Here is a 93,181-nt window from a genome sequence, read left to right as displayed (position 1 = left end):
GGGGTGGAGTACCCGACGTACCCGGCTCCGGCGGCCTGACCCCGCCGGCGGGACCGCGGTTCGCCGTCCGGGCAGACGGGACGGCGAACCGCGGATCACGGGCCTGACCAGCAGAATCGGCAGGCCTCCGACACACGCGAAGGGCCGCCGCCCGTGCTCCGGGTGGCGACCCTTCATGATCGGCCGAAAGGCGAGGGAGTTCTGAGGGGGTTTCCGTCCCGCCCTACGTCTTACGCTCCAGCCAGGCATCCATGGCGGTGCGACCCCGCATCCCATTGTCGGGCATGAAGTGCGCGTACGTCTCCAGTGTGATCGTGACCGACGCGTGGCCCATCCAGTGGGACAACGACACCGGGTCCTCGCCCGCGGCGAGCTGCACGCTGGCGTACGTGTGGCGCCACCGGTGGTGCATCATCTCGCGCGACGACTCCCATCCCCACGATTCGTCCTCTCTGCGCGCCGCGATGAGGCCGGCGGCCGCCAGGGCCGGCTTCATCGTCCTCTCGTTGAAGCTGCCGGGGCGGATCCGGTGCTTCCACCGTGTCGTGACCAAGAGTCGGACGGCCGCCTTCTCCCGGCCGCCGTTCCCCGGCCCCTGCCACGGCAGGGTCACCTTGATCGCTGGAAACTCTTCCTCGTACTCGGTGAGGCGCTTGAGGAAGTCCGGGGAGAGGGGGACCTGGCGCTCCTTCCGGTTCTTCGGCAGCTTGAAGTAGGCGGTCTTCCCGTCCTTGCTCCACTGAAGTTGCCGACGAACGTTCAGAACCATCTGATCTTCGTCGATGTCGTCGGGACTGAAGGCGAAGGCCTCGCCCTGGCGCAGGCCGGCATGCAGGCCCAGCTTCGCCACCATCTTGTACCGGTCGATCATCGCGTCCTGGATGGCGTGGGCCTCGCTACTGGTCCAGGCCCGCGCCTTGGTATCCCCCGCGGCCTGCGGTCGGACTCCCCTGCTCGCGGCCCTGCACGGGTTCTTGACGATGCGCTTCCCTGCCGCCGACTTGAAGATGGTCGAGAGGTGCGTCCAGAGCACTTCCTTCGTGGTGTCGGCGAGCGGTCGAGCCGCCAGTTCCTTCTTCCAGGCTATGAGGTGGGAGTCGCCGATGAGGTACATCGGCGTCTGGCCCAGAGCCGTCTCCACGATGTGACGGCGGATCTTGCCTTCCATGGTCTCGGCGGTGGTCTGGTCGTAGTCGCAGCCTGGCCACCACTCGCTGGTGATGTAGTCGCCGAGGAGGATCTCGCCTTCGCGGTCGTCGACGAACTCTCTCTTCTTCGTCTCCGAGATCGCCTTGATCTTCCAGTCCTTGGCCTCGTCCAGCGTCTCGAAGCTGCGCTTCTTGACTCCGGGGATGCCGCAGACCCGGTACCGCTTCGTCTTGGAGCCCCACAGCTCCGTACGCTCGCGCTTGCCGGTGACCGGGTCCTTGCGCTTTTTCAGCCAGCGATCCTCGATCCACCCAGTGGACGCCACGGCCAGCCCTCCCCTCTCAGATCTTGAAGGCGGACCTCCAGCAGACGCTGTGTCACGTGGAGTGCCGCGGCTGCGGTGTGGGGGTCGCCGGCCCACTGAGCAACTCTGGCGAGGTCCGAGATGCCAACCAACTTGCGGGCGGCGCGGAGGTCAGCGCCGCGTTCCTGACGGATCCTCGCAATCGGATTGGAGCATTCAGCATCGTCGGCGTAGACGTGCTCCAACTCGTGGGCCAAGACGCATCGTTCCTGCACCTCGCTCAACCCGGAGGCGATGACAATCCGTTGACAGTCACGCGACCAGACCCCCCAGGTATCGCGCAACCATGTCCGTACGACAGTGATGCGAAGGTCATCGAGGATCGCGGCGGGCGCGTAGTCGAGACCGGTGGCAAGCAACTGAACTGCGGACATGCGCCCCCCAGGGAAGTGGACGAGTGGGAAGCGCGTCGGATGTTCATGTTTACCTGATCACCCACAGGTACGGGAAGGAAACGGTAGGAAATCTTTCATCTGACTTCACACCGGTGTGAATCCATGCACCAACCGCCAACCCGGGCGATTCGGAGACATGACGCCAGACGGAGTGACAGACCACCACATCCGTTCAGGGGTTGGACGAGTCAGCGGTGGAGTGCGTCGCGAATTCGCGCAGCGTCGTCCACCGGCACACCCTCGCCCGCAGAATGCGGTCGGTACGCAGCGAGGGTGTAGCCACGGCCATCCGTCTTCACCGCGGCCAGGATCTCCTGGACGAGCTCGTCGAAGTTGTCGCGGAGTCGCGACGGCGCTCCGAGACCGGCAGCCGTCCGACTGAACTCGTAGACGCCTGGGACAAGTTCGAGCAGGTGAGCGCGTGAGGGATCTCCAGCCTCCACCGCAGCCGCTCCCTGGAGGACGAAGCTCGGGTCTTCGCCTTCCAGGATTCGGTCAGTCCAACCCGGCTGCCAGCCAAGGGCAGCGACCGTGGGTTCCAGCGTGGGGCGCTTGGTCCGCCGCTTGGGCGCCGGCCCTTCCTCGAGAGTGCCAATGCTTCGCGAGGACACCTGCACGCCGCGAGCACGGACGCGATCCGCGAGCTGCTCGCGAGTGAGGCCTTGACGTTCTCGGTCCGCACGGATGGCGCGGCCGAGCGTGGCCCACACCTCGGGGTCATCCATCGGGATCTCCGCTCACATCACAGGCAACGCCAGGAAACGACAGGAAACAAATCTACCGCTCCGACACGCGGTGCCGACAGGCGTGTTTGCGCCTCCGACCTGCACCTTCATAAACTTTCCAGTTCTTTCCACTGCATCTCTTGCCTCAGGGAAGAATCTTTCTTAATCTTTCCACTGTGAAGGCGAACGGAGACACCATCCGGCGCAGTCGCGAGATGTCGGGCTACGGCCTGACGGAGTTCGCCGAGACCGTCGGAATCTCCGCCTCGTACCTGTCCCGGATCGAAACAGACAAGGCCAGCCCCAGCCCCGGCGTCGTGAAGAAGATCGCCGTCCAGCTCCGTAAGGCACACGGAGCCCGGGCTGCCATCGCTGAGATCACGCAGAGCGAAGAGGCAACTGATGACAAGCCCCCCGAGTAAGGACGACCCGACCCACTTGACCGTGGCCAAGCTCGCCAAGCGGTGGCACATGAGCAAGAACGCCGTCTACGTGGCGCGCCACCGCGGCAAAGCCCCCCGGGGATTCAAAAGCGGGAAGACCGTCTTGTTCCCGCTCGCGGAAGTCGAGGCATGGGAGGCGGAGCGAATGGCCGCTGACAGGCCTTCGCATCGCGGAACGACTGTCGAGCACCGGCCGCCCGAGCGCGCTGCCCGCCGTGGCCGCCCCTCCGCGGCGCGTGCTTGACGCAGCGGAGATCGCAGAGCCCCCGGGCACCGCCGATTCCGCGGCGATTGACGTACGCGGGGGCCGCCCCAGGCCGGGCCATGGCCAAGAGGCAGCCCCTCGCATCACAGACCACCACAGTTCATCTACTCATGAACGGAGAAGGCCTTGATCACTGAGGCTAACGGGGCAACCCCCTCCAGCGACACGAGAGAACCAGCCCTCATTGCTCTCGCACTCGCAGGCGACCGAGAGGCGTTCGGCCAGCTGTACGCGGAGCACCACCCCGCGGTGCTCGCGTTCGTGTACCGCCGGGTACGCAACCGGCAGGTCGCCGAGGACATCACCGGCGAGACCTTCCTCAACGCCTGGTCGAAGATCCACACCTTCACCTACCGCGGTGTCGGGTTCGTCGGATGGCTGATCACGATCGCGCGGAACAAGGTCATTGACCACTGCAAGAGCTCGCAGCGGCGGGAGTTCGGCGTCGCGGACATGCTCGGCTTCGACGAAGACCCCACGGTCAGCACCGAGGAAGTCGTGCTGCTCAGCCTGGACGAGGACGAAGTACGCGAGGCCCTCACGCGGCTGATCCCCGCACAACGCGATGTCATCACCTGGCGCTTCCTGAGGCAGCGCAGCGTCGCCGAAACCGCCCAGGCCATGAACCGGTCCGAGGGTGCGATCAAGACTCTCCAGAGCCGTGCGATGACCTCCCTGCGCGACCGGTTGGGGGTGGCGGCATGACGACCACACCCACCACCGCGCCCGAGTCCCGTACGACGGTCGAGACCGATCTCGCAGACGGCCTCACCCGCTTCGCCAGCACGTTCGTCTCCGAACTGCACGCGCAGGGCCGCCTGGTGGAAGCCGGCGGCGCCGGGGTCCTGGAGCGTCTACGGACGCAGATCGAGGCTCGCCACGGCCGATCCGAGGCGTACCTCGTGGCCGTCGACACGATCGTCGACGACTGCGGATACCCGAGCGACGTCGCCACCAGGATCGTCCAGGCCCTGCAGCGCCGGGGGCTCATCCCCGGCGAAAACGGCCCGGAGCCGCAGCACGAGCGCACCCCGGACCCGACACCGCTCTCGCCGGCATCGCGCGGATCCATCGTTGTTCGTCTTCCCGACCGGGAGACCGCCAGCCGCGCTGCCCAGCAGGCGCCCGCGGTACTGACACCGGTGCGAGTGGAGGGTGCCGTACCGCAGGTGCGCCCCTCCGCTGCCGGTACCGCGCGGCCCAGCGACTGGAACCCGGCGGCCGCAAAGGCAGTCACGGTGGCTGCGTCCCTGCAGATCGCGCACGCCGGGCGCCTGGAGGTTACGCACCTCGAGGCCGACGGCGAGCGAGTGTCTGTCGTCATCCAGGCCGCTTCCCTGAGGGATTGGGAGTACTGGCTGGCGGCGATCGGCGCGCGGGCCGACGTCCCGACGAAGACCGTCGACCGCGCACAGATTGCGGCCGGGACCTGTGACGGCGTCGCCGTTCACCTCACCGCTCACGACGTCCCGGAGCTCCTGGCCGAAGCGCGTGACGCGGCAGGTGACCCCTTCTACATGTGGGGGCGGATCTACGACCTGTCGTGCGGCTTCCTCGACCAGCACGACCGCGTGTGGGTCCACCTGGGGCTCCGCGACGACCAGGGCATGCCCCTGATGCTGCTGCGAGGCGGGGACAGTACCCAGTACCGGCTGGGCTCGATCGTCGTGGAGTGCGGCCCCCTGACGGCCATCGACATGCCCTCGCAGGCCGCCCCGGCCGCCGACGCCGCAGGGGGCAGCGCATGATGCCCGTTCGCGACCTCTACCTCGGCTGGCAGCCCGCTGCCCACAACGAGCCCTGCCCGGCCCTCGTCTGGGAGCCAGAGCTCCGCATCGACGAGGGCCACCGCGGTCGCCTCAACACCGGGGACCTGGTCCACGCCTGCCAGGCCGACGAGTGCGGGCACGCCAACGTCTACTCCCGCTTCACCGTCCGCCTGATCTGCAAGGGCTGCGGCGTTGTCCACACCATCAGCGGCGAGGACGTCGGGATCGCCTGCGACACCACCACCGTCATCGGCTACGGCCTGCCGCCCCAGGAGCTCGAAGGCCTCTGGCTGTGGCCCGGCGAGCAGGTCCTCCCCCACGTCGTCGACGAGCCCCGCGACTGGCTCATCACCCGCACCCCCAACCGGCCCCGGCGCTCGGCGGAAGTGGCTGGCCTCATCTGCCGCCATCGCACCGCCGGCGGCCACCTGCGCTGGCAGGCCAACGCCGTCGCCGACCCCACGGGCCCGTACGGCGACGACCAACTCCGATGGGCTCGCCGCCAGTCCGACCTCCGCTCCGTCGAGAAGGCCGCCGAGTGGATCGCCGCCCAGTACCAGCCTCAGCGCGTGGCGGTGACCGTATGACCGACACGGTGCAGGACTCCTACCTTGGCTGGCACGACCTCGTCCACGCCCCGCTGTGCAAGCGGCCGGTCTGGGAAGCGCAGACGCAGGCCGACGAGTCGGCCACTCGCGACGGCGCCAGCGCGACACCGCATGCGTGCGGCAACGAGGACTGCGACCACAGCAACCGCTTCGAGCTGACGGTGATCAGGCTCGTGTGCCGCTCCTGCGGTATGGCCCGCATTCTCGTCGGTGAGATCCGCTCGGAGAGCCACACCACCGTGGGGCGGATCGGCTACGGGTCCGCTCCACGCAAGGTGGGCAGCCTGCTCCTCCGGCCCGGACAGCCGTGGTTCCGCGTCGGCCGCATGCACGACGACCACCCGCACGACTTCCTCGTCACCCGGACCGGCGTGACGCACGTCGACCAGTCCGACGTCGTGGGCTGCATCTACCTCTGGAAGGGCAAGCTCGGCGCGGACACCTGGTCCGTCGCCGCTGTCCAGGACCCCAACGGCACCTTCGCGCCCGGGAAGCTGCGGTGGAAGCGGACCAAGGAGGGCCTGCGCACGGCCACGGCGGCGGCGAAGTTCATCGCGGCCGAGCTCGCCGCCTCGGACGGTGAGAGCTGATGCCGACCCGCGCACAGAGACCTCGACTCCCCGAGACCTCCGAGAAGCAGAAGCAGGCCGCGAAGGCATGGAACGGCGGCCTCACCGGCACGAGCTGTAAGCCCGTGCCGACGGCCGCCGTCCAGACCTGCCCCGTGGAGGCATGCGGCCTCCCGGCAACATCCCGCCGGCCCCCGGCCGCCGGGATGGTCCGAGTCCGCGGTGCCGCCGACGGAGCAGCCGCGCACTGGTACTGCCCCGGCCGCTGCGCCGCGATCGCCAACGCCCGCGCCGACCTTCGTACGGGAGGACATCGATGAGCTCCGAGTCCCGCACCCTCACCTTGGCCCAACTCCACGCCGAGGCCACCGGCAGATTCGGCGACGACCCCCTGCACTGGGCGTTCCAATGCCCCACCTGCAAAGACATCGCTACTGGCGATGACTTCAAGGCAGTTCTGGACGACAACCGGACTGCAGAGCAGCCGAAGCGGCGGGGGCGTCCGGTCATCTGGTCCGACGTCCTCGGCCGCGAGTGCATCGGCCGGTACCTCGGCGCCTTGAAGGGTGGCAGCTCGCCGCGCGGCTGCAACTGGGCTGCGTTCGGGCTGTTCTCCGGCCCTTGGTTCGTGACGATGCCGGACAGCGACCGGCACGCGCCGTCCTTTGCTCTCGCGCCGAAGCCGGCCGTCGCGCCGGCTTCGGCCGGGGCGGGTGCCGCGACGGCTGATGCTGAGTCGCAGCCGGAGCCGGCCCGGTCCGGAGGTGAGGGCTCGTGATCTGGCTCTACGTGCTCCTCGGGGCCGGTTGCGTCGGCGCGGTCGCGCTGATCCTGGCCCGCTCGATTGGCCGCCTCAGTGGCGATCAGCTACCCGACGACCCGTACGGGGACGACGGTCATGTCGAGGACGACGACCTCGAGTTCGAGGACGGCGGCCTGGACGAGGACCCCGTCGACCTCGACGACGCGGACGACGACCTGGACGCCGACACGGACGACGAGCCGCTCCGTGCGCCGTCCGGCCGCCACCCCGCTCGGGGTGCGTTCCTTCCTCCCGAGGAGCGGCGTGTTCCTCGGTATCGGGTCGCCGGTGGCGGACTGCTGCCGGGCCAGCGCGTCGCCAAGCACAGGAGGGGGTGACGTCGTGACCGCTCGCCCCACCTTCCGCATGGATGACATCGTGCCGCTGCTGCAGGCCGGCCTGAGTGACTCCGAGATCGGGCGCCGCCTCTTCCACAACCGCACTTCGATCGCTCTCGTACGGGAAGCCCTGCGCTTCCCGCCAGCCCGACTGGGGCCCGCGGTCGAGCCGCTGTCGGTCAAGTTCGTCCGGCACACGAAGTCGGTGGAGGGCGGCCACCTGCAGTGGGTCGGCCCGCGCACACAGGATCTGGTCCCCGTCCTCTCTCACGGCACCGCCAGGCGGCTCACAGCGCGCCAGGTCGCGTACCGGATGGAGCGGGGCCGTAAGCCGTCCGGGATCGTGAAGTCGGCCTGTGTGCACCCGTGGTGCGTTGCGCCGGCGCACCAGGCGGACGAGGTCGACCGGGACCGGGAGCGCTGCCAGGCTCCCCAGCTGGACGCCGCGAGCGCCCTCCTGGGAGGGCCGTGATGCCAGTACGGGAATGGGTGGAGGGCCTGCAACAGGGCTCCTGGGTAGTGGACGCCGCCTGCGCGGGCGAGTTCGCTCCCGACCCCGACGATTTCCACTCCGCCGTCCCCAAGACGGTGGAGGCCGCGGCCCGGTTCTGCGTCGCCTACTGCACGGTGCGCGTCGAGTGCCTCGAGTCCCAGATGAAGCACGAGGCGCGCGCCCGCTCCGGACGCCACGGGGTGTACGGCGGGCTCACCGCGGACGGCCGCAACGTGCTCGCGGCGAACCGCCGGAAGCAGGCGGCGCGGGAACGCGACGCAGCAGGGGTCGCCCCGTGAGGGCGCGCACTCGGCCTGACGGCCAGCCTCGCGGCCGCCGGATAGGCGCCGGCATCCGGTACAGCCTCCCCGCCGCCCGCATCAGTCCCCAGGTCCAACGGCCGGCCGAGGCCGTACAGACCCCGCTACGCGAGTAGCCCGCCCCCACTGAAGATCGGAGCCGTCGTGCCCCACGCCGCCGCCTGGAGGACTCTGCCGTGAGCTCCAGTGAGCGTGTGCAGGCCCCCCGTACTGCGTGGATGAACGCGATGCGGGCCGAAGCACTGCGGATGAATCGCCCCGAGGTCTCCAAGATCGTGCACATCGGCTGGGTCATCGCCTCGTACGCCGACTCGGACGGCACCAACGCATGCCCGAAGACGGAGACCATCGCCGCGATCGTCGGGAGCTCGGACGAGACCGTCAGCCGGGCCAAGAAGGTCCTCAAGGCGCTGGGCGTGCTCGTGGAGAAGCGGCGCCCCAACACCAATTCGGAGTACCGGCTGCAGCCCGTGCTGGGCGACAGCCGCCTGGACTGGGACGCGCACCTGCACCTCTACACCGACACCCCGCAGGCCCGCCACAAGAGGAAGAAGAAGGAGCGGGAGATCGCCGAGCACCTGGCGCGGCGGGAACAGGAGCTGGCCCGGAACCCGTCGCAGGACGGGTTCCGGAACCCGTTCCCGCAGGGGGTTCCGGACGGTCCGGAACCCGTTCCCGCAGGGGGTTCCGAAACCCCCTCGCAGGGGTCCGGAACCCGTCGCGGAACGGGGTCGGAACCCGTCGCGGAACGGGTTCCGGAACCCGTTCCCGCAGGGGGGGAACAAAGAGAACTACACAAAGGCCCCGACAAAGAAGGCGCTGGGCCCAGCCTTCGTCCGCCGGTATCACCGGGCCAGGGACCTGAAAGACGAATCAGCGAGAGGGGCAAGGAGACAGGACTGGCGCTCGCGCCCGACCCCACGCCTCGGGGCCGGACTCGAAAGCCAACAGCGGCAGCCACCATCCAGCCGCCCCTCCTGCTGGCCGTCCACGGACAGCCCTCCGCGATCGACGGCCTCCGCCAGCCCCACACAGAGGACGGCCTGCCCGCACCCCATCAGGCCGGCGGACAGCCCGAACGGGATGTACCGGCGGAACTGTCGATGGCCTGCCGCTACTGCGAAGCACCGGTGGGCGCACGCTGCCGCAACACCATCGGCCTGCGAGGCATCGCCCACCAGTCCCGTCTCGACGACTGGGCCCTGACCTTTGCCCGCTGCCCCGACTGCCGGGCGGCCACCGGCGCACTGTGCACCAGCCCGGATGGCAGCCCGCAGCACGGCATCCACGCCGCGCGCGCCGACCTCGGCGACGAGATGCGTGCGATCGCCGGCCAACTGCACCAATCCGAAACCGGAACCTGACCGCGGTGATGATCATGACCTCACGCGCCGAACACCGGCACCCCGAACTCGAGCAGCGCTGCGCCTGGTGCAAAGCCGCTAAGAGCGAGCCCTGCACGAACCAGCGCAACGAACCCCGTACGAAGTCGCACCCCACCCGGATCGACGCCTGGGTCGTCGCGCACACCGACTGCCCGACCTGCCAGGCCCCGCCCAGCACCGAATGCCACGACGACGGCCGTCCCCGCGCCGGCGCTCACCAGCCCCGCACCCAGGCAGCCCTCGACGCGTACGCGAAGAGCGTCGAGGACGCCTCCCGCGACGTGAACGGGCGGAACCGGTGAACGGGCCCGGCCGCTGCCCCGACTGCGCCCAGACCGTGCTGTGGACGCGTACTCAGCCCGGCGCGACCACCGCCGGCGGCAGGCAGATGCCCGTCAGCCGCCACCCGGACCCGGCCGGGAACACCGCCGTTCGCCGGGACGGCACCACCGCGTGGATTTCCCGCCGTGTCACCGACGCGCAGCCCCTCATGGGCTACGAGCGGCTCCACATGCCCCACCAGGCCACCTGCCCTGCCGCCCGGCAGAAGCATCTGCCCCTCGAACTTCCCGCAGGCGTCGCCCGGCTCGACGAGCGCCGCCGCAACCGACCCCGCCGGCCCTGACCAGACCGAAAGGCCCCACCCCGATGGCCGCGCAACTCCTCATGCCCTCCGCCGACGACGTCGCCCAGGTCGTCAGTGGCCTCCTCACCGCCGCCGACTTCCACGAAGACCACGACCCCGCCCAGTCCGCGAAGTGGCGCCGTCTCGCCGACCAGATCGGCGACGCCCTCGGCCGACTCCCCGCTCCCTCCCACGTGAAAGGCGCAACCGAATGATCAACCTGAAGAAGCTCGAAGCCAGGGCCCCCGGCCTCGTCGACGCCGCCAAGGCCGCCGAAGTCTCCCTGGTGAAGGGCGCGCTGGCCGGCCAGCGTATGGCCGTCTACCTGGTCGTCGACCGGTCCGGCTCGATGGCCAGCTACTACCGCGACGGCAGCGTGCAGCACCTCGCCGACCGCGTCCTGGCCCTCTCTACCCGGCTCGACGACGACGGCCAGGTCCCGCTCGTCATGTTCGACCACCGGCTCTACCCGACCACCATCGTTGCCCTCGACGACTACCAGGGCGCCGTCGCAGCCAAGCACCGCCAGCATGGCGGCGACCTGACGATGGGCTGCACCGAGTACGCGATCGCCATGCAGGCCGTCATCAACCACTACCAGGCCTCCGGTGCCGCCGACCCTGCGCTGGTCGTCTTCCAGACCGACGGCATCCCCGACGACGCCTACGACACCGAGCAGCTGCTCCGGACAGCGTCGAAGCTCCCGATGTTCTGGAGCTTCGTCGGCTTCGGCCGGCATCGCGTCGGCTTCCTCGACGGCCTGGACAAACTGCGCGGCCGTGCCGTCGACAACGCCGCCTACGTCCACCTCGGCTCCAACCCCCAGGCGCTGACCGACGCGGAGTTGTACGACGGCATCACCAACGAGCTCCCGGGCTGGCTCTCGGCTGCCCGCCAGCTCGGAATCGTCCGGTGACCGCGATGCTCGGGCTTATCACCACCCGCCACCACCGCGCCGTCGTCGCCGATCTCGAGGAACGTCTTACCAAGGCGTACACCTCGGCCGAGCTGGACCGCCGCCGCCACGACCGGCAGCGCAACAAGGACCGCAAGCACTACCGCGGCCGACTCGACAGCCTGATCAAGGGCGTCGTGCGAACCCGCAAGGAGCTCGCCGCGGCCAACGGCACGGTGCGCCGGCTCGCCGAGCAGCTCGTCGACGAGCCGCGCCCGGTACGCGTCGGAGGCCGTGCGTGAACGTCGTCGTCCGTGACCTCCACGGTGGTGGAGTCGCCGAAGCGCCCGAGGAACTGGCGGTGCTCGCTCCTCACGTGCGGATCGACATCACCGAGCACCTCCTCGGCGGCCGGGGACCGCAGGTCATCGCCCGCGAGCTCGACGTCGACCACAGCGAGGTCACCGATGTCCTCGCCAGTCTCGGCCGTACCGGCGCGCACTTGCGGCGCCGTCCGACGATCCAGCAGCGCTTCCGCTCCCGAACCCGCCACATCATCGGCGGCCACCTCCTGTGGCTCGACCGGGTCGAGAGCGGCATCCCCGTCCTGCAGCACGACGGCCGCATGTACTCCGCCCGCCGTATCGCCTGGGCCATGACCCACCCCGGCCTCCCCGACGGCCCGGTCCTCCCCGGCTGTACCGCGACCGCCTGCGTGGCCCCCGACCACGTCATCGACCACACCACCCGCCACAAACTCGCCGCCCTGCTCCACCAGCTGCTCGGAGACGTCCGCTCATGAACTGCCCCGTCCCGCCCGCCGATTCGCCCGAGATCACGCCCGCTATCGCCCTGCAGGTCCTCGCCCACTACGACCACCCGGCGCCCGGCGCGCTGCCGGCGGAGAGCTACCCCGCGCAGATCGTCGCCCGCATCGACCAGGCCAGCTACGACGAGAGCCGCAAGTACGCCGCCCAGTGGCCCGCGCACTACGCGGCCGTCCACATGGCCCGCAACAGCCCCACCGGCATCGACACCCTCCAGACGATCGCCGAGACCGCCAACGCCGCCACCCAGCCGTCTCCTCCGCCAGACCGGAGCCGCCCCGTGTACCCCGACTACGACGCTGCCCGCCTCGAGGGCCCCTACCTCGAAGTCCATGCCGAACGCGCCCGCCAGGTAGCCCAGCTGGGACCCGAGACCCACCAGTTGCCCGAGTGGGTCATGGCGCTCGTCGAGCACGTCGGCAACCTTGCCCAGGCCGTCCGCGACGCGACCCGCGACACCGAACACCCCACCACCGGCGACACCGGCGCCGTACGGGCAGAAGCCCTCCAACTCGCCGCCGCCGGCCTGGCGCTGATCGAACAACTCGACCGAACCGAAGCCGCCGCACTCACGTGACGAACCGCTGCGAGAAGTGCAAGAGGCCGATGCGACAGCCGAGCCCGGACGGGCTCGGCTCCACCTGCCGCCGCCGACGCAGAAGCACCCCGGCCTTCAAAGCGGCCTGGGCCGCGCGGCGCAGCCTCGGCAAACCGGCACCGCCGCTGCCCGGCCAGCAGACCATCCCGAAGGACGACACCCCGATGTACTCGAAGGCCACCCTCCTCTGCGTCAGCGCCGAGGCTGCCGCAGCCGTCGTCGCCGCAGCGGACCGGCCAGGCGATCAGAACCACACCGTCACCAAGACCGCCGACAAGGTCGTCATCGCCTACCTCGATCGGCGCTACCCCCTCGACATCGTCCTGTGGGCCTGCCTCCGCGGTCACGTCACCGACGTCGAGGCGGAGCCCTTCATCAACGACCTCACCGGCCACAACGAGAAGAAGACGGACCACCGATGACCCGAACCAAGATCGAGTGGACGGACGAGACGTGGAACGTCGCAACCGGCTGCGAGAAGGTCTCGCCCGGATGCGACGGCTGCTACGCCGAAACCCTCGCCGAACGCTTCCGCGGCACCGCGGGCCACTACTTCGAGAGCGGCTTCGACCTCACCCTGCGGCCTGACCGCCTGGCGCTCCCGCTGAGCTGGAAGAAGCCCCGCCGCGTCTTCGTGAACTCGATGAGCGATCTCTTCCACGCCGGCATCCCCGACGAGTACATTGCCCGGGCGTTCGCGGTCATGGCGCTGACGCCGCAGCACACGTACCAGATCCTCACCAAGCGCCACAGCCGCATGCGGTCGCTCCTCACCGGGCTCTGTGACTGCGGCCAGGGCTGCGTCCCCGCAACGCACTTCCGGTCGGCGATGGCGTGGGCCGTCTCGAAGGCCAACGTGGACCGCATCCCCGGTGTGCCGGACGACGCCGAGCAGCGCGTCTACCGGGAGACGCCGTGGCCGCTGCCCAACGTCGGGCTGGGCGTCTCGGTCGAGAACCAGAAGTGGGCAGACATCAGGATCCCGGCGCTCGCAGCGACCCCGGCGGCCTTCCGGTTCCTGTCCTGCGAACCTCTCCTCGGGCCGCTCGATCTCACCAGGTGGCTGCCGCCTATTTCGCCCGTCCCGCCGGCCGAGGCACCCGCGACGTGGGCTGAGTGGACCTGGCCCGACTGGGTGCCCACCGCCGTACGCGGGGGCATCGAAGGCTTCTGGGGCGAAGACCAAGGCCGCAGCCCGCGGCTGTGGATGGCCGCGATGCACGAGAACAACGCTCCCGCGTTCGGCGCCGAGATCGAGATGGGCGACGACCCTCACCGCCGCCGGGTGACCGGCCGGTTCGTGTACTGCTGGGGCAACATCGGCCGCCTGGCCCTCGCCAACGACCCGGCCCGCGAGTTCGCCTACACCTCGTTCGGCCGCCGCCGCGATCAGCGCCGCGGCCGAGCGATCGACTGGGTCATCGCCGGCGGCGAATCCGGCCACAAAGCCCGCGCGGTCCACCCCGACTGGGTACGCACCGTCAGAGACCAGACCACGGCCGCAGGCGCCGCGTTCTTCTTCAAACAATGGGGCGAATGGGCCCCGGCGCCCTTCATCGTTCGCGTCTGCGACCCGGACGTCGGCTGGAAGGGCACTGACGAGGAGCTGGCCACCGCGAAGGCCGACAGCGAGGCCCGCGGCGCCACGCACGCACACACCGGCGGCTGGTTCGAGGAGGACGACGAACGGCACTACTGGCTGCACGAGATCGGGCACAAACCCTGGTCACTCGAGCGGTGCGCGCTGCCTCCCGGCACCGCCGCCATCCGCCGTTGGGGCAAGAAGGCCGCCGGCCGTGAGCTCGACGGCCGCACCTGGGACGAGATGCCGGCGGTACAGCGATGACCGACCCGAAGCCCCTCGACACTGACCAGCTCGACGACATCGCAGCCCGCGCCGCACACCTGCACAAGTACGGGGCGTTGACCGATGCCCCCCTGCAGGAAGACCTCGACCGGCTGACCGGCGTCGAGGTACCCGCGCTGCTCGCCGAGATCGCCCTGCTCCACAACGACCCGCCGATGCGGTGCATCTGTTGCGACATGGCGGTCGGTTGGGTCGACGCGCCGACGGGCGGCTGGTGGGCGCACGAGACGCACCCGGAAGACGGGCACGACGCAGAGCCGAGGCCCGCGAGCCGTTGACCACCCGCCGTCCTCCCATGCCCCACCCCGCCCCGCAACCGAAAGGCCACACCGTGACCGACCGCACCCTGCCCCACGACCCGTACATCACCGCCGTCTGCGAAGCCCTGACCGCCGCCGGCATCGACCTCACCGATCACTGCTGGACCGACGACAGTGAAACCCGCGGCACCTACTGCTACCTGAACGCCGTCACCACCCTCGACCCCAGCGGCACTCACGACCTGGACCACGACGAAGTTCCCGCCGAGGCCGCCTGGCCGCACGGGCTGATCCTCGTCTGGGAGTGGCACACCGACGCCGAGCAAGGCGAGCCGGAGCGCGGCCCGCTGTGGCTGTTCGCCGAGCTGAAGAACGACGGCAGCAACGAGTACCCGACGGCGCTGCCCGTCCACGGGTACGCCAGCCCGGCCGCCGTCGTCGAGGCCGCGCGGAAGGTGATCGACCGCAGCATCGGCGCGGGCCACTTCTTCAACGGCGGCCAGGCGACCTGGACCGGCGGGATCATCGGCGACTCGTGGGAGCGGGCCGGGGAGCTGACTGCCGCGTGCGATGCCTGGGGCACAGCCGAGACCACTCCGTGACCGTCCGCAGTACGGCCGTCCCGCGCGCAGTCATCGCGCGGGCCGGCCGCCCACCCAGCCTCCCACGACAACACCCGGAGCCCCCGATGCCCGACACCGGCCCGTACTACCGCGACGAGCAGATCACCCTGATTCTCGGCGACGCCCGCGAGCAGCTGCGCACCCTGCCCGCCGGGTCCGTCGACTGCATCGTCACCAGCCCGCCGTACTACGGGCTCCGCGACTACGGCACCCCCGGCCAGTACGGGCTGGAAGCCACCCCCGCGGCCTACGTCGAGACGATGCGCGCCCTGTTCGCCGAGGCGCGCCGCATCCTCGCCGATGACGGGACGCTGTGGCTCAACCTCGGCGACAGCTACGCGGCCCAGCGCTCTGGTGACGGCACGACGAAACGCAGCGACAAGAAGGGCGCCGCGGCCGCGGGCCCAGTTTCCCGTCCAGCCAACGCGAAGAACCTCCTCGGCATCCCCTGGCGCGTGGCGTTCGCGCTGCAGGACGACGGCTGGATCCTCCGCAACGAGATCATCTGGCACAAGACCAACGCCATGCCGGAGAGCATCAAGGACCGGCTGTCCTCCCGCCACGAGCACCTGTTCCTCTTCGCCAAGGCCTCGAGGTACAGCTTCGACCTCGACCCGATCCGCGAGCCGCACACCATGCGACCGCAGCGCAGGCCTCGGGGTCACAAGGAACGGCAGCGCCTCGGCGTCCTTCCAGCACAGACGTACTCCACCTCGCAGCGCGACGAGCCGGGAGTCGATGGGCATCCGCTCGGGCGGAACCCCGGCGACGTCTGGTCGATCCCGACGAGGCCTTACCCGGCCGCGCACTTCGCGGTGTTCCCGATCGATCTGCCGCTGCGCTGCATCAAGGCCGGCTGCAAGCCCGGAGGGACCGTGCTCGACCCGTTCTCCGGCTCGGGGACCACGGGAGCTGCGGCCCGGCAGCTCGGCCGGAAGTACATCGGCATCGACCTCAACCCGGCCTACCACGACCTTGCCCGCGATCGGTTCGCGCAAGGCGTCCTCGACCTGCCCGCCTGACCACCCGCCTGTGGGGGCCGCGTCACCCGCGGCCCCCACCAACCAGGAGCCACACCATGACCCAGCCCGAACCGATTCGCGCCCCCTGGACCTCCGAGCAGGTCGCCGCCCTCAACGCATGCCAGCAGCGAGGCGGCATGCCCCCGTTCACCTGCGGCAGGGAGGTCCACCCCGCTCCTCTTGTCCTCCTCGCCCACCGCGATGGCTGGCACTGCTCTGACCCCGACTGTGACTACCGGCAGGACTGGGCACACGCCTTCATGGCTGACCCGAGCGTGTGGCCCGCTGTCCCGGTTGGCGTGTCCCCGCCCGCCGCGCTCACCGACCAGGCTGCCGTGCTCAACGCTGCCGCACAGCACCTGTACACCGCCCTGTTCCCCGCGGTCTATGACGACCTCGGGCAGAAGGCAGCGGAGGGCGTCAACCGTGCCGTGTCCGAGCTGCGCCGCCTGGCCGACATCGTGCCTGCTGCCGGGCTGCACGGTGAGGTTGGCGAGACACAACATCACCAGCCGCAGGCCGAAGCCCACCCGCCCGCTGTTACCTGGCAGATCGAAGCCCCACGCCGCGACACCTGGACCCGCTGGTCCGCCCCACGCGACACCCGAGACGAAGCCCGCGAGGACTACGACCGAGTCGTCGCATGGGGCGGCGGTTGGCAGCCCTTCCGACTCGTCCGCGCCGACACCACGTACACGGTCGAGGCCGAGCACCAGCCCGCTGTCGTGTCCCAGCCCGACGAGGAGCCGGCCTCGTGACCGACCTCGACCCGCGCCCGGCCCACGTTGAGAACGAGCTCGCCCGACGTCTCGCCCTCGACCACGGCCACCTCATCGACGACGGCGACTGGGAGCGCGCGCCCGCCGATCTCCGGAAGGACTACCAGGACTTGGCCCGCGCCACCCTCGCCGTTCTCGGCGGTCCGACCAAGGCGCAGCAGCAGGCCGCTGCCCTGGCCGTCGAAGTACGGGAGCTGAAGCGGCAGCGCGACCGATACCGGAAGGCGTGGCGAAGCGCCTGCACCATCCGCATTCGCAAGAGGCGGACCTCGCGGTCGACGCCACCCGACAGCGCCGCGCCCGCCCTGTGAGAGCGAGCACGGCCGCCCCTGCGCGTAACAGGGGCGGCCGGCCCGCCCGTCATCCATCAACTCCCCTGGAGAACCCATGCCCGGCCATCCGACCAGCTCCCAGAAGGCACGCCTTCTGGACTGCGGCCTCTGCTACGAGGAGAACGGCGAAGAAGTCCACCCCCACCCGGAGTGCACCGTCACCCCAGCAGCGCCAGTGACCACCCACGAGCCTGCCGACCGGGCCGCGATCTACGCGGAGGTCGCCGACCGCTTGGCCGCCGATGCCGAACGAGGAAACAAGGAGGGCCTCACCCGCATCTACCGCCGCTCCGCTGCCATCCAGGTCCGCAAGTGGGCCACTGAGATCAGCCCCGAGCAGCACGCCGTTCCAGCTGCCACGTGCAGTGCGCGAAGCGACACTCGCGACGAGGTAGAAGACGCCCTCCGGCTCTGCATTCGCGCCGCCCACCACCATGGCCGTGACCATGTCGACGAGCACGGCTACCACTGGTCCGAAACCGTCGCCGTCTACCCCCACCCCGACGGCACCCTGCACACGAGCCCAGGCACGACGGAGCTCCGCCGCTGGGCCGCCGCGACAGCATCCGGCGGCCGGCAACTCCCGTCCATCCAAGCGGCCGACGTCGAAGGCTGGTGCCCCGCCTGCGGCAACCCGACTCTCATGATCGAGGCCGGGCGCCTGACCTGCACCCTCATGGACTGCCCCAGGCCGGAGGCCGCCGCACAGCTGCTCCAGGGCGTGGCCGGCGCACTCGCGGAACCGGCCCTCACGTCCACCCCTGACGGCTGGGACCTGGCCGACGTCGAAGCACGCGAGGCAGCAGCCACCCCCGGACCCTGGACCTTGGAGCTGGAGCAGTGCAAATGCTCCGACGGCCGGTGCAGCCACGGCCCTTGGGCCGGAGCGATCTACGCCGACGGCGATCGCCGCGCCGAGTTCGACGACATCCCCACGGCGGACTGGCAGTTCACCGCCCACGCCCGCGAAGACGTCCCCCGGCTGATCGCACTGGTCCGCGCCTTCCACCTCGACTGGGCCCAAGCACTCTTCAAGATCCACACAGACGCTGACCTCAGGGAAACCGAAGGCCAGACCGAACTCGCCGCCTACGCGCGCGAACTCGCCGCACTCATCGCCGACCCAGCGCCTCCGGCTGAGGAAACCGACACCCGCGTCACCGCCCTCTACGAGAAGTGGGTCCAGGGCGGGGCGCCGCCCCTCGGCGTGAGCATTGCCCGCTGGTGGGACGCCCGGCTGATCGAGCTGTCCGACGCCATCCGACCGGCCGGCGATCGCTCCCGCCTGAAGGCACCGCCTGCATGAGCTTCGTGGACCGCGTCTTCCTGATCCTCGGCGCCGCAACAGCCTGGACCGCCCTCAGTGCGGGAGTCGTCCTCGCCGGCGTCGCCGGTCTCGTCCTGGCGGTGGTCCGGCTGATTCGCCGCCACCGTCCCTGACCAACCCCCGTCCCATCCGCAAGATCGAAGCACGGAGCCATACGCAATGACCATGACAGAACGTACGATCACCGTCACCCGCCGCGAGGTTGCCGTCAGTGCCGACGGTGCCTACGGCGCGAATCACGTCGAAGTCGGCAAAGCCTGGCGCACAGCCGACCGCGCCTACCGGACCACGCACGGCCTGCAGGACAACGACGCGATCCCCGACAACGCGATCGCGTTCTTCCCCCAGGACGAAGAGATCGTCATCAGCTTCGAGACCGAAGGCCCCGCCCGGCTGCCGGGTGACGACCTCGCCCGGGCCCTCGCTGAGTACGACCGCCGGGCCGGCCGCCAGCACATGCCGTACGCCGACCTGCCCCGCCCAGACCAGCAGAAGTACCTCGTCGCCGCCTCCGAGCTGATCAACACCCTCTACGCGGAGAAGCTGCCCGCTCGAAAGTGACCCCTCTACCCGGAGGGCGGGCCAGCCGATCACTGCATAGGTAGGCCCGCCCTCCGGCCCCCACCCGGACCGGAACCCCGCACCCGAGGACAGGAGCTCCCCATGGCCGGTGACACCCCCAACGCCCCCGCGCCGAAGCTCACACCCGGCCAGATCCGCGTCATCGCCGCCTACGCCCGAGGTCTCCGCACCTCCCAGATCACCAAAACCCTCGGCATGAGCGAGCGGTCCGTACGCGACCACGTCGCCCGGGCGGCCAAGCGCGCACAGATCGAAGGCCGGCCCCTCGGCGCTCTCATCCATTACGCCTACACGCACGGCCTCTTCGACGGCACGGAGTACGCCGACCTTGCCGTCCGCACCCGCGAGACACCGCCGCAGCTGCGTCTCCCGCGGGGCCTGTGCCTCGTTCTCGGCTGCATGGCCGAAGGTCTCTCGCTCGGCGCCACGGGGAAGGAACTCGGCATCAGCAGGACGACTGTCATGCAGTACCGGAAGCGGATCTACACCCGCTTCCACACACGCGAGCTGTCGCGCGCCGTAGCCATGGGCTGGCAGTGGGGCCTCCTTCCTACCCGCCCCCTGGCCTCCGCCCCACCGCGACAGCCCGTATCGGCCGGAGCGTCCCTGCGGTGAGCGCCGGCAGCCACTGGGGCCGCGCCTGGACCGGCCACAGCATCGAAGACGGATGCCCCTGCCCCCAGGCACCGTGCGGTCTCGTCGCCCAGGATCAGGCCGCCCGCGACTGCCCACACCACGCCTGGACAGCCGCGGCCTCCATCCGCCAATCCCACCCCGCCCACGCCTGCCCCGGAGAAACCCCCATGCCCACCGCCACGGAAGAACTCGACGCCGCTATCAACGTCCTCCGCAACACCAGCGGCGCCGAGAAGGGACGCCTCGACAGCGACAGCCAGGAACTCCTGGTCCTCGTCGCCGTCCTCCTCCGCATCCGCGAACCGGTCGCCGCCTGGCTCGAATCCGAGGCTGCTCGCCTGAACACCAGCGTTCACCCCGGCGGGCACGACACCCTCGCCGGCCACGCGCGGGCCGTGGCCTCCGCAGCCCTCGCCCGCAGCAACAGCCGACCCGGACCAGCCGAACCCGGCCCCATCATCGACAACACGCGCGCCGAGTTGGCCTCCAGGATGGGCGTGCAGCCGTGAGCGTGGGCATCACCATCCACTGCAATCAGGAGTGGCGCGACGGCAGGTGTGCCACGTCCCTCTTCACAGACGCCGTCGACCACGCTAAGGCGCGCGCAGCAGCGGAGCGGCAGGGCTGGCGCTCCCACCCGGACGGCAAGGACTATTGCCCCGGCCACTCCGGACGCCCCCTCGTCACGGGCACGAACGTCGTACCGATCAACCGAAGCGGGGTGCCCGCCCCGGCTCCCCGCAGCGTGCCACCCTCAGGCGGAGCCGCCGAGACGGTCCGTGCGGCGTCCGCCCACCTGCGGCACCTCGCCGACGCCACGACCGCCGAACTCCACGCGGAACCCTCCTGGCACATGCCGTTCACCTCGCGGGAATTCTGGTTCATGGAGGGCGTCTCCAACGCCGTGCACGGACCACCCGGCCAGCTAGCCGGCCTCCTCGCCCCCGAGAGCGCGCGCTTCGCCGCCAACCTCCTCGACCGCACCGTCATCCACGCAGGCGGCACCCTCGCCCCCATCCCGGCCGAGGCATTCCTGCTCGCCAACAACATCGTCAGGAGCCTCCGACGATGATCACCCCACGCCGCACGCGCCGACCCCGCATCGTCTGCCTCCTCCTGGCCCTCCACAGCATCTGGTCCGCCTGGTGCGCCTGCCAGCAGTACCGCTACGGCAACCTCCCGGTCACCGTCGTCTTCGTCGTCGGCTCCCTTATCCCCCTCGTCGCCCTGGTCCTGCAGAACGAACTCGACGACCTCCACCACGCCATCCGCCACTACCGAGCTCGGGACGCCCGTGCGGCGCAGAGCGTGTCTCCTCCAGCGCGGCCGTCCTGCAGATGAAGGGGCGAAGGGAAGTATGTCCACATAACGCGCGCCGTCGTCCGCTGGGGCTGCCGTCAGATGCGGGGGCAAGCGACAACGGCCCACCCGCTGGTTCCTGGGGCTCCACCGGCTGACAGAATCCCGAGGTCCGAGTAGTGTCTACATTGTGTCCACAATGGGAGGAGGGAGCATGCTGAAACTTCCGGAGCACTCTGGCGAACGGCTGAGTCGCTCCCCATTGATCCTCGTCGCGATCCAGATCACCTTTGAAGACCTTGGGGACATCGCCCGGTCGGACGCCCGCGCAATTCAGAACGTCATGGGCCGCACTAAGTGGCCTGGGCTCTTCTCCAATCCGATCTTCTCTGGTGTCCTCAGCGCCACAGGGATCAACCAGCAGCCCAGCCGGCAGGGGTGGCGCCTCACATCCTCGTCGGACGCTGTCAGCGCGGCGAGCATCGCCCCGGACAGTGCCACGATCGAAACCAGGGCCTACCCCGGCTGGGCAACCTACAGCGGTCACTTTTCATCGCTGGTCGATGCGCTCGCCGACACGCTAGGGCCTCAGCAGCACCTGCGCCTTGGCCTCCGGTACATCAATCAGGTGGCGCTTCCTGAGTGGGCGGCGGACTGGAGGGAGCTCATCCCTTCAACGTTTCTTGGTCCCCTTCTCGACCCAACGCTCGGCCCTGGTGTCACAGCCACAGAGCAGCGCATCGTGATCGACGTGGATGACGAGGCGCACTGTCTTCTGCGGCACGGGGTGTTCGCGGACGGTGAGGGCAAGAGTCAGTACCTGCTGGACTACGACGTCTACGGGGAGTCCCAGGACACCTTCGAACCCCAAAAGATCAAAGCGGAGGCGGAGCGCCTTCACGATGCTGTGAGCGGACTCTTTCGGGCCACCATCACCGATAAGCTGCACCAGCACCTGAGCTAGTCGGAGGGGAGTCGACATGCCAGTGCCACAGATTCACAGCACGGGTTCGAGGTGGGCGGAGCAGATCGACCCTCTCGCACGGACAGGTAGGACGACCATTCGTCTCTTTCCTGTCCCGGAGATCATTCCCGAGGGGCCGGCTGAGGAGGCCGAAACAGGCCCTACCTTCTTGGCAACGACCGTTTCCAACGGTCTAGATGCACTCGCTACCACTGGGGGGCGCGCAGAATCAGCCACAAGGGCCCCCCGGCCAGTGGGTGGCCCCGCGACAGACGCCGGACCGGTGCCTTTCGCCTACGCGTGTGTGGTCGACCTGACCCGGTGGCTCGAGGTCGGTAAACGAGACCTGCTCGACCGGCTCGGGATCCCGCGCGCGACGTTCTACTCCTGGGCCGAGCGCGGAAGTAATCCGCGACCGGGAACGACTCGACAACTTTTCAAGGTCCACTCGCTGGCCCTTCTGATCGTCGACACTTTCGGTGAGAAGGGTGCCCGGCAGTGGTTTTACGGGGGGCTTCCGACCGCCCACAGGCTGCTGTTTCTAGAAGCGGCAGCTGATCGGGGGGCGCTCGACAACCTGGCGGAATTGGTTAGGCGAGCCGTCGTACCTACACGCGCTCCAGAGATCGATCGCAGCCTCGCTGCCCGTCCAGGCGATGAAGGAACTGCCATGCCAGACGCCACCTTGGAAGGGTGGTGATTGCTACGCCATCGTCTGAACCTCCTCAGTACACCGACTTCGGAGCATCCCTGCCTTGGGGGGAGGGTTACTGGGACCACCTCAACGGCTTCCGCCAAGGCCACCTCATTCTCGATATCCCGGTCATTTTCCTGGCCGCGGCGAGTTCGTCGCTGTGGGCCGCCGAGACCGAAAGTCTTCGCGACAACGTGACAGACGCCCTCCGCGTGGTGCTGGAGAAGGGGGCTCCGCTGCGTCACGGCATGATCACCACACAGGGCTGCGACATCCTCAAACCTGACATGCCGTGGGTCGGGGTGGTACCTGTCTACGACGCCTCTCTGCATTTCGACCGCGGGAAACTGGGACTGATCAAGGCCAACAGGATGACCCACATCCTCCCGATCCTGCCGCCGTGGCGGCAGGCGGACGAGAAGTGGGTCGCCGACCTGCGTCTTGAGGTGCCCATTGAGAAGAGCACGCTCCTCGAACGACAGCCAATCGAGGCATACGAGGCCGAAGAACAGTACGCCAACGTTGCAGAGCGCCTCGGAGCGATCCGGCGTCGAGCCGCTGTCCCCCAACTGTGCCTGGAGCATGTCGTTCAACCCCTGTACGACTACGTACGCGCTCAGGACGAGGCCGTTCAGGCGCAGATGCTTGCTTCCGTTCACGAGACCCGGATCTGGCAGGACCTGCACGATGTCCCTACCCGCGCGCAACTCTTCATCATCTTGAGCGATGACCCGTCCTGCAATCATGATCATGATGCTTGGGATGAGGCGTTCGCTCACGTCTACGGCCGCGCTGCCGCCGCGGGCATCACGTTGTTGCCGACCAGGACGGCGTCATACGACTCGCTCTCGGCCCGAGACCTCCTGCGCAGCCTTCCGGTCACCGAAAATGGCACGTCATGATCGAGGGCGGGCGGACACTCCTTCACCCTCGGACCTCCAGCCCAACCGAGCGGCAACGTCGATAGCCTGGACTTGCCCTGCGTGCCCTTGACGTAAGGGAGCGTCGGCCCAGGCCATCAAGGGCTGTAGTGCTCAGGTTTCGGAGAACGAGACATCAGTGCCGCCACGGTGGCCGTACCTCTGATCTGAACCGCACTGGCGTGGCGCGGAGGCTCGGTCAGGAGGGCTTACGAATCGGAGGGTTATGGCTGGCTGTCCGCGCGGGCTCTTGGGTAGGTGTGGCCTGTGCCGCCTGTGAGGCATGCTCGATGCGCTCACTTGCGCGGACGACTGTGACGCTCGTCTCTGATCCTGGCCAGATGGTGAGCAAGTACTTCTCGACAGGCTCCATGCTGGTCTGGTCGCGAAGCAACTCCCGCCCGTACGCGTGGACCCGGAGTCTGTACCACCCAGACGCTGACGGGGGCAGAAGCACCAAGGCGTCGGCGACCGGCCCAAGGTCGAGCGACTCCAGCCTCATGTTGCCGCCCCGAGCCCGGACACTGACCTCGACGATCTCGTCCCAAGTCTTCGCCGGCGCCGCTACGGGGGCGCTGTGCTGAGCCGTGACAGCAGCTTCCACGAATCCGGTGTTGATACCCGTAACGATCAGGGCCCCCTGCGACATCGGCGCTACGAGTCCGTTGGACCAGTCCGCCGACTCGACGGGAATCAGTCCGTCGACGAGAAGGCCGAACGTCCCCTCGTTGACGAAGACTTGCTGCAGATCGGTCATGGCTGCCTCCTCGAACAGTGATGGTGGGAACCCTGTCACATCTGCGCACAGTGGGATCGGCGTTGGGTCGCGTGAGCCAGGATTCGTGATTCAGGGTGCCGCAGGTGCGGGTGCCGTTGCCACGGCACCCGCACCACGTCTTAGGCAGTCGTCAGGACACGGAAGGGATCCTTGTCCAGCACGCGCTCGGCACGGAAGAACTGAGTGTTGGAGCCGCCCTGCGAGCTGTTTTCGGTGGCAGGGATCATGCAGACGCTTGCACCCGTCGGCCCCGTCGCCGAGGGGACATCGGGGAAGCTGCAGCCGTCGAACGAGCGGCGGGTGCCACCGCGGCTGAGCCCGTTGTGCGAAGTTGCGATGGGGTACTCGTCACAGCTGTAGTCCGTGATGCTGGGAGCGCTACCGCAGGCACGGACACGGTTGAGGGCGATGAAACGTGCGTCAGTTGTCCTCGTGAGCGGGGCGGCGAAGGTGGCACCTGGAAGTCCGGAGGCCTGCGCCAGATCCACGTGGCGGACGAGATTGGGTGTACGGGCCTTGCTGTAGGTGAGCGCAGAGGCGTACCAGGGCACGACGCAGCCGACGCCGATCCTGCCGTCTGTGTTGTTGTCGCAGCGGAACTCGTTGACGGTGTACTGCGTGACTGCTGGGGTGTAAACGCCGTTCATGAAAGTCAGGTACCACGTAGTGGCACAGGTGCCTACGGCTCCGGCTGCTGTGGCGGTTGTGTTGAAGAAGGATTCTCCGAGCCGCCATGAGTTCAGCGGCTTCAGCGGCTTGGCAGGGAAGGAGGAGCTCTCGCGCGTGCAGTTCCCGGTCATCGTTGCCTGGCCGTCGATGGAGGCGTCCAGGGCGTCTCCCCAGCCGCCGTAGGCCGAGACGTCGATCTGATGGGCGAACGTTCCCTGACCTGAGTTGCCGTAGCTGTAGTTGATCACGACCATATTGGCCACACCGGTAGCTGTCTTAACTCCATTGATGTCGCGGTATGTCGTGTACGTGAGCCCTTGTACCTGGCATACCTGGGTGCGGGTGCCAGTGACGCTGCCCTGACTGTCCTCGCACCACTGAGGCTCGGGTACGCCGGCGGCCGTTCCCGCGTCAGGATTCACGTGAGGTGCCTGTGAAGGTGGAGCTGCCGTTGTGACGCATGCTGACTTGCCGTCTGTCTCCGCGCTACAGGTCTCTGCTGCGGCTGCGGCAAACGTCGCGGTTTGCACGTCAGGCTTGGATTCCGCCTGATCCGATCCGGGGGTCACTTCCAGCGCGACCGGCTGGGGGATCTCAGTCGCGCTCGTGGTGTCCGTTGAGGCTGCGCCTGTGACTTGCGTGGCTGCCTCTGCGGGAGACATCCCGGCGATGATCACCGTCAAGAGTGCGGCCGTGGCGGTCAGGCGAGCCATCGCTCGCGTGGATCTGTGTGACATTGCGTCCCCTCCCAGCGCAGCCCGCAACGCGTGCTGTGTCGCGGGATGCGAACTCGTGAGCCTCAAACGACTCAGGATGGACACTATGGGAACGCGTGTTCTAGGTGGGTCTATTCGAGACGATCAAGCGAAGTGGGTTTGCCGCAGCTCAGGCCCGCTGTCCTGCACGCTCGTTCCCCCCTTAGACCGTCGCGGGGATCGAGGTCCCGACCCCGGGCTCCGCTCGGCAGGAACAGACATGGCCAGAATTCGCCGTACACGGGGCAGATCTCACGGGCGTGGGGGTGCTGGCCCCAACTCGGCTGCGTCCTGTCAGGCGCTGTAGTGCTCCGGTTTCGGAGAACGGGACATCAGAGCCGTCGCAGCGTCCGTCACGGTGGCCGTACCGTCGATCACCGCAGCGACAACCTGAGTGATCGGCATCTCGACACCGTGGGCCCGGGCCAGGTCCAGGATCGCCCTGCAGGACTTCACACCCTCCGCGGTCTGACCGGTCGCCTGGGCCGCCTGGTCGATTGACATGCCCTGCCCGAGGTGCTCGCCGAACGTCCGGTTTCGGGAAAGCGGCGACGCGCAGGTGGCGATGAGGTCGCCCGCGCCGGCGAGGCCGGAGAACGTCAGCGGGTCGGCGCCCATGGCGGCGCCTAGCCGGGCGGTCTCGGCGAGGCCGCGGGTGATGAGCAGGGCCCGGGCGTTGTCACCCAGGCCGAGACCGGCGGCCAGCCCGACGGCGAGGGCGATGACGTTCTTCGTCGCGCCGCCGAGCTCGCAGCCCGCCACGTCGGTCGCCGTGTACGGCCGGAAGTACGGGGTGTGGCAAGCCTTCTGCAGCGCGGCGGCCGCGGTCTCGTCCGGGCAGGCGATGACCGAGGCGGCCGGCTGGCCGCCCGCGATCTCCCGCGCCAGGTTCGGCCCGGACAGTACGGCGATCCGCTCGGCCGGAATCCCCGTCACCTCGCCGATCACCTCGGACATACGGAGTCCGGAGTGCGTCTCGATGCCCTTCATCAGGCTCACGACGACCGCCTCAGGGCCGATGTACGGGGCCCAGGCGGCAAGGTTTTCCCGCAGCGTCTGTGCCGGGATCGACAGCACCACGTAGGCCGCGCCGATCAGGGCCTCGGTCGCGTCCGTCGTCGCCCGCAGGCGGGGCGGCAGGAGGACGTCGGGGAGGTACCGGGGGTTCTGGTGCGCGGTGTTGATCGCGTCGGCGACCTCGTCCCGCCGGGCGTGGACGACGACGTCGCTGCCGGCGTCGGCGAACACCTTCGCCATGGTCGTTCCCCACGATCCCGCGGAGAGCACCGCAACCCGAGCCACCCGACACACCCCATCCACGTCCTGAATCCCTGACCGACCCGGCGACCCTATCCGCCGCCCGCGGGCCCAGGCTTCCGAAGCGTCACGGCCAGCGCCTCTCGCACCGGGAGGCGGGGCAGCATCCGCGTCGCCTCGCGGAGCATCGCGTCGGCCTGGTCGTCGCCGAGCTCGGCACGGAGCTCCGTCTCCCGGTTCTGCCACAGCCGGTACAGGCGCCCCCACATCGCGGGCTCACCCGGCCGCTCGTCCATGAACTCCACAGCCAGGCCGGCCGACCGCGCCTGGTCCATCACCGCGGTACGGAGTCCGGGCGCGCCCGCCCGGGTCATCACCGCCCGGCCGCCCGGGCGCAGGATCCGCCCGAGCTCGGCGAGTGCCTGGACGCGGTCGCTCGCGTTCGCCAGCGCGTCCACGCACACGATCCCGTCGACCGTCCCCGCCTGCAGGCCGGTCGCCTCCAGCGTCCCCGTACGGAACACCGCCCGCCCTTCGGGGACGAAGCTCGCCGCGCGGCCGGCGGCGAGGCTCACCGCGGCCGGAGACACGTCCAGGCCCGTCACCCGTACGCGGAGCGCCCGGGCCAGCCACAGGCCGACACCGCCCGTCCCGCAGCCGACGTCCGCCAGGTGCTCGCCCGGCCGCAGCTGCAGCCGCGCCATCGCGATCGTCAACAGGGCGCGGTCGCACGAGCTGTACGGCGCGACCTCGGCCGGATACCCGTCGCCCATCGCCTCCGCGTACAGCGCGGACACGAGCCGGCTCGCCGCCCGGGCCCGGTGGAAGGCGTCGAAGTGGTCGGCGAGCAGCTGCTCCCGCTCCGTCCGCGCGGTCACCGGGGGATCGCCCGACGCGTCCGGGACGTCGCCCCCGGCGCGATCACCTTGACCGCGGTGAACGGCTCCCCGCGCCCGGACAGCGTGACCAGGATCGGCTCGTACCCGGTCACCGCCTCCACGAGCCGGACCGCGCCCTCCGCCCGCGCCCGCAACGCCCCGCCCACCGGTCCGCCGGCGTCGGCGAACAGCGTCTCCCACCCGACACCCGACGGGCCCCCGACAGCCGGGGGCAGCGCCTGGTCGACCGCGAAGACCTCCTCCTCGGACGGCAGATCGTCGCGCGTCCCGGCGATGCACGTCAGGCGGGACTGCGCCGCCTCCGTGATGGCCCGGGTCAGAGCGATGTGCGGATCGTGGTGACAGCCGGACCCCGCGAACCACAGCGGGAAGTCCTCCGACCACAGGTACGCCAGGCACACCGGCAGCCCGTACGGGGACTCCACGACCAGCAGCTCCAGGACGACGCCAGCCGCCCGCACCCGCTCGATCAACTCCGCGGCGTACGGCGCCTCGACGCTGTCAGGGTCGACGACCGTCCGCAGCTCCCCGCCGGTCTGCTCGTCGAGGTGAAGCGTGTGGCGCTCCATCACCTCGTACAAGCCGTGGAGCACCGCCTCCTCCGGAGAGTTCCCACACGCCAGCCCTGTGCTTGTCGCCCGGAACACCGCGGGCCGCCACATCGACGGCAGGAACCGCTGCACCAGGCCCACGGGGACCGGCACGCGCCGGCCGCTCACCAGGCCCAGGCCCGTCGTCCACTCCAACGGCACGTCGACGAGCCCCGGATGCGGCTCCCGCACGGGCAGGGACAGCAGCGGATACGGCAGCTCCAGCGCCCGGGCCGGCGCCACCTGGTCCACGGGGAGTGGCTGCTCGGCGTGCCACAGCTCGATCGACTCCATCACCGCAGAGATCGCCGCAAGCCGCGGCGTAGCGCCCTTCCCCTGCGACGCCGCCAGGGTGAGCGCGCCCGGCCGGATCGCCGTCCACACCGGCACCCCGAGACTGTCCAGGCCCGTCAGGTCAGCGACCCGGCTGATCCCGCATCGCTCCAGCCACGGCTCCAGCAGCGCCCACGTCTCTTCCGGTCCCCTCGAGCGGACCGTTCCGTCCAGAACCATCAGACTCTCAGCCACGGACCAGCCCACCCTCCATGCGCCGCTGGTCCTCCATGAACCCCGCGACCAGCACCTTGGCCTGTTCCACCGCGCGCCCGGCCGTCTGCAGGCCCCGCAACCGCGCCTGCTCACCGAGGCCGGCGCCATCGCACCGCCACACCTCCGTCAGCATCCGCATCACGACGTCGTCCCGTACGCCCTCGACCGTGAACCCCGGCACCGCCCGGCGGGCCCGCTCGATCGCTGCCGCGTACCGGACGACCGCGGTACGGTCCGCAACCGACTCCCGCGCCAGAAGCACGTTGAGCGCCGACCCGTCACACCGGTCCGGATCCACCCGCACGACGGCGTGCAGCAGACTCCCGTCCGCGGTGCCCGTCAAGTCCCGCGTCCGCTGACTCAGCGGCATCCGCGCGCCACCGTCCGGCGGGAACAGCGAGCAGCGTTCGAGGTAGACGCGCCACACCGCGGCGAACCCCGGGTCGAACACCTGCTGATACACCACCCGAAGCCGCGTCGGCATCGCCACACCGTCCACCACCTGCGTGGCGAAGTGACCGCGCCACCGCCGGAAGTACCCCGTATCCCAGACCGCCGGGACAGCCTCCTCACCGCGGCCTCCGCCCTCGAGCGCGACCCGCACCGCGGCAACCGCATCCGAGTACTTCACATCCCCGAACCGTGCATCCGCCGCACGCTGCTCATCGAGCCACTCCACGAACGGCCCGGCACCCGCCCGCCGGCACACCGCCCGGACCGCAGCCGGCGTCCGCTGCGCGTAGTACACGCCGCGCAGCTCATCGAGGAGCCGGTCGACCGGCCGAGGGCCCGGCGGGAGGACCCCGGCCGCGGCGGCCAGGCCCAGGACATGACGGAGGTTCACCAGCGGCCACGTCAACGCCCGCCCATCGACCGGATCCTGACCGACCGCCACCTCATCGTCCGCAGTCAGCCGGCCCGACCGGTACAGCTCGAAGACCGCCCCCACACCCTCCACCCCGAACTGGTGGAGCTCCGCCGCCCGCAGCGCCCCGATACTCGCCGCCCCGATCACCCGCACCCCGCGCGCCATCAGCGCCAGGAGCTCCTTGTGCCGGACCGCCGGAGCCTGGTGGTAGACCCCGTCGACCAGAACCACCGTGTCCGTGTCGGCGATCACCGGATCGAAGAAGTCCCCGTGCCGCGCCGGCGCCAGCCAACGGACGGCCGGATGCGCGAGGACCGGGTCATCCGGGCCTAACGTCGGCCCGCAGTACACGTGGATCATCAAGCGCCCCTCCCAGGACGTGTGGTCAAACGAAAGGGAGTGCTCCGACACCCGCAGGCATCGGAGCACTCCCCACGTGGACGAAAGCGGCGCCCCGCACACCTCAGCGCCGTACGCCCGAGGGTCAGGGACCCTCGTCCTCCACGTCCTCGATCCGGACGACCGGACCCGGAGCGCTGATCGAACCGACCGCCTCCGGAGGAACGGACTGGGCTGCGACCTCGGACTTCGACAGATCCACGGAACTCCTCCTGAAAGCCTTCGACGGCAGACCGTTCGCCTGCCGGGCTCTCAACCTGGCCCACCCGCCCCGGTCGGAGCAAGCGGAATGAGCACCTACGAGGGGGCGCACAAGAGTCACCCGCCGGAGCACACCCAGCAGGGAAATGCGCCGCTGCGGTCACATTCATCGGCTTACCGGGCGCCGGACCTGCTCCCCGCCACAGATCGACATGCCGTGCCCGGCGCTTCGTCGCAACCTGGAGGGATGACGAGCGCCCCGATAGTCGTGCACCCGCCGCTCGGCTCCGGCGGACGGCGAGTGTCAGCGCGCGGACAGATCCTCGGCCTCGCCCACAGCGACGCCGACGTCGTCGAATTCCTCCGCCGCACCGGCCTCGAGGACGCCGACATACTCCTCGACGATCCCGCCTGGGTGAAATGGAAGGGCGGACGCGCCCACTTCTACGAAGCAGCCTGACGCCTCGCCGCCAGCTTCACCCGCCGTGGCGGCCTCGGCATATCCCCACCCCGCCCAGCCTCCGTCGTCGGCTCCGACCCGCTCCGATGCGCAATCCGCAGCCCCTCATGCGGCCACCAGTACGTCCGATGCGACACCGCCGACGTCCCCGCCACATCCACCAGCACCTGATACGCCGTACGCCCATCAGGCCAGTCCTGCCGCGCCACCACACTCGCCCACCGCCACACGCCACCCAGGCGAACCCACAACGCCGGCGGATCCGTCCGAGGCCACGTCCACACCGTCGGCTTCGAGCCGTCCCCCTCACGCCACGGCCGCGCCTCCACCGCATCCGCCAGCGACGTCACAGCCCGCCCCCTGCTCCCGCGTACACCCGACGCCGCATCCGAGACTCGTCGAACCAGTACCAACCCGACGGCGACTCCCCAGGCCCCGGCCACAGCAGCAAGTCGTAAGCCAGCCGACCGTCCTCCGCCTCATAGCTGGCACGCGCCACGCCTCGGTAGAAGTCGCCGTCCACGTACAGGTTCACCCGGACCAGCTCGTGCGGCGGATACCGGCGGACGTGGACGCCGTCGGTCGGCTTCGGTGCCACCTCCGCATCCCGCCGCCATTCGCTCATGTATTCGAATGTAGCGGAGCGGGGCACCCCCGGCGACCCCGACGCCTCGCCCGGCAGTCGCGACCCCATGAGCCGTCGCGCAGTGGCCTGACCTGTCGTCCGTACGTGGCGCCGAGGTGCCGGCAAACGCGAGAGCGGCCCCGCCGTCAGACGGGGCCGCTCTCGTTGAGGTCCGGGCGTCAGTCGCCCGGTGGCTCCTCCGTCTTCTTCTTAGGCCGCTTCGACCCGCGCAGGCCCGACCCGATCTGCTGCGCGCGGGCTGCTGAGATCCCGCCGAGTGCGAGCCCGATCTGCGCCCACGTCTTCCCGTCGGCGCGCATGCGGTTGACGCGGTCCTGCCGCACCTGTCGCAGCTTGGAGTGGTGCTCGGGCCACCCCTCGAGCGCCCGTGTCACGGCCAGGGCGCAGGCCGCGTCGTCTTCGATGCCATCAAATGCGTCGACGGCTTCCACGAGCCGCAGCACCTCCTCGGGGGGCTCTTCCTCCGCCACCGCTCTCCTTTCACGAGAGCGCGAATCGCCGTCAGATTAAACCCTAGGGTTGCGTACATCAACCCTAGGGTTTACTTTGGCGGCGCGAGCCCTCATCGGTCCGCATCAGCAAAAACCCCCGGCCCGGGCTGGCAGGCCCATGTGGGTCGGGGGGCCCACCCTCACGGCTACGAAAGGGCAGGCATGCCCGAGACTACCCAGTCCCGTCCGACCCTCCTGACCCGCCGCCGCTCCCGCGGCTACTTCCTCCCGGAGCCCTCGCTCCTCCAGACCACCGTTCCCGCGGCCCTCCGCACGCAGAGGCTGTACGACTCGGTCCGGGGCGGCGACAGCCCCACCACCGTCACGGACGCTCTCGGCGGCTACCGGACAGCGCTCCGCCAGCTCTGCGACTCCTCCCAGCTCGAGAACCGGGCGGAGAGCGCGGCCGAGCGGGACGCCCGGACGGCGCTGATCCAGTTCGGCGACGTCTACGGCTCCGCGGCACCCGCCCGCGGCACCCGGGCGCTCGAAGAGCTGAGCGACGCTCTGGAGCGACTCCTGGGCGACCTGCAGGCCGCCGAGCTCGCGCCCGGTGACGGCCGATGAGCAGCGCAGCGCCCGAACAGGCGCAGACCGCCGGCTACGCCCGCGCCATCGGTGAGGCCCTCGGTATCCCCGACATCGAACGGCACGCACCACGGCCCGAGCTGGGCGAGACACCGACCCGTCTCGCCGTGTGGGACGTCCTCGGCCTCCGCGACATCCACGCGACGGCCGGCGGGGAGCTGACGTTCCTGCAGACCGAGCGCACGGGTACGGACGGGATCACGCGGGTCGTTGTGGAGCTGACCCTCACCGTGCACGTGGCGGAGGTCGGTCCGATCGAGGCGGTCACCGACTGGGAGCCGACTCTCGTGGCCGGCGAGGAGGAGAAGTGGCGGCGCGAGCTCGTTGCCGCCGCTGAGCTCGCCAAGCCGCAGCCCACGCTTCTGGAGCAGCTCGCCACCGCTTCTCAGGTCAGCCGCGACATCGCCATGAGGGTCGGCGCCGGAAAGGACCTCGACCCGAAGTGGCGTGCGTCGGAGCGCCGGTGCGACGACCTCTGGAGGCAGGGCCGTGAGGCCGGTCACTCGGACAAGGAACTGTCCGCCGCGGTCTTCGGTCGGGCAGGCAGCTGATGAAGAGCCGCCTCGAACGCAAGCTCGCCAAGATCAACCCGCATGTAGCGGTCCCCTCCACACGCGACCTCGACAAGGCCGCCAGGAAGAAGGGCCGCCGCGACGGCGGTGACCCTGCGGCGCACCGCGATGAGGTCAACGGCCTGGGCTGGAAGCCGCGCTGGCCGTTCTGACCGCCCGTAGGCCGCCGGGCCCGCGCCACCCTCACACCCCGCGCGGGCTCGGCACCCCCAGCACACAGCCATTCGAATCCCCGGGAAGGGGACACCTCAGTGCCACAGATCGTCGTCATGGGGCAGGGCTACGTCGGCCTGCCCCTCGCCACGGCCGCCGTCAACGCCGGCCACACTGTCGTCGGCTTCGAGCCCGACGAGCAGCGTCTTGACCAGTTGCTCTGGGGCCGTTCCTACGTCGAGGACATCTCCGACAAAGAGCTCCAGGCCGCGCTGGAATCGGGTCGCTACCAGCCGACTCGCTCGGATGGCGACCTGGTCGACTTCGACATCGCCGTCATCACGGTCCCGACGCCCCTCAAGGACCGCCAGCCTGACCTCAGCTACATCCGCGACGCGACCACCACCCTCGCCCGGCACCTGAAGCCCGGCGCCACGGTGATCCTGGAGTCGACTACGCACCCGGGCACTACGCGTGAGTTCGTCGTCCCGATCCTGGAGAAGAAGACCGGCTGGAAGGCCGGCGTCGACTTCCACGTCGGATTCAGCCCCGAGCGCATCGACCCCGGCAACGATCAGTGGACGTTCTCCACCACCCCGAAGATCGTCTCCGGACTGACCGCCAACTGCCGTGAGCAGGCCGAGCAGTTCTACCTGAGCGTCACGCAGAACGTCGTCACCGCCGAGTCCCTTGAGGAAGCGGAGCTGGCGAAGGTCTTCGAGAACACGTTCCGGCACGTCAACATCGCCCTGGTCAACGAGCTCGGGCACCTCGCCCACACCCTCGGCGTCGACGTGTGGCGCACCCTCGAACTGGCCGCCACCAAGCCCTTCGGGTTCACCAAGTTCCTCCCCGGCCCGGGCGTCGGCGGTCACTGCCTGCCCGTCGACCCGGTCTACCTGACCCACCACGCCCGCACCCGCCACGGCCACGCCTTCCGGCTCGTCGAGCTCGCCCAGGACGTCAACGAGGCCCAGCCCGCCTACGTCGTCCAGCGCCTCCAGGACACCCTCAACAGCCGCTTCCACCGCGGCGTATACGGCGCGCGGATCCTCGCCCTCGGCCTCGCCTACAAGGCCGGCACCGGCGACCACCGCGAATCGCCCGCCGCGCAGGTCGTGAGCCTCCTAGAGAGCAAGGGCGCCCTCGTCGACTGCCTCGACCCCCACGTCCCGCCGGCAGCCATCGGAGCCAGCCCGCAGGTCTTCGGCCCCCACACCACCCCGCCCTGGCCTCTCCAGGCCTACGACGCCGTCGTGCTGCTCACCCCGCACGACGAATTCGACCTCCAGCACATCGCCGCCGAGGCGGCCTACGTGCTGGACACCCGGGGCGTCATGCCCGACGCCTCGAACATTGAGCGGCTGTGACCGCCATGACAACAAGGAGATCGCGTGTACACCGGAGCAATGGCCCACACCGGGCTGGGAGCCCTGACCCTGACCGGCGTCGCCCTGCTGATGGCAGGAGCGGGAGCAGCCCTGCGCTTCATCACGAGGACGAACAGGGGCTGACCGGGCTGACGGTCGCCGTACTCATCCCGGCACACCAGGAAGAGTCGACGATCGGGGAGCTGGTCCAGGCGTGCCTGGACCAGCCCTACCCGATCCAGCAGCTCATCGTCGTCGCGGACTCGTGCACCGACCGCACCGCCCAGGTTGCCCGCGAAGCCGGCGCGACCTTGGTCCTGGAGACCAAGCACGGCGACAAGGCCGCGAACCAGAACGAAGCCCTCCCGTACATCACTGCGGACGTCCTCGTCGGGTTCGACGGCGACTCGAAGCCCATGCCGTCCTGCATCCCGCTCATGGTCGAGGACCTGGCCCGCGGCTACGACGCGACCTGCTCCAGCATCCTGCCGATCCAGGACACCGGCTTCTTCATCGAAGCCCGCCGCTTCGCCTACAGCCTCGGCAGCCAGTGGTGGCGGCTGTGCCAACGCCAGGTCGGCCGCCTGCAGGTTCTCACCGGCGCCTCGTACGCCTTCCGCATGGACGCGGTACGAGCCGTGGGCGGATTCCCCAGCGGCCTGATCAGCGCCGACATGGACATCACGTGGAAGCTCCACGAAGGCGGCTTCAAGTGCTGGTACACCGCCGACGCCCTCACTCTCACCGTCGACCCCGAGACGTGGGCCGAGTACACGGCGCAGATGCCGCGCTGGGCCGCCGGCTACTTCCAGAACGTCGCCCGCTACAAGCGCCTGATGCTCAACTGGCGGTCCGTGCTCACCGTCGGCAGCGCCATGTTCGACCTGGTCACGCTGTGGTGGTGGGCGATCGTCGTCGTCTACAACCTGACGACCTGGCAGCACCTGTCCATGTTCAAGTACATGGGCTACTGGTTCGTCGGCCACACCGCGCTGACCATGTACCTCGTCTCCCGCGTCGTCGGCTGGAAGAAAGCCGCGCTCGGCTTCACGCCGTACACGCTGCTGAATTTTTACAACAAGTACCTGTACACGCGGTCGATGATCCGTGAATGGTTGCTCGGCCGGCACTACGCGTCCTGGACCGGCCGCTCCGGCCGTAAGACCGTCATCACCCCCATGACGGCCGCCCGCCGCCAGGCACTCGGCATCGTGTGCGCGCTGGCCGGGACCGCCGTGCAGGTCCTCGGCGGCTGGGCCGGAAGCACGCCCCTCTGGGCCGCCGGCATCGCCGTCACCGTCGGCGGCCCCCTCTCCCTCATCCGCCCCCGCGGCAAGGGACGACGCCGCGCGACCTCGGCACCCCAGCAGACAGCCTTCCTCGCCGCCCCCACCCCAGCCCCGCTCACGATGCCCAGCCCCCGCACCACCGAAGCGGACGTCGAGAGCACCCTGCAGCTCCCCGCAGCGCCCCGCTGAACCCGCGCCACCCGCCCGCGCACTGTCCCGCCCCGGAAGGTCCGATGAAGATCACGCGCCTCTGGCCTCGGTCCCGAAACGCCGTTTCGGGAGCAGCCCCTGCCGTTTCGACAACAGCCCTCACCGTTTCGACAGCAGCCCCAGCGCACCGCCCCGTCGGGCCCTTCCATGCCGCCCGGGCTGGCGGCCGACGCCACCGCCAGACGCCGGCCGCCGCCCCCGTTTCGGGAGCAGCCCCTGCTGTTTCGGGAGCAGCCGCTCCCGTTTCGACGACACCCCCCGCCGTTTCGACGACACCGGCTCCCGTTTCGACAGCAGCCCGCTCCGGCCTCAACGCCTTCGCGATCATCGGCGGCCTGGTGCTCGCCGGAATCGGCTTCACCGGCTCCTACCGTGCGCTCGTCAAGCTCGGCCAGGACCGCGGATTCGGCGACTTCGCGTGGGTGTTCCCGGTCGGTGTCGACGTCGGCATCGTCGTCCTCTACGCCCTCGACCTCGTGCTCACCCACCGGCGGATCCGCTGGCCGATCCTCCGCCTTGCCGCGCACGCCTTCACCGCCGCGACGATCTGTTTCAACGCGTCATCCGGCGACAAGCCGTGGCGGGACGACCTCGTGGGCGTCGGCATGCACGCCGTCATCCCCGTCATGTTCGTCGCCGCCGTCGAGACCGCCCGCCGCATCATCATTCAGATCACCCGGGCCGAGGACGTCGCCGCTGGCACCGGCCGCGAAGGCATCCCCCGAGAACGCTGGCTCCTCGCACCGATCAGCTCGTTCCTGATGTTCCGGCGCATGGTCATCAACGAAATCAGCTCCTACACCGAGGCGGTAGATAGGCGCCGTGACCTGCTCATCTACCGGGCGGCCCTCGACCGCGTCTACCCCAAGGGGAAGTGGTACCGCGCGGGCTGGAAGTCCGCCCCCATGGACGAGCGACTCCCGCTCATCCTCGAGCCGTACGGCCTGACCGTCGACGAGGCGCTCGCCATCCCGCAGCAGGCCCACGACGAAGAACTCCGGCGAGCGCAGGCGGACAGGGAGCGCCAGGAGGACGACGAGCTCCGCGCCGAACTCCGCGCCGGCGACAACCAGATCCTGCGCCTCGACAAGCAGGCGGAAGTGGCGGAAGCCCAGGAGAGGGCGGACGCCCGGGCGTCGGTCGCCACGGTCGCCTCTCGCACCGCCTACTCCAAGGCCAGCGCCGTCGCCGAAGCCCAGGAGCGCGTCGCCGTCCAGGAAGCCGAGGCCCTCGAGTCCGCGGTCGCCGCTGCAGCTGCGAAGCAGGCAGCCGAGGACCGACGTGACGCCGCAGCCGCCGACGAGGAAGCTGCCCAGAGCGAGGAGCGCGCCGCCGACGCGCGCCGTACGGCCGCCCTCGCCGACCGTGACACCGCCCGCGCTATGGCCGAGAAGCGCACCCTGGAGACGGAAGCCGCAAACGCCGCAAAGCGGGCCGCCGAAACGAATGCGGCTGCTGCCGAAACGCAGCGCCGTGCCGCCGAAACGCAAGATCAACTCGCGGCGGAGCGGCACGCAGAGGCCGCCCGAGCCGTCGAAGACGCACGCCTCCTCGAGCAGGCCGCCGCCGCGGAAGGGCGTGCCGCCGAAATCCGTCGGGCTACCGCCGAAACGGAACGGGCTGCCGCCGAAACGGAAGAGGCTGCCGCCGAAACGCGAGCCCGAACCGCCGAAACGGCCGCCCTGGCCACTGCGCGCGAGCTCCAGACGGACATCGACAGGGAGGCCGCGGCAGCCTCCCGAGCAGCTGCTGCCGAAACGCACCACCGTGCCGCCGAAACCGAGCGGCTTGCCGTCGAAGCGGAGCACGAGGCCCGGCTGAAGCCGACCGAACGCGACGCCCGCCGTGTCGCCCGCATGATCCTCACCGACGGCGCCGGCGACGCCGAAGCGATCGATCTCAGCACCATCGCATCCGTCCTCGGCGTGGCCCTGTCCACCGCCAGCGAGCGCCGCCGAGAGGCCGCCCAGCTCATCGCCGAGGGCTACCAGCTGCCCGCCGTCGAATTCCTCCCGGCCTGACCGCCACAGGAGCCCCTCATGCTCAAGAAGCTCGCCGCCCTCGGCCTCGTCCTCGACGTCATCCTGTTCGCCGCACTCGTCGCCCTCCGCACCCGGGACCGGGAACGCCGCATTCGCGCCGCGGGCACCGCCATTCTCGGGATCGTCGTCTTCGCGTGGCTGCTGTGCTCGGAGCAGTGGTGACCATGACGTACACCGTGTTCCTCGAGCTGTTCATGGCCGTCATCGTGGGCGGCGGCATGGTGCTCTACGCCCTGCTCGTCGTCGGCGGCCCCCGCTTCGTCGGCTACGCACTGGCCGTCCTCCTGCTGAGCTTCGCCGCCCTGTTCACGACTGTCACGGCAGGTACGTCATGAGCCGGCAGACGCCCGAGGAGTCGATGCTGGCCTGGATCGCCGACCAGCAGCGGGACACTGAGCCCTTCGTCCTGGAACAGGCCGTGGACCCGGCGGAGATCGACCTACCGCCTCAGCGCACCGAGCCTGGGCAGCCGCAGCACCATGAGGAGCCCACCGCCCCCGAGGTGCCCCCAAAGCCCACCTCACCGCCCAAGCCGCTTCCCGCCATCCTGAAGCCCCAAGCCGAGGCTGCCCGGCGCGACAGCTGGATCCTCCGGCTCCTCCACCCGGACAAGGCCGACGAGCGCGCCACCGCCAGCGAGCCCGGGTGCAGCCACCCGCGCGTCGCGCTCGTACCCGACCTGTACGGCGACACCGTCGCCCAGCTGTGCCTCGTCTGCGACGAGCAACTCGACGCCCCGCCAGTCGAGGAGGCAGGCGAGCAGCCTGCCCCGGCGGCTGACACCGGGACGAAGAAGAAGCCGGCGGCCTCCGGCCGACGCTCCCCGCTCCGCAGGCCAGCGCCCGGAGGCGGAGCAGGCACGAATTCGAAGACGCCGAACGGGACGACGGTTAAGAAGGGCAGGCGCTCCCGCATCAAGCCGGCGCTTTTCACAGGCAGCGCCGGAGCCGTCGGGTATGCCTTCGGCCTCGTCCAACTCCTCGGCGTCTACCTGCCGGTCGCCGAGCAGGCCGCGGTCGGCATGGTCAGCCTTCTCTTGGCCGTCGCCGGCGGATGGGGAGCTTGGAAGCTGTTCGGGCGTCCCGAGATCGCGCGGATCTTCCCGGTCCCAATCCTGGCCCGCGTCCTCGCCACCCTCGGCGCAGCCGAGCTGTGCCGCCGCATGGCACCCGCGCCCGTCGACTGGCTCAACGACCACGGCGAACGCTGGGGCCTCGGCGCCTCGGCCGTCTCCCTGCTGCTCACCTCCGGTGGCATGTGCGTCGGGCTGTGGTGGCTCATCGATTCCCGTGTCCGCCACAAGTCGCGGCTCTTCCGCTGGCTCGCCCGCATCCCGCTCGCGTCCGCGCTCCTCGCCACCGCCCTGTACGCGCCCGGCATCAACCGCTGAAAGGCCACGCCGTGACCCTCACGACCCTCGCCGCCGGCCCCGGCATCGGCCACCAGATCTTCGGCGCAGTCACCCTCACCGGACTGTCGGGCCTGCTCGCATTCCTCCTGCTGCTCGGGCTCCGCGGCAACAAGCGCGTCCAGCTCACCGACGATGACCGCCTCGGCGCCTTCGCTCTGGTCACCGGCCTTGTCTGGATGGCCGCCGGGAGCAGCTGGGGGGACTTCATGCGGGGCGTCAACTCCGTGCCCAACGGGCTCATCGGCTCCGGCTCCCCGATGGGCAACTGGGGGGCCGGCGCAGTCGCTGCCCTCTTCGTGGCCATCACGTTCCTGCCGGACTGGGGCACCAAGCGGTTCCCGCCCGTGGCCTTCGCCTTGATGGCCGCGCCTACCCTCGCCGAGGCGGGCGGGATCTGGGCCATCCCCGTCAACGTCGTCCGGCTCCTGGTCGCCATGGTCACCGGGGGTGCCGGATGAGCCCGAACCGCGAACCCCTGCCCACCATCGGGGAGATCTGCGCCGACGTCGCCATCGGATCCATGGTCCTGGCCCGCCGCCTACCCGTGCTGATCGGCCGGGCCTGGCGCCTCCTGGTCACGTTCTCCGAGGGCGCGCCGGCGAAGAAGGCCGCTGGCAAGCAGAGCGGTAAGGGCAGCGCCAAGACGAAGAAGAAGGCCAAGGGGAAGGGCGCGGCCGGGGAGAAGTCTGACGAGAAGGCGGACCCCGCAGAGAAGGACACGAGCGAGGGCGCAGGCGAGGCGGAGACCTCGGGCACGACAGCCCCGGCTACCGGTGAGAAGGGCGGTGGGGAGAAGGAGGCGAAGAAGGAGCGCTCCGGCTGGGACCTGCTGGAGCAGCTCGGCCTCGGCGCCTTCACCGTCGTCATCGGCTGGGTCTTCCTCCGCCCCTACCTGGCCGCCCTGGCGCAGGCCCTGGCACCCGCCGCTGCGCCCCTCTTCGGGACTGCGGTGGTGCTGTGGATCGTGGCCGCCTACCGGGCCGCACCCCCAAACGATCACGACGGGAAGAGCGACGAGGTGCAGGGCGAGGAGCAACAGAATGTTGGCCCTGATCCGGCTGAAGTGCGGGCGGCTGAGAAGCGGTTGTGGCTCCTCGTGATCAGCCGCGTCCAGGACGCCGTCGCCGACGGCCGTCGCGGCGTACACCTCAGCACGCTCCTCGAGGAGCCCGACTGCTTTCCCCCCGACTGGGACGTCACCCGCCTCCGCGAGCACTGCAACCGACTCGGCATCCCCGTCAAGACCATGCAGATCCGCGGCAGCAAGAACCGGGGGCCCACGCACGGGGTCCACGTCGACGAACTCACCGCCGCACTCGGCATGCCACTCGCGGAAGCCTTCTACCTGCTCAACATCGGCTATCACCTCGACGCCCAGAGCTCCCTCCCCGAGGCCGAACAGGGCGCCCCCGATGCACCTCTCGCCGCCCCCTCCGGCACCCCGGCTGACACCCCCCAGCAGGCTCCTGAGAGCACCGCCCCGGCACCCCCAGTCGAGGGCTCTCCGACCCCCTCCCCGGGGGAGCGCCAGCCCGGCCTCCTGGCCCGGCCTCACCACCCCCACCAGGGGGCGCACTCACCCCCCCCACCCCCACCCCCTCTGATGCTGCCGCACGCCCCTCTCCCGAACCTCACTCGCAACCCCTCCTGGAAGGTGACAGAAGCCCAGGTGAGAGCCCATCTATCACCCCGATCTAGCACCCATCTACCAACCCCTATCTACCAACGCCCCGGACGCGAGACCATGACTGCATGCGCCCTGCATTCCGCTACAGCTGCCCCGTCTGCCAGACCGAGTCCCGCCGCTACGCCACCGAGGTCGGCGCGCGCGGCCACGGCGACGGCCACCGTGACGACTTCCACGGCGGCGAGCACCCCTTCGGCGAAGCCGTCGTGCCCGTCGCCGGCACCCGCCTCGAACGCAGCGACCTCCGCGTCATCGCCATCGTCGCCCTGCTCCTCGCCGCCGGCCTCATCAGCAAACTCCTCTGACCCCACGCGCGCCCCGGGGTCCCCCACGAATGGACCCCGATGACAGAGCACGACCGCTGGCAGGCCCTCCAGATCCGCCGCCCCGATGAGGTGCGCACCAGCCCCGGTGGCCCCGTCCCCCTGGAATGGCAGGCAGAGAAGCGCACCACGCACTGCATCCGCCTGATGAACACCCGTCTCCCCGCGAACTTCCCGCACACGGTGGAGCGCGGCGATGAAGGGGATGCGCTTGCTGTCCTCGCTCTCGGCGAAGCGATGCGGCGCGATATCGAAGCCGGGCGTGGCAGCGACGTCCGGATCGCAGCTGCACTCGGCGCCACTTGGCGGCAGATCGCCGACGCCCTCGACACCACGCCCGCCTACGCTCGTGGCCTGCTGCGCGCATGGGCGACTGGTCAGCGCCGTCTGTACAGCGGCGACCGCGCACGGGGCGAAACACGGCCCCTCGGCCTGGACGACGAGCAGTACGCCGCCGTTCTCGCCCTGTGTGTGACGGGGGACGACGGCGAGCCGCAAGGCGGGATGACCCCGGAGCCTGCTCTCAACTGCCTCGTCATCCGCCCGGACAGCGAATCCTCACCTCAGGAGCACTCGTGAGCACCACAGACAGCCGCGCACTTCCGGACGACGGCCGTGCCGAGATCCGCATCATGTCCGCCGACGCCGACGCCGCCGACCGGATCTGGGAGGAGATGGCGAACGCGCTCGGCTACGCAGGACAGCCGCGCCGACGTGACACCCGGGAAGGCCACGGCGTCCGCCTGTACGCCGTCGTGGAAGCCCCCGACCGCCCGCTCCCCGGCCAGGCGGACGCCGCCGAGACGTCCATCAGCCACCTGTCGGCCGGGTCCCGCATCACCGTCGACGAGCTCGCCGTGCACTGCTCGGCCGCAGCCGTCTGGCTCAGCCAGCTCGCCCGCGCCGCGGAGACCCCCGACACCCCCGTCGAGCTCGCCGACGACATCGAGACCATGCGCCGCGAAGCCACCACCCTCCGCAGCCGAGCGGAGCGCCTGCACCGCGTCGCCCGCATCATCGAGGGCGACGTCCCCCTCGCCACCGGCTTCCAGCGGGGCGACGGTTGGGGCGCAGCGGCGCTGGACACGGACCGGGAGGACTACGGCGGGCCCGCTGTCATCCCGACCGCCAACCAGTTGCTCCTCCTCGCCGACTCCGCCGGGTACTCCGACACCACGGTCACCTACCCGAGCGGCATGAACGGCGTTCCCAACTCGCTCCTGAAGTCCTGGGAGTCGAAGACGGCCCAGCAGCGCCGCGCCGCCGAACGGGCAACGGCGATCGCCGCCGAGGTGCTCCGCATCGAGTGCGAGCGGTGTGGAGCCACGGAGGGAGAGAACTGCCGGACGAACACCGGGCGCGCCGCAGAACAGGCTCACACGTCCCGGCAGCGGGAGGCTGAGGCCAACGTCGACGTGCGGATCGGCTGGATCGGCGACAACCCTGTCGCCGTACCCGGCGCCTGACGCAGGAACTGTGCCCTACCCGCACCCCTAGAGACCATGGACTTGACCTGATGAGAGAACCCCGTGTCGACGCAGCGGCAGCAGCTCGCGTCCACTTCAGCGACCCGCGCGTGCGCCAGCTCGCCTCTGCGCGTTGGCAACTCGTCACAGGCGGCAGCCACTTCGACTGGCTGCGCCTCGGCCAGGGCAACCCCGAGGCGCTGATCACGGAGGCGCGTGACTGGATGCGCGCCGCCGTCGCCACTGGCCTGCTCGAGCCGGCGAAATCGAGTTCCGACCCCCAGATGTCCAACGACAGGATGAGCGCAACCATGAGCGACCGAGTCAACGTCAAGATCGTCTTGCTGTTCGGTGACCAGGCCGAGGTCCAGGCCGACGCGCACGACGCCGAACCCCCGACCCGCTACCCGGCCGCCGAGATCGCCGAAGCTGTCGGCCTGGCCCCTGCTGAACTTCCGGGCAAGAGGCTCACGGCGGACGTCGGGGATGACGATCGGCTGTCTGGCTGGCGACTGGCCTGACCGTTGTTTCAAGGGCCCATCCCGCGAGTGCGGTTTGGGCCCTTTTCATCCCCTTAGGGTGTTGCAATTCTAGAAGCGAGTGCTGTAAAGTTAGGAACGTAAGAGGGAAGGGGCCGCGAACCCCGACCCGCCACCCAGAAGGAAAGGAAGCCGAAATGGCCGACTCTCAGGACGAGATGATGGAGCGCCTCGCCGTTCACCTCAGCCGCACCTACAAGGGCCTGGCGCTGGCCTGCCTCCACCTGCCGGTGCCGATCACCCTGGAGGTCACCGGGGCCACCAACGTCACCGCCATCCCGGCCGTACGCCGGATCATGGAAGTGACGATCGACCAGCCCATGCCTGAGGAGCACCAGGCGAACCTGTTCAGCGTCTGCGCCTACTGGCTCGGCGCGATGGACCTGGTGGGCATCCTGGCCACCGCCGAGTTCCACGCGGCGCGCGCCCACTCCGCCGCTGCGTGCCTGCTCATGGCGGACCAGGTCCTTCTGGACCTGGCCGGATGGCTCGGATCGCTGGACGACTGACCCCCGCAACACCGCGCCCCCGGCAGCCAGCCGGGGGCGCCCCCATGTCCGGGCCCGGAAATGCAAAAGGACCAGCAGGCCCGAGCCGAAGCCCAGACGCCCCAAGGGGCGCTCGCGAAAACCTGCCGGTCACCACCCAGCCGAAAGGCCGAGGCTCACATCGTACGGCGCGGGCTTCCGGCGGGCGGTGGATTCCTTCGCGAAAGGTGTTGCAAAACTAGAAGCAAGTGTTGTAAAGTTAGAGATGTCAGGGCGGGGGGTGACAGCCCCACCACTGACGGTCAGTTGAAAAATCCAGAGAGGAGAACATCGTGGCAGACCACGATGACCGGCAGGCCAGGGCTCGGCTGCTCCGCCAGACCGTGATCGCGGCCCTGTACTTCGTGCAGGACGTCCTTCGCGGCCTCCCCATCCCGGTGGAGATCCCGGACCCCTTCGAGGGGGACGAGCTGAACCCCGAGGCAATCCTCGCCCTCAACCGGGCGCGGAGCGTCATCGCCGACGAACCGATCCGTGACAGGGCCAAGAAGGCCTACGGAGACCTCATCCTCAATTGGCTCATGGCCTACGAGCTGATGGTCATCGCTTCGATCGGTGGACCTGCCCCCTGGCGACTGGACGCCTGCGAGTACAGCCTCAACGGGCTGGCCGTCCTCGCCGAGATGATCGAAACCGATGATCTCGGAGAGGATGGCGAGCAGGGCTAGTCACCACCGCCCGCCCCGAGCAGCCAGCCCGGGGCGGGCACTCCTCCCGCACCCTCAACAGACCGCACCGCCCCTGTCACAGCTCACACAGAAGGGGCCGGCGCATTCCCCGGGCAAGCCCGGGGGTGACAGAGCGCCGGCCCCTCATCAGTTGAAAACTCCGCAAAGGAGCATCGCCGCCATGGTAGACCTGCCCCGCTTGATCGTGCCCGAGATCGCTGACACGTACGGCGTCAGCAAGGACACCGTCACCAAAAGTTGGTCCCAGCACCCCGACTGGCCCGCCCACGTCGACAAGCGTGGTCGCTTCTACGAGTACGACGCCGAGCACATTGCCGACTTCGTCCGCGCCCACGTCCAGCGCGAGCCCGTCACCCTCGAGCCCACCCGCCTCTACACCGCGAAGCAGCTCGAGGACGCAGGCATCGGCATAAAGGCCGCCACCGTCCGCGCCGACCGCACACGTGGCCGCTGGCCCGCCCCGGACGACACCGCGAACGGCGTGAACCGCTGGACGGGAGCGACCGCCATGAGGGCCATCGAGGGGCGTCGCGGCTACCGAAGGGCGTGACGGGCGGCATTCCAATGGTGCTGGCGCAATGCCGTGGGCAATGCCGTCTCGGGGGACATTGGAGCGCGATTCATTGCGCGCGGTACATTGGGCAAGCGCACGCTAACGCAGGAAAGCGCAGCGCAACGCAAGAGGCCCCACTCCTGCCAGAGCAGGGCCCCTGCGATGCAGTTCACGAGCCCGGTCGCCTATCAGTAGACCGGGCTCTCTGCGTGTGCAGTCCCGGTCGTGACCGTGCTCGAGGGGTGGGCGCCCTACTGGGCGAACTGCCCCACCACGGCGATGACCGCCACCAGTAGACCCGCGACAGCGAGGCCAACCTGCCACTTCTCAGGGCCGGTCCAACGCCTACGCGGCTTCCACTCGTTCGATCCCACCGCTGTTCCTCCTGTTCCTCGAGACATCCTGATCGGACAGGATGCCGCCGGGACCCGCGAACAAGTCCAGGACGGAAATTGGGAGGAGCAGGTGGAACGTCGCTAAGCATACGAGCGCGCAACACCAACTCGGAGACCTGCAAGCACAGTCGAGCCAGGAAACCTGGGCATTCCCGGCATAGGGAACCTGATTCATGCTTCCGAGTCACACGAAAAGTGCAGGGTGGGCGCGTCGCGGATCAAGTCCTCCGAATTGCCGCGCCCTCCACGAGGGAGGCGGGCCGGAAGGCGGTATTCAGGGTCACGCGTACGGATCGGCCAACGAACGTGGGGAAGTGCTCGCGTAGGCACCTTGGCTCAGACCAAGATCGGGAATCCCTCGAGCAAGCCCCACCGGGGCCGTGCACCGACTCGCTCGCCAACCGGCGTACGCGACCGCACGAGAGGCACCCCACATGCCCACCTGGACACTCCACCAAGGCGACGCCCTCACGCTGCTCCCCACCCTCAACGAGCCCGTCGACGCCGTCATCTGCGACCCCCCGTACAACAGCGGCGGCCGCACCATGACCGAACGCACCAGCCGCACCGCCCGCGAGAAATACCTCAGAGACGGCGGACGCAACCACGGCCACGACCTCGGCGACTTCACCGGCGAGAACCGCGACCAACGCTCCTACTCCGCCTGGCTCGCGATGATCCTCGCCCACGGATACCGCCTCACCCGCCCCGGCGGCGCAGCCCTCGTCTTCACCGACTGGCGCCAACTCCCCGCCACCACCGACGCCCTCCAGGCCGCCGGGTACACATGGCGCGGCATCGCCGTCTGGCACAAGCCCATCGCCCGCCCCCAGCCCGGCCGCCTCCGCCAGGAGTGTGAGTTCATCGTCTGGGGCAGCCACGGCGCCATGATCCCCGGCAACCAGCCCGTCTACCTGCCCGGGCACTTCACCGGCAGCCAACCCCGCGGCAACGCCCGCGTCCACATCACACAGAAGCCCGTCGAGGTCATGCAGCAGCTGATGCGCATCGTCCCCGAAGGCGGCACCGTCCTCGACCCGTTCGCCGGCGCAGGCACCACCGGCGCCGCCGCGCTCCTCGAGGGCCGCGGATTCATCGGCATCGAGCAGTCCGCCACCTACGTCACCCGGGCCCGCAGCCGGCTCACGGAGATCGCCCCGCACGCCGCCGCGTAACCCTCGCGAGTGACGTGGTCGCGAAACGTTCCTGCGCTCGCCGAAGCGGTGCCACTCTGTGGTTCCCCCCGCAGAACGGCGTCCGGCGCCTCACCCGCGCCGGACGCCATGGGGGCATCAGACTCCCACCAGGGGTGACGCACAGGGAAGGGAAGACCGGCCCCGGCCTACGGGCCGTAGCGCCGGCGGGCTCCGCAAGCCTCAAGAGCGGCCCCTGTCACCCCGCCCACCGAAAGCCGCAGCCCCGCCCCGGCGGGGCTGCGGCGCGCCCGGTCAGTTCGGCCCTGCGTCTACGCCTGGGATGGCTCATCCGGTGGAGGAAAGTGCTTCTCCAGGATCTCCGTAAGCCGCTCTGGGGTGACGAACACCCCGACGTCCGCGGCCTGTTGCTCAACCACCTCGAGCAGCGCGGCGACGAACGGCGCAGCGCACTCGTCGGGCTCCACCGCGACGGCCGCCGCCTTCAACCGTCCCTGAGCCGCAGGAAGGGCCCGCTTCATCCAGGCCGTCTTCTCCTTGGCCCGGCGGATGCTGTCCTCCAGGAGGATCTTGTCGACCGTGTAGGCCGGGCAGTCGTTCGTGTGCCAGGTGACGCTGGTGAAGTAGTCACCCGTCTTGGGATCCTTGCAGACGGAAAGGATGCGGGTGTCACTGTCGTGCTCGCCGGCCAGGCAGTCGGGGCAGACCTCTTCACGGGTATCGCGGTCGCTCACGTGCTCATCCCCTCACCAGGACTAACTGGCCCAAGTCTCCACGCCGCGCCCCCGGCCACAAGACCCCCGACCGCAGCAGAGCAGCTCCCACCTCAAGAATCCGAACAACCGGCCCACGAGCCGAACGCACCGTCACAGGTCCGATACATCGCCACCTCAGACCAGTTGCCGCGTCCACCATCGCCCGCATGAAACGCGCCCTCGCAACCGCCGTCCTGCTGCTCGCCACCCTCACCGCGTGCGGAAGCAGCACAGGAAAGACACAGTCAGCCTCGGACGGCGCGGGCTCACGGACTTCGACGCAACAGACCAAGCCCTCGTCCACGGCACGGAAGCCGGCGTCCAAGACGTGCCACTCCTCGCGCGACGTGATCGTCTGGACCAAGGTGCCCGAACTGCCTGACAGCTCGATGCGCCTCGGCGGCTACAACCTCGCCACCTGCGAGACCACCTTCGACAGCCTCCAGCACACGTCGCCCACCCAGGCCGGCTACTGCACGCTGGCCGCATGGGCGAGCGACAACCCCGGCTACGACACAGAAGCGACCCCCGCGAAGCGGCCGAAGGCGGTACAGGTCTCTGTGGGTCCCGACTGCTGACCGACTGCCGCGCGTGCTCGCCAAGATCAACGCCACGCCTTGACCGCTCACGACGCGCGTCCGACGTCACAGCGCCTCCGCCAGCACACTGGACGCGTGCGCGCTGACCAGAACGAGACAGAGCAGGAACGCCGAGCGGCCGCCACGCACGGCGAGTGGGTGTCCTTGCCCGACGGTCGACTCCAAGCGCTCTGCGAGCAACTCGAAGCGCGTGGCTGGGAGATCGAGCACCGGTCGTACTCCTACGTGGAGATCTACTTCCCGGACCCGGACACCGGGCACGCCATGCGCTTCTCCGGCTGGTGGCTGTCCTGGCGCCGCCTCGACGGACAACTCGCCTACGGCGTGGGCGACGACACTGCAGACCTGGCGTGGCGCGCCCAGCTCGCGGTCGGCTCGGAAGCCGGGCCGGCGGCTGTGGCCGAGGCCGCGGACCGGGCGATGCATCTGCTCTGGCACACCGAAGACCGCGATGCGCGCGACAAGCTCTACGAGGAGACAGCGCTCCTCAGCGCGATGCAGGCACGCATGCAGGAGCTGGGTAGCCGGCTGCTGGTCACGCCTGGGATGATCCGCGACGCCTTGAAGCCGAGTATGAGGTGGACACCTTGACGACGGACTGGTGGCTCGGCGCCCTGACCGGCTTCTGCGTCGGCGTCGGAGTTGTGGCGACGGCCTTCGTCCTCGGGAGGCGGCCGTGACTCGCGATGAGGCCGGCGTGAACAACGAAAGCCGCCCCCCTGCCCCCAGGTTCGCCGGTCTTGGAGTCGTGGCCTTCGCCGGAATCAGCGCGTGGATGGCAGCCCGGGACGCATTCGAGCGCGACCTGAGAGACGCCGATCAGCTGCAGCGCGCAATCGAGACGTACGAGCGCCTCGCAGCTGATTTCGACATCGGCCAGGAGGCGGCGCGGACTGTCCTGAAGGCGGCCCAGGGGGATCACGCCGACTGGCCAGCCACGGCCGCAGACCTCGAAAGGGCCTCGACGATGCTGCCGCCCGTCGCGGCGCTCATGAACACGCCCCCGCCGCAGCAGCGTAGGGAGGATCGTCAACGCCTTCAGGGGCTCTCGGCGCGCATCACGCGGCACCTCGCGGCAACGGCTCCACGAGGCCCGTGGCCCTGCAGCTGCACGACCGGCTAGGGGCCGCCGGAAGTTGCCCCGTATGCCCAAGTTTCCTTGCTTCTGGTGAGACTCGTGGGGCAAGATCGAACCGTTCTGCTGATGCCATGCGGATCGCTTCTGCCCCGCTCCGAACCCGGCGGGGCCGTTTGCGTACCACCGCCCCGCTGTCCCGCACCAGGGGAGGCCCGCATGCCCGCACCCACCCCATGCCTCGGCGTCTGCAACACCGCCTGGCGCCGCGCCGAGCAAGACGCCCACGCCGCCCACACCGAACATGACGTCCCCGTTTCGTGGGGCGCACCCGTCCACTGCCCGGCCTGCGTCGAACGCTTCCGCCGCCAGCTCGGAGAGCTCCCCGAGCTCCTGGCCGCCGTCACCCTCGAACCCCTCCACGGCCAACGAAGCGTCCCCACAGCCACGATGAACTCCGCCCCCACCGACACCACCCCCTGGCCCGGCCAGGCGGCGCGGCTCCTCATTGACCTCGTCGCCGGCGGCCTCGCCGAGATCGCCGCCGACGTCCGACGGCTCCGCGGCCTCGGCGACCACCCCGCCCGTGAACCCGGAGTCCGTGAAGGGGCCTGGATCGCGCGCACCGTCAAGCTCCTGGACGCGCACGCCGACTGGCTCCTCCAGGAGCACCCCCTCGCCCAAGAGCCGCACGACGCCGTACGGACAGCCCGCGACGTCACACCATCCTGGAACCCGGCCGCGCAAGTCGCCCACTGGCACCGGGCCGCGACCCGCTTCACAGGACGCGACACGGCCCCGCAGGTGAAACGATTTGCCCCCTGCAGGCGCTGCGGCGGCCCCTGGCTCACCGAGTCCCGCGACCTCCGCCTCGTCGACGACCAGCCCTACATCGAATGCCAGGACGCCGACTGCCGCGCCCTCTACACGCACGCCGAGTACCGCGACTACGTCCGCAGTCTCATCCCGCACCCGGCAACCGGAGACGCGGATACCCGCACCGCGCTGGACCTCCCCGACCTCGACGCCGTCGAACTGCCCTCCGTACTCCGAGGGATCATCAGCGTGAGCACTCCGACCCGGGCCCGTCACCCGGACGCCACGCCGGAAGAAACCCCTGCTTGACGGGGGTGCGTATCACGCGTGATGCTGCTCCCGGATCAGTGCGTCCGCATACGGAACAGGCTTCGCGACTACGCGGGGCCTTTTCTGTTTCCCAAGAGCCCTCGAACCCGGAGGTGACCATGGACCTCAGCGGCGACCTGCAGACAACGTTCTGGACCGCCCTCGAGGCCGCCGAGGCAGCGGGCGTGAAGCCCAACGTCGTACGGAACTGGAAATACCGCGGCCGCCTCGTACAGGCCCGCACGGCCGACGACCGGCCCATGAGCAACCTCGCAGGGCAGCCTCTTTTCCGCGCGATCGACGTCATCCGCGCGGAAAAGGCGACCAGGACACACGCGCGCCGCACATACGCGGTCCCCGTCCCCGCCTGACCTGCTCCCAGCCGGCCGCTCCGCCCCACCGACTCCGCCCTGCCGCGCACCAGCGGATGAGGGCGGCGACGGACCGTCGTCGGGCAGCGCCGAGGGTCGCCGCGCGGCGGCGGTCCACCACCCACTCCGCTGCCCGGGGGACAGGGGCGCCTGGGCGGGCACTCGTGAGCCTCTAGGGACAGGGAGCTCACACCGGGCAGCGGATCAAACTCCTCACCGGGACGGGATACGGGAGCCACCCCGGTGAGGATCAATGTGTCGTCCGCCGATGCGACACGGGCAATCCGCGAGGACCCCACCGGCCCCGGCGGCACGTGCTCCGCCGGGGCCGTTCCCACACTCCGCGCGCCACGGTGTCCACCCCTGCGGCGCGCGGGGAAGCCTCCACCCTTCCGGCGGATGGTCTGCTGCTCACCCGGTGAGCGGACTGGCTCGACACCAGGCAGATCAGCGAAGGGGAAGGTCGCGGGTTCAAATCCCGCCCGGCCACCAAGAGCTGCGCGCGGCTCGGCCGGTAGCTCAGTTGGGCAGAGCGTCCCCGGGGCGCCGCCGGTCAGTCGCGGATCCTCGCCCCGCGGGCCGGCGGCATCTTCCTCCAACACCCACCGGAGGTGACGTCGTGCAGATGCACACGGTTCAGCAACTGCAGGAGTGCCCGTGCGCCGGGCTGTACGTCTACACCGGCGGGAACTCCCGTATGGGCAGACACGTCGAGTGCTGCGCCGAGGCGTGGCTAGAGGTTCTCAAACTGCCGGCCGAGGAGCGAGAAGCCTCCACAGCGTGGGAGCGGATCGGACACGACACTGCGGACGAGGCCTACGCTCACATGCGCACCGTCCTCCTGGATCGCCTCGACCTCGAGCGCCAATCGGGAGACTGGTCAGGCTGCACCGCCCCAGTCAACGGCCGCATCTGCGACACCCCCACCAAGCACGTGGCCTCCATCCCACCGATGCACTTCCAAGAGGCGCTCTGCGACGAGCACCGCAGCCGGGAGACCGTCGAAGCCATGTGGGAAGGCCCGGGCGACTGGTCCGGCTCTTGGTGAGGCCGGTTACCCAGTCGATCCTCCACGGCGACCCCGACGGCCGGCCCGGCAACTGCCTCCAGGCCGCCGTCGCCTCACTCCTGGAGCTCCCGCTGCAGGCCGTGCCGCACTTCCTCCTCCTCGACGACTGGTGGGGCACCGTCGTCGACTTCTGCCGTCTCCACGGCGTCGACGTCCACGAGCAGTCACCCGACGAGCCCTGCGCGTACGGCATGGCCTTCGGCTTCTCCGAGCGCGGCGTACGCCACGCCGTCTGCTGGATCGACGGCCGCATTGCCCACGACCCCCACCCGTCACGGCGCGGCCTGGTCACCCTGACCGAGCTAATCGCCTTCCACCCCGTCCAGCCGCGCCCCACGGTCGCTCGCCCCCAAGGACAACCGCCCATGTCTCAAGACCCCCCAGCCCAGACAGAGCCCGCCGCCGAGTGGCCGCCTCCCGCGCCGCTCCTCGGGCAGCGCGTCCTCTACCGGCTCACCCGCGACGACGTCCGCGCCATCGCCAGGCAGCGCCTCACCTCCCACACCCGGGCGCCCGGCATGCGCGCCGGCGACGTCTTCCCGGGAGTCATCGTCCGCGTCACCGACGGGGCGCTGAACGCTGAGCCCTGCAGCCTGCAGGTGTTTCTCGACGGTCCCGACGCGTACTGGGTGCAGAACGTCCTGCGCGGCAAGGAGCCGGGCACCTGGACCTGGTCGGCGTGGGCGGGGGCCTGACATGGCGGCCGTACCGAAGCACTTCACCTTCGGCTGCCCTGCGTGCTCCGAGCCGATCCGACTGGAGCTGCAGCTCGGGCCGGCCACGAAGGAGCAGGGGCGGCTTACCGCGGAACTCACGACGGACGTGGCGCCCTTGACGGAGCACCTGGCCGACGTGCACGGCCTTACCGCCGAGGCGCCGCGCTGTGGAACGCCGTCAGCTGTCTCCGAGACTCACGCCGACGCGGAACCCGTGACCGGCCGCCGGGCCCCCGCGCTCGCGGCGAACGCTGCTGCTACCGCCGGGGTCACCTTCCACGTTCACCGGGCTCCGGACCCAGCCCTCGTGGCCGCCGCGGTCCGGAGCGAGGCACGGCATGCGGAGCGGACCGCCGCTCGATACCCGCTCGGAGGCCGAGGATGACCACCAGCGATAGCGGGGCCGAGCAGAAGCCCCGCCTCAACCGGGAGAAGCGCCGGGCCCGGAAGCGCGCGGTCATCAAGCAGCTCTTGGACGGACCGCCGAAGAAGCCCGTGTGCGGGCAGGCCAAGGCCGCTGCCCGTGCCCGCACCTCGGGCAACGCTCAGCCAAAAACGTCCAAGGGCGACCGGTCGCTCAAGGCGCGTGCCCGGGAGCTGCAGGCCTCCACGGGCCAGCCGTACGGCGTGTGCCTCGCCGAGGTACGCAGCCTTGAGGCGGCGCGGCGAGGAGCGCGATGAGTAGCGAGCAGGCTGCCGCTCCGCACTCCGCTGAGCTCCGCATGGTCGTCCGGCGTGCTGACGGCTCCGTCGAGGATCACGGCATCGTCGCCGCCCACTACAGCAACCCGGTGAAGGCCGCCTGGTGGCATCTCGTCGGCCGCCCGCTCGCCAACCGTCGTATCGCTCGTTCCAACCGTAGGAGGGCCTGATGGGCGCTGTCGTCACTGCCAAGGGGCGGGAGATCATCGCCAACCGGATGCGCGGCTCAACGCCGTCGCAGGCCGAGCCGCTCAACCTGGCCTGGGGCCAGAACCCCGCCGGCCTCACGGCCGCGACCACCGACGTCGGCCTGTTCAAGGAGGCCTCAGAGTCGCGGGTGGCCGGCACGTCGTCCGTCGTGACCACGACCACCCCCAACGACAGCTATCAGGTCGTCGGGACGTTCACCTCCGGCTCCACGCAGTCGATCGCCGAGGTCGCCCTGTCCGACTCCGCGTCCAAGCCGACCGCCGTAGACGCGGTCCAGACGTCGTCGACCGTCATCGGCTCGAACTCCGCGACGTCACTGATCGTCGCGAACGGCGCCAACTTCTCGGTCAACCAGTACATCCAGGTACGCACCGAGGTCCTGAAAATCACGGCGATCAGCACCAACACGCTGACCGTGACGAGGGCGCAGAACGGGAGTGCGGCGATCTCCACGATCGCGCTGAACGACGTCGTGACCGGCGGGAACATTCCGGGGGTCAGCAACGTGACGAACGGCAGCCTGTACTTCCACGCCGAGCATGGCGCGCAGAACCTCGCGTCCGGCGACCAGGTCAGCTACACCCTCGCCGTCAAGCACACCTGAGCCGACCGCCACGCAGGTAGGACATCGAAGGGGAAATCGCCATGGCATGGGACGCCAGCGCCGGACCGTATCCCGGCTATCACCTGCACTTCGTCATCGGCCACGAGCCGCACCTGGGCGTCGACTTCGAGATGTTCATCCGCCTCGATCAGAGCGCCACAGGGACCTGGAACGACGTCATGGTCCGCGACGTCATCGAGGGCATGGTGTCGCGCGGCTACAAGCTGCGAGGCGCGGAGCTGTCCAAGAAGTACTTCCTCGACCAGGACGGCCAGGAGCAGACCGTCGAGATCGAGAACAACCTGTTCCCGATGCCCGACCACTGGATCTTCCCCGGCTGGGACTGACGGCAGATCCAGGGACGGGGGCGCCGTGGCCAGGCTGTACACGTGCGGCTTCGAGCTGCAGACGGCCGTCGGCGGCCTCGAGTTCTCCGAGGTCTCGACGAGCGCGCCGACGATCTCCACTACGGTCAAGCGCGCCGGCGCCGCGGCGATGCGCTTCAACCCGTCCGCCACCGTGCAGTACATCTCGCACCAGTTCGGTTCGGTCGCGGCCCGGCACGTCTTCTACCGGATGTACCTGTGCGTGGCGACGATGCCGAACGTCGACACCATCGTCATGGCCAGCTGCGACGGCCTCGGTTCACCAGGACGCAGCCCGCGTCTGTTCCTGCAGACGAATGGCTCCCTGCGCACGTCTACGGGCTCTGGCACCACGCACACGTACGTGGGCGGCTCGTCGGACGTCCTCAACGTCGGTCAGTGGTACCGGGTTGAGATCGACTACGACTCGGTCAACGACATCCAGCACTGCTACCTCGACGGCTTCGACTTCTCCGGGGCCGTCGCCGGCGCAGGCTTCACCGGATTCGAGGCCCCCGTCCTGCGCGTCGGCGCGTTCACGGACGTCGTAGCGGGCTCCACCACGTGTGACCTCTACATCGACGACATTGCGATCAACGACGACACGGGCTCTGTCCAGAACTCGTTGCCCGGGCCGGGCAATGTCGTCCACTTGCGCCCGGACTCCGCCGGCGACGCGAACGGCTGGGCCACCGCGGTCGGTGGAACGGCCGGGGTCGCGAACAATTTCACCCGGGTCAACGAGGTCACGCCCAACGACCTGACCTCGTACAACCAGACGGCGTTGACTGGTACGACGACCACGGACGACCTCAACTTGGTGTCCGCGTTCTCCGCCGGCATCGCCCCCGCCGACCAGATCACCCTGGTCCAGGTCGGTGGCCGCGTCGGCAGCATCGCGACCACGGCCGCGAGCATCGTCTACCGCCTCAAATCCCAGGCGAGCGGCACCACCGTGGAGTCCGCATCGGTGTCCGTGGCGCTCAACGGCTGGGCGACGCACGTCAACAACACCATTCGCCCGTACCAGCTGACCTCGTACACCGATCCGCAGAGCGGCGGCGTGTGGAGGCCCGCTCTGTTGGACACCGCGCAGATCGGCTACCGGGGCAACGTCGCTCAGACGACCACGCGCCGGGTGAGCACGCTCTGGCTGCTGGTGGAGTTCAACCCGACCGCGCCTGTCCGGCCGGTTTTCCTGGGCCAGGCCGTCGGGCGGGCCAGCCTGAGATGAGGAGGCCACGTGCCCGGGAACTACGACTACACGGTGGTGACGCCGAAGATCACGCTCTCTGCGTCGTCCACGAAGACGCTCCTCCTCCTCGCCCCCGGCACGCCTGGGCTGAGGCTGACGGAGCTCGGTGTGAGCTTCGACGGTTCCACCACGGGCACCGGCGTCCAGGTCGACCTCTACCGAGTGGTCACCATCGGCAGCGCAGCTGGCACCAGCGTGACGCCGGCGAAGTTGACCGACGACAACTCGCCCGTGGCGACCGCAACCGCAGCGCACTCGCTGACCGTGGAGCCGACGACGGTGACGATCCTCAGATCGTGGATGCTGTCGCCGTTCGGCGGTCTCCTGGCCATACAAGAGGTGCTCGATCGGGAGGTCGGGGCGATCACCTCGGGCGCGCGAATCGGCCTGCGCTACACCACAGCCGCGGGCGTCACCCCGGGCTGCGTCGCTTACCTCGGATTTGCGGAGTAGCGGGGAGTAGCCGATGGCCCGGTTCGGGCGTGGCAGGCCGCACGGCCCGATCGTCATCCCGCCCGTACGCGCGACCGGACCGGTCGTCTACAACGTCTCCCTCACCGCCACGGCCAACATCACCGCGTCGACAGGGCGTACCGGCCTGCTGACTCGGGCCGCCACCGTCTCTACGACGGCGGTCGCCGTCCGCGCCGTGGCCCTGACGCTCCTGGCGGCCGTCACCGTCCTCACGGGCGGCTGCCGGCGCGCAGCGGCCCTGGTCCGCTCCGCGACGGTCGGCACGGCCTCCGCGCTCCTGCGGGCGATCGCCCTACCTCGCACAGCCACCGTGACCACCACGGCGCTCGCTGCCCGTACGGTCGCTCTCCGCCTGCAGGCCGTCGCCGCGCTCACCGCCAGCGTCCGGCGACTGACCGCACTGGCCCGCACGATCACGCTCCTCACCACCGGGTCCGCCGGCCGCGCCACCAGCCTCACGCCCCTGACGACCACCGTGGCCACGACCGGCAGCAGCCGCCGTCTCGCGGTACTGACCCGGGCCACCACCCTTACCACCACCGGGCACACCGGCCGCACCGCCTCCCTGGGATCGCTGGCTGCGCTCCTCGGCACCACCGGCAGCGTCCGGCGCGCCACCGCGCTGCAGCGCGCGGCCACCGTGTCCGTGACCGGTGCCGTGCAGCGGACGGTAGTTCTGGCCCGTCAGGCCACAGTCGCCGTGAGCGGCACTGTGGTGTGGGGCCGCGGGGTCGGGATCGTCCTGCAGGCGGTCGTCGCCACGACCGGCCGCACCCTCCGTACGGCCACCCTGAACCGCGCCGCAGCCGTCCTGACCGCGCCGTCCGTACTCCGTGGGACGGCGCTCGCCCGGGCGGCCACCGCCGTGACGGCCGCGACCGCCCGCCGCACCGCCGGCCTGGCGCGGACCGTCACCGTGACCACCAGCACCGTCCTGGCGCGCTCCACGGCACTCGCCCGGGCGGCCACCGCGGGCGCCACCGGGCAGGCACGCCGCGCCACCAGCCTGACCCGCACGACCACCGTGGCGACCGCCGCCACCACGATGCGCCGCCTGGACACCGTCCTGGCCGCCCTGGTCAGTCTCACCGCAAGCGTTCGCCGGACCGGCCAACTCCCGCGCACTGCAACCCTGACCCTGTCCGCGACCAGCGCCCGGGCCACTGGGCTGCTCCGAACGGCCACAGTCCTCACGAGCACGGCGATCGCCCGGGGCAACTCCTACACGCGCACGCTCATGGCCACGGTGTCGACGAGCGCCTCGAGCAGCATCAGCCAGATCGCCCGCGGCATCTTCCTGGTCGCGACCGTCTCCACGACGTCCGCGATCGCCCGGACCGGCAGGCTCACGGCTGCGGCCGTCGCCGCCACCACCAGCACTGTGACCCGGGCAACCAGCCTCTACGCGGCCGCTCTTGCCGTAGTGCAGGCGCGGACCGGGCGGGCCACGGCGATCGCGCGCACCGCGAGCTCGGCCACCACCGCCACCGCGCGGCGTACGGCCGGCCTCACCCGGACAGCGACCGCGGCCACCACCGGGGCAGTACGACGCGCCGCCGGTCTGGCCCGGTCCGCAACCGCCACGCTCACCGGCTCACTCACCCGGGCAGCAGGCATCCACGAGAGCGCCGACGTCAGCACCAGCGGCGACCTGAGCCGGGCGACCGCCCTGACCCGGGCCACGACGGTCACGACCACCAGCCGAGCCGTCCGCCTCATCAACCAGGCCCTCGACGCCATCCTCGGGACGACCGCCGCGGCGACTGCCCGCGGCGCGACACGGCTGTTCCTCACGGCCACCCTCACCACCACCAGCCGGACCGCCCGGGCCATCGGCCTCCACCGGCAGACGGTCCTGGCGCTCACCGGCCGCACCCGCCGCAGCCTGCACGCCACGTACCAGGCCGTCGTCCTGACAGCCGCCGACGTGCGCTCCGGGCGCTACTACGAGGTCGTGCTCCAGGCGGTCGCCGAACTCACCGCCGCAGCAACCGGCGTGCGCGGCAACCTGCGGCGCCTGGTGCTGCAGGTGACTGGACCAGTGAGCCGCTGGCAGGTCGGCCAGGGCCTGCGCAGGTGGCAGGCACGCCTCACGGACGGCCGTTGGGGCGCCGGCGGAACACCCGGCCGCTGGGACGCCGACGAGTCCGACGAACGCTGGCACGCCAACGACTAGACCAAGGGGGCCCGGGTGCAGTCCATCGACCGCGACAGCCGCGAGTACGTCGAGGCCGAGGTCACCGCCACGGTCCAAGGCCTCCCGTACGACCCGACGTCCGATCTCGTGGAGTTCGCGTTCACCGCGATCGGGGCCCGGCCCGGGACTTGGTACACGGGCGGATGGGACGGCACCCAGCCGATCCCCGGCACCAACGCCTACCGCGCGCAAGTTCTCGTCGGCCCCAGCAGCGCCGGTCCGGTCCTCTCCAAGGGCAAGTACACCGTCTGGATCCGCATCACCGACAACCCGGAGCAGCCCGTCATTGCCTACGGGCAGCTCACCGTCACCTGACAGAAAGGACGGCCGTCGTGGACACCCTCACCCCGACCGAGCCCACCCCGACCGACCCTGACACCGCGCCCGCGCCTCCCGCTCCCGCGCCGGCGGGGCCCCCATGCGGACTCTGCGGCGACTCGGCGCTCGTCCACTGGATGCGCCGCCCCACCGACGAGGAGTACGCCCACTACAAGGCCCTCGAGCAGGACCGCTACAACCAGACCCTGCTCCTGGCCGACCCGCAGCTCCCCAAGCCCGTCCAGACCCCGCTGATCCCCGCCGCCGAGATGACGGTGGCCGTCTACGCGTGCGGGCCCCACGCGATCACCCTGGAGGACGCGGCGCTCATCCACTCCAGCGCCTGCACCGCCCCCAACGAGACCGATCTGCCCGGCCACGACTGTGTCGCTGAGCGGCTGCCCGCCGAGCCGCCCGAGGAGCCCGGCCCGCTGCCGGCGCACTGGACGTCCGGCGGCCAGTGATGGCGAACCGTACGGGCAACCTCGCCGAGCCCACCGACCGTCGCCGCTGCACCGCCCACAAGAAGGGCACGGACGGCGAGAAGGGCGAGCGCTGCAGGGCCTGGGCGCTCAAGGGCCAGACCGTATGCCGCTCACACGGCGGGAAGGCGCCGCAGAATCTGAAGGCCGGCCAGCGCCGCATCGCTGAGGAACGCGCGATGGGCCTCATGGAGACCTACGGCCGGAAGATCGAGACCACGGCTTCAGAGGCCCTCCTCGACGAGGTCAAGTGGACGGCCGGCCACGTCGCCTGGCTCCGCGACCGGGTCCGGGAGATCGAGGATCGCGCCCACGAGCAGGAGCAGGAGCCGGCCAGGGAGCGGACCGAGGACGACGACCGCTGGGGGCGCGGCTCCCGCCGCGGCGAGGAGAACCCCCTCATCTGGGGAATCACCCGCTACAAGTCCGGCGGCGACGACCACGGCACCACCGAGGAAGCCGCCCCCAACATCTGGCTCCGCCTCTACCAGTCGGAGCGCACGCACCTGGTCAAGGTGTGCGCGGCGGCGATCAGCGCCGGCATCGAGGAGCGCAAGGTCCGCATGGCCGAGCAGCACGGCGCCCTCGTGGCGCAGGTCATCCGGGCGATCCTCGCCGACCTGCAGCTCACCACCGAGCAGCAGGCCCGGGTGCCGGACGTTGTGCCCCGCCACCTTCGCGCTCTGGCCTCGTGAGCTGAGGGAGGCGGCTGCCCATGGCCGCCACGCTGGACTGGGCCGAGTACGCGGCCCGATCGTTCGAACCCCGGCCTGACGTCGACCGCTGGCCGACACCTGGGGCACTCGCCAAAGTGGTGGAGCCGGCCACCCAGCAGACCCCGGCCCTCGACCTCGTCGACGAAGCTGTCCGCTGGGCCTACAGCACCCCGCACGCCCGCCTGCTCGTCTCGATGCCCCCACAGGAGGGCAAGAGCCAGCGGGTGACGATGACAGGGTCGCTGTGGGCCCTGCACCGCAACCGCGACCTGCGGATCGGGATCGTCTCCTACAACAAGCCGCTCGCCGAGGGCTTCGGCCGCACCGTCCGCAACTGGATCACCACCTACAACGGCGACGACGGCACCCTCGACCTCGGCCTACGGATCGCCCGCGACAACGGCGCCGCCTCCCGCTGGCAGCTCTCCAGCCACGCCGGCGGCATCATCTGCGTCGGCCTCAAGGGCAGCCTCACCGGCCGGCCCCTCGACGCCCTCGTCATCGACGACCCCTTCGCCGACAAGGAGCAGGCCGACTCCGCCTACTACCGCGACCGGATCTGGGGCTGGTGGCAGTCCGTCGGCTCCACCCGCCTCGCCCCCGGCGCACCCGTCATCGTCATCCTCACCCGCTGGCACGAGGACGACATCGCCGGCCGCCTCCTGGCCGCAGAAGACGGACACCGCTGGCGCGTCCTCAACATCCCCGCACTCGCCGACCACGACCCCGAAAAGGGGCAGAGCGACGCCCTGGGCCGTGAACCCGGAACGTGGCTGCAGTCCGCCCGCGGGCGCACCCCCGAAGAGTGGGAAGCCATCCGCATCACGGCCGGCACCCGCGTCTTCAACGCCCTGTACCAGGGGCGCCCTTCACCGGACTCCGGCGACGTCTGGCAGCGCTCCTGGTGGCGCCGCTACGCCGTACCGCTGTGGACGCAGCACCCCACCGTGCCCGACGCCTACACGGTCGAGGAGGCGGACCAGATCGTCATGTCCTGGGACATGGCGTTCAAGGACACCAAGACCTCGGACTTCGTGGTCGGGCAGGTCTGGGCCCGTCGCGGCGCGAACGTCTATCTCCTGGACCAGATCCGTAAGCGGATGACGTTCACGGAGACACTCACGGCTTTCCAGGCCCTGGTCCGGCGGTGGCCCCAGGCCACGGGCAAGTACGTGGAGGACAAGGCCAACGGGACCGCCGTCATCAACACGCTCAAGTCGAAGATCCCCGGCATCGTCGAGATCACCCCGACGGAGAGCAAGTACGCGAGGGCCAACGCGGTCGCACCGGTCATCCAGGCCGGGAACGTCTTCCTGCCCGAGGCGGAGATCGCATTGTTCGACCCGGAAGAACTCATCACCGAGGCAGCCGAGTTCCCCAACGGGACGCACGACGACCAGGTCGACACCACCAGCCAGGCCCTCGCCCAGATGCTCCTCGACGGGACAGGCGCCCAGGCGTGGATCGACTACGTGCAGCGGCTTGCCCAGGCGGCGGCCGAGGCCCGCGCCCGCGGCGCCGACCCCTACGAGGCACAGGCCAAGGCCGTCGCCTCGAACCAGCCCGACGCCGACCCCGCAGACGCCGACGAGGGCACAGAGCCCGCGGCGGACCCCGAGCCCGAGGACCCAGTGGCGGTCCGAAAGCGGCTGCGTGACCAGGCATTCCGCAACCAGAACCGATAGAACACAGGGGGTGTCCTGGCCGTGAGTTGGCGCTCCCGACTGGCAAAGGTCTTCGGCGGCCGTGAGCCGGCCGCCATGGCAGAGGCTGAAGCCGCGGCCGGTATGACCATGGCCACCACGTTCTCCCCGGGCGCGCCGATCGCCCCGTTCGACGGCTACTCCCGGCAGCCGCGGTCCCACAACTTCACCACCGGCTACAACGTCGCCTCCCGGCCGAAGTCCAACGAGCGCGTCTCCTTCGACACGCTCCGGGGTCTCGTCGAGGCGTACGACGTGGCCCAGATGTGCATCTGGCACCGCATCGACTCCATCCGCGCCCTGGACTGGGCTGTGGTGCCCGCCGACGGTTTCACCGGCGACGCCACCGACGCCATCAAGATCGCCAAGGGGATCCTGCAGAAGCCGGACCGGCAGACGCCGTTCGCCGCCTGGCTCGCGAAGTGGCTGTACGACACTCTGGCGTACGACGCTGGCGCTCTGTACCGGCTGCGGAACCGCGGCAACCGCGTCATCGGTCTGAGCGTGGTCGACGGGACGACGATCGCCCCTCTGCTGGACTACTGGGGCAACTCCCCGGAAGACCCGGCCGAGGCGTACGTGCAGTACATCAACGGCACCGCGTGGAACTGGCTCACCCGCGGCGACATGATCTACGAGCCGTTCCGGCCGCGCTCCAATTCCCCTTACGGGCAGGCGCCGCTGGAGACGATCCTCCTCAACAGCAATACGGACCTCCGCTTTCAGGCGCATTTTCTGCAGAAGTTCACCGAGGGCAACATCCCCAAGGCGCTGGCGTCCGCGCCGGAGGGCTGGACGCCGGATCAGATCGCCCAGTTCCAGGCGGTCTGGGATGCGCTCATGCAGGGCAACCAGGAGATCCAGTCGCAGATCCGCTGGATCCCCGGCGGCGGGAAGATCGAGTGGTCCAGTGAGAAGGACTTCAGCGACGCCTTCAGCCTCTTCCTGATGCGCAAGACCTGCGCCGCCTACCACATCGTGCCCTCCGACCTGGGCTTCACCGAGTCCGTGAACAAGTCCAGCGGGGAGACGCAGGCGGACGTCCAGCACCGCGTCGGAGACCTCCCGCTGGCCGCCCACGTCCAAGGAGTCCTCACCGGCTTCCTCCAGGACGACATGGACCTGCCGGTCAAGTTCCTCTTCGACACAGGCCAGGAGAAGGAAGACCGCCTCGCTCTCGCGAAGGCCTGGGAGATCTACATCCGGACCGGAATGGCCAGCCCCGACGAAGGCCGTGAGGACACTCTCGGACTGCCCACGGACCCGCGCCGCCCCGTCCCGCGGTTCTACGCGACGAACGCCGGTCCGGTGCCGCTCCTGTCGATCGAAGGGATCGCAGGCAAAACCGACCCCGACACCCACGCCCCGGCCGAGGACCAGCCGGCGCTGCCGCAGCCCTACGTCGCACCTCCCGGTGTCGTACCGGCCACCGGCACAACGGACGACGCCGCCGCCCGAGCAGCGGAGGACGCCTACCAGCAGCAGCTGCGCGACGTCGCCGGCACAGGCCTCGCCAAGGAGGCGCCCGCAGCGGCGGTCGAGGGCATCACAGCGCAGACCGGCATCCACAGCGTCGACCTCATGGGCCGAACCACCCAGGCCGACGACGAGGACGAGGAGCAGACGGCAGCCGGCGCGCAGCAAGAGGCGCTGGCGAAGCGGGAGATGACGGCCTTCCGTCGCTTCCGTCAGGCCAGGCGTCGCACCGGTGCCTGGCGCGACTTCGAGTTCAGGACCGTCGACCCGGTCACCGCACACCGCCTCAACGACGGCGGCCGTCTCGCCGTCCGCAAGGCCGCCGGCGAGATCGCGGTCGCCGGGCTCGCCGTCCGCGCCGCAGACACCGGCCGCGTCCTCATGCTGCAGCGCGGCCTCGACGACACCGATCCCGCCTCCGGAAGCTGGGAGTTCCCCGGCGGCCACATCGAGGAGGGGGAGACGCCGCTCGCCGCCGCCTGCCGGGAGTGGTCCGAAGAAACCGGCATCGTCCTCCCGTACGCGCCGGAGACCGCGGCAGCCCTCGCCTTCGGCACCGCCCCGAACTGGGTCACCGGCATCTACCAGGGCTTCGTCTACGACATCCCCGCGGAAGCCGCCCTCGACCTCGGCTCCCGCGACCACGTCACCAACCCGGACGACCCGGACGGCGACTGCGTGGAGAGCATCGCCTGGTGGAACCCGGCCCAGCTGTCCGGCAACCCGGCACTACGCTCCGAACTCGCCGACGCCCTCGGCCAGGTACTCCGCCTCCTCACCCCGTGCCCGTGCTGCTCGGGGACGGGGGAGCACAGCAACGGCTGCGAATGCCTCCACTGCGACGCATCCGGCCAGGCCACCTCAGGGTCCGGTCCGGTGCCGTGTGAGGGGGCGCTCGACGACGTCACCGTCACCCCGGACGGCATCTACGAAGCGACCTGCCCCTGCGGCCTGCCGGCGGCCTACCACCCGCAGGATGGCTGGCAGCACGCCGACGGCTCCCTCAGCCACGACGACAACGAGACCGTCGCCGACAAGATGACGGCCGTCGCCAAAGCCGCCGCCGGCGAAGGCCCCGACGACGCCGACGACGGCGACAGCACGGAGCGGGACTGGCCGGGCTGGAGCATGGACAGGGAAGCGGTCGCCTACTGGGCGCCGCTGATCGCCGCCGCCTTCGAAGCCGGCGCCGACCCCGTCGCCCTCTCCAACGCGTGGATGGGCGTCGCCCCGGCCGCCAGGCATGACGAAGAGCTGCAGGTCCTCGCCCAGACCTGGTTGCAGAGCCAGCCCATCAACTTGCCGGACGCCATCCGGCAGACGATGGACGACCTCTACCGCGACGGCGTCGTCATCGGCTCGGCCTCCTCCGAGTCCGTCCTCTTCGGACGGCCCGTCGACTGGAGCAACTGGCGGCCCGGCGACGTCGAAGCCGCCCGCCTCCTCCTCGGACGCAACGCCAACGGCGGAGGCCTTGACGCCCTCCTGCACGATCGCGGCATCACCATCAAGTCCGTCGCCAACACGCGCCTCAACGAGCTCGGCCGCGCCCTCGCAGCCGGCGCAGCGCGCGGCGACAGCGCGGACACCATCGCCCGGTCCATCAGCGGCGTGCTCAGCAACCCGGCCCGCGCCGAGATGATCGCCACCACCGAGCTCGCCCGCGCGATCTCCGCAGCGAGCGTGTCCACGTACCGCCTCAACGGCATCCAGTTCGTCGAGTGGATGACCGCGGCCGACGAACGCGTCTGCCCGCTCTGCTACGCAAACGCCGACGGCGGCGCACGCCGCCTCGAGACGGAGTTCCCCTCCGGGGTCTACATGCCGCCGGCCCACCCGTACTGCCGGTGCGCGCTCGCGCCCGTCACAGCAGGAAGGCGCACACGATGACCCCCGAGCAGCGCTACGTCCTCGGCGTCGCATACCAGGCGGGCCCGGACCCGCGGATCCAGCGCGGCATGGACGGCGGCCGCGACTACTTCACCGCCGAGGAGCTGGAGAAGGCGGCCTGGACGTTCCTTCCATCCGGAGCGCAGGTCGGCCTTTTCCACGGCCCCGACGACACCGTCGGGCACGCCACCGTCGTCGAGTCCTACATCTGGCGCGCCGAGCCGTGGGACCTGGGCGACGGCGTGACGGTCCGCAAGGGCGACTGGCTCATCGGCGCGATCCTCGACGAGACCGCCTGGGCGCTCTTCAAGTCGGGTCAGGTCACCGGCTGGTCGCCCCAGGGCACCGGCCGCCGCCTCCCGGCGCAGCCCGTAGTCACCGACCCCCGCGCGCAGGAGTGATGAGGCATGACGACCCCGACCGACGGCGCCGAGTTCACCGAGCTCGTGGACGCGCACTTCCCGCGGGTGGACCTCGTGGACAAGGCCGCCAACGGGATGCGCTTCCTGATCGCCAAACGGGACGAGGGCCAGCCAGGGCTGTTCAGCCCGGGCTATGTCCGCGAACTGCTGGCCAAATCCGAACCCGAACTACTCAAGGAGATGGTGACGATGACGGGAAGCCCCGCCGCGATCGCCAAGGTCATTCACGACGCTGCCGCCCGCGCCGTCGCCAGCGACCAGGAAGCGACACGGCCGGCCAACGCTGTCGTCAAGGAGACGCCGGAGGCGACCGCACCGGGCGACCTCGACCCCACCGTCGCCCTGGCCGAACCGGACGAGACCGTCTCCGGCGACCCGAACGTGCCCGGCTCACCCGCCTGGGAAGCCGTCGATGCGGCCACCGCCACCAAGTGGACCGCCATCCTCGCCCGCGCCCGCCGCGCCCTGGACGTCCTCGTCGAGCGCGAGCTCCTCGAGCCCGCTGCAGGCGACCCGGGCGACTACGAGAACGTCATGGACCTCGGCGACGCCGCCTGCGCCGTCGACTACGCGATCAGCCTGCTCGCGCCGTTCGCCGTCGCTGAGCAGGCCGACGCCCTCACCCGCGACGACCGCATGGCCGCCGTAGGCAAGGCGCTCCACGGCTGGGACCCGGCCCCCCTCGACACGATTGAAGGACTCACCCAGGTCGCCAAGGCCGGCCGAGTCCTCTCCCAGGCCAACGAGAACGCGATCCGCGGCGCCGTCGACAGCCTCCAGAAGGTGCTCACGTCGCTGCCCCAGGCCCCTACAGCCACCGACGACGGCCAGCCGGTCACGAAGCAGGAGACGAAGAGCATGGACATCGCATCGCCGAGCGCCGCTGCGCAGGCCCTTGCCACGGCCCCGGCAGGTCTCGCGGACGGCCTCGCCGTCGCCAAGACGGCCGAGATGCCGGCAGCATCGGCGGCGGCCGTCGAGCCGGTGGAGAAGGCGAAGACGCCGCAGGTCGCCGTCTACGACAAGAGCGGCAAGCTGGTCGGCATCGTCGAGCCGGGCGACATCACGATGATCGCGGACGCCGAGCCCGACGCCCCGGCCGAGCCGGCCGCCGACGAAGCCGTCGCCGAGCCCGCGGCCCCCGAGACTCCCGACCTCGAGCCGGCCCCGCCGGCCGAAGTCGGAACCCCCGCCGACGGAATCCTCGTCGACGAGGACGTCACCAAGACCACCACCCCGACGACCGACACCGCACCCGACGACGAACTGCTCAAGCGCAGCGACGTCACGGCCATGATCACCGCAGCTCTCGCCGAGCGCAGCGACAGCCAGACCGAACTCCTCGCCCGACAGGCCGGGGAGATCGGTGAGCTGACGAAGAGCGTCGAGACGCTGACAGGACTGGTCAAGACGCTGGAAGAGCAGCCCGCCGCACCGAAGGTGTTCACCCAGGGAGCCGTCCCGCCGTCCACCGCCCTGCGCGGCCAGGACCGCGGCGGCCCGATGGCGGCCACGATCGCCCAGGGCCAGGAGCTGAAGAAGTCGCTCTACGAGGCTCCCGACGCGACCGCGCAGAACAAGATCGCCGTGGACATGCAGGCCCTGGCGATCGCGCAGCTCGCGCAGATCCACGGCGGCAACTGACCGCCTGGCGCGCCGCGCCCCCCTCCACCTCCAGAAGCCCCGTCACACGCCGTGTGCCGGGGCTTTTGCATGCGCAGAAATGAGCCACTCATGAACACCATGCAGGGCGTCACGGATGAGACGCTCGCCGGCCTGGACGCCATCCAGAAGGCACAGACCACCGGCGTTCTCACCGGGACCGGCATCTACAGCTACGACCTCTCCGGGCTCGTCAGCCTGATCCCGGTCGTCACTCCGTTCCGCGACAAGATCGCCCGCCGCCAGTCTCCGGACGGCAACCCGTACGCCGTGTGGCGCGCGATGATGAACGCCACCAACTCGCAGCCCGACCCGGCCATGGGCTTCGACTACGCGGCCCCCGAGACCGTCTTCTCGGAGCAGGACTTCCAGGCCCGGTACAAGCCGACGGGCTACGCCGGCCTCGTGACGCAGGACGCCTACGACCTGGCGAAGGGCTACGGCGACCCCTACGCGATCGCCACCTTCCAGGTCCTCAACCAGGTCCTGATCGGTGACGACCGCAAGCTGCTGGGCGGCCAGTCCTTCGCCCTCGCCCGGCCGTCGGCCCCGACCCTGACGCAGTCCGCGTCCGGCGGCACCATCGGCGCCGTGCAGGTCTACGTCGGCGTCGCCGCACGCACAGGCAGCGGCTACTACTTCGGCTCGGGTAACTCCCGCGGCAACTCCGCGACCACGACTTTCGGGTCCGGCTCCGCGAACAAGGTCACCGCCACCGTCCCGTCCGTGAGGGGCGCGGTCGCGTACGACTGGTTCTACAGCGCCAACGGCACGACCTGGTACTACTACAGCACCACGACCACGAACACCGTCGCGATCACCGCGACGATCAGCTCCAACAACACCGTCCAGTCCGGCACCGCACTCCCGGACATCTCGACCGTCGTCCCGACGTTCAACGCCGCGACCGACAACGGATCCGGCAACGCCAACGACTACGACGGCTTCCTGGCGTCCCTGGCGGGCGACTACAACGGCACCGGCCAGTGGGTCCAGCCCGGCACCGGCACCGGCAACCCGTCGATCAACAACTCCCTCGACGGCGCCGCGCTCACCCTCGCCGGCGGCAACATCTCCGAGATCCAGGACAAGCTGTTCCTGCCGCTGTGGCAGCAGGTCAAGTGCTCCCCGACCGCGCTGATGATGAACGCGGTCCAGGCGCAGCAGATCGCCAACCTGATCCTCGGTTCGACGTCGGCGACGACGTTCCTCAACACCGACACCTCCGGCCGCATCAACGTCACGGCCGGCGGACGGGTCGGCGAGGTCGTGAACACGTCGGCTGGCGGCATCCCCGTGCCGATCGAGGTCCACGTCTCGCTGCCCCCGGGCACCATCCTGGCAAGGACCGACCGCGTGCCGTTCCCGCAGGCCAACGTCGACTCGGTCCTCGAATACCGGGCGCTGCGCGACACCGCGCAGTTCGACTACGGCATCAGCCGCGTCGCGAACTCCGCCGGCGGCGGCCCTCGCAAGGAGTTCGAGATCCGCTCCGTGGGCGCGTTCCTGAACAAGGCCCCGGTCGCGATGGCGGCGCTGCAGAACATCGGCTGACCCGCCCGGCCCGGCGGTCCGAACCACCGCTCTCCTCTCCGGTGCAGGTCCCCTCCACGGGCCTGCACCGGGGCCCTCACCCGTCACCAGCACAGGAGCAGCACCATGCGTCTGTACACCCTCACGGGCGCCACCGCGCTCGAGGACCCCGAGTTCGGCAAGTACGAGGCCGACGAGCAGGGCGGATTCGACTTCCCCAACGAACTCTCCAGCCGCCTCCACAACTTCCATGTGGGCGGGAAGCCCGCCTGGGAGGACGACATCGAACGTCAGCAGCGCCTCATGACCGAGGAGCTGGAGCGCCGTAAGGACCCGGCCACGCTGCTGGACGCCGTGCAGCAGATCGTCATGGCAGCCCAGAACGTCGCAGCGGGACAGCAGGCCGGCCCGACGGCTGGCGGCGGAGACGGCGACTCTTCGGCTCCGAACGACGATGCCAAGGGCGGCGACGGCGACGGCCAGGGCGACGGGGACGTCGGCGACGGCGACCAGGGCGACGGCGACGCCAAGGACGAAGAGGACGGCGACCAGGCGGATACCGAGGACACCGGCGGCGACAAGGACACCGCGGCCGACACCTCCGCACCGGCCAAGAAGACCGCGAAGAAGACCGCCAAGGGCAAGCCTTCCAAGTAGGGCGTCAGCGCCGGAAGGAGGCCCTCGGTGCCCACCACGCCGTACGTGACCGCGGCCGAGTTCGCGGCGCACCCCACCTATCTCGCCCTGGACAACCTGCGCCAGGACAACTCGGACCCGGACGCCCAGACCGCTGCGCTGACCAACATCCTCCTCATGGCCTCGGCCTGGGCGGACAGCGAATGCAACCAGCCCCTCGGCGCCCACGTCGTCACTCGCACACAGCGCGCCCGCTGCGACCGGGACGGCAACCTGCAGCTCATCGCCAACCGCTTCCCCGTGCTGTGGGTCGCCGCAGCCTCATACGGCCCACGCCCCGCCGACCTGGCCAACGTCCCCGACGTGACAGCGGCGTGGATCGAGGAGCAGCGCCTGGCCCTCGTCCCCATCGGCGGAGCGCGCAGCATGTCCGGGCCCGGCCACTACGTCCGCTGGACGTTCGTCGCCGGCCGCGTCGCGACCCTCGTCGACGAGGACGCGGACGATGCGGCGATGGCGATCACCGTCGCTGACCCGACCGGCATCCAGCCGGGCGAGGCATACCGGCTGTGGGAGCCCGGCGTCGAGGAGACCGTCACCGTCGCCGACGACTACATCCCGGCCGCCGCAGGTACAGCACCGCAGCCCACCGAGATCCCGCTGGCAGCACCGACCCTCCACGCCCACGGCGAGGGATTCAGCTTCACCGGGATGACGTCCGATCTGCGGCTCGCCGTCGTCTCCTACGCGGCGAGCCTCCTCATGCGCCCGGACACGGCGGCCGAGGACGAGTACCCGGACAACAACGCCTCGTCCACCCGGTCCAAGGACTCGCGCCCCACCGGCCTCGGCCTGGTGAAGGAAGCCCGCCGCATCCTGATGTCGGAGACGGTGGTGGGCTGACATGGCGATCACTGAAGTCCTCGACGGGATCTGCCGCTACTTCGGCGGCGACTACGACCCCGCCACCCGCACCTACCGCACCTCGGCTGTGGCCGGAGTCGGCGTCGTCCGGCGCGGGGCGCCCAAGGACAACAATGCAGCCGAGTACTTCGTCGGCATGGAACCCGGCACGCGCACGGGCAGCGTGATCCTCGTCTTCATCCCCACCCAGCACGAGTACCGGCGAGCCCTGGGCGGCGAGCACGGTGGCGTGAAGCAGGTCGTCTACGACGTCCGCCTACGCACGTTCCTGCGCAGCAACACCTCGTACGCCGAGGACGCGCAGGACGACGCCTACGCGCTGCGCGACGCCCTCCTGGAGTGGATGCGCCGCGACCGCACCCTGGGCGGCTGTGTCTTCCAGGCCGGCGAGCACGTCACCGAGTCCGGCGCCGACGGCATCGACGTGCAGTACTCGGAGCCGTCGACGGCCGCCAACCTCACCAAGGGGTACTTCGAGCTGCGCTTCGCCGCCGTCGAGTTCGTCGCTGCCTGACCCGTAGCCACCCCGCAGCCCCCGGACGCCGCCTCGGCCGGGGGCTTTCGTAACTCACGGACCGGAGGGCCCCATGCCCAAGACCACCGCCGCTCGTAAGGCGGCCGCCCAGGACGCAGACACCGAAGCCAAGGACGAGGGCGAAAGGGTGCCGGACACGACCGAGCAGCCGACGGCCGACACGGACGCTCCGGACGACGTGGTCCCCGAGGAGGACTCTGACGGCCTCCCGCCCGGGGTCTACGCGTACGTCTACGGCATCGGCTGCGTGTACCCCCACGTCCCGCTCACCTGCCACGCCCACCAGCCGTTCGTCGCCGCGACCGAAACGACCCCCGAGATCGCGGAGGTCGAGGCGACGGTCTTCGAGTGGACGGACGGCCCGCCGGACGACGGCCGCTGGGCGAAGACCCGACGCAAGCCGAACCAGGCCGCCGACAACGCCGGCCCCCTGAGCAGCAAGGAGTAAGCCGGTGTCCACCCCAGTTACGTACGCCCCCCAGAAGCAGTTCGTCGGGATCGCCAACGAGACGGTCCAGGGCACGCCGGTCAACATGACCGCGACCATGCTCGTCGACTCCTTCAAGCCCAAGGACAGCCCGAAGTTCCTGGAGGACAAGGCCTGGCGTGGCGCCATGGCCGACGACAGCTTCGCCCAGATCCCCGGAACGCAGATCGCCGACCTGGACCTCGGCGGCCCTGTGTTCCTCGACGGGCTCGGCTACGTCCTCCGCAACATCATGGGCGACCTCTCCACCACAGGGACGTCGACCGGCACTGGTGGCACCACCCTCTCGACGGGCGCGGCGGTCGGTGCCTCGAGCATCTCCACCGTCGCGACGATCCCCAACGGGACCGTGGTCCAGATCGGCACCGGAGCCACGGCCGAGGTCTTCACGACCGGGACGCCCACCGGCTCCGGTCCGTACACCATCCCGCTCTCGTCGCCTACCGGCGGCCTCGTCTACCAGCACGCCTCCGCGCAGGCCGTCCAGCCTGTGACCGGCCCGTTCACGTACGCCTGGAGCCTCCTCAACTCGGGCACTGGCCAGCCGCCTTCGCACACGCTGACCCACATGCTCGGCCCGACCGCGACCTCCGGCGCACGCCAGTACCCGGGCGCGTGCTTCAGCGAGGTGGGCTTCAAGTGGAACTCCGAGAGCGACCTCTTTACCTGGGACGCCAAGGCGACCGCGTACCCGTCCGTGGCCCTCGGCTCCGCTCCGACGTCCAACCCCGGCTCCACCGCGCCCATGGCGTCCTGGCGGATGGCCGTGGGTATCGGCGGCCCTGCGGCCGGGGGCACGCTCATCCCGACGGTGATGGACGGTGAGGTCACCATCAAGCGGGAGCTCACCCCGTACTTCACCGGCAACGGGGTGCAGTCGCCGTACATCATCCAGCGCGCCGGCCTGGCCGTTGAAGGCAAGCTCTCCTTCATCGCGGCGTCCGAGTCGCCGTACCTCTACATGATCAACAACACGCAGCCTCAGCTGCAGCTGCTGATCTCCAACGGGCTGGCCGGACTCTCCGCCGGCTCCGTGCAGTTCGACTTCGCGAAGGCGGCATTCACCGAGTCCGAGCCCGACGGCTCGAAGTCCGCCGTCGAGTACAGCGACGTCTTCAAGGCCGTCCTCAACACCACGAACGCCGGCGGCAGCGGCTCCTACAGCCCCTGCAAGGTCAGCGTCACCTGCAACGTCACCCCCGGCACCTACTGACCCAGCCGCCGAAAACCCTCCACCCTCACACCCTCACCAGAAAGCACGAGGCACCACCATGACGCGCGCCACCCTCCCCTCCGGAGCCTGGATCGAACTCCGCGACCCCAACACCCTCCTGCGCGGGGACAAGAAGCGAATCCTGGAGGCCATGCCGGACACGGACAACAACATCAGGCTCGGCTTCTCGATCATCGACGGACTCCTGCAGGCGCTCGTCACCGCATGGTCGTACGCGCTGCCCATCCCGTCCGAGAATCCGGAGTCTCTCGAGCTGCTGCCGATCGGCGACGACGAGGAACTGGCGGAGGCCGTCGAGCCCGGCCGGCTGCTGCTCTTCCCGGAGCCGGTGAAGGAGACGCCGGAGCAGCTGGAGAACCCGACGTCCCCTACCGCACCCTCCGCCGTCTGAAGCTCCGGCTGGAGGGGAAACCCGTCGCAGGCGACTGGCCCGTCACCGACTACGACAGGGCAGTCGAATACGTCCACTACGCCGAGCGCTGGCACTGGACACCCGAGCAGGTGGACCGCCTCCCCGCCTGGCTCGACGCGACGATGCTGCCCGTCGCCGAGCTCTTCGACGAGCTCCGCAAAGAGGCTCGCGAGCGTGCAGAGGCCAAGGCCGAGAAAGAGGCGCAACGGGGGAGGTGAGTCCCCGTGTCAGGTGCTGTCCAGATCGTCGGACTGGCCCGGCTCAACGCCGAACTCGTCCGCATCGAGGCGGACCTGCAGCGCGCGACCCGCGTAGCAACGGCGCACGCTGCGCATCTCGCCGAAGCGGCGATCAAGCAGCTGCTCACGACGTCGAGCCACCCCAAAGGGACGCCGACACCGAGCGCGCCCGGTGAGCCCCCGTCGCTCGTGTCCGGCACCCTGCGCCGCTCCATGAAAGTCGTCGGCCCCGTGCCCGCCGGCTTCGGGCGCTGGCTCGCCGAGGTCGGACCCACAGCCGTCTACGGCCGTATCCAGGAGCTCGGCGGCACGGCAGGCCACGGCTCCGAACTCCCCGCCAGGCCGTACGTGATGCCCGCCTACGAGCGGCTCGTGGCTGGCGGAGCGATCGCCCGGACCTACCACGTCGCCTGGCGGGCCGCGCTCTCTCACTAACCCACCCCGGCAGCCCCTGACCGCCTTCGGGCTGTCACGGGGCTGCCCGCTTATGCCCGGAAGGCGGTGAGCCGGCATGAGTGGTGGCGGCGGTGGAGGGGGACTGCTTCCCCCGGTCGTCGTGCGGATGCTGGGCGACATCACCCAGCTCCGCGCCACCATGCGCGAGGCGCGCGCCCAGGTCGACGGCACCGCCGCGGGAATGCGCGCAGCCGGCGCCACGGCGTACGCGGGCATGGCGCGCATGGGCAAGTCCGTCTCCATGATCGGCGTCGGTGTCGGCGTCGCCTCCGTGAAAATGGCGGGCGACTTCGAAGCGCAGACCATGGTTCTCCACACGGCAGCCGGAGAGACCGAACACGGCCTCAAAACCGTGCGCAAGGGAATCCTTGATATCGCGAAGGGGACCGGCACCGACTGGCACAACCTCACCGAGGGCATGTACCAGATCGAAAAGGCCGGTATTCGCGGCGCTGACGGTCTCAAAGTGCTCAAAGCCGCCTCTCAGGGTGCGCGCGAAGAGAACGCTTCGCTGGAATCCGTCACCAATGCGATGACCAGCGTCATGGCCTCGTATCACGTCAAGGCCAACAAGAGCGTTCAGGTCATGAACGCCATGAAAACGGCCGCCGGTGAAGGCAAGATGACGATGGAGCAATTCTCGTCGTCTCTTTCCACTGTGCTGCCGATCGCCTCGGCCAACAAGATTTCCTTCTCGGAAGTCTCCGGCGCCCTGGCGACGCTCACGCAGCACGGTACGAGCGCCCGCGAAGGCACGCAGGAGCTCGCCTCCACCATCCGTAACCTGGCATCACCGAACGCCGTGGCCGTCAAGGAGATGTCCCGCCTGGGTCTCTCCTCGACCGACGTCGCCACCAAGCTGAAGGACGTCGACCAGGGCGGCCGGGGACTCTCCGGCACGTTCGACCTGCTGTCCAAGACGGTGCTGGGAAAGATGGGGAAGTCCGGCACCCTCCTGCTGAGCAGCTTCAACGACACCAAAGCCGCTGAAGCAAAGCTCACCAAGATGACGTCCCTGATGAGCCCGCCGCTGCAGAAGCTGGTCGGCCAGTTCGAAAAGGGAACGCTCACCACGAGCAAGTACTCCAAGGCAATCGGGAAGCTGCCCGCCAGTCAGCAGGTGCTGGGCGCCCAGTTCAAGACGTCATGGCGTGACGCTCACGGCTTCGCGGACGAGCTCAAAAAGGGCGGTCCCGCGGCGCAGACGTACTCCGAAGCCATCAAGAAAATGACCGGTGGTTCCATCGGTCTCAACACTTTGCTGCAGCTCAGCGGTGAAAACACCGAGAAGTATCACGAGCGCGTCGACAAGATTCGCAAGTCCTACGAGCATGCGACGAAGAATGTCGAGGGCTGGGACAAGACGCAGAAGCTCTTCAACGTGCGGCTGGCGAAAGCCAAGCAGTACCTCGAGACGACCGCCATCGTCATCGGCAACAAGTTGATCCCGGTCATTTCGAAGGCGATCGACTTCTTTGAGCGCCACAAGACCGTCGCCAAGGGCCTCGCCACCATCTTCGCCGGCATCCTCATGCTCTCCGTCGTGGCCTTCGCCGCGAAGCTCCTCTCGCCCGCGCTGGGCCTGGCCAAGGTGGGAGTCGCGGGCGTCAAGGCCGGCGCCAGGGTTGTGCAGGGCTTCCGGTCCGCTCAGGTGGCGGGATCAGCCTTCTCCGGAAAGGCAGGCACCTTCGGCGGAGCCCTGCGAAAAATGTGGGACGGCGGCATCCGCGGCGCCAAGGCCTTCGGGCGCGGCATCGCCAGCGCCGGCCGCGGGATGGCCGGGCTGGCTGCGAAGGGCGGCCGCGCCGCGTGGTCGGGGATCGTCACCGGTGCCCAGGGCGCTGGGGGCGCACTGAAGAAGATGTGGTCGGCCAGCGTCCGCGGCGCTGCAGCTGCGGGCCGCGGTGTCGCCACGTTCGGCAAGAGCGTGGGTGGTCTGGCCGCCAAGGGCGGGAAGGCTGCCTGGGCAGGCATGGTCTCCGGCGCCAAGGGCGTCGGCCTGGCAATGAAGGGCGCGGCCATCCAGGCGGCCACCTTCACCCGTGCCATGGCTGCCTCCGCCCTGGCCGGTACGAAGGCTGCTCTGGCTTTCGTGCGACAGAAGATCGCCCTCGTCGCCTCGGCCATCGCGGAGAAGGCGGCCGCGATCGGCCAATGGGCCCTGAACATCGCCATGTCGGCCAACCCGATCATGCTCGTGGTCATCGCGATCGCCCTGCTCGTCGCAGGGCTCATCTACGCGTACAAGCACTCGGCCGCCTTCCGCAACATCGTGAAGGCCGTCGGCGCCGCCGTCATGAGCATGGTCAACACGGTGAAGAAGAAGTGGTCGGCCTTCGTCGACGGCTTCAAGGAGGCGGCGAGCAAAACCCTCTCCGCAGGCAAGACGCTGCTCCACTGGATCACCGGCTGGCCCGGGATGATCGGCCGCGCCCTGCTCAAACTGCCCGGGATTCTGGGCGGCTCGGCCTCAAAATCCTGGCAGCGATTCAAGGTCTCCATGGTGAAGGCCGCGATCGGGATCGTCGACTACGTACGCGGCATCCCCGGGCGGGCCAAGGCAGCGCTCGGCCAGCTGGGAACGCTGCTGTACAACGCCGGCCGGTCGCTGATCATGGGCTTCATCAACGGGATCAAGTCGATGGCGGGCGGGGCCTACGACGCAGCCCACGGCCTCGTATCCAAGATCGGCAACCTGTTCCCGCACTCGCCTGCCAAGGAAGGCCCGTTCTCCGGCCGCGGGTGGACCCTCCACTCCGGCCGGGCACTGATGGACGGACTGGCTCAGGGCATCAAGGTCGGCGCCCCGAACGCCGTCGCAGTGATGCACGGGGCGGCGAAGGCCACCTCGGCGTCGTTCGCGAAGACCCTGGGAATCGCTTCACCTTCCAAGGTCTTCCGCTCGATGGGCGTCTACGTCAACCAGGGCCTGGTCGAGGGCTTGACCGCCAGTACCGCGCGGGTCAAGGCGGCCACCCGGCGCATCGAGACCCTTTTCATCCAGACCCGGAACCGGCTGGCCGACCAGCGGACCAGCAGCAAGACGCGCGGCGGGCGCAACACGAACGCCTGGGTAGCGCAGAAGATGCGCGCGCTCAACAACGTGGCGGAGTACGTGAAGCGCGAGGACTCGATCATGAAGTCCCTCGCGGCGAAGCGGGACTCCACCGCGAAGAAGCTGAAGGACGCGCAGAAGAAGCTCGCTGACCTGCAGAAGAGCTGGACGTCGAAGCGGGACGAGATCGCGTCTTCGATCATGCAGGGCATGTCCGTGGTCACCGAGTCCCCGGACGAAGGCCGGGCGGTCAACTCGTTCGACATCGTCGCCAAGATGCGGGAGCAGTACAAGGCGGCGGCCGACTTCACGAAGAACCTGGCGGCGCTGCGGAAAAAGGGCGTCCGCACCGACCTGATCGACCAGATCGCCTCGGCCGGCGTCGAGGGCGGCGGCGCCACGGCGCGCGCTTACGCGGCCGCGACGTCCGGGCAGGTCAAGGAGATCAACAGTCTCCAGGCCGGGATGAAAGCCAAGGCCAAGGCGACCGGCACGACTGTCGCGGACGCGATGTACAAGTCGGGCATCCAGGCGGCCAAGGGCATGGTCAAGGGCCTGCAGAGCCAAGAGAAATCCATCGCCAAGCAGATGACCAAGATCGCCAAGGCTATGGCCGCGGCTATCAAGCACGCCCTCAAGATCAAGTCCCCAAGCCAGGTGTTCGCGGACATCGGCCAGTTCGTCCCGCAGGGCCTGGCCGTCGGCATCGGCGACGAGGCGCACCGGGCGATCACAGCCGCACGGTCGCTCGCGGCCAGCGTCACCCAGGCCGGGACGCCGCTCTCCCCGGCGGTGAACACGTATCGGGTTCCCGGCACCACCGACCTGGGGAGCCGCGCGGTCATCCACCAGCACGTCCACCTGAAAGTGGAGGGGCACGTCCTCACCGAGCGAAAGCTCGTCGCGCTCGTCCAGGAGGGCATCGCCCAGGTCGGCGCCCGCAACTCCACGACCTATCCGCCCTACAAGAGGTGACCGCAGTGCCCTCGCTGAGCAACCTCCAGGAGCCGTTCAACGGCCCCACCCTCAACACGGTCCTCTGGAACAGCATCAGCGTGGGCGCGGCCAGCCTTGACACCGTGGCCGACATCCTGTCCCTGGCCCAGCCCACCACCTCCGGGGCCACCAACTCGTTCGGGACGACATCCACGTGGGACGCCACCGGGTCCTCGATCTACGCGCAGATTGGGACGGTCCCGACCGGCAACGGCAACACGGCCACGATCTTCAAGCTCCTCGTGGACGCCAACAACAGCATCGCTATGCGCCTGCGCGCCGGAGTCTTCGAGCTCGCACGACAGACCGCCGGCACGACCGTCGTCACCACGCTGCCTGCCTACAACCCGGACACCCACCGGTGGTGGCGACTGCGGGAGCAGGCCGGCAGCTGGTTCGCCGAGGCTGCTGCGGACCCGTTCAACTGGACGGTCCTCGGCTCCACCACGTACGCGTGGTCGGCGACCGCCCTCCAATTCACCTTCCAGACCAGCGCCTCCGCGACCGAGCTCGCCGGGCAGGTCGCCACCATCCAGAACATCAACTCGACCCTCGGCACGCCCTTCAACTTGAACTGGCCGCAGCTCGAGCACGGCTTCGGCGCCCGCTGGAATGTGAACGGCTGCACGTTCCCGCTCGACCGGTACGCCGACATGAGCAAGCGCACTCGTAACGCCACGACCAGCATCGGCCGCGGCAAGCAGTACGAGTTCGACCAGGTCCAAGCCGGCGAGCTGAGCACCCAGCTCGCCAACACCGACGGCCTGTTCGACCCCCAGAACACTGCCGGGGCGTTCTACGGGCACGTCCAGCCATACCAGCCCTACCGGGTGCGCGCCCAGTGGCCGCGGACCCGGAACCTGCTCACCCAGGTCCAGGCATCCGGCGGCGACGTCGGCGGCTACCCGCTCGGCACCATCCCCCAGGGCAGCGCCGGCGTCTCCACGTTCTCCGGAACGGACACCAGCGGCGGCAGCATCGTCTCCAGCGCCACGGCCTGGCAAGGAGGCAGAGCCCTCCAGTTCGCCGTACCGTCCGGCACCGCGGCCGCGACCGGAACCCTGACGGCCGGACTCATCGCCTACACACCGCAGCCGGCGGCGGAGCAGGGCGGCACGTACACCGTGCAGCTCCGCGTACGGAACATCACGCCGGCGACGAGCCTCACCGTCGCGCCCTTCATCTACAGCGTGAGGGCCGACACGACGGGCACGCCGAACGCCGGCAGCTCGGTGGTCCTGACCGGCTCGGCGACGGCCGCCTGGACGACGCTGACGCTCACCGCAACGCTCGGCCAGGACGCCGGATACATCGTCACCGGCGTCCGCGTCGCCGCCACGGCAGCCGCCACCTGCAACATTCAGCTCGACGGCTGGCAGCTCGAGGCAGGGAGCACCGCAACGCCCTGGACTTGCCCCGGGACCGTCTACCCCGTCTTCGGCGGCTTCGTGGAGCGCTACCCGCCCGACTGGGGCGACGACGGCACCGACAGCAGGATCAGCCTCACCGCGGTCGACGCGTTCGCCCTGCTGTCCCAGGACTCCCTCAAAGACCCGCTCACCGAGGAGATCAGCGACCTCGCGCCCCGCTTCCTCTACAAGCTGGACGACCCGGCCGAGGCCACCAGCGCAGCCGACTCGACGGGCAACTACCCGCCCGCGCAGCCCGGCATCAGCAAGTACGGATCCGGCTCCCTCGTTTTCGGGACCGAGGTCACGGCCACCGACCCCGTGGGCGGCGTCTTCACCGGCGCCGAGGGCCCCGTCATGACCCTCAACAATGCGAGCCCCGGCACGAACATCCCCAGCGCGGCCACGTTCCTCAAGCTGACCAGCTCCGGAATCAAGGGGCCTGCGGATCCTGCGCTGTGGACCCGCACCCTCGCCTTCCGGTATACGGGGCCCACCCCGACGCAGTACGCGTTCCTCTGGTCCTCCATGGACGGTCAGCGTGCGTCCGGCGCCCCGTCCGGCTCGCACATCTACGTCGGCATTTTCAGCGACGGCCGGCCCGTCCTGCAGATCCAGGGGCCGAGCGGCGGGGGCGTGGTCAACACGTACTTCGTGGGGAGCAGCGGCAACCCCGTCATCGACGGGAACTGGCACTTCCTCGCCTTCGGCTACAACGAGGCCACCGGCTCCGTGCTCGCCTCCCAGGACGGCGCCTACGGCCTCCTCACCGGCTACACCAGCGCCACGACACCGACGGGGCTCATCGGCGACAGCGTGGGCGCGTTCGTCGACGTGACGGTCGGCAACGGCACCGTCTACGGCTACAAGGGCGACATCGCCTTCGCTGCCGAATACCCCAGCCTCCTCTCCTCCGACCAGGTCACCGGCCTCTACACCGCCTGGAAGGCGGCGTGCGCCGGGGAATCCACCGACGCCCGATACGCGCGGATCCTCCGCTACTCCGGCTACCGCGGCCCTACGAACATCCAGACCGGCCTCACCACCTCCATGGGGCCGGCCAAAATCGACGGCCAAGACCCGGTCACCGCACTGAACGGGGTCGTAGAGACCGAGGCGGGTGAGCATTTCGTGGCCGGGGACGGCCGCCTCACGTTCCGCAGCCGCTCGGCCCGCTACAACGCCGTCGTCCCCCAGATCATCTTCGGGGAGCGCACCGACCTCGGCGAATGCCCCTACGAAGACGTCAAGCCTGACTACGACGCCACGCGGATCGCCAACCGGGCGGAAGTCACCCAGGAGAGCACCGGCCAGGTGTTCTACGCCCAGGACGCCACGAGCATCGGGAACTTCTACTCCCGGCCGCTGACGCGCACGGTGAACTCCACGTCCGGGCTGGAGGTGCAGGACTCCGCGAACTACTTCGTCTCGCGCTACCGCAGCCCCGCACTGCGCATGAGCTCCGTCAAGCTCCACGCCTCGGCGCTCCCAGCGTGGTGGCCGCAGCTCCTGGCCCTCGAGCTCGGCACCCGGGCCCGGCTCGTACGCAGGCCGAACGGGGCCCCGCCCATCCAGTCCGAGATCTTCATCGAGCGGATCGAGTGGAGCTTCGACGCGGACAACGAGGCCTGGGTGACGTTGCAGTGCTCGCCCGCGGACATCACCCCGTACGGCATGTTCGCCGCCTGGCACACCACACTCGCCACGACCGTGAGCTCCGGCGTGACGAGCATCAGCGTCAACGCGTCTGCGGACAACACGAATCCGCTCGCCGCGCAGCTGGCGGTCGGACAGCAGCTCACCCTCGACCCCGGTGGCGTGAACGCCGAGAACGTCACCGTGTCCGCCGTGGGCGCCACCAGCAGCGGCTGGACCACCGCCACGCTCACCCTCACCGGGGCGACGACCAAGGCGCACACAGCCGGGATCACCGTCTGCGAAGTCCTGCCCGCCGGATACACGGACCCGACGACCTGGGACGCGAACAAGTTCGACCAGATCGCGTTCGCCTACTGAGAGGAGGCATCCGTGCCCCGACTCGTCCCCACCATCGCCACCGAGGTCCCCGGCAACTTCCTCACCGCCGCGCTCTGGATGGCGCAGGCTGCAGCCTTCGCCCAGTTCTCCATCGGCTCCGGTGCCAACGGAGTCCCCAGGTTCCGCGGTTACCAGACCAGCGTGCAGTCGCTCTCCGACAACACGTGGACGCCGTTGACCCTGGACACGGAGCAGTTCGACAGCGACAACGGCCACAGCACCTCGACGAACACCAGCCGGTACGTCGTCCAGGTCGCCGGCACCTACTTCGTCGCCGGCAACTCGGCCTTCGCCGCGAACGCCACCGGCAACCGCGCCGTCCGCATCGGAGTCAACGGCTCCCCGATCATCGGCAGCTTCGCGAAGACGCTGGCCTCGACAGCCGCCCACTCCAGCGGCATCGCCACCACCGCCGAAGTCGTCTGTGTGGTCGGCGATTACATCGAAGTCATGGGCCTGCAGTCCTCCGGCGCAGCCCTCAACACCTCATCCGCCACCGACGTCGCCTGCTCGCTGGGCCTCTTCTGGATCGCCGGCTGACCGCCCCACCATGCTCCATCCACAACGCCCGGCCCCTGGCCCGGGCGTTTCCGCACTCTGGAGGCCCTCATGGCATCCGACCCCCACGAGCTCGCCGTCCTGACGGCAGGTGATGCGTAATGCCAGCCCTCTGGATGCCGGGAGCGACCCACCTCGACCTCGGCGACCACGCCCCCTGCGACGGCGGCCCCGCCAAGGCCCTGGCGCACATCACCTGGGACCTCAACGCGACGGCCGCCAAGCCACTGGACCTGGTCCCGTACGAGCGGCTCCGCACCTTCTTCGCCGGTCCCGGACGGGGCAGCGCCTCTCACCTGCTCTGGAACCCCTTCGCCGGCGACGTCACCCAGTTCCTGCCCGCCAACTCCCGCAGCAAGAGCCTCGTCGACACCCCCGGCAGGACCCGCACGAACCGGGCCGGCTCCTGCGTCATCCAGATCGAGGCGCTCTTCTTCCCGTACGCGCGGGTGGCGGGCGTGGTGTACCCGCGGCTCGTGGACACGCCGTGCAAGGGCTGGCCGGAGATCCTCGACTGGGTTCGCAGCTGGGGGGTGCCGGACCGGTGGCCCAACGGCACGCCGGAGAAGGCCGTGCGGGACGAGGAGACCTGGGAGACGGAGGCGGGCTGGTACCCGCACAAGGGCGTCCCCGAAAACGATCACGAGGACCCGCTGAGCTGGCCGGCTTTCACGATCCCGGCCAAGCCGGCCTCGAGCAGCCAGACGTCCGAGCCGTACCCGGGCCACGACTTCTTCATGGCAGGGACCAAGCCCGCCTTGGGCAAGCAGTCGCCGCTCTTCACGCGCATGGGCAAGCGCCTCGTCGCGGTCGGCTGCGGCCGATACAGCGTCGGCCCAGGCCCGAAGCTCGGCCAGGCCGACGTCGACAGCTACGAGGCATGGCAGCGCGCCTACAACACCGCCCACCACAAGGGCTGGAGCGGGACGGCGCTGAAGTGGCCGCCCGGCAAGGAGACCTGGGACGCACTCGACGTCCCGAAGGCCTGACCGAAGGGATCCGCCATGGAACCGACCGACGCACAACTGTGGGCAGCAGCGCTCGCATTCGTCCTGCCGCCGATCATCGCCTTCGTCATCCAGCCCCGCTGGAGCGGCCCCCTCAAGGGAGTCTTCGCCCTCCTGGTCGCCGCCGGTGACGGCCTCGGCACCGCGTACTTCAACCACGCCTTCGACCACAAGAGCGTCGTGACGTGCATGCTCCTCGCCGCCGTGACGATCGGGGCCGCCTACCACCTGCTGTGGAAGCCGAGCGGCATCGCTCCGAGCATCGAGCAGGCGACATCGACGAACGGCGGCCAGGACGGCCCCCCGCTCAAGAGGATCTGACCTGCTCCCTGATCACCAAGGGGAGGTCGCCACGTGGACGCTGCGCTGATCACCGCCATCGCGGCCCTCGTGGCCGCGCCCGTAACCGCTGCAGGCGCCCTGTTCGGAACACGGGGCGCCACCCGGGCTGCGAGGGAAGGGCAAGCCTTGACGGGCTACGACAACCTCACCCAGCGGCTCGCGGCCGAGCGGGACAAGGCCGAGCGGGACGAACAGGCAGCAGAAGCGCGAGCGGCGGCGGCCGACACACGGGCCGCCGCCGCAGACCTCCGGACCGCAGCACTCGAATCCGAGATCGCGCGCCTGCAAGCGCTCGTCACGCAGCTCGGAGGTACACCGTGACGCGAGCCCAGGGCGCCCTCGTCCGGGCCCGCCACCTCCTGTGGATCGTCACCGCGCTCCTGGCCCTCGGCGGCGGCCTCGCCTTGGCGTTCATCCTCATTGGCCGGGAGTCGACCCGCGCCGACTCCCTCGCTCACGAGGCGGAGCTCCGGGGCACCGCGGTCAGTACTCTCGCCGGCGACGTCCGCGCGCTGCGCCAGCAGGTCAAGCAGACCGGACGGACCCCGGTAGCGCCAGACCCGACGAAGGCGATCGACGACCTGCCGGCACGGGCCCAAGTGCCCGTGCCGGTCCCGGGACCTGACGGGAAGCAGGGGGCCCGCGGCCCAACGGGGCGCCCCGGTAAGTCGGGAGCTCCCGGGCAGGGAGGAGTGAACGGGACGAACGGCAACGACTCCACGGTCTCGGGCCCCAGCGGCCCAGCTGGCCCGCCCGGTCCAGCTGGCCCTGCAGGACCCGCTGGAGCGCCAGGGCAGGACGCTACGGGCGCCCCAGGGAGGGACGGTACGGACGGACGGAATGGGACGGACGGCCAGACCTGCCCATCCGGCTACACGCTCGCCACGCCCTCGTACGACCCGGATGCCCTGGTCTGCCGGAAAGACGGAGCGCCGGGGCCGGCCGACACGGGACAGCCGGCACCTCAGACTGCAGCCCTGGACCCTCGACGCCGGTATCTCTTCGCATGAAACCGGGGCGCCCACTTACAAGCGGAAGCGTGCCGCCGGCCTCCGGTCTGCGAATGCAGGACGTCCCGCTCTGGGAGTGAATCAGAGAGAATGACATCAGCTCAACCAGTCATCTGTGAAGCCGATGCTGTCGAGCGAAGTGGCCCCCTCCCAGACTGGGAGGGGGCCATCTGGCATGTCCAGCGACTCACCGGGCTCTACGGCGCGCCTTCGCCTGCCGAGGCTGGTGGAGGCTCCTGTTGTCCAGCAGCCTCGGCGGGGCCGGCAAGAGCCGCTTTGGTCGACTCGAAGAGCCCGCGCGGGGTGATCCCAAGGTTCTTACCCCAGACTGCTGCTGGACCGAGCAAAAGGACCACGGCTCCAGGTACAGCCGCAGATACAGGCACACCTAGGCTCACCGCGCTGGCGAGCGCTACGGCTGCGAAAGCGCTGCTGCCCACGACGAGCCATGCGTCGTGGGAATCGGCTGCCGCCGGCGTAGTGACGTCAGCGGCCTCGCCGTCTTCGATGTCCAGGAGACGCAGCCAGCGGCCGTGAACGATCCGTCCGATGAGCGTCGCAAGATCGGCAATGGTTGCGCCAGTATGGTCGGCGCCGTCCTTGAAGAAAGCTCCAGCATGGTCGAATAGACGCTTCTGAACCGCCAGAACATGACTCTCGATCTCGCGGCGCCTATCCGGCGAAGAGAAGTGCGGGCTCGTTGCTGCGAACTCGCAGAGTCTCTGACAGATTCCTCTCATTTGATCTTCGACCGCCAGGCTATTTATCTCCCTGGACTCACCCTTTCCCAGGTAGTTGACCAGCTCGACGGCGGCTGTTAGTGAGCCGTGATCGCCGTTCGCTTTTTTCCAGGCCTGGAACTTTCTCGCGATCGTCACCGTAGTGAGCATGATTGTCGCGAATGCCACAAAACCCCCGACAGAAACGACAAGGGCTGACTCTGGGGCGCTCGGGAGAGGGGGATTGACGATGGCGAACGGGATGCCCGGGATAAGGATGGGTATGAAAAAGGTCAGCAGGAACGTTGACTCCTCGCGCGCCTGAAGTGATCGCTCGCTGGTCATCGCCATGTCCAGAGCAGTCTCCAGGTCGTGTTGAGGCACTCCCAGGTCTGCGCCATGGTGAGTAGTCACTTCGAACGCGGACCGTGCCTCGTCTGTTGCCCGCAGGGTCTGCAAGTGCCGCTTCCCCGGGGAGATCGTCCGCCACTGGCGCCTTCTTCCAATCCACCTAACCCAACGGAATGCCGCCAGCTCCAGCAGGATGACGGCAATCGTGAAGTTGAGAACCAACGAAGCGATCAACTGAAAGTGCATTGGCCCCCCAGGCTCATGGCGAGATCGTTTCGGCATACAATGTCTCGCCAATTCAACGCTGTTGCTCGCCCAGCGCGGTGCGCAGCCAGTCCAGGGATCCAGTGGCCAGGACGGCGTCCGCCAGCTCCTGGCCGGCCTTCGTCTTGATGCGTGCGCGGCTGTTGTCGATCCACGGCTGGGCATTCTCGTAGCCCTGCGACTTGTACTCGATGCCCTGGATCATGCACTCGAACTTGTCGGCGTCCGACGCGCAGAGGGCCTCCGGCGTCTCCTTAGCCTCGTACTCGGCGAATACGTCCCGGATCGCTGAGGCCAGGACGTCGGGCATCCCCGCGACCTGGTCCGCCGTGACCGCCTCCGGATCGGCCTGCGGCGCATACCGGCGGCCGAGGTAGTTGACGCCGCTGGTGCGGGTTTCCTGGGTGTCGTGCCAGGTGGCGAGGACCGCTGCGCGGGCAGGGCCCGCGCCATCGAGCGTGGCGATGATCGCGGTGCGCCAGGAGTGCTCGGCCACGGACTCGAGGTCCCGGACGCCGGCCATCCACCAGCCGGTGCGCGCGGTCGCCTTCAAGGTCCCCGCCTCGTACAGGAATCGGGCCACGGAGCTCATGTCGTCTGCCACGGTCGGGCTCCTCCTACGCCTCAGCAGGCTTGAGGTAGCTGCGGAGGCCTCCACAGAATGCTCGAAGTTCCGCAGACGGCTGAAGGTGCCGGCCGTCTGCGAACACGCGCGTCAGCCAAGCAGCCTTCTTGCCGCGCGGCACCTCTGGCACCCAGGACTCGAGTTCGCCGACTGGAACGAGGAAAAGGCCCACAGTCGCGAAGTAGGCGATGAGGCGCAACACCGCGTTGTATGCATCGCCCTCGAATGCCCGCGTTCCGGACTTTTTGATGGCCTTCCAGCCATTGGCGGCCTTCAGCACCTCAGTGATCTGATCGATCTGATGGCGCGTAAGCACCTCGCTACCTTTCGGCTCTTTAATGACCTCGCCGATTTGCTTCTTGATTTCACGCGCGATCGTCGTGATCGATGTTGAAGATGCCTCACGCTGCACGATGGCGACATCCTTCTCCACCTTGGTCCACTCCCCTCCAAGATGGTCCAGGGCTTTCTTGATGAGGCCGTTATCGTTCAAGAAGTCCAGGTCTGCCACAGCGGCAGTTGGGACACCGCATATTCGCAGCTTGTGCACGGCATCAGTGAGGCGGGCTTTGCCGTTGACATGCAGGAACACCAAGTTATCGTGAGGCGCATCGCTTTTGTTCACGTCGGCGGTAGCCGCATAGAACTGACAATCACCTTCCGCTTCACACAGGATCACACCGTCATGGAAGACGCCGGAGATGATGTTGGAGTAGCGGAGGAGGGGGGTGTCCAAGACTTCGCGCACAGCCGGAGCCGCGAGAGCGCTTGCGGACGGCGTATCGCCAGCGCGGGAGATGCGGACTAGCGCGAGGTCTCGAGGAGCGGCAAGCACCGCCGAGGCAGCGCTCCCCTCCAATGCCCCATTGAGGAAGTCTGCGCTGTGCGTGGAAACAAACACCTGGCAACCTGCTGGCGCGTACTGCGTGAGATAGCGAGCCAGGAGACGCACTTGCGGAGGGTGCAAGAAGGCTTCAGGCTCGTCGATTGCGATTACCGGGGCCGGTCGCACGAGCGTCCACAGTAGAAGATTAACAAATGCTCTCATGCCGTCCCCCTGGGCGTTCAATCGGGGAAGCTCCGCAAAGGCCCGCCGAAGCTCCGGGGAGGGCGGCGGTGCCGTCTCTTCCATTCCCAACGGCCCGATTTGAAGGTGGATTTCCGGGACGTACCTATTGATCACAATGGGAGCACCAAAGGCATTATTGAACATATCAGAAAAGCGCAGCAACTCTTCAGGTGATTCCCAAAGGACCTGGCTCGGATGGCTGGCCGGCCTTTTCCAGTCCCATTGATGAGAATCGGTCTGATTACCGAGCCTTTGATCCGTCCACTGCTTACTGCAAAGAAAGTGGTTAATGGAAAAAAGCAGGCCACTCTCCCAGCTCCCCATGGCGCTGCCAATAGCTACTCCATGCTCACCCCCTTCTGCTCGATCTGGCAGATAATCTATGCCGGTTTCGAGGTTGTGCACAGACTCGATCCCACGCGTGGCTAGCCAGTCAGCAAACTCCTGGCCCGTACCTTCCCGCTGCAATTCGACATTCGTAACCCAACGACCGCTCCTTTCACCGGGATGATTCTCAATGAAACTAGTCAATTCGCGCAGGAGTACAGACTTTCCGGAATTATTAGGGCCAGTGAACACCGTCATTCCGCCCATCGGCGGCTCGACCACGGTCCCGTCTGCAAGGTGGATCTTTCGGATACCGAACGAGAACAAGGTCCCCCCAGGACGTCAGCGGCTCGAGAGCTCACCATCCAACCTCGCACTTCGACCGCGCGGGCAGCTTTTACAGAGATCACCCGTCTCTCATGGTGGGCTCGGCTCATGGGCGTCGCCTATCGGACGGCTCCTCGGGTTGCGCCTACCGGCGAGGGCGCCGCCGGACTGCTCGGTAGGCTGCTCGCATGATTCGGGCAGTGGTCTTTGACGTCGGTGAGTGCCTGGTGGACGAGACGCGGGAGTACGGCACGTGGGCTGACTGGCTCGGCGTCCCGCGTCACACCTTCGCCGCCATGTTCGGCGCGGTGATTGCGCAGGGCCGCGACTACCGAGAGACCTTCAAGGCCTTCCAACCGGGCTTCGATCTCTACGCCGAGCGTGAGCTGCGTGCACAGGCAGGCAGGCCGGAGCATTTCGGTGAGGATGACCTGTACCCGGACGTCCGGCCGGCGCTCGCGCGCCTGCGGTCCGATGGACTGTGGCTGGGGATCGCCGGGAACCAGACCGTGCGCGCCGGCGGCATCCTCCGAGAGCTGTTCACCGACGACGTGGACCTGATCGGCACCTCGGACGACTGGGGCGCCTCGAAGCCCGACATTGAATTTTTCGACCGAGTCGCCGAGGCCGTGCCATTCGACGTCGAGGAAATCCTTTACGTCGGGGACCGTGTCGACAACGATTTGAGGCCGGCCGTCGCTGCGGGCATGCCTACCGCCTTGGTGCGACGGGGACCCTGGGCGACCATTCAGTGGGACGAGGACGAAGCCAAAGAGCTCCCCACGTTCCGGGTGGAGAGCCTCCTCGAGCTGTCGGGCCTGATCGCCGACTTCAACGGGTCAGGGCGCTGACGGTGGTGGTCCAGCCGTAGAGGCGATCGTCCAGTTCGCGCACGCACTGGTCGTGCTGGTGCGGCGCCAGAGCGCGCCGTACCTCGCGGACCCGGTCCATGCCCATCGCGTACCAGGTCTCTTCGAGCTGGTCGAGGGCGCTCAGCGCGTGCTGGCACGCCTCCTCCGGGTGGCCGGCGGCCGCTTCGACTGCTGCCAGGTCACCCAGGATCACGGTGCGCTGCTTCTCCCCGGACTTGAGGGCCTCAAGGACGGCGAGCAGCGTCTCCCTGGCCTGGGGTAGGTGACCGGCGGTCAGCTGAGTGTGGCCCTTGAACCCGGCGAGCCTGACGGGCGTGAACCAGTCGAACCAGTCCGGCGTCGGCGCGCTGTGGGGCGTGACTGCAGCCAGAAGGTCCTCGGCGTGGCTGATGAGGTTGAGCGCGGTCCGGGTATTGCCGCAGCGGGTCTCACACTCGGCCTCGACAGCGTCCAGCCAGGCGAGGAGCTCCGCCGACGCGCTCCCGCGCCGCGCGTATGTCCTGGCAGCGGACAGCCGCTCGACGGCGTCCTCCCGGCGGCCGTCCCAGGCTGGGATGAACGCCATATGGGCGAGGACGGCGGCGCCCAGCAGCGGATCGTCGGCTTCGCCCGCTGCCTGCAGTGCGCGCAGCAGGGTCTGTTGGGCGGTCTCTGCGGTCCGCAGGTCGAAGAACTCGACCCTTCCCGCCAGAAGGTAGGTCTCGGCGAGAGCGGCAGCGAGTGTGCGCCGGGTCTGGCCTGCGGATTCCAGGAGCAGGGCGCAGCCCAGAGCGGAGTGGGCTGCTGCTGCCGGGTGAAGGGTGGCCGGGGCGACGGTCCAGTAGAGGCGGCGGTGGGCTTGGGTGATGGCCGCGAAGTCGTTGGCAGCGCTGGCGGGCTGCAGAGGGGCAGTCGCTTGGCGGGGTACAGCAGCGAGACCCGCAGCGGCTGAGCCGCTCACGGCGAGAGGGGAGCGACGGCGTCCGGGGACAACGCCGTTGGGCGGGGTGAATCCGAGGGCCCCCAGATCTTGGCCCAGGACGCGGGAGAGGGCCTCGCCGATTTCGGCTTGAGGCCAGGGCGGGGTGCTCGACTCCCAGCGCCGGACTTGCCGCACGGCTACGCCGAGCTCGTCGGCCAACTTCTGTTGAGAGCCGTATCCGGCGGTGATGCGTGCCGACTTGAGCTTGTTGTTACCCGCGGGGGGCGTGACCACGGCGTCTCCTCCCAAGCACGTTGGACGTCAAGGCGAGTCCTCTATGAGGCTAGCAATCCCACTGCTGAGTCGCTAGAAGTCCTCTTTCGTGCGGCAGAAAGTCCTCTCCAAGACCTCGAATCGCAACCAATTGAGGACCAAGCTGTATCCACTGTCACCCAACGTAGCGGCGCGGCCTAGGAGTTCCTCATGCTCGGTACCCAACGACCCTTACCCAAGCCGGCCGTGTGCACTGTGCAACCGTCCGGGCTGACCTGGGACGCGATCGTCGTTCCGCGACCTCTCGGCCTTGGTGCTGTCGCCATCCTCGGCCCGCGATGCGGCGCTGTGGTCGACGACCTCAGCAACCTGACGTGGTTCGTTGCTCATGGCGCGGCAGACGGCTGGCCCCTCCAGCAGGCGACGATCCTGGCCGAAACCCGCCACACCGTCGCCATCCCGCCCGTCCGGCTCACCCGCGGCCCGGGCCCCCACTGGTCGGTCTGCCCGGGCGACGGCGACTGGCTCACCGACGTGCGCGCCCTACAGGCAGCTCTCGAAGACTGCTTCCGCGCTGGCGCCCACTTGACGAGCAGAGGTGCCGCATGACCGCCTGCCCCGATCACCGCATCGCGCAGTGGCTGGCCCGCTCAGCCAGGGTTCCCGCGGAGGCCGACCGGGAGTGGAGGGAACAGGGCGTGGCGCTTCTGACGATGGGTGACCGCCTGCAGGCCGTGCGCCTCAGCCCGGGTCTGGTCCACGCCGTCGTTGGCAACGACGATCCTGATCAGGTCGCAGCGTCGCTCACTGAGATCGTCGGCGGGCCCATCATCCGCGACCGCCCCGGATTGGCCGGCAGCCTCTACTACGCCCTCATCAGTGGGCACGCCGGCGTGGTGTGGGATTACGCACGGGAGGCTCCGGTCATCGGCCAGGGCATATACCTGGGCATTCCAGCTCCCCACCGGCGCAAGCCGCCTGGCCCTTACTGGCTGATCCCGCCCCGCTATGACGGCGACGTCTGCCGTCCGGAGTCCGTCCGGCAACTGGTGGCCAGAGGGCTGGAGATTATGGCCCCGGTGAAGCGGGCGTGACCCTCTACGAGCCCTCTCCCCAAGCTCTGGCCAGGGACGTCGAGCGCCTCTATCAGGCATATCTGGGCCACGCGTCTACGTGCCAGGAGTGTCTCGGCTGGGAGGACTGCGATGGCGGCAGCAGGATGCAGCGGGCACTGCGGGCGGCTCGGGTCGCAACCGCCCCGGGAGCCTCGCAACGCACCTAGACTGACGGCGCCGCCCTGAAAGGAATAATCACAAATGCGCCCTGATCCCCTCCGCGACTACCTCGTTGACCTGGCCAAAAACGCTGCGGGAGTGCAGCAGGTACGGACTCTGGCCGAGGCAGGCGACACCAAGCATCCGTGCGGGCTGGCTATCAACGCGGGCGGTCGGGAGCAGCGGTGGCAGATCATGGGGCAGCTCGCAGATGGTGAGAAGCACGACACTCCGACGGCGGAGATCGAGGGCCAGCCGGCCGCTTTCACGCCAGCAGCCGTGACCGATTCGCCTGACGCGTGGCTTGCCAGCGTCCTGGGGGCGGCGGAGTCTCCTCATATCGAGCGGCTGGACGTCTGGTCCGCTCGCCCCGAGGCCAAGCCGGACTACTTCGGCATCACCGTCTACTACTACAACGGCTCCAAGAGTTTCGTCCGAGCGATCTAGTTCTCCCCGCTGGCCGCACCTCAGCAAGGCGGCGGAGCGCACCACACCGTCAGATTCCCCAACTCAGGGAGTGATGATCATGTGTGTACGTCGAGGTCAGCGATTCGAACCCGGAACCTGCAACGCCTGCTGCACGGTGTGCGGCGCCTACGGAGGTGCTCAAGCCGGTCAGCCGATGGCCCCGCACCAGCCGCAGGGCAGCCGCGAGATGTGCCCGGGCAGCGGACAGCCCACCCAGTAGCGGCGCGATCTAGCGGGCGGGCCGCTCGTCACTGCGGGCGGCCCGCATGTCCAGCTCCAGAGAGCTGGCCACAAGGCCGGACAGTGAGATCTCCAGCGCGTCCGCGATGAGGATCAGCATGGACAGCGCAGGGTCACGCTGAGCCGTCTCGTACCGGTGGATCGTCCGGCGGTCGACGGCGATGAGGTGGGCGAGCTGCTCCTGAGTGAGCTCGCGGTGGCGTCGGGCCGTACGGATGCGTTCGCCGATCGCGCGGCGGCGTAAGGCGACCCAGTCGCTGCTCTGCTCAGGCACCCATCAAACGTGAAGGGATAAAGATCTTGTGTCAGTGCCCAACTGGGCACTTTTCACCGAGTCGTCGAGATGCTTGAATGTTGAATGCAATCCGGTCGCCCAGACTTGACCCTATGCAGGCAGCCTGGCCGACTCGGCGAGACTCCCGAGCAGCCTCCCCGCCCCCAGGGGCTGGGACGACGCACCGCTTCTGTCGCGCCGCATATGCCACGCGACAACAGGGAGAGAGCATATTTCGAACGCGTGTTCACCTGAACGGGTGACGCCCTGTCGGATGACCCGAGCAGGGGCCACGCGTTAGTCACGATGGCTTCAGAATGCGGTTTCTGGCCGCCCTGGATGCCCGCTGGCGAATTGTTGGGAAGCGAGTCGGCCGGCGGGACACAGACCCCCCTGCGCCCACGACTGGCGCAGGGGGGTCGCTCGATCTTCCCACCGTCCCGGTTCACCGGATGCGCGATTCCCGGACTTCCCCGAGGGGGCCCTGAGGGAGTTCCCTTCGCCGAGGGAGGCCTGAGGGGGGTGCGTTGCGTAAGACCACGAAATCCCGAGAAAGACAGAGAAAGGAACTAGTGGCCAGGTCAAGACATGATCATCTATGCGACGCAGTTCCCGTGGCATCCGGGGTGGAGTACCCGACGTACCCGGCTCCGGCGGCCTGACCCCGCCGGCGGGACCGCGGTTCGCCGTCCGGGCAGACGGGACGGCGAACCGC

Annotated in this window: 110 protein-coding genes; 91 read left to right on the top strand and 19 right to left on the bottom strand. The window is 69.4% G+C overall.

Going from position 1 to position 93,181, the window contains the following annotated elements; all coding sequences use genetic code 11:
* Positions 1 to 223 precede the first annotated feature (223 nt).
* The 3 genes from ABZT74_RS30525 to ABZT74_RS30515 form a co-directional block, all read right to left on the bottom strand.
* On the bottom strand, positions 224 to 1,474 hold the full coding sequence (locus ABZT74_RS30525) for a site-specific integrase (RefSeq protein WP_356440265.1): 1,251 nt from the start codon (positions 1,472 to 1,474) through the stop codon (positions 224 to 226).
* Positions 1,438 to 1,887, bottom strand: coding sequence for an ImmA/IrrE family metallo-endopeptidase (locus tag ABZT74_RS30520; RefSeq protein ID WP_355884610.1), 450 nt, complete (start codon positions 1,885 to 1,887; stop codon positions 1,438 to 1,440). The genes ABZT74_RS30525 and ABZT74_RS30520 overlap by 37 nt, the downstream gene beginning before the upstream one ends.
* 209 nt (positions 1,888 to 2,096) lie before the next feature.
* Positions 2,097 to 2,633 (bottom strand): hypothetical protein, encoded by a 537-nt coding sequence (locus ABZT74_RS30515; RefSeq protein WP_355884608.1) that lies wholly within the window; start codon positions 2,631 to 2,633, stop codon positions 2,097 to 2,099.
* A 176-nt stretch (positions 2,634 to 2,809) separates the two neighbouring features.
* On the opposite strand from ABZT74_RS30515, the gene ABZT74_RS30510 reads away from it, so the two are divergent.
* The 7 genes from ABZT74_RS30510 to ABZT74_RS30480 all read left to right on the top strand — a co-directional run bounded on the left by ABZT74_RS30510 (position 2,810) and on the right by ABZT74_RS30480 (position 7,065).
* A complete protein-coding gene (locus ABZT74_RS30510; protein WP_267052384.1) occupies positions 2,810 to 3,055 on the top strand; it encodes a helix-turn-helix transcriptional regulator in 246 nt (81 codons plus the stop codon).
* Positions 3,036 to 3,320, top strand: coding sequence for a helix-turn-helix domain-containing protein (locus ABZT74_RS30505; RefSeq protein WP_323179454.1), 285 nt, complete (start codon positions 3,036 to 3,038; stop codon positions 3,318 to 3,320). Before ABZT74_RS30510 ends, ABZT74_RS30505 begins: the two co-directional genes overlap by 20 nt.
* A 147-nt stretch (positions 3,321 to 3,467) precedes the next feature.
* Positions 3,468 to 4,046: a sigma-70 family RNA polymerase sigma factor gene (locus ABZT74_RS30500; RefSeq protein WP_356440262.1), complete on the top strand. Its 579-nt coding sequence runs from the start codon at positions 3,468 to 3,470 to the stop codon at positions 4,044 to 4,046.
* Complete coding sequence (locus ABZT74_RS30495) at positions 4,043 to 5,089, top strand: BN159_2729 family protein (RefSeq protein ID WP_356440259.1); 1,047 nt, start codon at positions 4,043 to 4,045, stop codon at positions 5,087 to 5,089. Before ABZT74_RS30500 ends, ABZT74_RS30495 begins: the two co-directional genes overlap by 4 nt.
* Positions 5,086 to 5,697, top strand: coding sequence for a hypothetical protein (locus tag ABZT74_RS30490; protein ID WP_356440256.1), 612 nt, complete (start codon positions 5,086 to 5,088; stop codon positions 5,695 to 5,697). The genes ABZT74_RS30495 and ABZT74_RS30490 overlap by 4 nt, the downstream gene beginning before the upstream one ends.
* Positions 5,694 to 6,308 (top strand): hypothetical protein, encoded by a 615-nt coding sequence (locus ABZT74_RS30485; RefSeq protein ID WP_356440253.1) that lies wholly within the window; start codon positions 5,694 to 5,696, stop codon positions 6,306 to 6,308. Before ABZT74_RS30490 ends, ABZT74_RS30485 begins: the two co-directional genes overlap by 4 nt.
* 295 nt (positions 6,309 to 6,603) lie before the next feature.
* Positions 6,604 to 7,065 (top strand): VVA0879 family protein, encoded by a 462-nt coding sequence (locus ABZT74_RS30480; RefSeq protein ID WP_356440251.1) that lies wholly within the window; start codon positions 6,604 to 6,606, stop codon positions 7,063 to 7,065.
* An 89-nt stretch (positions 7,066 to 7,154) separates the two neighbouring features.
* Here the strand turns inward: ABZT74_RS30480 and ABZT74_RS30475 are convergent, their stop codons facing one another.
* Positions 7,155 to 7,415, bottom strand: coding sequence for a hypothetical protein (locus tag ABZT74_RS30475; protein ID WP_356440249.1), 261 nt, complete (start codon positions 7,413 to 7,415; stop codon positions 7,155 to 7,157).
* Between the two features lie 16 nt (positions 7,416 to 7,431).
* Between ABZT74_RS30475 and ABZT74_RS30470 the strand changes: the two genes are divergently transcribed.
* From ABZT74_RS30470 to ABZT74_RS30345, 26 genes are all read left to right on the top strand, one after another.
* The gene (locus ABZT74_RS30470) at positions 7,432 to 7,899 is read left to right on the top strand and encodes a hypothetical protein (protein WP_356440241.1); all 468 of its coding nucleotides are present in this window, start codon (positions 7,432 to 7,434) and stop codon (positions 7,897 to 7,899) included.
* Positions 7,899 to 8,219, top strand: a complete 321-nt coding sequence (locus tag ABZT74_RS30465) for a WhiB family transcriptional regulator (RefSeq protein ID WP_356440238.1) — start codon at positions 7,899 to 7,901, stop codon at positions 8,217 to 8,219. The genes ABZT74_RS30470 and ABZT74_RS30465 overlap by 1 nt, the downstream gene beginning before the upstream one ends.
* Positions 8,220 to 8,416: 197 nt before the next feature.
* Complete coding sequence (locus ABZT74_RS30460; protein WP_356440235.1) at positions 8,417 to 9,604, top strand: helix-turn-helix domain-containing protein; 1,188 nt, start codon at positions 8,417 to 8,419, stop codon at positions 9,602 to 9,604.
* Positions 9,605 to 9,618: 14 nt separating this feature from the next.
* The gene (locus ABZT74_RS30455) at positions 9,619 to 9,927 is read left to right on the top strand and encodes a hypothetical protein (protein WP_356440232.1); all 309 of its coding nucleotides are present in this window, start codon (positions 9,619 to 9,621) and stop codon (positions 9,925 to 9,927) included.
* Positions 9,924 to 10,250 (top strand): hypothetical protein, encoded by a 327-nt coding sequence (locus ABZT74_RS30450; protein WP_356440229.1) that lies wholly within the window; start codon positions 9,924 to 9,926, stop codon positions 10,248 to 10,250. Before ABZT74_RS30455 ends, ABZT74_RS30450 begins: the two co-directional genes overlap by 4 nt.
* Before the next feature lie 23 nt (positions 10,251 to 10,273).
* Entirely contained in the window at positions 10,274 to 10,465 is a 192-nt protein-coding gene (locus tag ABZT74_RS30445; protein WP_356440226.1) for a hypothetical protein, read from the top strand.
* A complete protein-coding gene (locus ABZT74_RS30440; protein ID WP_356440223.1) occupies positions 10,462 to 11,166 on the top strand; it encodes a VWA domain-containing protein in 705 nt (234 codons plus the stop codon). The genes ABZT74_RS30445 and ABZT74_RS30440 overlap by 4 nt, the downstream gene beginning before the upstream one ends.
* A gap of 5 nt (positions 11,167 to 11,171) precedes the next feature.
* On the top strand, positions 11,172 to 11,447 hold the full coding sequence (locus tag ABZT74_RS30435; protein WP_356440220.1) for a hypothetical protein: 276 nt from the start codon (positions 11,172 to 11,174) through the stop codon (positions 11,445 to 11,447).
* Positions 11,444 to 11,947 carry a hypothetical protein gene (locus ABZT74_RS30430; RefSeq protein WP_356440217.1) on the top strand — a complete coding sequence of 168 codons (504 nt, stop codon included), beginning with the start codon at positions 11,444 to 11,446 and terminating at the stop codon, positions 11,945 to 11,947. The genes ABZT74_RS30435 and ABZT74_RS30430 overlap by 4 nt, the downstream gene beginning before the upstream one ends.
* The gene (locus tag ABZT74_RS30425) at positions 11,944 to 12,549 is read left to right on the top strand and encodes a hypothetical protein (RefSeq protein WP_356440214.1); all 606 of its coding nucleotides are present in this window, start codon (positions 11,944 to 11,946) and stop codon (positions 12,547 to 12,549) included. The genes ABZT74_RS30430 and ABZT74_RS30425 overlap by 4 nt, the downstream gene beginning before the upstream one ends.
* A 29-nt stretch (positions 12,550 to 12,578) precedes the next feature.
* Positions 12,579 to 12,992, top strand: a complete 414-nt coding sequence (locus ABZT74_RS30420) for a hypothetical protein (protein ID WP_356440211.1) — start codon at positions 12,579 to 12,581, stop codon at positions 12,990 to 12,992.
* Complete coding sequence (locus ABZT74_RS30415) at positions 12,989 to 14,416, top strand: phage Gp37/Gp68 family protein (protein WP_356440208.1); 1,428 nt, start codon at positions 12,989 to 12,991, stop codon at positions 14,414 to 14,416. Before ABZT74_RS30420 ends, ABZT74_RS30415 begins: the two co-directional genes overlap by 4 nt.
* Positions 14,413 to 14,715 carry a hypothetical protein gene (locus ABZT74_RS30410; protein ID WP_356440205.1) on the top strand — a complete coding sequence of 101 codons (303 nt, stop codon included), beginning with the start codon at positions 14,413 to 14,415 and terminating at the stop codon, positions 14,713 to 14,715. The genes ABZT74_RS30415 and ABZT74_RS30410 overlap by 4 nt, the downstream gene beginning before the upstream one ends.
* 53 nt (positions 14,716 to 14,768) lie before the next feature.
* Positions 14,769 to 15,299: a hypothetical protein gene (locus tag ABZT74_RS30405; RefSeq protein ID WP_356440202.1), complete on the top strand. Its 531-nt coding sequence runs from the start codon at positions 14,769 to 14,771 to the stop codon at positions 15,297 to 15,299.
* 86 nt (positions 15,300 to 15,385) lie between these two features.
* Positions 15,386 to 16,342 (top strand): site-specific DNA-methyltransferase, encoded by a 957-nt coding sequence (locus ABZT74_RS30400; RefSeq protein WP_356440200.1) that lies wholly within the window; start codon positions 15,386 to 15,388, stop codon positions 16,340 to 16,342.
* A gap of 56 nt (positions 16,343 to 16,398) precedes the next feature.
* Positions 16,399 to 17,100 (top strand): hypothetical protein, encoded by a 702-nt coding sequence (locus ABZT74_RS30395; RefSeq protein ID WP_356440197.1) that lies wholly within the window; start codon positions 16,399 to 16,401, stop codon positions 17,098 to 17,100.
* Positions 17,097 to 17,432 carry a hypothetical protein gene (locus ABZT74_RS30390; RefSeq protein ID WP_356440194.1) on the top strand — a complete coding sequence of 112 codons (336 nt, stop codon included), beginning with the start codon at positions 17,097 to 17,099 and terminating at the stop codon, positions 17,430 to 17,432. The genes ABZT74_RS30395 and ABZT74_RS30390 overlap by 4 nt, the downstream gene beginning before the upstream one ends.
* A 76-nt stretch (positions 17,433 to 17,508) precedes the next feature.
* Positions 17,509 to 18,759, top strand: coding sequence for a hypothetical protein (locus tag ABZT74_RS30385; RefSeq protein WP_356440190.1), 1,251 nt, complete (start codon positions 17,509 to 17,511; stop codon positions 18,757 to 18,759).
* Entirely contained in the window at positions 18,756 to 18,893 is a 138-nt protein-coding gene (locus tag ABZT74_RS30380; RefSeq protein ID WP_356440187.1) for a hypothetical protein, read from the top strand. Before ABZT74_RS30385 ends, ABZT74_RS30380 begins: the two co-directional genes overlap by 4 nt.
* Positions 18,894 to 18,945: 52 nt before the next feature.
* Positions 18,946 to 19,341, top strand: coding sequence for a hypothetical protein (locus ABZT74_RS30375; RefSeq protein WP_356440184.1), 396 nt, complete (start codon positions 18,946 to 18,948; stop codon positions 19,339 to 19,341).
* Positions 19,342 to 19,443: 102 nt separating this feature from the next.
* Positions 19,444 to 19,977 carry a LuxR C-terminal-related transcriptional regulator gene (locus ABZT74_RS30370; protein WP_356440181.1) on the top strand — a complete coding sequence of 178 codons (534 nt, stop codon included), beginning with the start codon at positions 19,444 to 19,446 and terminating at the stop codon, positions 19,975 to 19,977.
* A gap of 188 nt (positions 19,978 to 20,165) precedes the next feature.
* Positions 20,166 to 20,507: a hypothetical protein gene (locus tag ABZT74_RS30365; protein WP_356440178.1), complete on the top strand. Its 342-nt coding sequence runs from the start codon at positions 20,166 to 20,168 to the stop codon at positions 20,505 to 20,507.
* Positions 20,504 to 21,070: a hypothetical protein gene (locus ABZT74_RS30360; RefSeq protein WP_356440175.1), complete on the top strand. Its 567-nt coding sequence runs from the start codon at positions 20,504 to 20,506 to the stop codon at positions 21,068 to 21,070. Before ABZT74_RS30365 ends, ABZT74_RS30360 begins: the two co-directional genes overlap by 4 nt.
* The gene (locus tag ABZT74_RS30355; RefSeq protein ID WP_356440173.1) at positions 21,067 to 21,339 is read left to right on the top strand and encodes a hypothetical protein; all 273 of its coding nucleotides are present in this window, start codon (positions 21,067 to 21,069) and stop codon (positions 21,337 to 21,339) included. Before ABZT74_RS30360 ends, ABZT74_RS30355 begins: the two co-directional genes overlap by 4 nt.
* A gap of 172 nt (positions 21,340 to 21,511) precedes the next feature.
* Positions 21,512 to 22,261, top strand: coding sequence for a TIGR04255 family protein (locus tag ABZT74_RS30350; RefSeq protein WP_356440170.1), 750 nt, complete (start codon positions 21,512 to 21,514; stop codon positions 22,259 to 22,261).
* A gap of 693 nt (positions 22,262 to 22,954) precedes the next feature.
* Positions 22,955 to 23,857 carry a hypothetical protein gene (locus ABZT74_RS30345; protein WP_356440167.1) on the top strand — a complete coding sequence of 301 codons (903 nt, stop codon included), beginning with the start codon at positions 22,955 to 22,957 and terminating at the stop codon, positions 23,855 to 23,857.
* Positions 23,858 to 24,074: 217 nt separating this feature from the next.
* Here the strand turns inward: ABZT74_RS30345 and ABZT74_RS30340 are convergent, their stop codons facing one another.
* The 6 genes from ABZT74_RS30340 to ABZT74_RS30315 all read right to left on the bottom strand — a co-directional run bounded on the left by ABZT74_RS30340 (position 24,075) and on the right by ABZT74_RS30315 (position 30,651).
* Entirely contained in the window at positions 24,075 to 24,632 is a 558-nt protein-coding gene (locus tag ABZT74_RS30340) for a hypothetical protein (protein ID WP_356440164.1), read from the bottom strand.
* Positions 24,633 to 24,772: 140 nt separating this feature from the next.
* Entirely contained in the window at positions 24,773 to 25,570 is a 798-nt protein-coding gene (locus ABZT74_RS30335) for a hypothetical protein (RefSeq protein WP_356440161.1), read from the bottom strand.
* Between the two features lie 801 nt (positions 25,571 to 26,371).
* A complete protein-coding gene (locus ABZT74_RS30330; protein WP_356440158.1) occupies positions 26,372 to 27,379 on the bottom strand; it encodes an NAD(P)H-dependent glycerol-3-phosphate dehydrogenase in 1,008 nt (335 codons plus the stop codon).
* Between the two features lie 47 nt (positions 27,380 to 27,426).
* On the bottom strand, positions 27,427 to 28,212 hold the full coding sequence (locus ABZT74_RS30325) for a class I SAM-dependent methyltransferase (protein ID WP_356440155.1): 786 nt from the start codon (positions 28,210 to 28,212) through the stop codon (positions 27,427 to 27,429).
* The gene (locus ABZT74_RS30320; RefSeq protein ID WP_356440152.1) at positions 28,209 to 29,351 is read right to left on the bottom strand and encodes a YcaO-like family protein; all 1,143 of its coding nucleotides are present in this window, start codon (positions 29,349 to 29,351) and stop codon (positions 28,209 to 28,211) included. The genes ABZT74_RS30325 and ABZT74_RS30320 overlap by 4 nt, the downstream gene beginning before the upstream one ends.
* Complete coding sequence (locus ABZT74_RS30315; RefSeq protein WP_356440149.1) at positions 29,344 to 30,651, bottom strand: TfuA domain-containing protein; 1,308 nt, start codon at positions 30,649 to 30,651, stop codon at positions 29,344 to 29,346. Before ABZT74_RS30315 ends, ABZT74_RS30320 begins: the two co-directional genes overlap by 8 nt.
* Before the next feature lie 436 nt (positions 30,652 to 31,087).
* On the opposite strand from ABZT74_RS30315, the gene ABZT74_RS30310 reads away from it, so the two are divergent.
* Complete coding sequence (locus tag ABZT74_RS30310; RefSeq protein ID WP_356440146.1) at positions 31,088 to 31,300, top strand: hypothetical protein; 213 nt, start codon at positions 31,088 to 31,090, stop codon at positions 31,298 to 31,300.
* A gap of 346 nt (positions 31,301 to 31,646) precedes the next feature.
* Here the strand turns inward: ABZT74_RS30310 and ABZT74_RS30305 are convergent, their stop codons facing one another.
* Complete coding sequence (locus tag ABZT74_RS30305) at positions 31,647 to 31,925, bottom strand: hypothetical protein (RefSeq protein WP_356440143.1); 279 nt, start codon at positions 31,923 to 31,925, stop codon at positions 31,647 to 31,649.
* 179 nt (positions 31,926 to 32,104) lie between these two features.
* Entirely contained in the window at positions 32,105 to 32,416 is a 312-nt protein-coding gene (locus ABZT74_RS30300; RefSeq protein WP_356440139.1) for a hypothetical protein, read from the bottom strand.
* 183 nt (positions 32,417 to 32,599) lie between these two features.
* Between ABZT74_RS30300 and ABZT74_RS30295 the strand changes: the two genes are divergently transcribed.
* The 10 genes from ABZT74_RS30295 to ABZT74_RS30250 all read left to right on the top strand — a co-directional run bounded on the left by ABZT74_RS30295 (position 32,600) and on the right by ABZT74_RS30250 (position 40,530).
* Positions 32,600 to 33,004 (top strand): hypothetical protein, encoded by a 405-nt coding sequence (locus ABZT74_RS30295; protein WP_356440136.1) that lies wholly within the window; start codon positions 32,600 to 32,602, stop codon positions 33,002 to 33,004.
* Positions 33,001 to 33,576: a hypothetical protein gene (locus ABZT74_RS30290; protein WP_356440133.1), complete on the top strand. Its 576-nt coding sequence runs from the start codon at positions 33,001 to 33,003 to the stop codon at positions 33,574 to 33,576. The genes ABZT74_RS30295 and ABZT74_RS30290 overlap by 4 nt, the downstream gene beginning before the upstream one ends.
* Positions 33,576 to 33,749, top strand: a complete 174-nt coding sequence (locus ABZT74_RS30285; RefSeq protein ID WP_356440130.1) for a hypothetical protein — start codon at positions 33,576 to 33,578, stop codon at positions 33,747 to 33,749. Before ABZT74_RS30290 ends, ABZT74_RS30285 begins: the two co-directional genes overlap by 1 nt.
* A 117-nt stretch (positions 33,750 to 33,866) precedes the next feature.
* Positions 33,867 to 35,120, top strand: coding sequence for a nucleotide sugar dehydrogenase (locus ABZT74_RS30280; RefSeq protein WP_356440271.1), 1,254 nt, complete (start codon positions 33,867 to 33,869; stop codon positions 35,118 to 35,120).
* 140 nt (positions 35,121 to 35,260) lie between these two features.
* Positions 35,261 to 36,598 carry a glycosyltransferase family 2 protein gene (locus ABZT74_RS30275; protein ID WP_356440268.1) on the top strand — a complete coding sequence of 446 codons (1,338 nt, stop codon included), beginning with the start codon at positions 35,261 to 35,263 and terminating at the stop codon, positions 36,596 to 36,598.
* 44 nt (positions 36,599 to 36,642) lie between these two features.
* Positions 36,643 to 38,640 (top strand): DUF2637 domain-containing protein, encoded by a 1,998-nt coding sequence (locus ABZT74_RS30270; protein ID WP_356440127.1) that lies wholly within the window; start codon positions 36,643 to 36,645, stop codon positions 38,638 to 38,640.
* An 18-nt stretch (positions 38,641 to 38,658) separates the two neighbouring features.
* On the top strand, positions 38,659 to 38,823 hold the full coding sequence (locus tag ABZT74_RS30265) for a hypothetical protein (protein ID WP_356440124.1): 165 nt from the start codon (positions 38,659 to 38,661) through the stop codon (positions 38,821 to 38,823).
* Between the two features lie 2 nt (positions 38,824 to 38,825).
* On the top strand, positions 38,826 to 38,996 hold the full coding sequence (locus tag ABZT74_RS30260; protein WP_356440121.1) for a hypothetical protein: 171 nt from the start codon (positions 38,826 to 38,828) through the stop codon (positions 38,994 to 38,996).
* On the top strand, positions 38,993 to 40,051 hold the full coding sequence (locus ABZT74_RS30255) for a hypothetical protein (protein ID WP_356440118.1): 1,059 nt from the start codon (positions 38,993 to 38,995) through the stop codon (positions 40,049 to 40,051). Before ABZT74_RS30260 ends, ABZT74_RS30255 begins: the two co-directional genes overlap by 4 nt.
* A gap of 11 nt (positions 40,052 to 40,062) precedes the next feature.
* Positions 40,063 to 40,530: a hypothetical protein gene (locus ABZT74_RS30250; protein WP_356440115.1), complete on the top strand. Its 468-nt coding sequence runs from the start codon at positions 40,063 to 40,065 to the stop codon at positions 40,528 to 40,530.
* 80 nt (positions 40,531 to 40,610) lie between these two features.
* Here ABZT74_RS30250 and ABZT74_RS30245 read toward each other — a convergent pair whose 3' ends face one another.
* Entirely contained in the window at positions 40,611 to 41,438 is an 828-nt protein-coding gene (locus ABZT74_RS30245) for a hypothetical protein (protein ID WP_356440112.1), read from the bottom strand.
* Positions 41,439 to 41,824: 386 nt separating this feature from the next.
* Between ABZT74_RS30245 and ABZT74_RS30240 the strand changes: the two genes are divergently transcribed.
* The 8 genes from ABZT74_RS30240 (at position 41,825) to ABZT74_RS30205 (ending at position 47,447) form a co-directional block, all read left to right on the top strand.
* Entirely contained in the window at positions 41,825 to 42,064 is a 240-nt protein-coding gene (locus ABZT74_RS30240) for a hypothetical protein (RefSeq protein WP_356440109.1), read from the top strand.
* A gap of 39 nt (positions 42,065 to 42,103) precedes the next feature.
* A complete protein-coding gene (locus ABZT74_RS30235) occupies positions 42,104 to 42,661 on the top strand; it encodes a hypothetical protein (protein WP_356440106.1) in 558 nt (185 codons plus the stop codon).
* The gene (locus ABZT74_RS30230) at positions 42,658 to 43,548 is read left to right on the top strand and encodes a hypothetical protein (protein ID WP_356440104.1); all 891 of its coding nucleotides are present in this window, start codon (positions 42,658 to 42,660) and stop codon (positions 43,546 to 43,548) included. The genes ABZT74_RS30235 and ABZT74_RS30230 overlap by 4 nt, the downstream gene beginning before the upstream one ends.
* Before the next feature lie 110 nt (positions 43,549 to 43,658).
* The gene (locus ABZT74_RS30225; protein ID WP_356440101.1) at positions 43,659 to 44,069 is read left to right on the top strand and encodes a hypothetical protein; all 411 of its coding nucleotides are present in this window, start codon (positions 43,659 to 43,661) and stop codon (positions 44,067 to 44,069) included.
* A gap of 155 nt (positions 44,070 to 44,224) precedes the next feature.
* The gene (locus ABZT74_RS30220; RefSeq protein ID WP_356440098.1) at positions 44,225 to 44,596 is read left to right on the top strand and encodes a hypothetical protein; all 372 of its coding nucleotides are present in this window, start codon (positions 44,225 to 44,227) and stop codon (positions 44,594 to 44,596) included.
* A 311-nt stretch (positions 44,597 to 44,907) separates the two neighbouring features.
* A complete protein-coding gene (locus tag ABZT74_RS30215) occupies positions 44,908 to 45,303 on the top strand; it encodes a hypothetical protein (protein ID WP_356440095.1) in 396 nt (131 codons plus the stop codon).
* Between the two features lie 181 nt (positions 45,304 to 45,484).
* A complete protein-coding gene (locus ABZT74_RS30210; protein ID WP_356440093.1) occupies positions 45,485 to 45,874 on the top strand; it encodes a hypothetical protein in 390 nt (129 codons plus the stop codon).
* A gap of 832 nt (positions 45,875 to 46,706) precedes the next feature.
* Positions 46,707 to 47,447, top strand: coding sequence for a DNA methyltransferase (locus ABZT74_RS30205; protein WP_356440090.1), 741 nt, complete (start codon positions 46,707 to 46,709; stop codon positions 47,445 to 47,447).
* Positions 47,448 to 47,737: 290 nt separating this feature from the next.
* Here the strand turns inward: ABZT74_RS30205 and ABZT74_RS30200 are convergent, their stop codons facing one another.
* Entirely contained in the window at positions 47,738 to 48,160 is a 423-nt protein-coding gene (locus ABZT74_RS30200; RefSeq protein WP_356440087.1) for a hypothetical protein, read from the bottom strand.
* Between the two features lie 188 nt (positions 48,161 to 48,348).
* On the opposite strand from ABZT74_RS30200, the gene ABZT74_RS30195 reads away from it, so the two are divergent.
* The 35 genes from ABZT74_RS30195 to ABZT74_RS30025 all read left to right on the top strand — a co-directional run bounded on the left by ABZT74_RS30195 (position 48,349) and on the right by ABZT74_RS30025 (position 83,793).
* A complete protein-coding gene (locus ABZT74_RS30195; RefSeq protein ID WP_356440084.1) occupies positions 48,349 to 48,759 on the top strand; it encodes a hypothetical protein in 411 nt (136 codons plus the stop codon).
* Positions 48,760 to 48,855: 96 nt separating this feature from the next.
* Positions 48,856 to 49,371 (top strand): hypothetical protein, encoded by a 516-nt coding sequence (locus ABZT74_RS30190; protein ID WP_356440081.1) that lies wholly within the window; start codon positions 48,856 to 48,858, stop codon positions 49,369 to 49,371.
* Positions 49,372 to 49,477: 106 nt separating this feature from the next.
* The gene (locus ABZT74_RS30185; protein ID WP_356440078.1) at positions 49,478 to 49,903 is read left to right on the top strand and encodes a hypothetical protein; all 426 of its coding nucleotides are present in this window, start codon (positions 49,478 to 49,480) and stop codon (positions 49,901 to 49,903) included.
* A gap of 171 nt (positions 49,904 to 50,074) precedes the next feature.
* Positions 50,075 to 50,980: a hypothetical protein gene (locus tag ABZT74_RS30180; protein ID WP_356440075.1), complete on the top strand. Its 906-nt coding sequence runs from the start codon at positions 50,075 to 50,077 to the stop codon at positions 50,978 to 50,980.
* Positions 50,981 to 51,099: 119 nt separating this feature from the next.
* Entirely contained in the window at positions 51,100 to 51,351 is a 252-nt protein-coding gene (locus ABZT74_RS30175; protein WP_356440072.1) for a hypothetical protein, read from the top strand.
* Positions 51,352 to 51,970: 619 nt separating this feature from the next.
* Positions 51,971 to 52,399, top strand: coding sequence for a hypothetical protein (locus ABZT74_RS30170; protein ID WP_356440069.1), 429 nt, complete (start codon positions 51,971 to 51,973; stop codon positions 52,397 to 52,399).
* Complete coding sequence (locus tag ABZT74_RS30165) at positions 52,393 to 53,115, top strand: hypothetical protein (protein WP_356440066.1); 723 nt, start codon at positions 52,393 to 52,395, stop codon at positions 53,113 to 53,115. The genes ABZT74_RS30170 and ABZT74_RS30165 overlap by 7 nt, the downstream gene beginning before the upstream one ends.
* Before the next feature lie 402 nt (positions 53,116 to 53,517).
* Positions 53,518 to 53,817 (top strand): hypothetical protein, encoded by a 300-nt coding sequence (locus ABZT74_RS30160; RefSeq protein ID WP_356440063.1) that lies wholly within the window; start codon positions 53,518 to 53,520, stop codon positions 53,815 to 53,817.
* Positions 53,814 to 54,008 (top strand): hypothetical protein, encoded by a 195-nt coding sequence (locus ABZT74_RS30155; protein ID WP_356440060.1) that lies wholly within the window; start codon positions 53,814 to 53,816, stop codon positions 54,006 to 54,008. Before ABZT74_RS30160 ends, ABZT74_RS30155 begins: the two co-directional genes overlap by 4 nt.
* Positions 54,008 to 54,652, top strand: a complete 645-nt coding sequence (locus ABZT74_RS30150) for a hypothetical protein (RefSeq protein WP_356440057.1) — start codon at positions 54,008 to 54,010, stop codon at positions 54,650 to 54,652. Before ABZT74_RS30155 ends, ABZT74_RS30150 begins: the two co-directional genes overlap by 1 nt.
* Before the next feature lie 41 nt (positions 54,653 to 54,693).
* A complete protein-coding gene (locus ABZT74_RS30145) occupies positions 54,694 to 54,999 on the top strand; it encodes a hypothetical protein (protein WP_356440054.1) in 306 nt (101 codons plus the stop codon).
* Between the two features lie 25 nt (positions 55,000 to 55,024).
* Positions 55,025 to 56,251, top strand: a complete 1,227-nt coding sequence (locus ABZT74_RS30140; protein ID WP_356440051.1) for a hypothetical protein — start codon at positions 55,025 to 55,027, stop codon at positions 56,249 to 56,251.
* A 9-nt stretch (positions 56,252 to 56,260) separates the two neighbouring features.
* Complete coding sequence (locus ABZT74_RS30135) at positions 56,261 to 56,725, top strand: hypothetical protein (protein WP_356440048.1); 465 nt, start codon at positions 56,261 to 56,263, stop codon at positions 56,723 to 56,725.
* 13 nt (positions 56,726 to 56,738) lie between these two features.
* Complete coding sequence (locus ABZT74_RS30130; protein WP_356440045.1) at positions 56,739 to 58,922, top strand: hypothetical protein; 2,184 nt, start codon at positions 56,739 to 56,741, stop codon at positions 58,920 to 58,922.
* Between the two features lie 15 nt (positions 58,923 to 58,937).
* Positions 58,938 to 59,258, top strand: coding sequence for a hypothetical protein (locus ABZT74_RS30125; protein WP_356440042.1), 321 nt, complete (start codon positions 58,938 to 58,940; stop codon positions 59,256 to 59,258).
* Between the two features lie 17 nt (positions 59,259 to 59,275).
* On the top strand, positions 59,276 to 59,725 hold the full coding sequence (locus ABZT74_RS30120; RefSeq protein ID WP_356440039.1) for a hypothetical protein: 450 nt from the start codon (positions 59,276 to 59,278) through the stop codon (positions 59,723 to 59,725).
* Positions 59,725 to 60,438 carry a hypothetical protein gene (locus tag ABZT74_RS30115; RefSeq protein ID WP_356440036.1) on the top strand — a complete coding sequence of 238 codons (714 nt, stop codon included), beginning with the start codon at positions 59,725 to 59,727 and terminating at the stop codon, positions 60,436 to 60,438. Before ABZT74_RS30120 ends, ABZT74_RS30115 begins: the two co-directional genes overlap by 1 nt.
* Positions 60,439 to 60,458: 20 nt before the next feature.
* Positions 60,459 to 62,144 (top strand): phage terminase large subunit, encoded by a 1,686-nt coding sequence (gene terL, locus ABZT74_RS30110; protein WP_356440033.1) that lies wholly within the window; start codon positions 60,459 to 60,461, stop codon positions 62,142 to 62,144.
* Positions 62,145 to 62,219: 75 nt separating this feature from the next.
* On the top strand, positions 62,220 to 65,528 hold the full coding sequence (locus ABZT74_RS30105; protein ID WP_356440030.1) for a phage portal protein: 3,309 nt from the start codon (positions 62,220 to 62,222) through the stop codon (positions 65,526 to 65,528).
* The gene (locus ABZT74_RS30100) at positions 65,525 to 65,929 is read left to right on the top strand and encodes an XkdF-like putative serine protease domain-containing protein (RefSeq protein WP_356440026.1); all 405 of its coding nucleotides are present in this window, start codon (positions 65,525 to 65,527) and stop codon (positions 65,927 to 65,929) included. Before ABZT74_RS30105 ends, ABZT74_RS30100 begins: the two co-directional genes overlap by 4 nt.
* Positions 65,930 to 65,935: 6 nt before the next feature.
* Positions 65,936 to 67,594, top strand: a complete 1,659-nt coding sequence (locus ABZT74_RS30095) for a hypothetical protein (RefSeq protein WP_356440023.1) — start codon at positions 65,936 to 65,938, stop codon at positions 67,592 to 67,594.
* Positions 67,595 to 67,684: 90 nt separating this feature from the next.
* Complete coding sequence (locus tag ABZT74_RS30090) at positions 67,685 to 69,166, top strand: hypothetical protein (protein ID WP_355883193.1); 1,482 nt, start codon at positions 67,685 to 67,687, stop codon at positions 69,164 to 69,166.
* Positions 69,167 to 69,271: 105 nt separating this feature from the next.
* Entirely contained in the window at positions 69,272 to 69,802 is a 531-nt protein-coding gene (locus ABZT74_RS30085) for a hypothetical protein (RefSeq protein ID WP_356440020.1), read from the top strand.
* 27 nt (positions 69,803 to 69,829) lie between these two features.
* Entirely contained in the window at positions 69,830 to 70,684 is an 855-nt protein-coding gene (locus tag ABZT74_RS30080; RefSeq protein ID WP_356440017.1) for a hypothetical protein, read from the top strand.
* A 1-nt stretch (position 70,685) separates the two neighbouring features.
* Positions 70,686 to 71,219, top strand: a complete 534-nt coding sequence (locus tag ABZT74_RS30075; RefSeq protein ID WP_355883200.1) for a hypothetical protein — start codon at positions 70,686 to 70,688, stop codon at positions 71,217 to 71,219.
* 73 nt (positions 71,220 to 71,292) lie between these two features.
* A complete protein-coding gene (locus tag ABZT74_RS30070) occupies positions 71,293 to 71,688 on the top strand; it encodes a hypothetical protein (RefSeq protein ID WP_356440014.1) in 396 nt (131 codons plus the stop codon).
* Between the two features lie 4 nt (positions 71,689 to 71,692).
* A complete protein-coding gene (locus ABZT74_RS30065; protein ID WP_356440011.1) occupies positions 71,693 to 72,940 on the top strand; it encodes a hypothetical protein in 1,248 nt (415 codons plus the stop codon).
* Positions 72,941 to 72,998: 58 nt separating this feature from the next.
* Positions 72,999 to 73,352: a hypothetical protein gene (locus ABZT74_RS30060; RefSeq protein WP_356440008.1), complete on the top strand. Its 354-nt coding sequence runs from the start codon at positions 72,999 to 73,001 to the stop codon at positions 73,350 to 73,352.
* A gap of 245 nt (positions 73,353 to 73,597) precedes the next feature.
* Positions 73,598 to 74,047 carry a hypothetical protein gene (locus ABZT74_RS30055; RefSeq protein WP_355883216.1) on the top strand — a complete coding sequence of 150 codons (450 nt, stop codon included), beginning with the start codon at positions 73,598 to 73,600 and terminating at the stop codon, positions 74,045 to 74,047.
* Positions 74,048 to 74,174: 127 nt separating this feature from the next.
* Positions 74,175 to 78,098, top strand: coding sequence for a phage tail tape measure protein (locus ABZT74_RS30050; protein WP_356440005.1), 3,924 nt, complete (start codon positions 74,175 to 74,177; stop codon positions 78,096 to 78,098).
* Complete coding sequence (locus tag ABZT74_RS30045) at positions 78,095 to 81,544, top strand: hypothetical protein (RefSeq protein WP_356440001.1); 3,450 nt, start codon at positions 78,095 to 78,097, stop codon at positions 81,542 to 81,544. The genes ABZT74_RS30050 and ABZT74_RS30045 overlap by 4 nt, the downstream gene beginning before the upstream one ends.
* 12 nt (positions 81,545 to 81,556) lie before the next feature.
* A complete protein-coding gene (locus ABZT74_RS30040; RefSeq protein ID WP_356439998.1) occupies positions 81,557 to 82,105 on the top strand; it encodes a hypothetical protein in 549 nt (182 codons plus the stop codon).
* Positions 82,106 to 82,224: 119 nt separating this feature from the next.
* A complete protein-coding gene (locus ABZT74_RS30035) occupies positions 82,225 to 83,112 on the top strand; it encodes a peptidoglycan-binding protein (protein WP_356439995.1) in 888 nt (295 codons plus the stop codon).
* Positions 83,113 to 83,127: 15 nt separating this feature from the next.
* Complete coding sequence (locus tag ABZT74_RS30030; RefSeq protein ID WP_355884475.1) at positions 83,128 to 83,451, top strand: hypothetical protein; 324 nt, start codon at positions 83,128 to 83,130, stop codon at positions 83,449 to 83,451.
* Positions 83,452 to 83,484: 33 nt separating this feature from the next.
* Entirely contained in the window at positions 83,485 to 83,793 is a 309-nt protein-coding gene (locus ABZT74_RS30025; protein WP_355884473.1) for a hypothetical protein, read from the top strand.
* Between the two features lie 886 nt (positions 83,794 to 84,679).
* Here the strand turns inward: ABZT74_RS30025 and ABZT74_RS30020 are convergent.
* The 3 genes from ABZT74_RS30020 to ABZT74_RS30010 form a co-directional block, all read right to left on the bottom strand.
* On the bottom strand, positions 84,680 to 85,774 hold the full coding sequence (locus ABZT74_RS30020) for a hypothetical protein (RefSeq protein WP_355884471.1): 1,095 nt from the start codon (positions 85,772 to 85,774) through the stop codon (positions 84,680 to 84,682).
* A 76-nt stretch (positions 85,775 to 85,850) separates the two neighbouring features.
* On the bottom strand, positions 85,851 to 86,420 hold the full coding sequence (locus ABZT74_RS30015; RefSeq protein WP_355884469.1) for an HD domain-containing protein: 570 nt from the start codon (positions 86,418 to 86,420) through the stop codon (positions 85,851 to 85,853).
* Positions 86,421 to 86,433: 13 nt separating this feature from the next.
* Positions 86,434 to 88,119 (bottom strand): ATP-binding protein, encoded by a 1,686-nt coding sequence (locus ABZT74_RS30010; RefSeq protein WP_356439991.1) that lies wholly within the window; start codon positions 88,117 to 88,119, stop codon positions 86,434 to 86,436.
* 233 nt (positions 88,120 to 88,352) lie between these two features.
* On the opposite strand from ABZT74_RS30010, the gene ABZT74_RS30005 reads away from it, so the two are divergent.
* Entirely contained in the window at positions 88,353 to 89,015 is a 663-nt protein-coding gene (locus tag ABZT74_RS30005) for an HAD family hydrolase (protein WP_355884465.1), read from the top strand.
* Here ABZT74_RS30005 and ABZT74_RS30000 read toward each other — a convergent pair.
* Positions 88,996 to 90,231 carry a helix-turn-helix transcriptional regulator gene (locus tag ABZT74_RS30000; protein ID WP_355884463.1) on the bottom strand — a complete coding sequence of 412 codons (1,236 nt, stop codon included), beginning with the start codon at positions 90,229 to 90,231 and terminating at the stop codon, positions 88,996 to 88,998. The genes ABZT74_RS30005 and ABZT74_RS30000 overlap by 20 nt on opposite strands.
* Positions 90,232 to 90,420: 189 nt before the next feature.
* Between ABZT74_RS30000 and ABZT74_RS29995 the strand changes: the two genes are divergently transcribed.
* The 3 genes from ABZT74_RS29995 to ABZT74_RS29985 all read left to right on the top strand — a co-directional run bounded on the left by ABZT74_RS29995 (position 90,421) and on the right by ABZT74_RS29985 (position 91,931).
* Positions 90,421 to 90,819 carry a hypothetical protein gene (locus ABZT74_RS29995; protein ID WP_356439988.1) on the top strand — a complete coding sequence of 133 codons (399 nt, stop codon included), beginning with the start codon at positions 90,421 to 90,423 and terminating at the stop codon, positions 90,817 to 90,819.
* Entirely contained in the window at positions 90,816 to 91,304 is a 489-nt protein-coding gene (locus tag ABZT74_RS29990) for a hypothetical protein (protein WP_355884459.1), read from the top strand. The genes ABZT74_RS29995 and ABZT74_RS29990 overlap by 4 nt, the downstream gene beginning before the upstream one ends.
* Before the next feature lie 222 nt (positions 91,305 to 91,526).
* A complete protein-coding gene (locus ABZT74_RS29985; protein ID WP_355884457.1) occupies positions 91,527 to 91,931 on the top strand; it encodes a hypothetical protein in 405 nt (134 codons plus the stop codon).
* Positions 91,932 to 92,181: 250 nt separating this feature from the next.
* Here the strand turns inward: ABZT74_RS29985 and ABZT74_RS29980 are convergent, their stop codons facing one another.
* Positions 92,182 to 92,466: a helix-turn-helix transcriptional regulator gene (locus tag ABZT74_RS29980; RefSeq protein ID WP_355884455.1), complete on the bottom strand. Its 285-nt coding sequence runs from the start codon at positions 92,464 to 92,466 to the stop codon at positions 92,182 to 92,184.
* Positions 92,467 to 93,181: the final 715 nt, after the last annotated feature.

The organism is Streptomyces sp. NPDC005302 (genome assembly GCF_040607345.1).
GTDB lineage: Bacteria > Actinomycetota > Actinomycetes > Streptomycetales > Streptomycetaceae > Streptomyces.
This window is presented reverse-complemented; position numbering and strand designations above follow the sequence as displayed.

Coding starts and splice junctions, on each gene's coding strand:
- ABZT74_RS30520 (WP_355884610.1), bottom strand. CDS start 1,887: ATGTCCGCAGTTCAGTTGCTTGCCACCGGTCTCGACTACGCGCCCGCC.
- ABZT74_RS30515 (WP_355884608.1), bottom strand. CDS start 2,633: ATGGATGACCCCGAGGTGTGGGCCACGCTCGGCCGCGCCATCCGTGCG.
- ABZT74_RS30505 (WP_323179454.1), top strand. CDS start 3,036: ATGACAAGCCCCCCGAGTAAGGACGACCCGACCCACTTGACCGTGGCC.
- ABZT74_RS30495 (WP_356440259.1), top strand. CDS start 4,043: ATGACGACCACACCCACCACCGCGCCCGAGTCCCGTACGACGGTCGAG.
- ABZT74_RS30490 (WP_356440256.1), top strand. CDS start 5,086: ATGATGCCCGTTCGCGACCTCTACCTCGGCTGGCAGCCCGCTGCCCAC.
- ABZT74_RS30485 (WP_356440253.1), top strand. CDS start 5,694: ATGACCGACACGGTGCAGGACTCCTACCTTGGCTGGCACGACCTCGTC.
- ABZT74_RS30480 (WP_356440251.1), top strand. CDS start 6,604: ATGAGCTCCGAGTCCCGCACCCTCACCTTGGCCCAACTCCACGCCGAG.
- ABZT74_RS30465 (WP_356440238.1), top strand. CDS start 7,899: ATGCCAGTACGGGAATGGGTGGAGGGCCTGCAACAGGGCTCCTGGGTA.
- ABZT74_RS30455 (WP_356440232.1), top strand. CDS start 9,619: ATGACCTCACGCGCCGAACACCGGCACCCCGAACTCGAGCAGCGCTGC.
- ABZT74_RS30445 (WP_356440226.1), top strand. CDS start 10,274: ATGGCCGCGCAACTCCTCATGCCCTCCGCCGACGACGTCGCCCAGGTC.
- ABZT74_RS30440 (WP_356440223.1), top strand. CDS start 10,462: ATGATCAACCTGAAGAAGCTCGAAGCCAGGGCCCCCGGCCTCGTCGAC.
- ABZT74_RS30435 (WP_356440220.1), top strand. CDS start 11,172: ATGCTCGGGCTTATCACCACCCGCCACCACCGCGCCGTCGTCGCCGAT.
- ABZT74_RS30425 (WP_356440214.1), top strand. CDS start 11,944: ATGAACTGCCCCGTCCCGCCCGCCGATTCGCCCGAGATCACGCCCGCT.
- ABZT74_RS30420 (WP_356440211.1), top strand. CDS start 12,579: ATGCGACAGCCGAGCCCGGACGGGCTCGGCTCCACCTGCCGCCGCCGA.
- ABZT74_RS30415 (WP_356440208.1), top strand. CDS start 12,989: ATGACCCGAACCAAGATCGAGTGGACGGACGAGACGTGGAACGTCGCA.
- ABZT74_RS30410 (WP_356440205.1), top strand. CDS start 14,413: ATGACCGACCCGAAGCCCCTCGACACTGACCAGCTCGACGACATCGCA.
- ABZT74_RS30400 (WP_356440200.1), top strand. CDS start 15,386: ATGCCCGACACCGGCCCGTACTACCGCGACGAGCAGATCACCCTGATT.
- ABZT74_RS30395 (WP_356440197.1), top strand. CDS start 16,399: ATGACCCAGCCCGAACCGATTCGCGCCCCCTGGACCTCCGAGCAGGTC.
- ABZT74_RS30385 (WP_356440190.1), top strand. CDS start 17,509: ATGCCCGGCCATCCGACCAGCTCCCAGAAGGCACGCCTTCTGGACTGC.
- ABZT74_RS30380 (WP_356440187.1), top strand. CDS start 18,756: ATGAGCTTCGTGGACCGCGTCTTCCTGATCCTCGGCGCCGCAACAGCC.
- ABZT74_RS30375 (WP_356440184.1), top strand. CDS start 18,946: ATGACAGAACGTACGATCACCGTCACCCGCCGCGAGGTTGCCGTCAGT.
- ABZT74_RS30370 (WP_356440181.1), top strand. CDS start 19,444: ATGGCCGGTGACACCCCCAACGCCCCCGCGCCGAAGCTCACACCCGGC.
- ABZT74_RS30365 (WP_356440178.1), top strand. CDS start 20,166: ATGCCCACCGCCACGGAAGAACTCGACGCCGCTATCAACGTCCTCCGC.
- ABZT74_RS30355 (WP_356440173.1), top strand. CDS start 21,067: ATGATCACCCCACGCCGCACGCGCCGACCCCGCATCGTCTGCCTCCTC.
- ABZT74_RS30350 (WP_356440170.1), top strand. CDS start 21,512: ATGCTGAAACTTCCGGAGCACTCTGGCGAACGGCTGAGTCGCTCCCCA.
- ABZT74_RS30340 (WP_356440164.1), bottom strand. CDS start 24,632: ATGACCGATCTGCAGCAAGTCTTCGTCAACGAGGGGACGTTCGGCCTT.
- ABZT74_RS30310 (WP_356440146.1), top strand. CDS start 31,088: ATGACGAGCGCCCCGATAGTCGTGCACCCGCCGCTCGGCTCCGGCGGA.
- ABZT74_RS30305 (WP_356440143.1), bottom strand. CDS start 31,925: ATGAGCGAATGGCGGCGGGATGCGGAGGTGGCACCGAAGCCGACCGAC.
- ABZT74_RS30295 (WP_356440136.1), top strand. CDS start 32,600: ATGCCCGAGACTACCCAGTCCCGTCCGACCCTCCTGACCCGCCGCCGC.
- ABZT74_RS30290 (WP_356440133.1), top strand. CDS start 33,001: ATGAGCAGCGCAGCGCCCGAACAGGCGCAGACCGCCGGCTACGCCCGC.
- ABZT74_RS30285 (WP_356440130.1), top strand. CDS start 33,576: ATGAAGAGCCGCCTCGAACGCAAGCTCGCCAAGATCAACCCGCATGTA.
- ABZT74_RS30280 (WP_356440271.1), top strand. CDS start 33,867: ATGGGGCAGGGCTACGTCGGCCTGCCCCTCGCCACGGCCGCCGTCAAC.
- ABZT74_RS30270 (WP_356440127.1), top strand. CDS start 36,643: ATGAAGATCACGCGCCTCTGGCCTCGGTCCCGAAACGCCGTTTCGGGA.
- ABZT74_RS30265 (WP_356440124.1), top strand. CDS start 38,659: ATGCTCAAGAAGCTCGCCGCCCTCGGCCTCGTCCTCGACGTCATCCTG.
- ABZT74_RS30260 (WP_356440121.1), top strand. CDS start 38,826: ATGACGTACACCGTGTTCCTCGAGCTGTTCATGGCCGTCATCGTGGGC.
- ABZT74_RS30255 (WP_356440118.1), top strand. CDS start 38,993: ATGAGCCGGCAGACGCCCGAGGAGTCGATGCTGGCCTGGATCGCCGAC.
- ABZT74_RS30240 (WP_356440109.1), top strand. CDS start 41,825: ATGCGCCCTGCATTCCGCTACAGCTGCCCCGTCTGCCAGACCGAGTCC.
- ABZT74_RS30235 (WP_356440106.1), top strand. CDS start 42,104: ATGACAGAGCACGACCGCTGGCAGGCCCTCCAGATCCGCCGCCCCGAT.
- ABZT74_RS30220 (WP_356440098.1), top strand. CDS start 44,225: ATGGCCGACTCTCAGGACGAGATGATGGAGCGCCTCGCCGTTCACCTC.
- ABZT74_RS30210 (WP_356440093.1), top strand. CDS start 45,485: ATGGTAGACCTGCCCCGCTTGATCGTGCCCGAGATCGCTGACACGTAC.
- ABZT74_RS30205 (WP_356440090.1), top strand. CDS start 46,707: ATGCCCACCTGGACACTCCACCAAGGCGACGCCCTCACGCTGCTCCCC.
- ABZT74_RS30195 (WP_356440084.1), top strand. CDS start 48,349: ATGAAACGCGCCCTCGCAACCGCCGTCCTGCTGCTCGCCACCCTCACC.
- ABZT74_RS30180 (WP_356440075.1), top strand. CDS start 50,075: ATGCCCGCACCCACCCCATGCCTCGGCGTCTGCAACACCGCCTGGCGC.
- ABZT74_RS30175 (WP_356440072.1), top strand. CDS start 51,100: ATGGACCTCAGCGGCGACCTGCAGACAACGTTCTGGACCGCCCTCGAG.
- ABZT74_RS30160 (WP_356440063.1), top strand. CDS start 53,518: ATGACCACCAGCGATAGCGGGGCCGAGCAGAAGCCCCGCCTCAACCGG.
- ABZT74_RS30155 (WP_356440060.1), top strand. CDS start 53,814: ATGAGTAGCGAGCAGGCTGCCGCTCCGCACTCCGCTGAGCTCCGCATG.
- ABZT74_RS30150 (WP_356440057.1), top strand. CDS start 54,008: ATGGGCGCTGTCGTCACTGCCAAGGGGCGGGAGATCATCGCCAACCGG.
- ABZT74_RS30145 (WP_356440054.1), top strand. CDS start 54,694: ATGGCATGGGACGCCAGCGCCGGACCGTATCCCGGCTATCACCTGCAC.
- ABZT74_RS30130 (WP_356440045.1), top strand. CDS start 56,739: ATGGCCCGGTTCGGGCGTGGCAGGCCGCACGGCCCGATCGTCATCCCG.
- ABZT74_RS30115 (WP_356440036.1), top strand. CDS start 59,725: ATGGCGAACCGTACGGGCAACCTCGCCGAGCCCACCGACCGTCGCCGC.
- terL (WP_356440033.1), top strand. CDS start 60,459: ATGGCCGCCACGCTGGACTGGGCCGAGTACGCGGCCCGATCGTTCGAA.
- ABZT74_RS30105 (WP_356440030.1), top strand. CDS start 62,220: ATGGCAGAGGCTGAAGCCGCGGCCGGTATGACCATGGCCACCACGTTC.
- ABZT74_RS30100 (WP_356440026.1), top strand. CDS start 65,525: ATGACCCCCGAGCAGCGCTACGTCCTCGGCGTCGCATACCAGGCGGGC.
- ABZT74_RS30095 (WP_356440023.1), top strand. CDS start 65,936: ATGACGACCCCGACCGACGGCGCCGAGTTCACCGAGCTCGTGGACGCG.
- ABZT74_RS30090 (WP_355883193.1), top strand. CDS start 67,685: ATGAACACCATGCAGGGCGTCACGGATGAGACGCTCGCCGGCCTGGAC.
- ABZT74_RS30085 (WP_356440020.1), top strand. CDS start 69,272: ATGCGTCTGTACACCCTCACGGGCGCCACCGCGCTCGAGGACCCCGAG.
- ABZT74_RS30075 (WP_355883200.1), top strand. CDS start 70,686: ATGGCGATCACTGAAGTCCTCGACGGGATCTGCCGCTACTTCGGCGGC.
- ABZT74_RS30070 (WP_356440014.1), top strand. CDS start 71,293: ATGCCCAAGACCACCGCCGCTCGTAAGGCGGCCGCCCAGGACGCAGAC.
- ABZT74_RS30060 (WP_356440008.1), top strand. CDS start 72,999: ATGACGCGCGCCACCCTCCCCTCCGGAGCCTGGATCGAACTCCGCGAC.
- ABZT74_RS30050 (WP_356440005.1), top strand. CDS start 74,175: ATGCTGGGCGACATCACCCAGCTCCGCGCCACCATGCGCGAGGCGCGC.
- ABZT74_RS30035 (WP_356439995.1), top strand. CDS start 82,225: ATGCCAGCCCTCTGGATGCCGGGAGCGACCCACCTCGACCTCGGCGAC.
- ABZT74_RS30030 (WP_355884475.1), top strand. CDS start 83,128: ATGGAACCGACCGACGCACAACTGTGGGCAGCAGCGCTCGCATTCGTC.
- ABZT74_RS30005 (WP_355884465.1), top strand. CDS start 88,353: ATGATTCGGGCAGTGGTCTTTGACGTCGGTGAGTGCCTGGTGGACGAG.
- ABZT74_RS29995 (WP_356439988.1), top strand. CDS start 90,421: ATGCTCGGTACCCAACGACCCTTACCCAAGCCGGCCGTGTGCACTGTG.
- ABZT74_RS29990 (WP_355884459.1), top strand. CDS start 90,816: ATGACCGCCTGCCCCGATCACCGCATCGCGCAGTGGCTGGCCCGCTCA.
- ABZT74_RS29985 (WP_355884457.1), top strand. CDS start 91,527: ATGCGCCCTGATCCCCTCCGCGACTACCTCGTTGACCTGGCCAAAAAC.